83 protein-coding genes, 1 tRNA gene and 4 pseudogenes (1 of these 88 only partly in view) are annotated in these 115,343 nt (G+C 37.3%); 64 read left to right on the top strand and 24 right to left on the bottom strand.

Features of this window, described 5'->3' with window-relative positions; translation table 11 throughout:
* Both WFN33_RS04100 and epmA read left to right on the top strand, forming a co-directional pair.
* Window positions 1-1,058, top strand: partial view of a 4-phosphoerythronate dehydrogenase gene (locus tag WFN33_RS04100; protein ID WP_336951712.1) — the 3' portion only. It extends 10 nt beyond the left edge of the window; 1,058 of the gene's 1,068 nt are visible here — the last part of the coding sequence; its start codon lies off the left edge, out of view; the stop codon is at window positions 1,056-1,058.
* Window positions 1,055-2,029, top strand: coding sequence for an EF-P lysine aminoacylase EpmA (gene epmA, locus WFN33_RS04095; protein ID WP_336951710.1), 975 nt, complete (start codon window positions 1,055-1,057; stop codon window positions 2,027-2,029). The genes WFN33_RS04100 and epmA overlap by 4 nt, the downstream gene beginning before the upstream one ends.
* Before the next feature lie 120 nt (window positions 2,030-2,149).
* On the opposite strand, the gene WFN33_RS04090 is transcribed toward epmA, so the two are convergent.
* From WFN33_RS04090 to ahcY, 6 genes are all read right to left on the bottom strand, one after another.
* Window positions 2,150-3,391 (bottom strand): multifunctional CCA addition/repair protein, encoded by a 1,242-nt coding sequence (locus WFN33_RS04090; protein ID WP_336951708.1) that lies wholly within the window; start codon window positions 3,389-3,391, stop codon window positions 2,150-2,152.
* A 114-nt stretch (window positions 3,392-3,505) separates the two neighbouring features.
* Window positions 3,506-5,776, bottom strand: coding sequence for an NADP-dependent malic enzyme (locus tag WFN33_RS04085; RefSeq protein ID WP_336951706.1), 2,271 nt, complete (start codon window positions 5,774-5,776; stop codon window positions 3,506-3,508).
* Between the two features lie 137 nt (window positions 5,777-5,913).
* On the bottom strand, window positions 5,914-8,775 hold the full coding sequence (locus WFN33_RS04080; protein ID WP_336951704.1) for a sensor domain-containing protein: 2,862 nt from the start codon (window positions 8,773-8,775) through the stop codon (window positions 5,914-5,916).
* A 136-nt stretch (window positions 8,776-8,911) separates the two neighbouring features.
* Window positions 8,912-9,631: a 16S rRNA (uracil(1498)-N(3))-methyltransferase gene (locus tag WFN33_RS04075; protein ID WP_336951702.1), complete on the bottom strand. Its 720-nt coding sequence runs from the start codon at window positions 9,629-9,631 to the stop codon at window positions 8,912-8,914.
* A 36-nt stretch (window positions 9,632-9,667) separates the two neighbouring features.
* Window positions 9,668-10,504, bottom strand: a complete 837-nt coding sequence (gene metF / locus WFN33_RS04070) for a methylenetetrahydrofolate reductase [NAD(P)H] (protein ID WP_336951701.1) — start codon at window positions 10,502-10,504, stop codon at window positions 9,668-9,670.
* A 153-nt stretch (window positions 10,505-10,657) separates the two neighbouring features.
* Window positions 10,658-12,040 carry an adenosylhomocysteinase gene (gene ahcY / locus WFN33_RS04065; protein WP_004717024.1) on the bottom strand — a complete coding sequence of 461 codons (1,383 nt, stop codon included), beginning with the start codon at window positions 12,038-12,040 and terminating at the stop codon, window positions 10,658-10,660.
* A 418-nt stretch (window positions 12,041-12,458) separates the two neighbouring features.
* Between ahcY and WFN33_RS04060 the strand changes: the two genes are divergently transcribed.
* Together WFN33_RS04060 and WFN33_RS04055 are read left to right on the top strand one after the other, a co-directional pair.
* The gene (locus WFN33_RS04060; protein WP_336951698.1) at window positions 12,459-13,010 is read left to right on the top strand and encodes a hypothetical protein; all 552 of its coding nucleotides are present in this window, start codon (window positions 12,459-12,461) and stop codon (window positions 13,008-13,010) included.
* Between the two features lie 19 nt (window positions 13,011-13,029).
* Window positions 13,030-13,968, top strand: coding sequence for a DUF4424 family protein (locus WFN33_RS04055; protein ID WP_336951697.1), 939 nt, complete (start codon window positions 13,030-13,032; stop codon window positions 13,966-13,968).
* 478 nt (window positions 13,969-14,446) lie between these two features.
* Here WFN33_RS04055 and WFN33_RS04050 read toward each other — a convergent pair whose 3' ends face one another.
* From WFN33_RS04050 to WFN33_RS04035, 4 genes are all read right to left on the bottom strand, one after another.
* The gene (locus WFN33_RS04050; protein WP_336951696.1) at window positions 14,447-14,971 is read right to left on the bottom strand and encodes a tetratricopeptide repeat protein; all 525 of its coding nucleotides are present in this window, start codon (window positions 14,969-14,971) and stop codon (window positions 14,447-14,449) included.
* A gap of 86 nt (window positions 14,972-15,057) precedes the next feature.
* Window positions 15,058-15,396, bottom strand: coding sequence for a DUF3325 domain-containing protein (locus WFN33_RS04045; RefSeq protein ID WP_336951695.1), 339 nt, complete (start codon window positions 15,394-15,396; stop codon window positions 15,058-15,060).
* Window positions 15,393-17,111, bottom strand: a complete 1,719-nt coding sequence (locus WFN33_RS04040) for a PepSY-associated TM helix domain-containing protein (protein WP_336951694.1) — start codon at window positions 17,109-17,111, stop codon at window positions 15,393-15,395. Before WFN33_RS04040 ends, WFN33_RS04045 begins: the two co-directional genes overlap by 4 nt.
* Window position 17,112: 1 nt before the next feature.
* Window positions 17,113-17,466, bottom strand: coding sequence for a hypothetical protein (locus WFN33_RS04035; RefSeq protein WP_336951692.1), 354 nt, complete (start codon window positions 17,464-17,466; stop codon window positions 17,113-17,115).
* Between the two features lie 308 nt (window positions 17,467-17,774).
* On the opposite strand from WFN33_RS04035, the gene WFN33_RS04030 reads away from it, so the two are divergent.
* The gene (locus WFN33_RS04030) at window positions 17,775-18,029 is read left to right on the top strand and encodes a hypothetical protein (protein WP_336951690.1); all 255 of its coding nucleotides are present in this window, start codon (window positions 17,775-17,777) and stop codon (window positions 18,027-18,029) included.
* Between the two features lie 64 nt (window positions 18,030-18,093).
* Here the strand turns inward: WFN33_RS04030 and WFN33_RS04025 are convergent, their stop codons facing one another.
* Window positions 18,094-18,483: a carboxymuconolactone decarboxylase family protein gene (locus tag WFN33_RS04025; protein ID WP_336951688.1), complete on the bottom strand. Its 390-nt coding sequence runs from the start codon at window positions 18,481-18,483 to the stop codon at window positions 18,094-18,096.
* 157 nt (window positions 18,484-18,640) lie between these two features.
* On the bottom strand, window positions 18,641-21,097 hold the full coding sequence (locus WFN33_RS04020; protein WP_336951686.1) for an acyl-CoA dehydrogenase: 2,457 nt from the start codon (window positions 21,095-21,097) through the stop codon (window positions 18,641-18,643).
* A gap of 685 nt (window positions 21,098-21,782) precedes the next feature.
* Between WFN33_RS04020 and WFN33_RS04015 the strand changes: the two genes are divergently transcribed.
* Window positions 21,783-24,014, top strand: coding sequence for an NADP-dependent isocitrate dehydrogenase (locus WFN33_RS04015; RefSeq protein WP_336951684.1), 2,232 nt, complete (start codon window positions 21,783-21,785; stop codon window positions 24,012-24,014).
* Between the two features lie 259 nt (window positions 24,015-24,273).
* Here WFN33_RS04015 and WFN33_RS04010 read toward each other — a convergent pair whose 3' ends face one another.
* Both WFN33_RS04010 and WFN33_RS04005 read right to left on the bottom strand, forming a co-directional pair.
* Entirely contained in the window at window positions 24,274-25,062 is a 789-nt protein-coding gene (locus WFN33_RS04010; protein WP_336951683.1) for a pseudouridine synthase, read from the bottom strand.
* A 403-nt stretch (window positions 25,063-25,465) separates the two neighbouring features.
* On the bottom strand, window positions 25,466-26,758 hold the full coding sequence (locus WFN33_RS04005; protein ID WP_336951681.1) for an MFS transporter: 1,293 nt from the start codon (window positions 26,756-26,758) through the stop codon (window positions 25,466-25,468).
* A gap of 920 nt (window positions 26,759-27,678) precedes the next feature.
* Here WFN33_RS04005 and icd point away from each other — a divergent pair.
* From icd to WFN33_RS03985, 4 genes are all read left to right on the top strand, one after another.
* Window positions 27,679-28,935 carry an NADP-dependent isocitrate dehydrogenase gene (icd, locus tag WFN33_RS04000; protein WP_333667652.1) on the top strand — a complete coding sequence of 419 codons (1,257 nt, stop codon included), beginning with the start codon at window positions 27,679-27,681 and terminating at the stop codon, window positions 28,933-28,935.
* Between the two features lie 577 nt (window positions 28,936-29,512).
* Window positions 29,513-30,004, top strand: a complete 492-nt coding sequence (locus WFN33_RS03995) for a DUF2867 domain-containing protein (protein WP_336951680.1) — start codon at window positions 29,513-29,515, stop codon at window positions 30,002-30,004.
* 166 nt (window positions 30,005-30,170) lie between these two features.
* On the top strand, window positions 30,171-30,527 hold the full coding sequence (locus tag WFN33_RS03990; protein ID WP_166782095.1) for a DUF4124 domain-containing protein: 357 nt from the start codon (window positions 30,171-30,173) through the stop codon (window positions 30,525-30,527).
* Between the two features lie 300 nt (window positions 30,528-30,827).
* Entirely contained in the window at window positions 30,828-31,058 is a 231-nt protein-coding gene (locus WFN33_RS03985) for a hypothetical protein (RefSeq protein WP_336951679.1), read from the top strand.
* A gap of 78 nt (window positions 31,059-31,136) precedes the next feature.
* Here WFN33_RS03985 and argG read toward each other — a convergent pair whose 3' ends face one another.
* The gene (gene argG, locus WFN33_RS03980) at window positions 31,137-32,480 is read right to left on the bottom strand and encodes an argininosuccinate synthase (protein ID WP_004724905.1); all 1,344 of its coding nucleotides are present in this window, start codon (window positions 32,478-32,480) and stop codon (window positions 31,137-31,139) included.
* Between the two features lie 591 nt (window positions 32,481-33,071).
* Window positions 33,072-33,923: a LysR family transcriptional regulator gene (locus tag WFN33_RS03975; RefSeq protein WP_336951678.1), complete on the bottom strand. Its 852-nt coding sequence runs from the start codon at window positions 33,921-33,923 to the stop codon at window positions 33,072-33,074.
* A gap of 152 nt (window positions 33,924-34,075) precedes the next feature.
* On the opposite strand from WFN33_RS03975, the gene WFN33_RS03970 reads away from it, so the two are divergent.
* The 5 genes from WFN33_RS03970 (at window position 34,076) to dld (ending at window position 41,187) form a co-directional block, all read left to right on the top strand.
* Window positions 34,076-34,993: a DMT family transporter gene (locus WFN33_RS03970; RefSeq protein ID WP_336951677.1), complete on the top strand. Its 918-nt coding sequence runs from the start codon at window positions 34,076-34,078 to the stop codon at window positions 34,991-34,993.
* A gap of 585 nt (window positions 34,994-35,578) precedes the next feature.
* On the top strand, window positions 35,579-37,249 hold the full coding sequence (gene lldP / locus WFN33_RS03965) for an L-lactate permease (protein ID WP_336951676.1): 1,671 nt from the start codon (window positions 35,579-35,581) through the stop codon (window positions 37,247-37,249).
* Window positions 37,250-37,291: 42 nt separating this feature from the next.
* Window positions 37,292-38,035, top strand: a complete 744-nt coding sequence (gene lldR / locus WFN33_RS03960; RefSeq protein ID WP_336951674.1) for a transcriptional regulator LldR — start codon at window positions 37,292-37,294, stop codon at window positions 38,033-38,035.
* Between the two features lie 2 nt (window positions 38,036-38,037).
* Entirely contained in the window at window positions 38,038-39,192 is a 1,155-nt protein-coding gene (gene lldD / locus WFN33_RS03955; RefSeq protein WP_336951672.1) for an FMN-dependent L-lactate dehydrogenase LldD, read from the top strand.
* 297 nt (window positions 39,193-39,489) lie between these two features.
* On the top strand, window positions 39,490-41,187 hold the full coding sequence (dld, locus tag WFN33_RS03950; RefSeq protein ID WP_336951670.1) for a D-lactate dehydrogenase: 1,698 nt from the start codon (window positions 39,490-39,492) through the stop codon (window positions 41,185-41,187).
* A 128-nt stretch (window positions 41,188-41,315) separates the two neighbouring features.
* Here dld and WFN33_RS03945 read toward each other — a convergent pair whose 3' ends face one another.
* Entirely contained in the window at window positions 41,316-42,143 is an 828-nt protein-coding gene (locus WFN33_RS03945) for a hypothetical protein (protein WP_336951669.1), read from the bottom strand.
* 261 nt (window positions 42,144-42,404) lie between these two features.
* Here WFN33_RS03945 and WFN33_RS03940 point away from each other — a divergent pair, with 261 nt between their 5' ends.
* Window positions 42,405-44,438 carry an NADPH-dependent 2,4-dienoyl-CoA reductase gene (locus WFN33_RS03940; protein ID WP_336951667.1) on the top strand — a complete coding sequence of 678 codons (2,034 nt, stop codon included), beginning with the start codon at window positions 42,405-42,407 and terminating at the stop codon, window positions 44,436-44,438.
* A gap of 98 nt (window positions 44,439-44,536) precedes the next feature.
* Window positions 44,537-44,626, top strand: a tRNA-Ser gene (locus tag WFN33_RS03935).
* A 210-nt stretch (window positions 44,627-44,836) separates the two neighbouring features.
* On the opposite strand, the gene WFN33_RS03930 is transcribed toward WFN33_RS03935, so the two are convergent.
* Window positions 44,837-45,640 (bottom strand): hypothetical protein, encoded by an 804-nt coding sequence (locus WFN33_RS03930; RefSeq protein WP_336951665.1) that lies wholly within the window; start codon window positions 45,638-45,640, stop codon window positions 44,837-44,839.
* 194 nt (window positions 45,641-45,834) lie between these two features.
* Between WFN33_RS03930 and WFN33_RS03925 the strand changes: the two genes are divergently transcribed.
* The 17 genes and pseudogenes from WFN33_RS03925 to WFN33_RS03845 all read left to right on the top strand — a co-directional run bounded on the left by WFN33_RS03925 (window position 45,835) and on the right by WFN33_RS03845 (window position 63,243).
* The gene (locus WFN33_RS03925; RefSeq protein ID WP_336951663.1) at window positions 45,835-46,176 is read left to right on the top strand and encodes a hypothetical protein; all 342 of its coding nucleotides are present in this window, start codon (window positions 45,835-45,837) and stop codon (window positions 46,174-46,176) included.
* 348 nt (window positions 46,177-46,524) lie between these two features.
* On the top strand, window positions 46,525-47,451 hold the full coding sequence (locus WFN33_RS03920) for a hypothetical protein (protein ID WP_336951662.1): 927 nt from the start codon (window positions 46,525-46,527) through the stop codon (window positions 47,449-47,451).
* A gap of 96 nt (window positions 47,452-47,547) precedes the next feature.
* The gene (locus WFN33_RS03915; RefSeq protein ID WP_336951660.1) at window positions 47,548-50,382 is read left to right on the top strand and encodes a type VI secretion system Vgr family protein; all 2,835 of its coding nucleotides are present in this window, start codon (window positions 47,548-47,550) and stop codon (window positions 50,380-50,382) included.
* 10 nt (window positions 50,383-50,392) lie between these two features.
* Complete coding sequence (locus tag WFN33_RS03910) at window positions 50,393-50,956, top strand: T6SS effector amidase Tae4 family protein (protein WP_336951658.1); 564 nt, start codon at window positions 50,393-50,395, stop codon at window positions 50,954-50,956.
* Entirely contained in the window at window positions 50,953-51,558 is a 606-nt protein-coding gene (locus tag WFN33_RS03905) for a hypothetical protein (RefSeq protein WP_336951656.1), read from the top strand. Before WFN33_RS03910 ends, WFN33_RS03905 begins: the two co-directional genes overlap by 4 nt.
* Window positions 51,559-51,590: 32 nt before the next feature.
* The gene (locus tag WFN33_RS03900) at window positions 51,591-51,800 is read left to right on the top strand and encodes a hypothetical protein (RefSeq protein WP_336951654.1); all 210 of its coding nucleotides are present in this window, start codon (window positions 51,591-51,593) and stop codon (window positions 51,798-51,800) included.
* 8 nt (window positions 51,801-51,808) lie between these two features.
* Window positions 51,809-52,357 carry a hypothetical protein gene (locus WFN33_RS03895; RefSeq protein ID WP_336951653.1) on the top strand — a complete coding sequence of 183 codons (549 nt, stop codon included), beginning with the start codon at window positions 51,809-51,811 and terminating at the stop codon, window positions 52,355-52,357.
* A 655-nt stretch (window positions 52,358-53,012) separates the two neighbouring features.
* Window positions 53,013-53,126: pseudogene (locus WFN33_RS03890) on the top strand (IS5/IS1182 family transposase); the annotation flags it as partial.
* A gap of 296 nt (window positions 53,127-53,422) precedes the next feature.
* Window positions 53,423-54,370, top strand: coding sequence for a hypothetical protein (locus WFN33_RS03885; protein ID WP_336951651.1), 948 nt, complete (start codon window positions 53,423-53,425; stop codon window positions 54,368-54,370).
* 84 nt (window positions 54,371-54,454) lie between these two features.
* A complete protein-coding gene (locus WFN33_RS03880) occupies window positions 54,455-57,226 on the top strand; it encodes a type VI secretion system Vgr family protein (RefSeq protein ID WP_336951650.1) in 2,772 nt (923 codons plus the stop codon).
* Window positions 57,227-57,255: 29 nt separating this feature from the next.
* Window positions 57,256-58,242, top strand: a complete 987-nt coding sequence (locus WFN33_RS03875) for a DUF2515 family protein (RefSeq protein ID WP_336951648.1) — start codon at window positions 57,256-57,258, stop codon at window positions 58,240-58,242.
* Between the two features lie 129 nt (window positions 58,243-58,371).
* On the top strand, window positions 58,372-59,154 hold the full coding sequence (locus tag WFN33_RS03870) for a hypothetical protein (protein ID WP_336951646.1): 783 nt from the start codon (window positions 58,372-58,374) through the stop codon (window positions 59,152-59,154).
* Between the two features lie 10 nt (window positions 59,155-59,164).
* Window positions 59,165-60,088 carry a hypothetical protein gene (locus tag WFN33_RS03865; protein ID WP_336951644.1) on the top strand — a complete coding sequence of 308 codons (924 nt, stop codon included), beginning with the start codon at window positions 59,165-59,167 and terminating at the stop codon, window positions 60,086-60,088.
* Window positions 60,089-60,096: 8 nt separating this feature from the next.
* Complete coding sequence (locus tag WFN33_RS03860) at window positions 60,097-61,596, top strand: hypothetical protein (protein WP_336951642.1); 1,500 nt, start codon at window positions 60,097-60,099, stop codon at window positions 61,594-61,596.
* Window positions 61,597-62,142, top strand: coding sequence for a PAAR domain-containing protein (locus WFN33_RS03855; protein ID WP_336951640.1), 546 nt, complete (start codon window positions 61,597-61,599; stop codon window positions 62,140-62,142).
* Entirely contained in the window at window positions 62,139-62,840 is a 702-nt protein-coding gene (locus tag WFN33_RS03850; RefSeq protein WP_336951638.1) for a thioesterase domain-containing protein, read from the top strand. The genes WFN33_RS03855 and WFN33_RS03850 overlap by 4 nt, the downstream gene beginning before the upstream one ends.
* Window positions 62,824-63,243, top strand: a complete 420-nt coding sequence (locus WFN33_RS03845; RefSeq protein WP_336951636.1) for a hypothetical protein — start codon at window positions 62,824-62,826, stop codon at window positions 63,241-63,243. The genes WFN33_RS03850 and WFN33_RS03845 overlap by 17 nt, the downstream gene beginning before the upstream one ends.
* 77 nt (window positions 63,244-63,320) lie before the next feature.
* Here WFN33_RS03845 and WFN33_RS03840 read toward each other — a convergent pair whose 3' ends face one another.
* On the bottom strand, window positions 63,321-64,598 hold the full coding sequence (locus WFN33_RS03840) for a tyrosine-type recombinase/integrase (protein WP_336951634.1): 1,278 nt from the start codon (window positions 64,596-64,598) through the stop codon (window positions 63,321-63,323).
* A gap of 1,685 nt (window positions 64,599-66,283) precedes the next feature.
* Between WFN33_RS03840 and WFN33_RS03835 the strand changes: the two genes are divergently transcribed.
* The 10 genes and pseudogenes from WFN33_RS03835 (at window position 66,284) to WFN33_RS03800 (ending at window position 84,043) form a co-directional block, all read left to right on the top strand.
* Window positions 66,284-68,029: a ShlB/FhaC/HecB family hemolysin secretion/activation protein gene (locus WFN33_RS03835; RefSeq protein WP_336951632.1), complete on the top strand. Its 1,746-nt coding sequence runs from the start codon at window positions 66,284-66,286 to the stop codon at window positions 68,027-68,029.
* Window positions 68,030-68,099: 70 nt separating this feature from the next.
* Entirely contained in the window at window positions 68,100-80,885 is a 12,786-nt protein-coding gene (locus tag WFN33_RS03830) for a two-partner secretion domain-containing protein (RefSeq protein WP_336951630.1), read from the top strand.
* Window positions 80,886-80,887: 2 nt separating this feature from the next.
* Window positions 80,888-81,325: an immunity protein YezG family protein gene (locus tag WFN33_RS03825; protein ID WP_336951629.1), complete on the top strand. Its 438-nt coding sequence runs from the start codon at window positions 80,888-80,890 to the stop codon at window positions 81,323-81,325.
* A 225-nt stretch (window positions 81,326-81,550) separates the two neighbouring features.
* Complete coding sequence (locus tag WFN33_RS03820) at window positions 81,551-81,973, top strand: hypothetical protein (RefSeq protein WP_336951627.1); 423 nt, start codon at window positions 81,551-81,553, stop codon at window positions 81,971-81,973.
* Window positions 81,864-82,289: a VENN motif pre-toxin domain-containing protein gene (locus WFN33_RS03815; protein WP_336951625.1), complete on the top strand. Its 426-nt coding sequence runs from the start codon at window positions 81,864-81,866 to the stop codon at window positions 82,287-82,289. Before WFN33_RS03820 ends, WFN33_RS03815 begins: the two co-directional genes overlap by 110 nt.
* Before the next feature lie 134 nt (window positions 82,290-82,423).
* On the top strand, window positions 82,424-83,038 hold the full coding sequence (locus WFN33_RS03810; protein WP_336951623.1) for a hypothetical protein: 615 nt from the start codon (window positions 82,424-82,426) through the stop codon (window positions 83,036-83,038).
* A gap of 68 nt (window positions 83,039-83,106) precedes the next feature.
* A pseudogene (locus WFN33_RS20425) lies at window positions 83,107-83,334 on the top strand (hypothetical protein); the annotation flags it as partial.
* Window positions 83,315-83,587 carry a hypothetical protein gene (locus tag WFN33_RS03805; protein ID WP_005032613.1) on the top strand — a complete coding sequence of 91 codons (273 nt, stop codon included), beginning with the start codon at window positions 83,315-83,317 and terminating at the stop codon, window positions 83,585-83,587. The pseudogene WFN33_RS20425 and the gene WFN33_RS03805, both read left to right, overlap by 20 nt.
* A gap of 43 nt (window positions 83,588-83,630) precedes the next feature.
* Window positions 83,631-83,798: pseudogene (locus WFN33_RS20420) on the top strand (HNH endonuclease); the annotation flags it as partial.
* Window positions 83,799-83,812: 14 nt separating this feature from the next.
* Window positions 83,813-84,043 (top strand): SMI1/KNR4 family protein, encoded by a 231-nt coding sequence (locus WFN33_RS03800; RefSeq protein ID WP_336951621.1) that lies wholly within the window; start codon window positions 83,813-83,815, stop codon window positions 84,041-84,043.
* Between the two features lie 221 nt (window positions 84,044-84,264).
* Here WFN33_RS03800 and WFN33_RS03795 read toward each other — a convergent pair whose 3' ends face one another.
* On the bottom strand, window positions 84,265-84,801 hold the full coding sequence (locus tag WFN33_RS03795) for a DUF4189 domain-containing protein (RefSeq protein WP_336951620.1): 537 nt from the start codon (window positions 84,799-84,801) through the stop codon (window positions 84,265-84,267).
* 427 nt (window positions 84,802-85,228) lie between these two features.
* Here WFN33_RS03795 and WFN33_RS03790 point away from each other — a divergent pair, with 427 nt between their 5' ends.
* From WFN33_RS03790 to phnX, 8 genes are all read left to right on the top strand, one after another.
* Window positions 85,229-85,534, top strand: a complete 306-nt coding sequence (locus WFN33_RS03790) for a hypothetical protein (protein ID WP_336951618.1) — start codon at window positions 85,229-85,231, stop codon at window positions 85,532-85,534.
* A 178-nt stretch (window positions 85,535-85,712) separates the two neighbouring features.
* Window positions 85,713-86,447 carry a UTRA domain-containing protein gene (locus tag WFN33_RS03785; RefSeq protein WP_410549091.1) on the top strand — a complete coding sequence of 245 codons (735 nt, stop codon included), beginning with the start codon at window positions 85,713-85,715 and terminating at the stop codon, window positions 86,445-86,447.
* 149 nt (window positions 86,448-86,596) lie between these two features.
* The gene (locus WFN33_RS03780; RefSeq protein WP_419820753.1) at window positions 86,597-87,598 is read left to right on the top strand and encodes a putative 2-aminoethylphosphonate ABC transporter substrate-binding protein; all 1,002 of its coding nucleotides are present in this window, start codon (window positions 86,597-86,599) and stop codon (window positions 87,596-87,598) included.
* A 72-nt stretch (window positions 87,599-87,670) separates the two neighbouring features.
* Window positions 87,671-88,864 carry an ABC transporter ATP-binding protein gene (locus WFN33_RS03775; protein ID WP_336951615.1) on the top strand — a complete coding sequence of 398 codons (1,194 nt, stop codon included), beginning with the start codon at window positions 87,671-87,673 and terminating at the stop codon, window positions 88,862-88,864.
* On the top strand, window positions 88,858-90,573 hold the full coding sequence (locus WFN33_RS03770) for a putative 2-aminoethylphosphonate ABC transporter permease subunit (RefSeq protein WP_336951613.1): 1,716 nt from the start codon (window positions 88,858-88,860) through the stop codon (window positions 90,571-90,573). Before WFN33_RS03775 ends, WFN33_RS03770 begins: the two co-directional genes overlap by 7 nt.
* A 114-nt stretch (window positions 90,574-90,687) precedes the next feature.
* Window positions 90,688-91,842, top strand: coding sequence for a TIGR03364 family FAD-dependent oxidoreductase (locus WFN33_RS03765; RefSeq protein ID WP_336951611.1), 1,155 nt, complete (start codon window positions 90,688-90,690; stop codon window positions 91,840-91,842).
* A gap of 55 nt (window positions 91,843-91,897) precedes the next feature.
* Complete coding sequence (gene phnW / locus WFN33_RS03760; RefSeq protein WP_336951609.1) at window positions 91,898-93,031, top strand: 2-aminoethylphosphonate--pyruvate transaminase; 1,134 nt, start codon at window positions 91,898-91,900, stop codon at window positions 93,029-93,031.
* 194 nt (window positions 93,032-93,225) lie between these two features.
* A complete protein-coding gene (gene phnX, locus WFN33_RS03755; protein ID WP_336951607.1) occupies window positions 93,226-94,041 on the top strand; it encodes a phosphonoacetaldehyde hydrolase in 816 nt (271 codons plus the stop codon).
* A 293-nt stretch (window positions 94,042-94,334) separates the two neighbouring features.
* Here the strand turns inward: phnX and WFN33_RS03750 are convergent.
* Window positions 94,335-94,515: pseudogene (locus WFN33_RS03750) on the bottom strand (3-oxoadipate CoA-transferase); the annotation flags it as partial.
* Between the two features lies 1 nt (window position 94,516).
* Entirely contained in the window at window positions 94,517-95,713 is a 1,197-nt protein-coding gene (gene sbmA, locus WFN33_RS03745) for a peptide antibiotic transporter SbmA (RefSeq protein ID WP_336951605.1), read from the bottom strand.
* Between the two features lie 1,173 nt (window positions 95,714-96,886).
* Here sbmA and WFN33_RS03740 point away from each other — a divergent pair.
* Window positions 96,887-97,855: an esterase/lipase family protein gene (locus tag WFN33_RS03740; protein ID WP_336951603.1), complete on the top strand. Its 969-nt coding sequence runs from the start codon at window positions 96,887-96,889 to the stop codon at window positions 97,853-97,855.
* 299 nt (window positions 97,856-98,154) lie between these two features.
* On the opposite strand, the gene WFN33_RS03735 is transcribed toward WFN33_RS03740, so the two are convergent.
* A complete protein-coding gene (locus WFN33_RS03735) occupies window positions 98,155-100,338 on the bottom strand; it encodes a solute carrier family 23 protein (RefSeq protein WP_336951602.1) in 2,184 nt (727 codons plus the stop codon).
* A gap of 982 nt (window positions 100,339-101,320) precedes the next feature.
* Here WFN33_RS03735 and WFN33_RS03730 point away from each other — a divergent pair.
* The 8 genes from WFN33_RS03730 (at window position 101,321) to WFN33_RS03695 (ending at window position 109,625) form a co-directional block, all read left to right on the top strand.
* Window positions 101,321-102,664, top strand: a complete 1,344-nt coding sequence (locus tag WFN33_RS03730; protein WP_336951600.1) for a putative bifunctional diguanylate cyclase/phosphodiesterase — start codon at window positions 101,321-101,323, stop codon at window positions 102,662-102,664.
* Window positions 102,665-103,224: 560 nt separating this feature from the next.
* On the top strand, window positions 103,225-104,205 hold the full coding sequence (locus WFN33_RS03725; protein ID WP_336951598.1) for a quinone oxidoreductase family protein: 981 nt from the start codon (window positions 103,225-103,227) through the stop codon (window positions 104,203-104,205).
* A gap of 11 nt (window positions 104,206-104,216) precedes the next feature.
* Complete coding sequence (locus WFN33_RS03720) at window positions 104,217-105,065, top strand: TauD/TfdA dioxygenase family protein (protein ID WP_336951596.1); 849 nt, start codon at window positions 104,217-104,219, stop codon at window positions 105,063-105,065.
* A gap of 64 nt (window positions 105,066-105,129) precedes the next feature.
* Entirely contained in the window at window positions 105,130-106,182 is a 1,053-nt protein-coding gene (locus WFN33_RS03715; protein WP_336951594.1) for a 3-keto-5-aminohexanoate cleavage protein, read from the top strand.
* A gap of 117 nt (window positions 106,183-106,299) precedes the next feature.
* Window positions 106,300-107,643: an MFS transporter gene (locus tag WFN33_RS03710; protein WP_336951592.1), complete on the top strand. Its 1,344-nt coding sequence runs from the start codon at window positions 106,300-106,302 to the stop codon at window positions 107,641-107,643.
* Window positions 107,643-108,296, top strand: a complete 654-nt coding sequence (locus WFN33_RS03705; RefSeq protein WP_336951590.1) for a DsbA family oxidoreductase — start codon at window positions 107,643-107,645, stop codon at window positions 108,294-108,296. Before WFN33_RS03710 ends, WFN33_RS03705 begins: the two co-directional genes overlap by 1 nt.
* Window positions 108,293-108,622, top strand: a complete 330-nt coding sequence (locus WFN33_RS03700; RefSeq protein WP_336951588.1) for a Rieske (2Fe-2S) protein — start codon at window positions 108,293-108,295, stop codon at window positions 108,620-108,622. Before WFN33_RS03705 ends, WFN33_RS03700 begins: the two co-directional genes overlap by 4 nt.
* On the top strand, window positions 108,615-109,625 hold the full coding sequence (locus tag WFN33_RS03695; RefSeq protein ID WP_336951586.1) for a YeiH family protein: 1,011 nt from the start codon (window positions 108,615-108,617) through the stop codon (window positions 109,623-109,625). The genes WFN33_RS03700 and WFN33_RS03695 overlap by 8 nt, the downstream gene beginning before the upstream one ends.
* A gap of 112 nt (window positions 109,626-109,737) precedes the next feature.
* Here the strand turns inward: WFN33_RS03695 and WFN33_RS03690 are convergent, their stop codons facing one another.
* A complete protein-coding gene (locus WFN33_RS03690) occupies window positions 109,738-110,790 on the bottom strand; it encodes an AraC family transcriptional regulator (RefSeq protein ID WP_336951584.1) in 1,053 nt (350 codons plus the stop codon).
* Window positions 110,791-111,431: 641 nt separating this feature from the next.
* Between WFN33_RS03690 and WFN33_RS03685 the strand changes: the two genes are divergently transcribed.
* The 3 genes from WFN33_RS03685 to WFN33_RS03675 all read left to right on the top strand — a co-directional run bounded on the left by WFN33_RS03685 (window position 111,432) and on the right by WFN33_RS03675 (window position 115,109).
* Complete coding sequence (locus tag WFN33_RS03685) at window positions 111,432-112,022, top strand: RBBP9/YdeN family alpha/beta hydrolase (RefSeq protein WP_336951582.1); 591 nt, start codon at window positions 111,432-111,434, stop codon at window positions 112,020-112,022.
* Between the two features lie 192 nt (window positions 112,023-112,214).
* On the top strand, window positions 112,215-114,041 hold the full coding sequence (locus WFN33_RS03680) for a DUF1302 domain-containing protein (RefSeq protein WP_336951580.1): 1,827 nt from the start codon (window positions 112,215-112,217) through the stop codon (window positions 114,039-114,041).
* A 732-nt stretch (window positions 114,042-114,773) separates the two neighbouring features.
* Window positions 114,774-115,109 carry a hypothetical protein gene (locus WFN33_RS03675; RefSeq protein WP_336951578.1) on the top strand — a complete coding sequence of 112 codons (336 nt, stop codon included), beginning with the start codon at window positions 114,774-114,776 and terminating at the stop codon, window positions 115,107-115,109.
* Window positions 115,110-115,343 lie beyond the last annotated feature (234 nt).

Raw genomic sequence — 115,343 nt, 5'->3', positions numbered from 1 at the left:
TTGCAGATGAAAATCTAGCATTTACTGAATATTTCTTTTCAGAATTCGGAACCATTCATCAAGCAGCAGGACGCAATTTGACTCATCATGATGTGAATGATGCAGATGCGTTATTGGTACGCTCTATAACAAAAGTCAATGAACAGTTGATCCAAGATACAGCACTAAAATTTGTCGGTAGTGCAACCATAGGTACAGATCATCTAGATATTCCAGCATTAGAAAAGCATCAAATTGCATGGTCAAATGCAGCAGGTTGCAATGCACAAGCCGTTGCAGAATATGTGATTACAGCTTTATTGCATCTCAATCAGGATTTTCTAGATTTAGGGAAAAAGTTTACTTTAGGCATTATTGGTCTAGGCAATGTGGGAACACGATTAGCATATATGGCTCAGTTGTTGGGCTGGAATGTAATTGGCTATGATCCCTTGGTACAACGAGAAAATGTTCAGCAAGTTGAATTTGACGCTTTATTAAAGAAAGCCGATGCGATCAGCATACATGTGCCTTTAACCCAAACAGGGCCGTTTGCAACACATCATTTAATCAATGCTAATGCATTGGCGCTAATGCAGCCAGAAACCATTTTAATTAATTCAGCGCGTGGTGCTGTTGTTGAAGAAGCAGCATTAATGGCAGATATCTTAAAAACACGTCGTAAAGTGGTGTTGGATGTTTTTGAACATGAGCCTGAGATTTCACAACGTCTACTGGATTTAATTACAATCGTGACGCCACATATTGCAGGTTACAGTCTGGAAGGTAAAGCACGTGGTACTCAGATGATTTATGACGCATTTTGTAAAACATTTGCCTATACCGCACATAAGAAATTTGAATCACAATTACCAGCATGTGAACAATATTTTTATGGCAATAACATTAAACAAACGTTAAAAAAATACTTAGCTGAAATTTACAATATTCAGCGAGATGATGAAAATTTAAGAGATTGCTTAAAGGACGGCAAGGTGGATCAAAAAGCCTTTGATTACCTTCGTAAAACTTATCCTTTGCGCCGTGAATGGGCTGCTCATGGAGGGCCAAAAGCATGAGCATAGATTTTAAACCAACATGTGATATTCAGGCGCTTAAAGCACGAGCAAAACTCTATAGACAAATTCGCCAATTTTTTATTGAGCGTGATGTTTTAGAGGTTGAAACTCCGATCTTGTCTCAAGCGGGTGTAACTGATGTCCATCTGGCTTCTGTACAGGCTCAGCGTCATGTACATGGCAAAAAACAAACGCATTATTTACAAACTTCACCAGAGTTTGCCATGAAGCGTTTATTGGCGAGTGGCAGTGGTGCGATTTATCAAATTTGTAAAGTTTTTCGAGATGATGAACATGGGCGTAAGCACAATAGTGAATTTACCATGTTGGAATGGTATCGTCCGCAATTCAGCTTGAAAGATTTGATGCTAGAAGTCACTGATTTATTAAATGTGGTTTTGGCTGAACGTTTTGGTGAAGTTCGACCAACCGTACTCAGTTATAAACATGCATTTATCGATCGTTTGGACTTGAATCCACTGCAAGCAACATTGCAACAATTAAAAGATGCAGCACAGCGTGTGGGGTTCAATCTTGATTTGGGTGATGATCGTTTAGCCTATATTGATTTGTTATTTTCTCATATGGTTGAGCCAAGTTTAGGTTTTGATACGCCGGTATTTTTAACTGATTTCCCCCCAGAATTGGCCTCGTTGGCAAAGACCAAACTGGATGAGGACGGTGAGTTAGTTGCTGCACGTTTTGAGCTCTATATTGAAGGGTTAGAACTTGCCAATGCCTATGATGAGTTAATTGATGCTGAGGTTTTGCGTAGTCGTTTTCAAGCAGATAATGCAGAGCGTGAAAAGCTGGGCTTATATGTGATGCCAATCGATGAGTATTTGCTCGCTGCTTTACCGAATATGTCGGAATGTGCGGGTATTGCTTTGGGAGTTGATCGTTTGTTAATGGTGGTGATGAACCAAATCAAGTTGGAAAGGGTGATTACATTTCCTGCGGATGTGTCTTGATATAAAGTTGTTTTGGACTATAGGCTGGTATTTATGAATGCTATGGTTAACGAATGCTTGGATATTATTTAATAGAAAAAACTATGTATAAAACGCCTCTCATTGCTGAGAGGCATTTTTTTAAACCGTATGATGATGATGACCTAACTCATGCTTTAAATGAGCAATCGCTTCAATACGTTTTTGAATTAACATTTCACCAATATCAGGACCTTGAATATCCGAGGGCAAATCCGATGCTTTAATCGTCCGTACGGTTTTCATTGCATCTAATAGGTAATGTGCTTGGGGGTATTCGCGATTTTCTAAGCCTAAACGGCCTTTAGCATCACATTCACAAGCTTGTGCAAAAGCTTCAACGCGTTCAGGGCGACGCAACACATCTAAACGCTGTAACAAACGCCATAAAGTGCCTGCTTTTAAGCTAAAAGCCTGATGGCATTTTAAGTGTTCTTTACATACTGCTAGAGCAAGCTGTTTCGTTTGAGTAGGCACTCGCAAACGATCACATACATCTGTGACAGGCTGAATCCCGCGTTCTTCATGCATGATATGACGAGGTAATTCATCTTTTGGGGTTAAAGCTTTACCTAAATCATGTACTAGTACAGCAAAACGCACATCTAAAGAGTAATTTGCTTTACATGCTTGCTGTAAAGACATCAATGTATGAATACCACAATCAATCTCAGGATGATATTCAGGTCGTTGTGGAACGCCAAACAGGGCATCTATTTCAGGAAAGAGCACTTTTAATGCACCACATTCACGTAAGACTTCAAAGTAAACATCTGCATGCTGTTCCATTAAAGCACGAGAGGTTTCTTTCCATACGCGTTCAGGTGTCAGTGCTTCTAATTCGCCAGATTCAACCAGTTTGCGCATCAATGTAAGTGTTTCATCGGCAATACGAAAACCATATTGTGCATAACGAGCAGCAAAACGAGCCACACGTAGTACACGTAAAGGATCTTCTGCAAAAGAGTCTGAAACGTGGCGTAAGATTTTATGTGCTAAATCATCTTGACCATGATAAGGATCATACACTTGACCTGCCTCATCCATCGCCATAGCATTTATGGTTAAGTCACGACGAATTAAATCCTCTTCCAATGTGACATCTGGATCGGTATAAAACTCAAATCCATGATAACCATGTCCCGATTTACGTTCAGTACGGGCGAGAGCGTATTCTTCTTTTGTTTTAGGATGTAAAAACACAGGGAAATCTTTCCCAACGGGTTGATAACCTTGGGCTAGAAGTTGTTCTGGCGTAGCGCCAACAACAACATAATCCTTTTCGTGATAGGGGTGACCGAGTAAATGATCTCTAACGGCACCGCCTACTAAATAAACTTGCATGAAAAAACCTCTATTCTTACTGCCATCATGCAACAGAATAGAGGTTTTCTCAAGTACAGAACTTGAGTGATTGACTAAAGTTCTGAGCTATTGATGTTAAATTGACAATAAGGCTTAGCCTTCAGCTTGTTGAATCTCAGCAACAGTTAAAGCTGTCATATTAACCAAACGACGTGTTGTCGCCGTAGGTGTTAAAATATGAACAGGTTTAGCAGCACCAAGCAAGATAGGACCAATGGTCACATTGTTGCCTGAAGTTGATTTTAATAAGTTGAATGAAATATTTGCCGCATCAAGATTTGGCATAATCAACAAATTCGCTGAACCTTTGAAGCGTGAATTTGGAAATGCAAAATGACGAATATTTTCATCAAGTGCAGCATCTGCGTGCATTTCGCCATCTACTTCTAATTCAGGTGCGATTTCAGTCAAGATTTCAAATACTTTACGCATTTTTTGTGCACTTGGATCATTTTGATCTGAACCAAAGCTAGAGTGCGAAAGTAATGCAACTTTTGGCGTCATCCCGAAACGACGAACTTCTTCAGCAGCTAAAATAGTCATTTCAGCAAGCTGTTCAGCAGTAGGATTGGTATTTACATAAGTGTCTGCCATAAAGATATTACGATCTTCAAGCATTAATGCATTAAGCGTAAAGAAGTTGTTACGACCTTCTTTTAAACCAATCACATTTCTAACAAAGTCTAAATGAATATCATAACTTGCATAAGTACCACATAGCATACCATCGGCAAGACCGTGACGAACCAACATAGCTGCGATCAGGGTAGAACGACGACGTGTTTCACGTTGTGCATACTCAGGCGTTACACCTTTACGTTGCATCAAGTTGTAATAGTCATCTGCAAACTTATCGTAATCAGGATTCTTTTCTTGATCCACGATGGTAATATTTACGCCGTGCTCAAGACGCAAACCTAATTTTTTGATATTTGCTTCAATGACTGCAGTACGACCGACCAAAATAGGTTGTGCTAAACCTTCATCTACTGCGATTTGGATCGCACGTAATACACGAAGATCTTCACCTTCAGCATACGCAATACGTTTAGGCGCTGTTTTCGCTTGTGCAAAAATTGGTTTCATCATCAATGCTGAATTATAAACAAATTCAGATAGACGTTGACGATAAGCAGAGAAATCCGCAATTGGGCGACTTGCAACACCTGAATCCATTGCAGCTTGTGCAACAGCAGGGGCAATTTCAAGAATTAAGCGTTGATCAAGAGGACGCGGAATTAAGTAATCACGACCAAATGATGCAGATTTTTCCCCATATGATGCAGCATCAGCTTCAACATGTGCCATACGAGCAATCGCATGTACACAGGCAATTTTCATTTCTTCATTAATCGTCGTAGCACCAACATCTAAGGCGCCACGGAAGATATAAGGGAAGCAAAGTGCATTGTTTACTTGGTTCGGATAATCTGAACGACCAGTTGCCATAATCACGTCTGGGCGTACTTCATGTGCATGTTCAGGTAAAATCTCTGGATCTGGGTTTGCCAGCGCAAAGATGATTGGATCAACTGCCATCACTTTAACCATTTCTTTGGTTAAAATACCTGCCGCAGAAAGACCAAGGAACATATCTGCACCCGCAATGACATCTGCAAGTTGAGTTCCTTCAATATCTTGTACATAACGTTTTTTAGACTCATCCAAGCCTTCACGTTTAGTGGTCAATAAACCACGTGAGTCAGCAACCACGATATTTTCTTTTTTAGCGCCAATTGCACACAGCAAGTCTAAACAAGAAAGCGCTGCAGCACCTGCACCCGAAGCAACAATCTTGATTTCATCAATTTTTTTGCCATTTAATTGTAAAGCATTGAGAAGAGCTGAGCCTACAATAATTGAGGTACCGTGTTGGTCATCATGAAACACAGGGATCTTCATGCGTTCACGAAGTTTTTGCTCAATATAAAAACATTCTGGTGCTTTAATATCTTCGAGGTTAATACCACCAAAAGTAGGTTCTAAAGCTGCAACGATATCAACAATTTTATCTGGATCATTTTCAGCAATTTCAATATCAAAAACGTCTACACCAGCAAACTTTTTAAATAATACGCCTTTACCTTCCATTACAGGCTTAGATGCTAATGGACCAATATTACCTAGACCTAAAACGGCTGTACCATTACTGACCACTGCAACCAAGTTACCACGAGCAGTATAAAGGGCTGCTTTTGAAGGGTCTTTTTCAATTTCTAAACAAGGCGCTGCTACACCTGGCGAGTAAGCAAGCGCAAGGTCATGTTGATTGACGAGTTGCTTACTTGGTGTAACGCTAATTTTTCCTGGTGTTGGAAATTCGTGATAGTAAAGGGCTTGCTGTTTTAAAGATTGATCATCCATCTGAATCTCGATTATTACATGTTCCAGCGAGGCTGGTGGTTTGACTTAATTTAATCGAATATAACATTTGTTGAGCGATACCGACAGTCAAAAAATAGTTATTTCAAACAAAGTAATAGATATAAAGTCTAAAAAAATTAACAAATCTTTATAAGTTTATGCTGTTCCAAATATTTTGTGCTGTCTGCCGATGACAATGCTTTAGAAAAATAAAAGCCTTGTAAAATGTAACAACCATGTTTTTCTAAAAATAACGCTTGTTCTTTTGTTTCAACACCTTCAGCCACCAAGGTAATACCAATTGCATTGCCCATTGCAATAATCGCATTGACGATGGCTTCATCTTTTTCTTGTCCGATTTTTGAAATAAAAGCTCGATCTATTTTTAAAATATCAAAAGGGTAACTGGTTAGATATGCTAAAGATGAATAACCAGTCCCAAAATCATCCAAAGAAATAGAAATATGGCGATCTTTTAATTGTTGTAAGAGAAAATTGACTTCTTCAGATTTATCAAATAGAGATGATTCAGTGAGTTCCAATTCAAGCATATCCCCCGAAATGTTATATTTTTTGAGGGCGTAATCAATATCTTTAACCAACTGACCACGGTAGATTTGTTGAGCAACAATATTAATCGATACTCTAAAATGATCAAAACCGAGCGATTGCCATTGCTGTATTTGTTGACAAGTTTCATGTAATACAATTAAGCCAATATCTGAAATGAGGCTAGTTTCTTCAGCAAGTGGAATGAAAATATCTGGCAAGATATAACCCAAACTTGGATGTTGCCAGCGCACTAATGCTTCGAAACCATAAATACGGTGGGTTTTAACACAAATTTTAGGTTGATAATGTACGGTTAGTTCTTTGTGTTTAATCGCTTTTCTCAACTCATTTTCTAAATTAATACCTTGGTTGAGTAGAGGTGTTTTTTTATTAGAATAAAAATATACAGTATTTCCACCTAAACGCTTTGCTTCATGTAATGCTGATTCTGCGTGGCCAATGAGACTATCGAGTTGTAAACCATGCTCTGGATATAATGCAACGCCAATTGAGATCGTAATGGTTTGTTCTTGTTCTTTAACATCAAAAGGTTGTTTAAATGCATCTAAAATATGTTGGGTATGTTGATGAATATTAATGTTATTACTACTTAAATTATAGATCACAGCAAAATCATCATTATTTAAATAGGCAATGAGAGAGGCATTTGGGCAACATAATCTTAACCTGTGAGCGACTTGTTTTAATAACTCATCACCTTCTTTATGACTCATAAATTCATTAAATAATTTAAAACGGTCGATGTTGATGCGTAAAACCGCAAAGTTTTTAAATGAATCAGAATAGTGAATTAAATAATTATGCAGTTGTTGTTTAAAATAAAAGCGATTTGGCAAATCGGTGAGAATGTCATAATGTTCTAAATACGAGAGTCGTTGTTCTTGTTTTTTTCGATCAGTTAAGTCAGTAATAATGCCCACATAATTGGAAAATTTATTTTTTTCATCATAAATTGCGTTGATATGTACCCAAAGTGCGAGTTTTTTCCCAGAGGTAAAATCAATTTGCAATTCAGATTCAAATTCTCCCTTTTGAATTAAACTTTGGGTAATCACATTATACATTTGCTGAGTACGTGGGTTATTATTGATCGTAATATCAAATAGATGATTTCCAACGATATTGTGTTGTTTGTAATCTAAGAGTTTTTCAAAATAAGGGTTTACTTCTAAGTAGCATAAATTATTATCTAAAATGAAAACACCTTCAGCCACTTGGGCTAAAACATTTGCTGCGAGTTTTAACTTTTCTTGGTCAGTCTTTTCTTTTTGAATGTCACGTTGGATACCCACCATTCTGAGCGGTTTGTTATTGATATTCTTAGAAACCACTTTGCCAATGTCTTGAATCCAACACCAGTGATTATCTCGTTTAACTCGGTAGATTGCTTCAAAACGCTCAGTTTTACCTTTGAGATGGTGCTTGAGAGTTGTTTTATAATTAGCAATATCATCAGGATGAACATATTCATCTACACTATTGTGTTTTAGATTGAGTTGTTTAAATTCGGCACCGCTTTTTGAGTCAGAGATCTCAAAAGTTCGTTTTTCAATATTCCAGACCCAAGAGTGAATACCGGCAGTTTCATGTGCAAAAGCTAAATTGGCCTGATGATTCTCTAAACGGTCGTTCATCTGTTTAAAATCAAAAGTCCGTTCTTTAACTTTTTGTTCTAATAAATGATTATGTAGTTGCAATTCACTTTTCATGACCTGTGTTTTTAAGATTTCATTTTTAAGTTGTATTTCAAGGTCTGTATATTTTCCAAGCTGTTCTTGCGATTGCTTAAATAAAAACTTATTTTTGAGTTCTAATATTTCTGCATTAATATAAATTTTATGTGAGGCATAAGTACTAAAGAATAGTAAAGAAAACCAAATAATGAAAATGGTACTATAGATTTCGTTGGTATTTTGAGGGAAAAGCAGGGGGATTGTCAGTATTGGGATTACAGAGGGAACAAATAAGGCAATAAAATAACTAAATTTTTGGTTTAGAAAATTCATTGCCAAAACATATGAAAAACTTAATAAAAAACTGGATAAAAGAAATGAAAAAAATGGGTCAACCCGATTTGGCATCATCATAAATTCTAAATTGATGATATAAACGCCAATCCCAAATAAACTTCCTAAAATTAAACACGAAAACTGAAAAAAAAGATCAATATTTTTAAATTTTTGAATTTTATTTTGCTGTAAGAGATAGGTGGAGAAAAAACATGCTGATAATACAAATAAGACAGTGACAATAAACCAACTGCTTAATAGCTCTGAAGACGTATCAAATAAGTAAATATAAAGTAAAGCGTCACAGATGCACGTAAAAAATACCCAAATAAAAAATATCCGGATATCTTTGGTTATCTTTCTGATGTTCGAAGAATTCACATCATATGAAAGAAGCTCTTCCTGAACATCATTCATTAGCGCTTGCACCTCTGCTATTTTTAGAATGTGTAGGTTTAACGGAGCAACTATTTAAAATTTGCTAATTAATAGTTTCTTTGGGATTAAAATACTGTGAAATCATCCAATTTGCAATTATTTTACATGACATACATCACTTATTAAAGCTTTGATAATTCAAAATTGACAAAGCAACGACAGGGGCAGTTTCAGTTCTTAAAATACGTTCACCAATGCACCAATTTTTAAATCCAGATTGGTTTGCCTGATCAATTTCAGTTTCATTTAAACCGCCTTCAGGGCCGATCAAAAGGGCAATATTTGGACTAATTCCTTTGAGTACATCAGTCTGCTCTTTTTCAGGTGCAAGGACAAATCTAGTCTCGGGCAATTCAGTTTTTATCCACTCATTTAGGCTGATAGGCGCTAAAATCTCTGGAACAATATTCATACCACACTGTTCACAAGCTGCAATCGCTATACCTTGCCAATGATCTAACTTCTTTTGATCTCGATCATATTTTAAGCGCATTTCACAGCGTTCTGACGTCAGTAATTGAATTTGAAATACACCCAATTCAACAGCTTTTTGAATCGCATAATCCATACGATCTCCCTTACTCATTACTTGTCCGAGAAGCGCTGTAAAAGCAGGGGTACGATTGTTTGGATTAAACGAAATGACTTTAACAGCGGCCGATTTTTTGGCGACCTCTGTTAAAGTCACTTCATATTCGCCACCTTGTCCATTGAACAAGGTGGCTATTTCACCGACTTGTGCACGCAATACTTTGACCCAATGATGAAATACTGTTTCAGTGAGTTCAACCGTAGTTTCGACAGCTAAATCAGTTTCAATATAAAAGCGGGGCATGCAGTTTTACTCACAAGTGGATGATGCAATTTTGATTTAAGCTAAACCGAGATCAAGTACCAATTGGCGGTTTGGCTCAGTATGATTCATGCTATAGAAATGCAAACTTGGTGCACCTCCGGCAATAAGGCGTTCACACAGTTTGATTACAACTTCATGGCCAAAGGCTTTGATACTTTCAGAATCATCACCATAGGTCGCCAGTTGCTTACGAATCCAGCGTGGAATTTCTGCACCTGTACCATCTGCAAAGCGGATTAAATTGTTTGCATTGGTAATTGGCATAATGCCAGGCGCAACAGGAATATCGATTCCTTGCTTTTGGATACGCTCTACAAAATAGAAATAGGCATCTGGATTAAAGAAAAATTGAGTGATGGCTGCATTTGCACCTGCTTTGACTTTTTCAGCAAAGTGCTTGATGTCTGCATCAAAGTTGTCAGCTTGTGGGTGCATTTCAGGATATGCTGCAACTTCAATTTTAAAATGATCACCTGAGTATTCACGAATAAAACGGACCAAATCAGTCGCATAAGGAAGCTCACCTAGGCCGACTTGACCAGAAGGTAAGTCACCTCGAAGCGCAACAATACGATCAATTCCTTGAGCCTTATAGATATCGAGTAATTCAGCAATACGTACTTTATCATCACCAATACATGAAAGGTGAGGGGCAACAGGTGTGCCTTTACCATTAAAGTCAGCAATTGCGGCTAGTGTACGCTCACGAGTAGAACCACCAGCCCCATAAGTAATCGAGAAAAACTCTGGATTTAAAAGCTGTAATTCTTGATGAACAAGCTTAAGTTTTTCCGCCCCTGCATCAGTTTTGGTCGGGAAAAACTCAAACGAAATTGGAACACGTTTGGTCATGGTTAAATCCTTTTTTATTCATACTTTTTTAATTTGTTTTAGCCTCTCCTAAGTCCTTTCTTAAAAAAGAGAGGACTTAGCTTTTAATTCATTAATCAGTAAATGAATATTGCTTCTCCCTTAGGGAGAAAGCTAGGGAGAGGGGATTAAAACTTAGTACTTATAAGCCTCAGATTTAAATGGACCTTCAACTGCAACGCCCAAGTAATCTGCTTGAACTTGAGTCAATTGCGTCAATACACCACCAAAACCAGCAACCATTGCTGCAGCAACTTCTTCATCTAACTTCTTAGGAATCAGTTCAACACGGATCTGTGCTGCTTTTTGATCTTCTGGAAGATCAGCAAATTTTTCTGCGAATAAGTGCATTTGACCTAATACTTGGTTTGCAAAAGAACCATCCATCACTCGCGAAGGGTGACCAGTTGCATTACCAAGGTTAACTAAACGACCTTCTGAAAGAAGAATCAGATAATCATTTTCATTTTCTGTACGATACACTTGGTGTACTTGAGGCTTAACTTCAACCCACTTATAACCACGTAAATAGTTTGTATCGATTTCAGTATCAAAGTGTCCGATATTACATACAACTGAACCAGCTTTTAATGTATCTAACATTGCAGAATCACATACGTGATAGTTACCCGTAGTCGTCACGATCAAGTCAGTATTTTGAAGAAGGTCTAGATTGATATCTTCTTTTTTACCTGTTTGTACACCATTTTTATATGGAGAAACAACTTCATAACCGTCCATACATGCTTGCATTGCACAGATTGGATCAATTTCAGTTACACGGACAATCATACCTTCTTGGCGAAGTGATTGAGCAGAACCTTTACCGACATCACCATAACCAATCACAAGCGCACGGCGACCAGATAACAACATATCTGTACCACGTTTGATTGCGTCATTTAATGAATGACGGCAACCATATTTATTGTCATTTTTAGATTTCGTGATCGAATCATTCACGTTAATTGCAGGAACTTTTAAAGTACCATCACGAAACATTTCGTTTAAGCGTTGAACACCTGTTGTGGTTTCTTCTGTAATACCGTGGATTTTAGCAATAAGTTCAGGGTATTTTTCATGAACAACAGCAGTTAAATCACCACCATCATCAAGAATCATGTTGGCATCCCAAGGCGTGCCATTAACATTGATTTGTTGTTCAAGACACCACATGTATTCTTCTTCAGTTTCACCTTTCCAGGCGAATACTGGAACACCAGATGCTGCAATTGCTGCTGCTGCATGGTCTTGAGTTGAGAAGATGTTACATGAAGTCCAACGTACTTCCGCGCCTAATTCAACCAGTGTTTCAATTAAAACAGCAGTTTGAATGGTCATATGAATACAACCAAGAATTTTTGCACCAGCAAGTGGTTTTGCTGCTGAATAGCGTTTACGTAAGCCCATCAATGCTGGCATTTCTGCTTCAGCTAGTTTGATTTCTTTACGACCGTAGTCAGCTAGGGAAATATCTGCAACTTTATAATCTGTAAATGAAGCATTAACCGCGTTCATCACGATCTCCTTTATATTAAAAAAATATTGATCATTCAGTTCGCGGATGCCGTTGTTGACCAGCACGAAAGTCTGACCGAATCGTCGAGCCTAGCGATTTCACATTTATGTGCCTGTGAAAAAGTCGCAGCATCCCTCGACTGGCGACTATTGTACCTAGATTTTAATAGAGTTCAAATGTAGTTGGTTAATATTCAACTAAAAGATAGAATTGTTTTTAAATAGAGAATCTATGCAAAAATAAGATCCGTATTTATTGATCTATAAACAAAAATAAAATCAAGATGATGCTTTTTAATGGTTGCTAAGTCACTGAGGCATGTATCTGGGATTGCAGTATTTTTAACGATCAAAAGTACTTTGCTTTTTCTGTGAGGTGGTTTCGGTTTTGAAAAGTAAATATTGGGACAGTGAGTTTATGGATATTTTAAAAGTAATTGATCAGCATAGTTTTGCATTGAGGCAAGCCATTGAGCAGGCTTCTCTTGAACAGCGGAAAAGTTTAGTGAAAGCTATTTTTGCTTTTTATGAAAAATTACCAAACTTTCAATCTTCTATTGAACAAAATTATCAAATAAAAATTGATAAAAAACAATTGTTTCATGATATTGATCAAGAAAATTTAATTGGTTATCAAAAGAGAATTCGACAATCAAATGATTCTGTAGATGAATATGCCGATGATTATGAGGAATTAGAGGCCATTGAAGTGATTTCTTTGGATGCGTTTTTCTTGATGGTATCAAATCAAAACAAAAGCCAGTATTTAGTGGCTTTGTTTAATGCTATGATTGAAGTACTGGATTATTATGAGAATTTTTCAGAAAACTCAATCTATTGGAATGAAGTTTTAGAAAAAGAAATTCTTTTGCAAGAACAAATTATCAAACAGATTGCTACAAATATTATTTTTGATGAATCCATTTATTGTGTGCATTATCAAACAATAGAATTTCCTGATTTAGATTAACTGATTTGGATGAAATAGAATGAAAAAAATCGTATTGATCACATCGATTCTGACAGCGACATCTGCTTTTGCTAATGACTCTACGGGCTATGTGGGAACAGGGGGAATTGAGTACCTTAAAAATAAAAATATTGCAATGCAACGTGAAGACTTATTCATTAGTAAAAAATTAATTAAGGTTGATTATCAATTTAAAAACCTCAGTAATCAAGATATTACTGAAACTGTTTTATTCCCTTTACCACGCGTTGATAATACTTTTGAATCCGATTTTGCCCATACTGAGGAATTATTAAAAAGTTTTAAAATTCAGGTTAATGGAAAAGCGGTTCAACCGACAATGCATGTGCAGACATTTATACAAAGAGATGAAAAGTCTAAAGCAATTGATGTCACTGAGTTATTTAAGCAATGTGGCTTTTCACAAACTGAAATGTTAAATCCTTGGAATCGCAAAACTGATGAATATGGGATATTTGAAAAGAAACTAAAAGGCTGTTCAAACCCTAAAGTAAAAAGTATTTTGCCTAAAAATCCAGACGAAGTCATCAACTGGTCTTCACAAGTGGTTTATAGCTGGAAGCAAACTTTTAAAGCCAATTCAATTACACAGGTCAAACATCAATATAAACCTTTAGTGGGTGGTTCGGTTGCACTATATCCAGATGAATATAATCAACAATTTTGTATGGACAGTAATTTTAAGAAAGGCTTGAAAAAAGCACAGTCGGAACATTCGCCTTTTAATGCACTGAGTTATATTTTGACTACTGGGGCAAATTGGGCAAAACCGATCGAAAATTTTAAATTGATCATTGAACGTGATCCGGGAGAGTTGGTATCGTTTTGCTGGAAAGGTAAAGTCAATAAAATTAGTCCGACACAGTTCCAAATGGTTGAGAAAAACTTTGTACCTAAACAAGATTTAGATGTAATTTTTGTGCATTTAGGTAATTAAATTAGTGAATCAAATTTAAGCTCATTCTATAGTCAACATGTCAAAAAACTTAGACACAAGAATATAGTTTCTTTTAATAAATATTTTTAATTAAATCAATTGCATGGAAAAATAAATTATTTGATTATAAAAAAGTTTGCAATGCCACACCTTACATTCAAAGTTTAAATAGCTTTGCGTAGGCGATGCCTCACTTTTCAGAGATCAAAAGATGACAAAAATCTTTTGTTTAACAGGGCTCTTGCGCTGCAAACAAAGCAGTGCTTTATTTTTGCTCATATACCCCCGCCCAACGGCGACATCCATGTCGCCCCACGGTAGGATCACCATCTAGGATTCAAAAGTAAAAATGAATTGATAACCAACAGTTCTAAAAGTTCATACAAAAATATAAGCTTTATTTATGATCAATGACTTGATAGCAATCATTTGTATGAATAATTAGGTGGTTTGACTAATGTGGGCTGAAATTTATCAATTATACCGAAGTGTCTTCAGCTGACTTGGCTTTTTCAGCCCAAAAATCAGCTTTTTCTTCATCAACATCAACCCCCATCCCGTGTTCGTAAATACAAACAAGATCACGCATGGCTTGAACTTCACCCAGTTTTGCTGCTTGCTCAACCAATTCGACTGATTTCACCAGATCCTTTTCAACCACATCCCCACGGCGATAGAAATTGGATAACTCTAAAATCGCAGCAGGATGTTGATGTTTGACCGCTTGCTCTAACCAGCGGTGGGCATGTTCAAAATAAGCCTTGGCTTCTTTAGGATCTTCTTCAAGGATATCTTTTGCATAATAAGCATAGCCTTCACCTAACCAATACATGGCTTCAACATGGCCTAATTGTGCTGCTTTAAGAGCCCATTCTTCTGCAAGTTGATTGTTATCTTCATCTTCACTTTGCATATATATTTCAGCAAGTTCAAATTGTGCTGCTGGATTACCCATTGCAGCACGATTGAGTAGTTCTGAAGGGATTGAAAGTGGTTTAGACATAAAAATACCAACACTAAGCAATAAATTTGATAAAAAAAGCCAATCTAGAGATTGGCTTATGAGTATAACTGATTTTTTGAAACAGTTTAAATGAGTAGGATCACGCTGGTGACAAAGCTCATTCCCGCACAAAAGCAGGCAACAAATTTCACTTTTAAACTGTAATAGGTTAATAAGGCACCCACAAATAATGCTGAAAATGTCAGAATGCCAATCCAAAAACTGAGCATACTACTAAGCGGCCCTGATATTACGCAAATGATCAGTGAAATAAGCAGTAAAGTCCAACCTAAAATAGAAGCGAGTCGTGTTTGTTGAGCTGTTAACTCCTGTCCATACATCTGTTTTTGATGCTTTGACATTGCACTGGCAAGTGCAATAAAAGCCAAGCTAGACAAAGACCAAACCAGTAAGAAGAAAATCACGCTGAAATCTCCTTATTTGATGGTGCATTTCTAGATTTTTTGACAGGAAGTCCTTTGTGCTTTTTAACTTTATAAAATGACAAGAAAAATAAAATGGCGAGTACCCATGTCATTAAATCAAAAGAGGCAATCATCCATTGGTCATTGGCAATGCTGTTCCAAAATGCTTGACCACCCGTGGTAAAGTTGACAATAGGCAGTAGTGCAAAAGCAACACTAGCAAAAGCTAGAAGCTCAAGCCAAGCCTGACGGTGTGGACGAATCGCTGCATAAATTAACGTAGCTAACCATGCGATAAAGAAAGCACGAATTTCCCAATTTAAACGTGTTTCTATCTCAAATGGGATGAAACGATTGGCATAGAAATAACTTGCACATGCGATAGGTAGTCCAATCACAGCAGCAATATTCATCACTTCAACAAAACGATAACCAAATGATTTATAGCCTTGCTTTTGTTGTTGAGGTGCACGTTTGACACACCATAAAATAAGTCCAGTTGCAATCATTAAGGTACCAATTACGCCAGAGAAGAACAATAACCAGCGGAAGGTTAAATCAAGACCTCGAGCTTCATGCAATACAGTCACAACATTGTAAATTCCCATCGGGATAGATGCATTCTTTGTTTGAACAGTTTCATTGATGTCTTTACCAGTTACACCATCGAATTTCAAAATTGGGTAAACACCACGTTCTACCACACTTTTTGCATATAAAGCACGAAGTTCAATGGTGGCATTGGATGTATTTGGCGCAAGGATTTGAATAGAGGCAATTGGATTTTCTTTCCATTGTGCCTGAGCTGCTATAATAAGTGGTGTTAAGTTCGTAAGTGGTGCAGGATATCCTGCTTCTTGTTCATGTTGTTTGCCTCTTTCTCCTCGTGAGCGTTGTTCAGTGATGCCTCGAGCTTGGGATGTATTTGCAGATACTGAGCGATTTTCAACATTTCTATTGCGAGAATTATTTTGCTGAACTGCGCCTCCGCGCATTTCTTGAAAAAACTCTTGTCGATCTTTATAAACTTGGTTGATTCCCCAAGGCATAAACATAAACATCAGCAATAACAAACCACTGAATGTAATCATAATGTGAAAGGGTAGGGCAAAAACAGCTGTGGCATTGTGTGCATCTAACCAAGATCGTTGCCCTTTACCGGAACGGAAAGTAAAGAAATCTTTAAAAATTTTTTTATGGGTGATAATGCCACTAATAATTGCCACAAACATCAGCATAGTAGCCACACCGACGATCCAACGGGCCCAAATACGATCAAATCCATACAATTCAAAGTGAAAGCGATAGAGAAAGCCACCACCGCGCGTATCTCGAGCCTCAATGACTCGTCCAGTTGCACTGTCTAGGGTGATTCTTTCTCCACCACGACGTGCTTGTAGATCTTCACCTTTTTTGCGGATATTTAATTCAGTTGTGGTTTGTCTGGAGTTGGGTAATTGAATTGACCAACTACCTGCATCAGGATAATTTTTTTGTAAATAATTTAAAGCAACCTGCGTTTGCTGTACTTGAGAATCACTTGGAACAGATTGATGAATTTCAGGTTTCATCCAAGCAGTTATTTCAGACTGAAAGAAACTCAATGTTCCTGTCAAAAAAATTGCATAAAGTAACCAACCAAGAATTAAGCTTGCCCATGTATGTAACCATGACATGGATTGGCGTGGACCTTCAACTTTTGCATCTACGCGCATCTTAATTCCCCATCATTTTATAAATGACAAATAAAATGATACTTGGAACAAGTATGCCTAAGCTGGCTTTTAATGTCTTATTGACCATAAAAACCCAAATGAATGCGGCACAGTGAATACAGAAAGCAAGAAGTGTGGCGCTCATTGCAGCGGCAGCACGATAATCGGCAAATGTTTTTGCAATCACTATAGCGGACATGGATGCAAGCAGGTAACCACCAAGAATTGCCAGAGCAAAACGGTAGGCAATCATGACGCGATATTGTATGAGAGAGTGTGCGGATTTAGCTCGTGTTGATACAGTCGGAGTTGAAACAGATGCGTTTAGGACATCGAGTTCAGTCTGGCTATTCATAGGCAATCAAATAAGAAAGGTTAAAAATTAAGTAAATAATAACAATTATCATTTACTTTTTAAATACAAAAAATTAACTTCCACCAAAATAAAGCACTGGATTTAATTTAATTTTTATGTTCACACTTTTATACAAGTTAATTCTGAAGATATGTGTGAGAATTTTATAAGCTTTTTATGGCTATAAAAATTTTTTCGTGAGTATATTTTTGTGCATGTGCTTTCGAACATAAAGCATACAGCGTATTCCGATATTTATTTATATCTTGTAGTGATATCGTGGAAAACAATAATATGGAAATTTAATCATGTTTATTCATGCTGAAGACGCCAAACAATTGGCAGCCAATTCTAACTTAAATATAGAGCTATATAAATTTCGTTTAGCTCAAATGATTGAAGAAAATGCCAAGCAGGGCAATACTGCTGTTTTTACAGTTTTACCTAAACATCTAGCTTTAGAGGATATTCGGGGGCTTTCTTCTGAGTTAACTCAGTTGGGATACCATGTTCGCTTTGAAGTAGATGAGTTTTTTTATAGTTTTAATGTGTTTTGGAATTAACTCAGCAATACAGGCAACATGTTGGAGCATGGCCTATATTGAAGAATTTGATCGCATTAATTGTTTATGAATCTACCTTTTGGTATTCATTGATGACTTCGAGTGCAGCACGAAATGCTTCTTGTGTCGCTGGTGCGCCACAGTAAGGTAGGCTGTGTAATAATACTTCCTGAATTTCTTCAACTGTCGCGCCATTATTTAATGCGCCACGAATATGACCTTTAAGTTCGGTTGGGCTTTTTTGCGCAACTAAAAATGCAATGGTAATCAAAGAGCGGTATTTACGTGGTAAAACACCCTCACGTTGCCAAGTTGAACCCCATGCATGCTCATTGATCCAGTCTTGCAAAGGTCTTGTAAAAGGAACAGTGTTATCTTGAGCGCGTTTTACAAAACTTTCTCCCATCACTTCTGTACGGACTTTTAAGCCATTTTCATAATCTTGTTGAGACATTGCTTTTTTCCTCAGCTGTTATATTTTTAACACTATACCGAAATAACAAAATAACCCATTGGCAATATGTCTATGTTAAAAACAGCGATGGTGAATCGCTGTTTATGGTCAACGTTTTATATCCCCTTATCTCTTAAATGGCATTTGCCAAATAGATTTAAGTTGAGTGAAGATGAGGATTTTCTAATACCAATACCTGCTCTAATTTTTCATCAAAAATATCTGTGAGCATACTGTCATAACGCAGGGCATTATATTGGGTTAATTTTGTGGCTAAATCATCGCTGATTAAGCCACGAGTGATTGCATCCTGTATGCGCTCTTCAAATGTTAGCCCCTGATATTCACCTTTAGATTCCGCTTTTTTAAAGCTGTTCCAATCGTCTTCAACGGTTGAGAGTAGATTGAAGGTGGCTTCCATTCGGCCAAAAGCATCATTCGGATCAACAGTATAATAAACCTGCGTTTTTAAATAATCTCGGAATGGGTTATCTTGCATGAGCAGTTCTGCTGCTTCACTCTTTTGACGATCACTCGGTTTCTTGATCGGTCGACCAAATGGGAAACAAACAAATTTAACCAGACTTGATGCAATTTGAATCGGAAAATTACCAAATAAGCCATAAAATGCTTCTTGGGCATCATAAAGCGTTTCATCTAATGCAAGTTTGGCATGTACCTGTTCTTGCGTGGATCTTTGACCATTTTCATAAAATTTGAGTATGGCTGTCGCAATAAACATTTTGGAGTGAATGTCAGCTAATCGCCCTGAGAGCATTTCTTTACGTTTAATATCACCAGCTAATAGTCCAAGACACATATCTGCGGTTAGGGCAAAATCAGTACTGAAGCGATTGATGATTTTATAATAAGGTTGAGTAAAAGCATCTGATGAGTCAGGTCGTTGATTACTTGCCCCAAACCATCCATAAGTGAATGCACGAGCTCCACGGTTTAAAGTGTAGCCTAAATGTTGATATAACATGGTGTTAAATGTGTTTAAGGCAGAAGCTTTATCTGCAGCCTGTAACAATTGTAATTCCTCAAATAAATAAGGATGGCAACGCATTGAACCTTGACCAAAGATCATCAACGAACGGCTTAAGATATTTGCTCCTTCAACCGTTATCGAGATCGGAATAGCTTGATACATATTGGCAAGAAAGTTACGCGGACCTTGTTGAATACCACGACCACCTGTGATGTCCATACCATGATTGACGATTTTTCGCATCGTTTCAGTGGCGTAGTATTTTGCCATTGCGGTCATAACAGCGGGTTTGCCACCTTGATTTAAACCGCAAGTGACTAAATAGCGGAAAGCTTCAAGCATATAGGTATGGCTGACGATGTCACTGCTAACTTCTTGGACCCCTTCAAATTTACCGACTGATAATTTAAATTGTTGACGAATTTTAGCGAATGCACCTACAGATAAATACGTCATTTCACCTGCGGCTGTAGACAATGCAGGAAGGGAAATACCGCGTCCAACAGCCAGACATTCCATCAGCATACGCCAGCCATTCCCAGCATTTTTTGCGCCCCCAATAATCCAGTCAATCGGAATAAAGACGTCCTTACCTTCAACTGTGCCATTCATAAATGGAGAACCACCCGGATGGTGCCTAGGTCCAACTTCTACGCCTGCATGAGAGGCGGGTATAAGTGCACATGTAATACCATACTCAGTTTTAGTTTTATCTCCCAATAAGCCATCTGGGTCATACAGTTTGAAGGCCAGACCGACTACGGTTGCAACGGGTGCTAAGGTAATCCAGCGTTTTGAGAAATTCATAATTAAGCCAAGCACTTGTTGACCTTCGAACTCCCCATAACAAACTACCCCAGTGTCAGGAATCGCTCCAGCATCAGAACCCGCTTCAGGACTGGTTAGTCCAAAACAAGGAATTTCTTCACCCTTGGCTAAGCCGGGCAAATAACGATTTTTTTGTTCATCTGTACCATAATTCAGTAAAAGTTCACCCGGCCCTAATGAGTTAGGCACCATACAGGTTACGGCAGTGGTTAATGAGCGTGAAGCGATTTTGCTCATAATACGACTTTGTGCAAAAGAGCTAAATTCACGACCACCATAAGTTTTAGGGATGATAAGTCCAAAAAAGCCATTGTCTTTAATAAATTGCCATGTCTCTGCGTTCAGGTCTTTATTTTGATGAATTTCCCATTCATCTAGCAACTGACAGAGTTGTTCAACCTCATGATCTAAAAAAGATTGCTCTTCATTACTAAGCGTCGGGTAGGGGTAATTGTTAAATTTTTCCCAATCTGGCGCCCCCATAAATAATTCTTTTTCCCACCAACTGGTACCCGCATCCAATGCTTCACGTTCAGTGCTACTCATGCTTGGCATTGCATTGGCTAATGTTTTATAAGCTGGTTTAGTCAAAACTTGCATTCGCAGTGGCTCAATCAGTAAAACTAAACTGATAAGAATAAGCGGGAGACCAAGGATGAGAGACCATGGGCTGATCACTGCACTCAGAATCGCAATGACAATCGTGGTGATACTACCGATTGTCCGATCAAGTGCAAAAAAGAAAACGGCCCAGAGTGAGATGATTTGAATAAGTATTGCGATGAGTAATAGCATTAACATATTACCTCTACAGTTTTAATATTAATTTGGGGATCGGAAATACATCATTGAAGCTTATTTTTTCATTAATGATGTGATGAAAAATTAAACATGTAATTTATTAATAACGATTTTTTGACTTACTATTCAAGGTAAAAGTATTGTTGTTTTGTGAGTATAAGTTAACCAAAGCATATTTATTGTCATATCGTGACCAGAGTATTGGGGAATAAATAAATTTTCCATTCATTTGCTCATTCACTTTTTAGACAGACTTGATTGATTTAAAATTTAAACAGTATCTAGCTGATTTTTTTTTGTGCTGTTCGGCTTGTTTTATGTCGCTGAAGCGCGTCGATGTGTTTTCAATGGTTTTTAATTGGTTGCTCTATTTGTAAGAATCAGCAAGATAAAATTTTTAATGTTTAAAACAATAAAGAAGAAGATGGTATGGATTTTTGTTGCTCTTAGTCGGAATGGCTATTTTTACAAAAAAGTGATTAATTTTTGTGCAAATGTTGATGTTAATGCAATATTTGTGATGTACCATTTTTTTACGAAATGTCGTTATCACAGATCTTACGTTGACTGTAATATCAGGAAGGCTGATACTCTTGGGGTTAAATTTAAGCAAGTCGGTTCGTAAGAGCTGGGTCACAAGCTCGGTTCTCAAAACACAATCTAAAGCAAGGGGCTATATATGGCTGGTGGAAAGTCAACAATCATTTACACACTGACTGACGAGGCGCCATTGTTGGCGACTTATTCGCTACTGCCGATCATTGAGACCTTTACTAAGCCAGCTGGCGTAGAGATTGTCAAAACTGATATTTCTGTAGCTGCTCGTGTTCTTGCAGAATTCGCGGAATACTTAAGCGATGAACAGAAAGTATCTGACAACCTTGCACAGCTAGGGCGTCTTACTCAAGATCCAGACACTAACATTATCAAACTCCCAAATATCAGTGCATCTGTTGCTCAGTTGAGCGCATGTATTAAGGAACTTCAGTCAAAGGGTTATGCAATCCCTGACTATCCTGAAAATCCAACAACTGAAGAAGAAAAAGCAATTAAGGTACGTTATAGCAAATGCCTTGGTTCAGCGGTGAATCCAGTGTTACGTGAAGGTAACTCTGACCGTCGCGCACCTGCTGCAGTGAAAAACTATGCCAAGAAACATCCACATTCAATGAACGAATGGAAACAGTGGTCACAAACACATGTTTCTCATATGGATGAGGGTGATTTCTACCACGGTGAAAAGTCAATGACACTTGACCGTGCGCGTAACGTCAAAATGGAACTTATCACCAAAAATGGTGAGAGCATTGTGCTGAAGCCAAAAGTTGCATTACTTGATGGCGAAATCATCGACTCAATGTTTATGAGCAAAAAAGCGCTTTGCGATTTCTATGAAAAAGAACTTGATGATTGCCGTGAAGCGGGCATTTTATTTTCGTTGCATGTAAAAGCAACGATGATGAAAGTTTCACACCCGATTGTATTCGGTCACTGTGTAAAAATTTACTATAAAGAAGCATTTGAAAAGCATGCCAAGTTATTTGACGAGTTAGGTATTAACGTCAATAACGGTATGGCTGGTCTTTATGAGAAGATTGCAACTTTACCAACATCATTGCGTGAAGAGATCATCGAAGATCTTCATGCTTGTCAAGAACACCGTCCTGCACTTGCAATGGTCGATTCAGCGAAAGGTATTACCAACTTCCATTCACCAAATGATGTGATTGTAGATGCATCTATGCCAGCGATGATTCGTGGCGGTGGTAAGATGTGGGGAGCTGATGGTAAGCAGTATGATTGTAAAGCTGTTATGCCAGAGTCAACATTCGCACGTATTTACCAAGAAATGATCAATTTCTGTAAGTGGAATGGCAATTTTGACCCACGTACTATGGGTACTGTGCCAAACGTTGGTTTGATGGCGCAAAAAGCTGAAGAATACGGCTCACATGACAAAACTTTTGAGATCACTGAAGCAGGTGTTGCAAACATCACAGATCTTGAGACTGGTGAAGTGTTGATGTCACAAAACGTTGAGGAAGGCGATATCTGGCGTATGTGTCAGGTGAAAGACGCACCGATTCGTGACTGGGTAAAACTTGCAGTAACGCGTGCGCGTAACTCAGGTATGCCTGCAATCTTCTGGCTTGACCCATACCGCCCGCATGAAAATGAATTGATCAAGAAAGTACAAAAATACTTGAAAGATCATGATACAGCGGGTCTTGATATCCAAATCATGTCACAAGTACGTGCAATGCGTTATACGCTTGAACGTGTTGCTCGTGGTTTAGATACAATTTCAGTGACAGGTAACATTTTACGTGATTACTTAACTGACTTGTTCCCAATCATGGAACTGGGTACTTCTGCGAAAATGTTATCTATCGTTCCGTTAATGGCGGGCGGTGGGATGTACGAAACAGGTGCGGGTGGTTCAGCGCCTAAACACGTACAACAGCTTGTAGAAGAAAACCACTTGCGTTGGGATTCTCTTGGTGAATTCTTGGCATTAGCAGTTTCTTTAGAAGAGTTAGGTATTAAAGAAGACAATGCGCGTGCTAAGTTGTTGGCGAAGACATTGGATCAAGCGACAGGTCAATTGTTAGATAATGATAAGTCTCCATCTCGCCGTACGGGTGAGCTAGACAACCGTGGTAGCCATTTCTACCTTGCGAAATTCTGGGCTGAAGCACTTGCTGCTCAAAATGACGATGCTGAATTAAAAGCCAAGTTTGAACCACTTGCAAAAGCTTTAGCTGAGAACGAAGACAAAATTCTTGCTGAACTTGCTGCTGTTCAAGGTAAGCCAGCGGATATCGGTGGGTACTATGCAGTTGATACGGCTAAAGTTGAAGCTGTAATGCGTCCAAGTGCTACGCTTAACGCTACACTTGCTAATGTTTAAGTTTTAAATGCTATAAACCAGCGATCTTGTTGGTGAGAAAAGCCGATGCATAAGCATCGGCTTTTTTATTGAGGGAATAAATCTTTGTTTAAGTAATTTATGTGCAAGTTTTGTATGAATCAATTTAAATGATGAGGGGGAGATTGGTTTTAATTGGTCTTGAGTTTTTTTAAATTATAAAAATAAAAATGCCCAATGAATTTCATTAGGCATTTTTATAATATGCGACAATCGATTAATGGCTTCGAATAACTAAATCCTATCGACCATTACGTCCACGACCACGTGGGGTTTTGGTATTTGGACGAGTGGTACCATTGGTCTTACGACGTGGTTTTTCACCATCTTCCATTTGCCAGATACGTTTAGTACCTGACTTTTTTGTTGAACCATCTTTATTCTTGCGAACAATTGGTTTTCCACCTGTACCACCAGGTTTCTTCACATAAGATCGTGAACGATAAGGTTCGTCCGCAGGAATATTTTGGAAGTCAGGATAAAGCAATGGTTCAATTTCTTTGGTTTCACCAGGCTGTAAACCCATTTGTACCAAGTCAATTGCACCAATTTTGGTACGGATTAAACGTAAAGTAGGGAAACCGACAGCTGAAGTCATACGACGTACTTGGCGGTTACGGCCTTCGCAAATCGAAATTTCAATCCAAGATGTTGGAATGTTCGCACGAAAGCGTACAGGTGGATCACGATCCCACAACCATCCAGGCTGTTCTATTTTATTCGCTTGAGCAGGTAAAGTCATACCATCTTTTAGCTCAACACCTTTGCGCAACTGTTCAAGGGCTTCTTCAGTCACATCACCATCAACTTGCACCACATAAGTTTTAAATTTCTTATTGGCAGGATTGGTAATGTACTGATTTAAACCACCATGATCAGTTAAAAAAACTAAACCTTCAGAGTCCATATCGAGACGACCCGCCAAACGCAAAGTCGAGTCATCTACGAAGTCTGACATCGTCATATGTGCTTCGTCTTTACGAAACTGGGAGAGGACGTCATAAGGTTTATTAAGAATGACAATTTTCACTTTAGACCACTAATAAATATCAATAAAATTTTTGAGTTTGATAAAGTTACCCGTTTGAAGAGAGTTGGGTAAAAATAAAGACTACGATATGTGCGCTACTATATCAGATTACGCTTTGTATTCTTCAACTTTATTTATTTACCAAGCTTGAGTTGTAAATACATTTTTCTTAGATGGGCGATCTTAAGGTACGAGGTTTTTAGAGTTGGGTGGGAGGTTTTATCTTTTTGCAATTTACCATTGCATAAAATTAAGCTAAACAACTGGAAAAAACAGCGTCTATTGAAGTAAAACCATATAATAAAAAAGCTGTACCACCTTTGGATAGTACAGCTTTTTTGAATAGTGTAGATCTCAAATTTTAATCAGTGATCACAAGCTATTTATGACTTAACCATGTTATTTAGTGGTCATGTTTTAGATATTCTGGCTCTTTCGGTAATTTAAAACTACACAAGAAACAGATCACTAACATGAAAATCACATAGAAGAAGAAGGTGCTTTCAATACCGGCTGCTTTGAACTGTAGTGCTACAGATGGTGCAGAACCGCCAAAGATTGCATTCCCCACAGCATAAGAGAAACCAACACCCAATGCACGAACATGAGGCGGGAACATTTCTGCCTTAACCAATCCACTGATAGAGGTATAGAAGCTGAGTAACATCATCAGGAAAATAAGTAGCAGTGCAACCATCAATGGTGAGTAACTGAAATGTGGCATCCAGATCACCATAACTGGATAGATGAAAATTGCCATAGTTCCACTGAACGCAAGCATTGCAGCACGACGACCAATGCGGTCAGAAATAGCACCAAACACCGGTTGTGCAAGCATAAAGATAAATAGTGAAGCTGTCATAATGAATCCGACAGTCTTACTATCCACACCCATATTGGTGAGGTAGGTCTTTGAATATACTGTAATCACATAGAAGGTGAGGGAACCCGCAGAGGTATAACCTACGACCAATAAGAAGGTTTTCCAGTGATTTTTAAACAGTTCACTTAAGCTTCCTGATTCTTCTTTATCACTGTCTTCGCTAGATAATGTTTCTTCCAAACGACTACGTGCAAGTAGGGAGATAATTGCAGCAATACCACCAATGACAAAAGGAATACGCCAGCCGCCATCAAGCAATTGCTGCTCTGATAGGAATGCCAGCATAATAACACCGAGCAAACTTGCTAATAACTGACCACCTGACAAGGTGACATATTGGAAAGAAGCAAAAAAGCCTCGTTGACCCTTTAAGCCAAGTTCACTCATATAGGTTGCGACAGCACCATATTCACCACCTACAGATAAACCCTGTAGCAGGCGAACAAGTAAAAGTAGGAAAGGTGCTGCCATCCCAACTTGTTCATAGGTTGGGAGTGCGGCAAATAAGAAAGAGCTTACTGCCATAAGACAGATTGAAATGACCATTGATTTTTTGCGGCCATGTTTATCAGCAATTCGTCCGAAAACCCAGCTACCAATTGGTCGCATAAAAAAGCTGGCTGCAAAGACACCCCATACATAAATGGCTTGAGTACCGGAGTCCATATCTGGTGCAGTTAATGCTTTAGTGAAATATGCCGCAAATACAGCATAAATATAAAAATCAAACCATTCTACTAAGTTTCCTGAAGCTGCGCCGACGATACCGCGTATACGGCCTCGTTTCTCTTCTTTACTGTAAGTTTGATCCATTATTTACATCCATGAGTTAGGTTGAATCGTAATTAATTCAAAATTCATTGCGATTTAAAAAAACAGGAATAATGTTAAAGATTTTAAGACTAAATAATAATTGCAAAGATGGTTAATTTGATTGGAGGCTATAGGATAGACAGAAGGAATCAAAAAATGAATTTCGATTTATTCTTTCATTAAAATTCATGTGAAAACATATAGTAAAAGTGAAATATTTTTGTAATTAATCTTAAGTCGATGATGTTGTTTTTAATAATTTGATTTTTAAATTAAAAGCAATGGCAAAAAATACCAGTAATCAAAATAAATTTACGGGTTTTTGTTTGTGTTCTATTGTGGTGCGTATTTTAATACAATGAAATATATGAATATATTGTGGTTTTAAGGTGGCCAGTTTGGTCATTAATCTATTGTCAAAATGTTATAAATTTTTAAATTAAATAACGAATATCAAATCAAAAAATTGAAAATAAAGCTTATAGTGAAAAGGTATATTAGCTCTCACTTTTAAAGATCCGATTGGGTGGTTTTGTAGTTATTTTGGCGGCTGATATGTTGGATAGAGTGGTTATCATTTAAAAAAATAAGAATTAACTACTTGTGTTTACAGTGTGAAACATGGAGAAGATCCGACTCTTGGAAAATTTCTTTGTGTGGAAAAACATAGCTAATACTTTTATTTTTCAATATTCGAGGTGATTGAGAATATTGAGTTATATAAAAAATGATGAATTAAATGACATTAAATAATGGAACAATGTGCTTTATTCAGTAGAGAAATGTTGTTATTCCTCGTATAAATCTCAAAAAATGTACAAATTAGACTAGACTGATATGCGTTAAGAATGGTTAGAAATATTGTCGATTTGGCAATTATTTTGGATTTGCCAACTATAATAAAAGGGAGAACCTCAACAATGGGTTATCAGAAGATCGTAGTGCCTGCTGATGGTAGCAAAATTACTGTAAATGCGGACTTGTCACTGAATGTTCCAAATCATCCAATCATTCCTTTTATAGAAGGGGATGGTATTGGTGTTGATATTACACCAGCCATGAAAGCTGTTGTGGATGCAGCAATTCAAAAAGCATATGGTGGCAAACGTTCGATCGAATGGATGGAAGTTTACTGTGGTGAAAAGGCAGATAAAATCTACGGAACATATATGCCTGAAGAAACTTTTGAGGCGCTGCGGGAATTTGTTGTTTCGATTAAGGGGCCATTAACCACACCTGTGGGTGGCGGTATTCGTTCATTGAATGTGGCTTTACGCCAAGAGCTCGACCTCTATGTTTGTGTACGCCCTGTACGTTGGTTTGAAGGAGTGCCGTCACCTGTTCAACACCCTGAACTGACCGATATGGTGATTTTTCGGGAAAATTCCGAAGATATTTATGCGGGTATCGAATGGAAAGCAGATTCTCCTGAAGCGAAAAAAGTCATTAAATTTTTAAAAGAAGAAATGGGTGTAACTAAGATTCGTTTTGAAGATAATTGTGGGATTGGTATTAAACCGGTATCAAAAGAAGGTACTCAGCGTTTGGTGCGTAAGGCGATTCAGTTTGCGATTGATAATGATAAGCCAAGTGTAACTTTAGTGCATAAAGGCAACATTATGAAATATACCGAAGGTGCGTTCAAAGAATGGGGTTACGAACTGGCAATTGATCGTTTCGGTGGAGAGCTGATTGATGGTGGCCCGTGGGTAAAAATTAAAAATCCAAGAACGGGTAAAGAGATCATTATTAAAGATGTGATTGCAGATGCATTCCTACAGCAAATATTAATGCGTCCTTCTGAATACTCTGTGATTGCGACACTTAATTTAAATGGTGACTATATTTCTGATGCATTGGCAGCTGAAGTGGGTGGTATTGGTATTGCACCGGGTGCAAATATTGGTGGCGCAATTTCTGTATATGAAGCAACTCACGGTACAGCACCAAAATATGCAGGCCAAGATAAAGTCAATCCAGGCTCTATTATTCTTTCTGCGGAAATGATGCTTCGTGATATGGGGTGGATTGAAGCTGCTGATTTGATTATTCAGGGCGTATCGGGAGCGATTGCTGCGAAAACTGTCACCTATGACTTTGAGCGATTGATGCCAGGTGCAACTTTGCTTCGCTGTTCTGAATTCGGTCAAGCGATTATTGAAAATATGGATAGTTAATTAAAAGATAAACGCACTAAAGTCAGTATAATCAAAGGTCTGTCAAGTGCAGACCTTTTTGTTGTATTCAAACTACTTAATTATTCATACCAGTGACTTTTATTAAGTCATTGAGTATAAATTAAGCTTATGTTTTTTAATAATTTTTATAAAATTTTAGTTATCAATTCATTTTTTAGATTTTTGAATCCTAGATGGTGATCCTACTGTGTGGCGACATGGATGTCGCCGTTGGGAGGGGGTACAGGTCGTACCCCTCGCCCATGAGCAAAAACAAAGCACTGCTTTGTTTGCAGCGCAAGGTTTGGCATCGCCTACGCAAAGGTATTTAAACTTTGAATGTAAGGTGTGGCAGTACAAGCTTTTTATAATTAAATAATTTGTTTGTCCATGCGATTGATTTAATTGAAAATATTGATTAAGGGGAATTATGTTCTTGTGTCTAAGCTTTTTTGACAGGTCGATTATATATTTCTTAAACTTTAGGCTGTGAGTAATTGCACCAATAACTGATTACTGTAGACTGTTTTTAGCGGTTGTTTGAAAAAATATTAATTATATTTATAGGGGTGGTTAATTGAATATAGAAAGAGACCCACAAACTTTAGTTGCTCCACTTGATCAATTAAATTTTTTACACGAAGCCAAGCAATATATTGATAAAAATCTCACCAGTACTCAAGCCTATTATCTAATGACTAGCAAGCCGCCAGTTTGGTTGAAGGCTGCGTTTAAGCTGAGGGATTTTTTAAGCCAGCGTTTAGGTGGTGTGCAACCTATTCAAGGCTTTGGTGAATCAACTAAACCACTTCAAGTAGGTAGGAAAGCAGATTTTTTTGATGTGATTAAAGTCTCCGATCGTGAGCTTTTTTTACAGTCAACCGATAAACATTTGAGTGTATTGCTGGTTTTACAAATCGAGGAATATGATGAACTTAGAAATGAACTGAAGGTGTGTACCAGTGTAGTCACCTATAATCTTTTCGGGAAAATTTATATGCTGCCTGTGTCTTTAGTTCATGGTTTTATTGTTCAGCAATCACTTAAAAACCTTCAAATTAAATCTTGAAACTGAAGGATTTGAACTATGACAAAATGCTGTAAAACTTGGCAAAAAAAGTCATATTTATACCTTAATTGTAAATGAAAAATCCTGTGAATAAGAAAACTCCTGTGTAAATAGCAATTTAAATCAATTATTGATATTTTGTTGAAACTTAAATGGAGTGTTGGTTGTGAAAAAAGTATTGTTGGTTATCTTAGCTTTAGGGATTTCGCATCATGTATTTGCTAAAGACGTACACAAATGTGTGGTAAAAGGTTCGGTAACTTACCAATCTAGACCTTGTGCAGGAACTGCCACTGTAAATCCACAGCAACAACTTCAACAAAAATTAACCCAACGAACTGCAAACCAAACTTCGATACAGCAACAAAAAACTCAGTCTGAAATGCATCAATATTCTCAACAGCAACATCTGCAACGTCATTCAGGAAATGGAACTTCTAATGAGATTTCAGATACAGTTGAAGGTAAAAAGAAAAGTTTGGCTATAGCGCAAGAAGCTTATAAACAAACAAAGAATCGTTAATTATTTTTTAAATTGGCTTAGACCATTTTGTTTTATGGGCATCTGGTTTTTATTAAAGTTACATTTATTAAAGAAGTTTGCGGGATAAGCTCCATATAACAATAGTTTGATTGATGAAGAGTATTGCTGAAAGTGATTTATAAAGCTTCTAGGTCACAGGGTGGTGTGATTTTTACTTAAGTTTTTCGCTTTAAATATATAGGAGATTGTCGTCCTATGGCTGTAGGTGAGTAATGTATTGGATGGGATTATTCTGTTATATTAATTAGCCTAATTAAATTTATTGAAAGCCTTGAATTTATGTCACAGACAAGTTCGAAAAAATTTTATATCTTTGCGACATTAGCGTTGTTATTTCCAGTATTTTTAGTGGGAATGGCTTTTCTTGCGGCTAAAAGTGATGCTGAAACCAAACGACAATATGATCAAATTCGCCAAGAACATGCTGAAAAGATTGAGTTGCAAAAACAACAGCAAAAATTAGGGCAACAAAACTTATCGCAGCCTGAAACTAAGAATGCAGTGTCTTGATAAGCGATCTTTAATGAAAAATCACAAAGACTAAAGCTAAAAAAACCGCCTGATTTGGCGGTTTTTTTTCATCAAAAATTATTTATTTTTGTCTTTCAATTGAGGGATCGCAGATCCTGTACCAACAGCCAATAAACCAGTATTGGTATAAATACCAAGTTTTGCACGGGTATCAGTGATATCAAGATTACGCATAGTCAATTGGCCGATACGGTCAGCAGGACTAAACATTGAATCACCTTTTTCCATGGTTAAACGCTCAGCTTCATAAGTGAGGTTCTCTGATTCAGTGTTCATAATCGTGTAGTCATTACCACGACGAAGTTCTAAAGTCACGGTGCCTGAGATTGCTTTAGCAACCCAGCGTTGTGCTGTTTCACGTAGCATCAATGCTTGTGAATCGAACCAACGCCCTTGGTACAATAAACGACCTAGACGTAAACCATTGATGCGATATTGTTCAATAGTGTCTTCATTATGAATACCGGTTACAAGACGTTCATAAGCAATATGAAGAAGCGCCATTCCCGGAGCTTCATAGATACCGCGAGATTTTGCTTCAATAATACGGTTTTCGATTTGGTCAGACATCCCAAGACCATGACGACCACCAATACGGTTGGCTTCAAGAATGAATTCAACAGGGTCTTCAATACGCTTGCCATTTAATGCAACTGGGAAACCTTCTTCAAACGTTACAGAAACTTCTTCAGCTTCAACTTTTACATCTTCTTTCCAGAATGCAACGCCCATGATTGGTTCAACGATTTTGATGCCTGCATTGAGATATTCAAGATCTTTTGCTTCGTGAGTTGCACCCAACATATTTGAATCTGTTGAATAAGCTTTCTCTTTCGACATTTTGTAATCAAAACCATTGTCGATCAAGAACTGTGACATTTCAGCGCGACCGCCTAATTCATCAATAAATTGCTGATCTAACCAAGGTTTGTAAATTTTAAGTGCTGGGTTGGTTAATAAACCATAACGATAGAAACGTTCAATATCGTTCCCTTTATAAGTTGAACCATCGCCCCAAATATTAACATCATCTTCTTTCATAGCTGTAACAAGCATTGTACCTGTTACTGCACGACCTAATGGTGTTGTGTTGAAATAAGGAACACCCCCAGTGCTGATATGGAATGCACCACATTGAATTGCAGCAATACCTTCCAATGCAAGTTGTAAGCGGCAGTCAACCAATCGGGCTTTTACAGCACCATAGTTTTCAGCTTTACGCGGAATTGCATCGTAGTCATCTTCATCAGGTTGACCTAAGTTTGCTGTATAAGCATAAGGTTCTGCGCCTTTTTGTTTCATCCACAATAAAGCTGCTGAAGTATCTAGACCACCAGAAAAGGCGATACCCACTTTTTTGCCTACTGGTACATTCTGCAAGATCGTTGCATTATCAGTCATTGCTCGTCCTAACTATTTCGAAAGAGGCACCACATATATGGGTGGCCAAAGAGAATTTTATAAACGCAGTATTATAACACCCTTCAATACAAATTTTGGGCTGTTGTCAGTGGAAATCATTTTTTTTTAATTTGAAAAATAGATTAATATAGCAAAAACGATGGTTTTACATTGAGTAAAAAACTGAAATGGAATCAAATAACAAAGATAAAAAAGTGTGACGAATACAGAAAAATCAAACTTCATCAACATTGCATAAAATTGTAGCATTTGCCTTGATTTTTGATTTAATAAACATGCTGTATTATGTGTTTACAAATCAAGGCAGCTATTTTGTTGGTGCTATATTAGAGAAATTAGTGTTAATTCTTATTCACTTCTCATGCGCAAATGGAGTGAAATCTGGAAGCTTGTGCAATCGTTTAGGCTCAATTTTCTTCCCTCTTTTTATGCTCAAAATATTTCCTGTTGGTACTTTGTTGCCACGGTTATGCTGTTTTTCTCAGTGTTTAAATCGGAAAACGCGCACCAAATAAAATAACCCAATATAAATTATGAAAGCTAATGTTTAAAAGCAAAATATTGGTGTGGTTAAAGCTGATCATTCAATCCGATAAACTGCTTTTCAATCGGCGTAAATACATGCTCACTTCGTGCAATCAGATAGAATCCAATATCTCGATATTGTTCAGGTGTTTCTCGATAATATTGAATATTAAATTTTTTAATCAGTGATTTTGCAATCATTGATATTCCCATACCCAATTGAGTGAAATTGACTAAGGCCTCATGATCATAAATATGGGTTAACTCGCCTTTGGTTAAATTATAGTCTGTGTAAATGTGATCTAAAGTGGTTGCGTAACAGCATTCTTCAGAAGCAAGTAAAATATTTTGATGATTGAGACAATCTTCAAGGTTGTCATGGTTGATGACATTTTTCCCAATAATCACAAGCTGGTCATCTGCTTTTTGAATATACTGAATATTTTTCTGCTTGGGATGACCTAAAACATAGGCGATATCTAGATTTCCAAGTAATATTTCATCTTCAATATAACCTGTCGCACCTGTTTTCATGGTGATCGAAAGTTCAGGGTAAGTTTCATATAGCTGGCTAAAAGAAGGGTAGAAACGCATTCCGCCTAAACTGGTGTTGGTACCAAAGCGTAAATTTTTTTCCTGCTGATAGATTTTATTTTCAGTTTCCTCCCATGTGAAAATCATTTTTTTATATTGCTGGTATAAATTCATGCCAGATTCAGTGAGCTCAACACCTTTAGGTTTTCGGATGAATAGTTGACGTTTATAGTGATTTTCAATCTTTTTTATTTTTGCAGTCATATTTGATTGTAAATAATTGAGTTTATTTGCTGCTGCTGTAATGCTTTTTAGTTCAGCAACAGTCACAAATGATTTGATATCACCCATATCGATATTCATTTCAATTCCTCAAAAATGCATTGAATAAGCGCTGACACTAAAGTATCCACTTTGGCATCAAAAAAAATGATGTGTACATTAAAACACAGCATTATTCATGATGTCATTTATTTTCTATACTCTAAGCACTTTCAATCTGTTGAGTACAGCAAATGAATCTTCGAGTGATTGGTGCAATTGTATTATTGTGTCTCGTCTGGGGATCTTTGTGGGGATTGGTCAAACATAGTTTGCAAATATTTCCGCCATTCTTATTTATTTCTACGCGTTTAATCTTAGCTGCGCTTACCCTTATGTTGGTTCAAGTACTGTTAAGAAAATCTGTTTTACCCGCAAAAGGTGAATGGCAAAAACTGATAATCTCAAGTTTGATGATTTGTATTGGTTTTTATGCAACACAAACCTTTGCCATGCAATTTGTTGATTCAGGATTGTCTGCAGTTTTAGTGTTTACTATGCCTATTTTTATTGGTGTATTGGCGCATTATATTTTAAATGAGCGTTTAAATAGCCAAAAAATGATTGGGTTGGTTCTTGGCACATTGGGCTTGGTTGCGATTCTTTGGCCACAATTAAATCATATTCATTTGAATTTATCGTTAATTGGTCAAGCTTTCTTAATCTTGTCTGGCTTCTTTTGGGCTTTAACCACAGTGTATATCAAACAGAATTTTGCAACTTATGACAAAATCAAATTGACCTTTTGGCAGTTGTTGATGGGTGGAGTGGTGATTTTGATCGGTGCTTTAATTTTTGAACCTGTAGATGTTAAAGTTTGGATGAATCCACTGAATGATTCAATCCTGTTCTATATTGCTGTAATTGGTACTGGTTTTGCCTTTGCCTTGTGGAATTGGATTGTGAGTCAGGTAGATACCTTTGTTGCGTCTATTTCAATCATGTGTATTCCTATTCTAAGTTTATTTTTTGGTTATGTGCTTTGGCATGAGCCGATTACAATCAACATTATTATCGGCGCGGCATTGATCTGTTCAGGAATTATTTCAAGTTCTTTAAACCTTAAAATCAAGAAAAAACCTGAAACCTTATTGAGTTGTGAGCATCGTTAAATCAATAAATGCGTATTGATGAATTAATTTATAGTTGATTAAATTTATATAATTTTTTAATTAAAGTGAAAAGCAAAATCAGTGAAAATTTATTGGTTTTGCTTTTTTTCTTTCTGCTTTTTCTTTCTATTTTTACTTGATATTTGTTTGTTTAAGGCGATGCCTTAACGCTTATTTTAACTGATTGTTAAATTGGTCTGACTAATTTTGGTTTTGAGGTATTTCCAAACCCGATAATAAACTTAAATCAGTGTTACTAAAAAGTGCATTAAGAATAGCATGCGACTAAAGTTGTAGAAAATTAGTTTAATTTAAAAAAATATAATATAAAACAAATGAGTTATTCGATTTGAAACCCTGAAATCTGAAGGATTGATTTGTGAATTGACTGAAATACTTGCAATATTGGTCATACCAAAATAATTAATTGAGTGTCAACTATTGATCTTTAAATCAGCAAAAATTAATATTAAGTGGCAGTTAGTGCAAAATTTTTTAATTTAAAACTAAATTGGTCATACCAATTATTGAGAAATAAATGGATGATTCAATGACATTCCACGTTCTAGCAAGCATTTCAAGGAGATGACAATGCTTCAACATTGGCAACAGATTTATGATCCGATGGGCAATATCTGGGTATCTAGTGCTATTGCGCTTATACCAATTATATTTTTCTTTTTAGCCCTTGCTGTATTCCGCATGAAAGGAAGTGTTGCGGGGACAATTACGGTTGTATTGGCTTTACTGGTTTCATTATTTGCTTATCAAATGCCAACGATGATGGCATTGGCATCATTGGTTTATGGTTTCCTTTATGGTTTATGGCCAATTGCATGGATCATTATCGGTGCAGTATTTCTATATAAAATTTCAGTAAAAACAGGGCAATTTGATATTATTCGTTCTTCGATCTTGTCGATTACTGAAGATCAACGTTTGCAAATGCTATTTGTGGGATTTGCTTTTGGTACGTTCTTGGAAGGTGCTGCTGGTTTTGGTGCACCTGTCGCAATTACCGCTGCATTGTTGGTGGGACTTGGTTTTAAACCACTTTACGCAGCAGGTCTATGTTTAATTGTAAATACAGCACCTGTGGCATTTGGCGCAATGGGTATTCCAATTATTGTTGCTGGTCAGGTTTCTGGTGTGGAAACGATGGAAATCAGTCAGATGGTTGGTCGTCAATTACCATTTATGGTGCCAATTGTGCTGTTCTGGATCATGGCGATTATGGACGGTTGGCGTGGTGTGAAAGAAACTTGGCCTGCTGTCATTGTTGGTGGTGGCTCCTTCGCACTTGCACAATATTTGACTTCAAACTTTGTGGGGCCAGAATTACCAGATATTACTGCCTCAATTGCTTCTTTGGTTTCATTAACAATTTTATTGAAATATTGGCAGCCAAAGCATATTTTCCGTTTTGCAAATGAAGATGCCAGCATGGATGAGAATCTTGCTGCACAAAAACAACAGAAATATAGCCTTGCTCAAATAGCTAAAGCGTGGTCTCCATTTGCAATTTTAACTGTGATGGTCACGATATGGAGTGTAAAACCGTTTAAGGATTTATTTACCAAAGATGGTGCGCTACATGATTTAGTGATTTCAATCCAAGTGCCTTATTTGCATCAAATGATTCAAAAGATGCCACCTGTTGTTTCTGAAATGAAAGATTATGATGCAATTTATAAGTTTGATTGGTTCTCAGCCACAGGTACCGCAATTTTTATTGCAGCGATCATTACCATTATTTTCTTAAAAATGAAGCCAAAAGAAGCTGTTGTAACTTTTGGTGAAACGATTAATGAGTTAAAAATTCCAATTTATTCAATTGGTATGGTCTTGGCTTTCGCCTTTATTGCAAATTATTCAGGTATGTCTGCCACGCTTGCTTTGGCACTTGCACATACGGGTCAGGCATTTACATTCTTCTCTCCATTCTTAGGATGGTTGGGGGTATTCCTCACAGGTTCTGATACCTCTGCAAATGCTTTATTTGGCGCATTACAAGCCACGACTGCACAGCAAATTGGAGTTCCAGAAGTATTATTGGTGGCTGCAAATACCAGTGGTGGTGTGACAGGAAAAATGATTTCGCCTCAATCGATTGCAATAGCATGTGCGGCAGTGGGGCTTGTAGGTAAAGAATCTGATTTGTTCCGTTTTACGGTTAAACACAGTATAACGTTTACTATAATGATCGGTATTATCGTTACACTACAAGCTTATGTGTTCCCTTGGATGATTCCATGAGAATGAAGCATCGTTGAACCAACACAAAACTGAGGAAAGCAGATGAAAGTCTCTGACAAAGTGGTACAAAGCCTTCGTATGTTAATTGAAGAAAAAAACATGCAAGTCGGAGAACGTCTACCTGCTGAACGAAAATTGTGTGAACAACTCGGTGTATCCCGTTCCTCTTTAAGAGAAGCGATTTCACAACTGACCAGTACGGGTATGCTGGTCAGTAAAGTTGGAGCAGGGACGTATTTACAACAATTCCCTGTGAACTGGTCAAAATTTCAGATTGTTGAACCTTTAAGTAATTTGATTGATGAAGACCCTGCATATCGTTTTGATGTGCAAGAGGCTCGAACAATACTTGAGGGTGGTTCAGCTTGGTATGCTGCGCAACGTGCAACGCCTAAAGATCTAGCTCAGATTCGCGAATATTATGATCAGATTTCATATTTTCAGTCGATTGGCGATGATGAGCAGGCTTCTCTAGCAGATGCTAAATTCCATTTAGCGATTGCTGAAGCATCACACAATTTAGTATTGATTCAGATGATGCGGGGCGTTTTTGATCTGTTGCAATTTAACGTGCTACTGGGTAGACGTAAAGTGTATTCAGAAACACATCGTTTTGATCAATTGCATGATCAACATTTTAAAGTGATGGATGCAATTGAACGTCATGATCCAGATGCAGCAAGAGATGCAGTATGTGGACATATAGAATTTGTAGTACAGCAAGTACGTATGATTGATGAGGAAGAAGCCCGTCGTCAGCGTGCGAGTCGATTAAACAGGATATGAGCATGATTATTTCTTCTGCAAATGACTATCGTGAAGCCGCGCGACGTCGTTTACCACCATTTCTTTTTCATTACATTGATGGTGGTGCATATGCGGAATATACACTGAAACGAAATGTAGAAGATTTATCAAAAATTGCGTTAAGGCAACGTGTTTTAAATGACATGTCTCAGCTAAGTCTAGAAACAAAATTGTTTGATGAAACTTTATCAATGCCTGTTGCTTTATCTCCTGTTGGATTAACAGGTATGTATGCACGTCGTGGTGAGGTTCAAGCTGCTATAGCGGCAGATAAAAAGGGCATTCCTTTTACATTATCTACAGTGTCAGTATGTCCGATTGAAGAAGTTGCACCAGCAATTAACCGCCCAATGTGGTTTCAGTTATATGTGCTGCGTGATCGTGGCTTTATGAAAAATGCTTTAGAGCGAGCGAAAGCTGCAGGTTGCTCAACCTTGGTGTTTACTGTTGATATGCCTGTACCAGGGGCGCGTTACCGTGATGCACATTCTGGCATGAGTGGTTCAAATGCAGCGATGCGTCGTTATATGCAGTCATGTTTTCATCCACATTGGGCTTGGAATGTCGGTTTACTGGGTCGTCCACATGATTTAGGAAATATTTCAAAATACTTAGGAAAGCCGACTGGACTTGAAGATTATATTGGTTGGTTGGGCAATAACTTTGACCCGTCTATTTCATGGAAAGACCTTGAGTGGATTCGTGAATTTTGGGATGGCCCAATGGTAATTAAAGGAATTCTTGACCCTGAAGATGCCAAAGATGCAGTTCGTTTCGGTGCCGATGGTATTGTTGTATCAAATCATGGTGGTCGTCAGTTAGATGGCGTCTTGTCATCTGCGCGCGCACTTCCGCCAATTGCAGATGCCGTCAAAGGCGATATTAAAATCCTTGCTGACTCTGGTATTCGTAATGGTTTGGACGTTGTACGTATGCTCGCATTGGGTGCAGATACCTGCATGCTGGGACGTGCCTTTGTTTATGCATTAGGGGCAGCGGGTGGTGCAGGCGTTTCAAATCTGCTTGAGTTAATTGATAAAGAAATGCGTGTCGCAATGACTTTGACGGGCGCCAAAACAATTGCAGACATAAGCGCCGATTGTTTAGTGAAGTTAGACAAAGGATTGGATGAATGATGTATTTTTGATAATTCATCAAGATAAATGACATTTTTAAATTTGATAGGTGCAAATGTCATCTGAAAAGCTTTCAGGTAGAACGACCTTATAACATGTTGTTTTTGCAAAGCATCAAATGAAAAGATGTGATTTAACAAGTTTTGTGGATAAGCGAGGTTTAAGCTACTTTTCATCAAAACAGTAGCTTGAACTGATCATTAATCCCTCAATACAAATAATATTGAAAAAAATGCTGTCGGAATGAATGCCTTATTGACTGAGATTAAATAAGGGTTCATCAATAGGATAGGGAAAATGCAATCTAATATTGATTCACAACAAACCATTCAGCAATTAATCAACATCGTCGGTCAGCAACACGTTTTAACTCATGATAATGATACCCGCCTTTATCGTCAGGGTCGTCGTTATGGCTCAGGGCAAGTCTTGGCTGTTGTGGTTCCTGGAACTTTGTTTGAACAATGGCAAGTGTTACAAGCTGCTGTAAATGCAGACTGTATTGTGATTATGCAAGCTGCAAATACTGGCCTCACGGGTGGTTCAACACCTTTTGGTGATGATTACGACCGACCAGTTATTTTAATGAGTACACGTCGTTTGACTGGTATTCAAGTGATTAATCAAGGTCAGCAAGTGATTTGCCTACCTGGTGCAACCTTAGATCGTCTTGAAAAAGAGTTGGCACACTATAATCGTGAGCCGCATTCAGTAATTGGTTCATCTTGTATTGGTGCATCGGTTTTAGGTGGAATATGTAATAACTCTGGTGGGGCATTGGTTCGTCGAGGGCCTGCTTATACGGAGTTAGCGCTTTATGCACGGATAAATGAGTCTGGTGAATTAGAGTTGGTCAATCATTTGGGTGTGAATCTGGGTAAAACACCTGAAGAAATTTTGACAAAACTTGAAAATAAAAAATATCAACTCAATGATATTATTAATAATTCTAGTTGTTGTGCTTCTGACCATCGTTATGCGCATGATGTTAAACAGGTCGATGAAAATACGCCTGCACGCTTTAATGCTGATCCATCACGTTTATTTGAAGCTTCAGGTTCTGCGGGTAAAGTCTGTGTCTTTGCAGTGCGTTTAGACACCTTTGAAAAAATTCCAAGTCAGGTATTTTATGTGGGAACCAACTCACATGCCGATTTGACTGAAATCCGCCGTTTCTTATTGAAAGATTTGCCGAGATTGCCGATTGCTGGTGAATATATTCATCGTGTTGCATATGATATTGGTGCTGAATTTGGCAAAGATACCTTTATGTTTATCGAAAAATTTGGTACGGCAAAAGTACCTGCTGCATTTGCGTTAAAAGATAAGGTAGACGGATATCTTGAAAAAATTGGTCTTCGCAGTTTGTCTGATAAAGTTTTGCAGATGGTGACGAAGTTGTTGCCAAATCATTTGCCAAAACGAATGAATACATTTCGTGATTTATATGAACATCATTTGATGATTCGTATCGAAAATCAGGATGTTGAACAAGTTGAACTCTTTTTAAATGAGTATTTCCAACATAAAACATCAGGCCATTTTTTCCGTTGTACAGATGAAGAAGGCCGAAAGGCATTTTTACACCGTTTCGCAGTGGCAGGTGCTGCCATTCGTTATCGTGATACACATCGTTCGGAAGTTGAGGACATTGTTGCGCTGGATATTGCTTTACGTCGTAACGATCGTGAATGGGTCGAAACTTTACCTAAAGAGATGGATGATTTGATTACCCATAAATTGTATTACGGGCATTTCCTCTGTCATGTGTTTCATCAAGATTATATTGTCAAAAAAGGTGTCGATCCTTTGGCGATGGAACATCAAATGTGGCATTTGCTAGATAGTCGTGGTGCAGAATATCCAGCGGAGCACAATGTCGGGCATTTATATATTGCAAAGCCTACTTTAAAAAATCATTATCAAAAACTTGATCCAACCAATAGTTTTAATGTTGGGATTGGGCAGACCAGTAAATTAAAGTACTGGAAATGATGATGTTGAGCCGTTTTAATTTAACTTGCTCATGCTGATTGATCAAATCAGCAGTCTTTAAAAAAAGTAATAAATGAAGAACTGATTTATTTGATTAACATAGCCATGCTAAAAAACATGGCTATTTTTTATTTCGGTTCGCCAAATTTGGAAGAAATAAACCCAAGAACAAAAGCACTAATCAAGAAGGTAATACCAGCATAGAGTGCGGATTGTGTCGTAAACCATACTGCAATGGTTAAGATTGCAACGATAGCTGTGCAAATCCAAATCGCCAAACCAGAAGTTTCTAAAGAGTGTTGTTGAGATTGAGCATGGTTGCTTTGTTCAACTGTCGATTGGTTTTCTGTGGTGGTTAAATTGAGAATAGGGGGATGCAGATTGACACCATAAAAGAAATAAGGATGATCATCAAAACGCGCAAGTTCAATACGTTGCATTTCGATAAAAGAGTGCTGCTGTGAATCATCTTGTGCTTTGTTTTCGATGTGTTGTAGCAATTGGGTTAAGAAATAAGCATCATTTAAATCCAAAGGTAAACCACTGGTCCGCAATAAAATGTACTCAGGATAATGTTGTTCGATTAAAGATTTAAAATCATCAAAATGGTAGATATTTTCTGTACCAAAAATTTCTATAAATAAGGGTTTTCGAGCTGCTAAATTGAGAAGTGCTTGTTGTTGGTCAATGACTAAATAAGCATACTGACTCTCCCCAAAATCTTCTTGGCGTTCTTCAAGATCAACTTGATTGCGATCATCGTTGATATCAAGTTCATCTATATATCTAGTCCAGAAAATATTCTCTTGCTTAAACAGCATAAACCATAAAATTGGAATAAATGCATTTGCTTCAAGTTCAAAAGATGCGCTTTGAAAAAACTCAGCCCATTGATTTTGACTACCTCTTGGCATACGGCTAAAGGTAGAACTGGTTAAAAATACTGGGTGGCTCATAACGTTGATGCCTTTTCTTATTTACTTTTATTCAGCAGTTATATTGCAAAATAACGAAAATTGACACAGAAGATTGTTATAAAACTGTATAACACTTTTCTTTTATGAATCATATCAAGATGTGTTACTTCTCTCTATGCGTAAGACAGTTAGAATTGACACTATATACGATGAAAATATCAAAAATTGCCATCAAAAAAAAATTAAAACTCGATAAAGTAGTATGCAACAAGTTGCAAAGCCAAACTTAAAGGATTCATCATGTCAAATAGCTATGCAAATATCTTAAAACCACTCCATCTGGGATTTACGACCATTAAAAATCGTGTCGTGATGGGCTCAATGCACACGGGTTTAGAAGATCGTTTTTATAACTATCCAAAACTTGCTGCATATTTTGGAGAACGTGCCAAAGGTGGTGTTGGGCTAATTATTACAGGGGGGATTTCCCCAAACCGCCAAGGTTGGTTACTCCCCGCTGGTGGTACGATGAATACTTTAGGTGATATTGCACCACATCGTTTAGTCACACATGCGGTACATAAGCATGGTGCAAAAATTCTGATGCAAATTCTGCATGCAGGGCGTTATGGTTATCAGCCATTTGTTGTGTCTTCAAGCCCAATTAAATCGCCGATTTCGATGTTTAAACCACGTCAGATGAGTGACAAACTGATACTTGAAACCATTCAAGATTATGCTGAAACAGCTAGTCTGGCAAAAAAGGCCGGTTATGATGGCGTAGAGATTATGGGTTCAGAAGGCTATTTGCTGAATCAATTTTTAAGTCGTCATGTTAACCAACGTGAAGACCGTTGGGGTGGGCCAATTGAAAATCGTATGCGCTTAGCGGTAGAAATTGTAAAAGCGATTCGTGCTAAAGTTGGTGAAAAGTTTATTATTTGTTTCCGTTTGTCGATGCTCGATTTAGTTCATGATGGTAATACCATGGACGAGGTGATCACTGTTGCACAGGCATTGGAAAAAGCAGGTATTACTTTGCTCAATACAGGGATTGGTTGGCATGAGGCACGTGTACCCACCATTGTCACTTCTGTTCCACGCGCTGCATTTGTAGATTACACAGCAGAAGTGAAAAAGCATGTGGCTGTGCCTGTCATTGCTTCTAATCGAATTAATATGCCTGATACTGCTGAAGAAATTTTGGCAACAGGTAAAGCTGATATGGTGCAAATGGCGCGCCCATTATTGGCAGATGCTTTTTGGGTAAGTAAAACCGCAACCAATCGTGTTGATGAAATCAATACTTGTATTGCGTGTAATCAAGCCTGTTTAGATCATAGTTTTCAAAATAAGCGTGCAAGTTGCTTGGTGAACCCACGAGCAGCACATGAAACTGAACTGGTTTATCTCAAAACAAAAAAGCCGAAGAAAATTGCAGTTGTAGGTGGTGGTGTTGCAGGAATGTCTGCAGCCACTATAGCTGCAAGTCGTGGACATCAAGTAACTTTGTTTGAAGCCTCTACTGAGGTCGGTGGACAGTTTAACCTCGCTAAAGTTGTGCCCGGTAAAGAAGAGTTCCATGAAACCATACGTTATTTTAAAGTTCAGATCGAAAAAACTGGTGTAGATTTACGTTTAAATACCAAAGTGAATCGTGAGCAATTAGAGCGTGAAGGTTTTGACGATGTGGTGATCGCAACAGGTGTGATTCCACGTGGTTTAAATATTGAGGGCAGTAACGCACCGCAAGTGTTGTCTTATGCTCAAGTATTACGTGGCGCACCTGTCGGCAATAGAGTTGCTGTTGTCGGTGCAGGTGGTATTGGATTTGATGTATCTGAATATTTGTTAAAACCTGAGCATCAGCCGCAACCACAACCTTTGGCAGATTGGCAACGTGAGTGGGGCGTAGACCCAAATCCGAACTATATGACTGAAGGTGGCTTTGTTCCTGCTGAAGTAGAGCAACCGGTTCGTCAAATATATTTGATGCAACGTAAAACCACACCTCTTGGTATTGGTTTAGGTAAAACCTCTGGTTGGGTACACCGTGCACAATTGAAAAAACATGCAGTAAGAATGATGCGTGGTGTGCAATATAAGTCTGTAACCAATGAAGGATTATGGATTGAAAGCAATGGTCATGATCAATTGTTACGAGTCGATACGATTGTGGTGTGTGCAGGTCAGGAATCCGTTAAGGATTTAATGCCTCTAGAGGGGGAGTCAACTTTAGCAAATTACCATATTATCGGTGGTGCAAAATTGGCTGGTGAGCTTGATGCCAAGCGTGCGATTCGTGAAGGTGCTGAAATAGCAGCTAAACTTTAATCAAAATCATCTATTTTGATGAAACAATATGCATTTGAATGGTTTAAGTCTATTTTTTTCTTGTCAGAATTGGAAAAGCTTAGTATTCTTGCGCACATGGAAGCGTGGCAGAGCGGTTTAATGCACCGGTCTTGAAAACCGACGAGGGTGTGAGTCCTCCGTGAGTTCGAATCTCACCGCTTCCGCCAAATATTGATTTAAGCCCTTGTTATTGCAAGGGCTTTTTTTTATGTGTATTTTTTTCTCACACTGTAACCCACATAAAATTTTGGATTGGAAAAATCAAAATAAGAATTATTCAGACAGCTTTGGAAAATAGGTAAATTGAGTTTAATCTGAACTCTTGCAGAATAGATTCGTATATAAATATACTGTATGCCTAATTTTTGATCTTATTCTTATTGCTCGTAGTTGTGATGATCCTTTTTATCGATTTTATCTTGATCTTCAATTGATTTGTTTATGGGCGTCCTGTCAGATTTGCAAGGAGTGGGTATTATAGAAATATTCTTAGCTGTTCGTTTTACTACTTGGGCTGTAGATGTTTTCTTTGTATTTTTATTTAGCCGTAGTTTTGTTTCATTTTGGGTTGGAATATGTGTGTCAATCAGAGCACCAGCATTTTGCTCAGTACTTTCATTTTTGGGTCTAGTATCCCAACTTTTCGATTCGGATAAGATCATTTCATTTTGAAGAGACTTTGTGGGAAGGGGGGAGGGACCAGCCTCACTTGCCAATTTCGTTTCTTTATTGATGCTTTGGCAAGACTCTAAAGAAGCTTGATTTTCTATCTTAGATTGCATTTGATTTTGATAATTTTCGTTTGTATCAACTACATTATTTTCTAGCTCAATTTGAGTATTACCTTCAAATTTTGGTGGGTTTTGGACTGTTTTTTGGGCATAGTGCTGCCTATAAATTATAAGCTCAGCAAGATATTCTTTTTCGCGCTCAAGCGCAAAGTTTAACTGTGTTTGTAGCGAGATATTTTGCGAAATGAGAAGGTTTAAAATCTGTTTAAAATTTACTTCATTGTCTTTATTTGATTTTTTATCGACTAACTCAACAATAGCTGGCATAGCTTTATTTAGATCTATTTTTCCATTGATTATATTAATTTTTTTATGTCTTTTTAAATAGTAAATTTGTGTTCTTGAAAGACCAGTTCGTTTGCTTAGCTGAAGTACTGTTAATTTTTCCATGTTTAATTTTGTTTAAAATAAGTTTCTGTGTTGAGTGATTATACTGATAAAGTGATTCAACTTTTAGCTTAAAGACGAATAAAATGTGCTCTGTGAGGTAATTTTTAATTTTATACTTAGTGAAAAAACATGCTATTTTTAATTTGTTCAACTATATCCCGCGTAGTTACTAGATTTCTTGTCGAGAATTGAATATGAAATTATCTGAGATAGAATATACACAACGGATTAAAGAGCTTAAATGTTTATTGGATTTTTATAAAATTCAGATTGAGCCTTTTAAAGGAAAGGCAGGGCCTCAGCATGATGAGTATCTTATGTCTGTTGCTTATCTTGATATTATTTTTCAGCTAGAAAAATTGCTTCTATACTTGGATTACAATGGGCAGTTAAAGGTTATCCTGTTTACAATGCCATTTTCATTAGATAGTTTTTTCACCCAACGATTCAGTAAATTGGTATTGCTGCCATGTTCTAATGCAACACTGGCAATAGAACATGGGGGTGATGGCATTTTTGAACAAGCTCTAGTTTGAATTTGTTGATATAAGTACGACGTTTTCTTCTTACGCCTTCAGTATAAATGATGGTTAAATTTTGGCTTATCAATTAAGCACTCATTAAAAAATAAGTGGGTACGAAAATAAGCGTCTGTAATTAATTTTAGTAGTGGAGCAGCGGACGTTTACCGCAGTAACAGCGAATTAAACAATGACTTAAAAATTGCCTATTCTAAGCGGATCAATCATTTGGATGGAAATTTTTTTGATGAAAAATCAAAGAATATTTATAACTCTATTCAAATATTTGTTTAAAATCACTTTAATTTTTAAGCTGAACTTGATAAAAAGATTTATTCATCAACATAATGAAATTCAGTGGTTATGGCTAAAAAGTATAATTTATATCCAATCAAGACCATCAAGGGTTGGCAAGGTGAAGATTGGGATGTTTATGAAGAACGAAAAACGCCAACTGGAGTTATGATTTATAAGGGGTGGCTATATGGTTCAACTGGTGGATTTTTAGCATATATTCTTACGGATGAAATTGTCCAATTTCTCAAACAACACAGAATTGATGAGGTTGTGAAGCAATTGGGTATTTCACGAGATAAGGTCATTTGTTTTAGACGCGAGCTAAATTTACAAAAAAAATACTTTAAACTAGATCATCAATGGATGCACCAGCATAAAGAAGAATTACTAAGCAATACCTTTCAGATTCTCAACGAGAAATACGGTTTAACGAAGCCACAAGTCAATCTCTATACAAAATACCTAAAGCAGACTTTGGCAGTAGCTCCTATAGACTCAAAAAGACAAAGTTTAACCAGTCTAAAAAAAGAACTACGCTATCAGTCACATAAACATGAAATTTCACAAATGACTGTTCCAGAAATTAGTGATTATCTTCAAATTTCATATGCGACTGCCTATTGGATGCATCAACAGGTTTGCGAAGAATTTCATTTATCGAATACAGCAGACAATCGTAAAATTCATCAAGCACAGTATCAGAAATGGTTACTGGATCATAAACAAGAGTTTTTTAGAACAGATATTAAACTTGAAGACATTGCACGAAATTTTAATTTAACCAAACTTCAACTGATTTATGCCCGTAAAAGACTTCAAGCTCTATTTCCAGAATTAGGGAAAAAGAAGGATGTGATGACATGGGTATTACAACATCGAGATGAATTATTTAGGTCAACACGGCACGAACTCGCCAAAAAATATGACATGACTAGAGATCAGATCAGTTATAGACGTTACTTGCTTAAACAACTGAAACAAAATGAGACATAAATTGTCGTACTCCACATGATCATAGACAGTTCTGTATAGACAGATTATTAAGTAATTGAGTAGAATGGATCACAATCTAAAATCCAATAATAAACTATGTCTAACAATATTTATGCTGCTTTGGAGCAATTAGGTCTTACTGCCAAAAAACGTGCGATACATGCACAGTTCAGTAATAAAAGCCTTAACGATCAAGTCTTTCTTCAGCGTATTAATGGCACGCATGCTCTCAATGAAGGAATTCACTTACAACTGATCTGCCTTTCAACCAATGCGCAATTGCCTTTAAAGACGTTCATTGGTTCTCAAGTCGCCATTGATATCGTCAACGATCAATCCGAACTCAATCGAATTTCAGGCATTGTAACCAAAGCAGATGTGGGTGCCTCTGATGGCTCCCTTACAGTTTATCGTTTAACCGTAGAAGACCCAACAGCACTGTGGAAATATCGTAGAAATTCGAGAGTTTTCATGGCGAAATCTATTGTGGATATTGTGCAATGCATTTTTTCTGAGTGGCAACAACGAAGTTCCTTGTTTGCATCCAGTCTGACATTGGATAAAAGTGGCTTAACCAAGGACTATGATGTCAGACCATTCATTATGCAGAATAATGAATTGGATGGCGAATTCATTCAAAGACTTCTTTCTGAGGAAGGCATTACAACTTTAATCGATGAAGCACAGCTTAAAGTTTCCAGTTCAAGTGAACAAATCCAGCCTCAAAAGCTACGTTTAATCGATGATAACTCCCAATATAAAAGTTTAGATCGTAAGAACATTCGCTTTCATCGCAGTTCCGCGACAGAACTCACAGACAGTATCACGGCGTTTATCGGACAACGCTCAATCCAACCTACTTCAGTGCATATCCAACGATGGCAAGCAGATGCATTGGAAACAGAAGAGGGTGCAGGCTCAGTTCAAAGTAAACACCAACATAGTAAAAATTATGACAATGCCAGTTTAGGTCTAGAACAGGCATGGCATTTTAGCCCAGCATGGATACAAGACCTGAATGGGGAAGATGGTGTAACCAAATCAGGTAACAGTCAGATTGAAAAGTTCAATGAAAACTTGGGCAACTACTACGACTCACAAGCCAAACAATTTACAGCAACCTCAACTGTACGAGATGCACATGTTGGTTACTTTTTTGAGCTAGATGAACATCCGACCATATCTCAACTCGAGTCTCAAAATAAGCAGTTCTTGATCATATCGAAGCGTTTTTATAATCAAAATAATTTACCCAAAGACTTAAGCTATCAAGTTGAAACTTTACTGAAACAAAATGATTGGCAAACCACCGATATCATCACAAACAACAGTGAAGAACGCCAAGCCAATGAGTTGGTACTACAACGACGTAATATTACCATTGTTCCAGAATATAACCCCTTAGTCCAAAGACCAATAGCCCATCCGATGCGTGCTAGAGTCGTTGGTTTAAGTGGAGAAGAAATTTATGTTGATGAATGTGGACGGATTAAAGTTCGCTTCCTGTTTACCCGTAGTGAAGACAACACTCATGATGGTGGTGCAGGCTCAAACGACAATGATACCGACTCGGCTTGGGTGGATGTGCTGACGCCATGGGCAGGCGAAGGCTATGGCGCAAGATTTTTACCAAGAGTTGGAGAGCTGGTCGCCATTGACTTCTTTGGGGGCGATCTTGATAGACCGTTCGTGATGGGGCGTATTCATGAGGGTCACCGCCATCCGACCAAGTTTGATGACAAAGGTAAACTGCCTGATACTAAAAAGTTGTCAGGAATCAAAAGCAAGGAATATCAAGGTAGTGGCTACAACCAGCTGAGATTTGATGATACAACTAACCAAATCAGCAGTCAGTTACAGAGTAGTCATGGCGCCAGCCAACTCAACTTGGGCAAACTGAGTCATCCCAAAGACAAAGCAGAAAGTGATGATCGTGGAGAGGGTTTTGAACTCAGAACTGACCAATGGGGAGCGATTAGGGCAGCAAAGGGGCTATTTGTTGGAACAGATGCACAACCAAATGCTGAAAGAGAACAGCTTGATATAGAAGATGCGATACAAAGACTAGAAAAGGCTTTAGCTGATGTTAAAGTATTACAAAAAGGTGCAACACAGGCAAAAGCTGACCCTAAAGATGTTTATACACGTTATCCGAGCTTAAAACAGCAACTCGATGATCAATTTAAAACCATGGCAAAGCCTAATATCCTGATTAGTACACCTACAGGTATAGCTGTGACTACACCAAAAAGTCATAGTTATCAAGCTGGTGAAAATATAACAATGATTGCAAATAAGCAAATCGACATCAGCAGTATGGGGCAATTGACAGCCAATAGTCTTAGTGGAATGAGTTTATATGCTCAACAAGGAGGACTAAAAGCTTTTGCCAATCAAGGGGCAGTGCAAATTCAGGCACAGAATGATGTATTGCAAGTTGCTGCTTTAAAAGATGTATCTATTACAAGTAGCCAAGGTTCGATTAATATTGTAGCTGATAAGGAAATAACGCTAGGAAATAAAAGTGGTGGCTATATTAAGATCAGGAAAAATGGCTCAATTGAAATAGGTAGCCCTGCTGTTGTAGATATTAAATCTCAAATTTTCAATACATTAGGAGCAGTACATTTTAATGCAACTTTGCCTAATATGCCCATAATAGCAAACTCAAAAGATAAAAAAATTACCCATCTGTTTTGGTCTTATGGGGAAGATTGCAAGCCAATTTCCGATTCCTCTAGGCATTATGTAGACATGAATCTACATATTGAGACAATAAACTATACTGAGGGTGAAGAAGTGTCTGCTAAAATCAAACACGATAGTGTTAATGGAGAAACTCAAACTTTTTCCGTTTCAGGTAAAGTTAATCAGAATGGCGTTGCTATAATTAAAAATGTACTTAAAGATAAACAGTTAGCTTTTAACTAGAGGGTAAAAAATGACATGCACCATCACTGCTATTGCTCAAGATAAAACCGTACATTGTATTGCTAATCGACCAAGCTGGGCTGCCGTAAGCAGTTTTTATCAAGATTTGGCTAACACTATGAGTACAGATGAGCTATTTATTGAGCTTTTTGGTCCCGACTATAATCGAGGTGTTTTTAATAACTCTTGCGCTACTCGAGTTTCGGTTGCGTTACTACACGCTGGAGTAAAAGATGTTGGTCGTGAATATAACGTACAATATGGTGAATTCAAGAGTAAAGGAATTACTGTCTCTGCGGTGAATATGAGAAAGCTGCTCCAAAAAAAATGGAACTCTCCTGAGGTTCCCAGTTTTAAAACTGAGGCTACGACCACGCTCGCTGATCTACAACGTGAGATAGGAGGTAGAAAAGGCGTGTTTTCCTTTGTTTCTAGCGATCAAAGGAGTTTCGGAGCATCTGGTCATATTACAATTTGGGATGGAACAGATGTCATACACGGTACAAGCAAATATCCTAATCAAGCTTATGCGGATGGAAACCTTGGTACTGTTTGCCTTTGGGAGTTAAAATGAAAAAATACTCTATGAACAAAATACTATTTTATTTAGTCATCGCTAGTGTTGCAAACATCGCTGTTGCAAAGGATTTTTCTACAGAAAATCATGGCATACAAAAAGCAGTGATGACTAAATTTGCAAATGACAATCGAGCTTTTGAGGAGTATGCAACATTAGGAAAGGCACAGTGTTATACCAAGTTGTTTAATTTAGAAGAAAAGTATGATCATACAAGTGAGTTATTTAGTAATGCCTCCATTACAATGTATAATGAACGAGTGCCGTTACTTCGGCTTATCAATGGTACTTCGATTCAGAATAGCCTTGTAAATTATATCAGAGCAAAACTCACAGAACTCACACACTCTGATAAAAAATCGACCACTCAATCGTACTACTACAGGTCAGCACAAAGTTGTGAAACAATGTTTGACACCAAAAACAAACAGTTACGCAAAACTTATTTAACACTGATAAACAACGATAAAAACTATATACAGCCTGATGATAATTATACTTTAGAGGATATACAGCAAATGGAAAATGATTATCTAAAAAACTATTTTATTCATGTAGATATAGATGGATGTCCTTTGGGCTTGGCTGCCAATTGTTAGTTGTTTCATATGAGGAAAATGAGCTGGCTATTATGAATAAAATATTATTGATGGTATTTACTAGTATGGTAACAGTTGCAAATGCAAGTGAATCAGAGTACGACAAAACCAATGAAGCAGCAATCATAGCTAAGTTCGAGATCGATATCCACGCGATTAAAGACTACTCAGTTTTAGGAAAGGCTCAAGGAATTCATATAGATGAGAGTTATCCAGACCCTGCGTTAGTAAGTAAACAGTGATATAAGGTATGTCGAAAGGTTTACGTTGGCTTTTATTAGCTTTCACGTTCTTGATTGTTTTTGATTATATCGTGATTAGTTACTGGCGAGATAATACAAACATAGATATATCAGCATCAACCCTCATGATTATGTTGATTGGTTTACCTTTATCTATTTTATTTGCTTTTTATATATTTTTTCTTCTTTTCAAGTTTATAAAAAATAAATTAACTAGTACAAAGACTCTCCCTTCTGTAGATGAAAGTAACACCCCAAATGATCAAGAAGATAATACATCTATCGACCTAGACGGAAATACACTTTTACCAGTACAATATTTACATATTTTAGAAACTGCATTAATAACACCTTTTGGAAATGATGTAAAACAGATAATTGTTGAACTCCAGAAAAAGAAACCCGCTGAACCTGATCCTATTTTAAAATATGAAAAAACTTATCCTTATTTAAGCCAGCGGATTTTATCTATGCCCGTACTTAACGATGAGGAAAAAAACTCTTTAAACAACAAGTTTCAGCTTTGTTTGTATTATCTCACGCCTACTTTATACTGATCGTGCAAAACGTATTGAGCAAATAACGATTCAATTGTTTGAAAAAATTGCTTTAGTTTTACAGAGTTTAGATATCAAACAGCTATATCTGCAACAAGAAGAGATCATTAAGTCTAAAAATCAAGCACGATTACATCCTGATTGGCTATCACAAATATGCAAGCAACCTCTGCAAGAATCTACTGAAATAGCATATCGTCCGCGACCAAATCTGCAAGTTTTGTACATTTTACCTAGTCATATATCTGATGTAGAAAAGGAAATACTGTCAGAACTACCAAAACAGTATTTAAAATGATTAGATATAAATGAGCAACATGATGTTCAATATCATATTAGTTATGTAAACAGCAGTGATGAAACTCAAATGGTTATTGATGAAATGTTGACTAAACATTTAAATTTAGATCATACAGAAAATCCTCAATTACTTTTAATCATGGGTGTTGATTCATGGATACATCAGTTACTTATTAATATTAAATTTGATAAAGAAAAGAAGTCTGTGCAACCATCAGAAGGTGGTTTTGCTATTTTATTTTCTGATCAAGAAATTACGACAGGTATTAATCCGATTGCCAGTGTTACCAAACCTTCGAAGTACAACTGTTATAAAAGTAATATAGTGCCCGATCAGAGAATAGCTGTGAAGTGGCTTAAACTCAGTTCGAGAAACTTTCAAAGCCAAGTCAATGAGATTCATGCACGTTTAGCAGTCCTCAACAGATTTATGGAATTAGGTCGACCACATACCCAAGTTATGCCTTAAATTTGAATTACTTGGAGAAGTACTAACTTTTAAATCTTTATGCAACAAAGCCGTTCAAATAAAACATCGCCAGTCGAACTTTTATTCATAAGAGAAACTACTTTTTCATCCATCACATTGAGCTAAGCAAGCTCGGCTTATTCTACAGGGTTTACAGTATTGAATATTATTAACATCGTTTAAATATAGTCAAAAGGGTTCAAAAAAACCATAAATATTTTTTAAAGGTACTTCAAATTTTACGCTAAACTTGATAAAAGAAGCACTATTGATCAACACAATAAATTTCAGTTGTTATGGCTAAACAATATAAACTTTACCCAATAAAAACCATCAAAGATTGGGAGGGTGAAGACTGGGATGTTTATGAGGAAAAACGCCTACTGAATGGATTAACATTATTTAGAGGTCGAATGCATGAACAAGTTTATGGACATAATGCAACTATCCTGACACAAGAATTGGCTGAATTTATTAAGCAAAATCATTCCATTAAATTGCCAGTTTTAGCTAAACAGCTTGGATTTTCTAAAGATGTGTTAATTCGTTTTAGAAAACGTCTTGATATACAAAAGAAAGTCCAGAAACCCGATTATGAATGGGTAATCGCTCATCAAGACGAAATACTGTACGCAACACATCATGTGTTATTCGAAAAATATCAGTTAGATACAGGTCGAGTGAGTCGCTATACTCGTTATTTAATTGAAAAAGTTGGAATTACACCAATCAGAAAACGAGACAAAAGAAAAGTGTTAGCCGAAATTGATGAAAAAATTTTAACCCACCAAGACCTTATTTTGTCATGCAACAAAATTGATGATTTGGTTGAGGCGATGGATATTTGTATTCCAGTTGCTGCAAGAATACATAAACAAATGTGTAAGAAACAAAACCTGTCTACAACAGCAGAAAGGTTAAAACAAAAAAGAGCTGAGAAAAAACAATGGTTATTGGAAAATCAGCACGCGCTTTTAAGTAATGAACTTCCTGTTAAAGATGTTGCGCAAAAATTTAATCTTACAAAACATCAACTCATGTCAGCAAGAGCACAATTAAAAAAGTTACTCAACATTTCCAAAAGACCATTAGCCATTGATTGGGTCAAAAGCCATCAATATGAATTAATGCATTTGAACAATGAAGAGTTACTACACAAATATCAACTGTCGCGAAAGCAAATTTATTTCAGACGTAGCTTGTTGAGAGAATTGCAACAAAATGAGGTGGAAACAGTTGTTTAAAATTATGGCAGTAGACAAACCTGTCTAGACAAATTGTCTGTTTTTTAGTAGAATTGATTACAATCTAAAACCAAATAATAAACCATGTCTAACAATATTTATACTGCCCTAGAGCAGCTTGGTCTTTCTGCTCAAAAACGTGCTTTGCATATTCAATTCAGCAATAATTCACTGAATAATCAAGTCCTCCTTCAGCGCATTGATGGAAAACATACGATCAATGAGGGTATAAATTTACAGCTGATCTGCCTGTCTACATCAGCAAATATACCTTTGAAAAACTTTATTGGTTCTCAAGTAGCCGTTGATATCGTCAACGATAAATCAGAACTCAATCGAATTTCTGGGATTGTGACAAAGGCTGATGCAGGCGCGAGTGATGGTTCTCTTACAATCTATCGCCTCACGGTAGAAGACCCAACCGCATTGTGGAAACATCGTAGAAACAGCCGTGTGTTTATGGCAAAGTCTGTCGTGCAAATTATGGATATTATCTTTCAGGAATGGAGAGAAAAAAGCCCTTTGTTTGCTTCAAGCCTGACACTGGATAAAAGTGGCTTAAGCAAAGACTATGATGTAAGGCCATTCATTATGCAACAGAATGAACGGGATATAGATTTTGTACAACGGCTTCTTTCCTCAGAAGGCGTTAACACTTTAATTGATGAGGCACAAAGTACAGTTTCTAATTTTAATGAACAAATCCAACCACAAAAACTACGTTTAATCGATGACAATAATCAATTTAAATCACTTGATCGACGTAGCATTCGTTTCCACCGTAGCAGCGCTACAGAGCTCACAGACAGCATAACAGCCTTTACTGGATTACGTTCCATTCAACCCACCGCAGTGCATATACAACGTTGGCAAGCTGATGCACTGGAAATAGAAGAAGGTGCGGGCTCAGTTTTAACTAAGCATCGACATTCAGACAATCAAGATTCAGCGAGTTTAGGGTTAGAACAAGCATGGCATTTTAGCCCAGCATGGATACAAGACTTAAACGGTGAAGATGGTGTAACCAAATCAGGCAACAGTCAGATTGAAAAGTTTAACCAAAATCTAAGCAATTATTACGATTCACAAGCCAAACAGTTTACAGCTACCTCGACTGTGCGTGATGCACATGTAGGTTATTTTTTTGAACTAGATGAACATCCGACAATATCTCAACTAGAGTCTCATGATAAGCAGTTTCTGATCATATCTAAACGTTTTTATAACCAAAACAATTTACCTAAAGACTTGACCAATCAAGTTGAAACTTTACTGAAACAAAGCCATTGGCAAGCAGCGACTATCACAGCAAACAACAATGATGAACGTCAAGCCAATGAATTAGTCCTACAACGACGTAATATTACGATTGTCCCTCAATATAATCCCTTAACCCAAAGATCAGCTGCTCACCCAATGCGCGCCAAAGTAGTTGGACCAAGTGGAGAGGAAATCCATGTGGATGAATGGGGACGAATCAAAGTTCGTTTTCTGTTTACTCGAAATGAAGATCATCGTCATGATGGTGGTGCAGGCTCTAACGACAATGATACAGACTCAGCTTGGGTGGATGTACTGACTCCATGGGCAGGCGAAGGCTATGGGGCGAGATTTTTACCCCGTATTGGAGAGATTGTCGTTATTGAGTTTTTTGATGGTGATATCGACAGACCATTTGTCCTGGGACGAATTCATGAAGGACATCGCCATCCCACTAAGTTTGATGATAAAGGCAAATTGCCTGATACAAAAAAATTGTCAGGAATTAAGAGCAAGGAATATAAAGGCGGTGGCTTTAACCAACTCAGATTTGATGATACTACAGACCAGATCAGCGCTCAGCTACAAAGTAGTCATGGAGCCAGCCAACTGAATCTTGGAAAGCTTAGTCATCCTAAACATCAAGCGGAAAGTGATGATCGTGGAGAAGGTTTTGAGTTAAGGACGGATGAGTGGGGGGCGATTCGAGCAGCCAAAGGGTTATTTGTCGGTACAGATGCACAAATGAATGCCGCTGATAAACAGCTTGATATAGAGGTTGCGATCCAACGGCTTGAACAAGCTTTGGAACAAGTCAAAATATTACAAAAAGGAGCTACACAAGCAAAGGCTGACCCAAAAGAGGGTTATACACGTTATCCGAGTTTACAACAGCAACTGGATGACCAACTTAAGACTATGGCAAAACCGAACATTTTGATTAGTACACCTACGGGGATAGCTGTGACTACGCCGAAAAGTCATACTTACCAAGCAGGTGAAAGCATAACAATAGTTGCGAATAAGCAAATTGATTTGAGTAGCATGGGGCAATTCACAGCCAATAGTCTGAGTGGTATGAGCCTATATGCGCAGCAAGGCGGAATGAAGGTTCTAGCCAACCAAGGTGAGGTGCAGATACAGGCGCAAAATGATGCATTACAAGTAGCTGCCTTGAAAGATATTTCCATTACAAGTAGTCAAGGTTCAGTCACCATAGCGGTTCAAAATGAAATAACACTTGGTAATAAGAGTGGTGGGTATATCAAAATCAAGACCGATGGCTCGATTGAGATCGGTAGTCCTGCACTGGTAGAAGTGAAGTCTCAAATGTTTAATACATTGGGTGCAGCAACATTAAAATTACCTCTACCCAGCTTCGAAAGTGTGTTGAGTTACAATGAAAGTTTTAAATTGCTCGATCCATCAGGCACTGTGATTCATGGTTTGGCTTATAAAATTACCGGTATGGATACAGATGTTTTGGGAGAGACTTCCGATACAGGTCTTTCTGACAAAGTATTTTCTCTAACGGAACAACAAATTCAATTTGATCCAGTTTGGTATGAACTGGTAGATGACGAAACATCCGAATAAATATTTGATTTTGACTTGAGAAAAAATATATGGGTAATACAAGTATCACCAATCAAAAGCAGGATTCCTGCACAGAGGTTTCTCTGAGTTGTGATCATTTATGGTCGATGGCGCAACAATTTGCTTATGCTCGATTGTGTGACAAGAAAGGTAATAACATAGCTCTTACTGCTATGTATAGTTCGCGTGCAAGAAGAATTGCGGCGACCTATGCACGCTTTTATTTAGAAACAGAGGTTGGCGGTAATCCTAAACTCAAAGGTCGTTACTACTGGATGGCATTGGGAGCTTTTGCCAGTAAAACAGTTGCCTGCTCATTAGAGGATTTAAGAGTTATAGGTATAAGTTCGATCAGTATGGTGCATACTGGGCTTGCTAAAGGAAACTTTTGGTTATTTATGGATGTGGCATGTTGGCATTGGTATTGGAGTAATTACCCACGGAGTTTTAATGTTTGTGCAACAAAACGGGATTCTGAACAATGCGTGCCGCAGGTCAAGGCAGTGTTGGACAAACTGCCTTGGGCGGATAAAGCATTATCAGCAGTTAAACGATTTAAATATAACGATAATATTAAAAAAGGTATGTTGAAAGTTCAAGAATTTGAACAGACAGTGAGCCGAACCGAACGCCCGACAATTCAATTTGATCATCTGATGGCAGTTGCCAATCATGAACAAGGCAACATATTGCAGCCATTGATTTATGATGATCCTGATTTTTCTAAATGGGTAGCCGCACAACGTTCGCGATATATAAAGTGGATGACACCAACTTTAAAAGTTGTATTTTCACATACATGTGACACCAATCAATCTCGGTTGGAGTCGATTGCTCCAGATGACACCATACTGGAAAACTTTAAGAGTAGGATGGATTGGATTGGTGATGCTGCTAAACAATTCCATGGTTTAATGCAAGGTACTAAACAAGACAGTGATAAAGTCTATATGGAGCAAGAGTTAAGAACCATCGCAGCTTGGGTCGACTATAAAGACAGTCGTGATGTACTGTGAACGAGTAAAAGAGAGAGCATAATGAAAACCATACGAAATGTGATAAAGCTATGTTTATTGTTATGTAGCCTAATGAGCATAGCATGTAGCCAGCAGCTCTCATCAGATGATAAAGGAAATAAAAAAAGCATGAATGATTTAACTTTATATTTTAACAAAGAAACGGGGGAACAGTTTGTTGCGCGTACGCAACCAGAATCATCGAATCCTTTACCAACATCTAGTACCACATTTTATAAATTACGTTGGCATAAGAACCCTATTAAGATTCAAATTGAGCATGGTGCAAATAGTATTGCCGTAGACTATGTGATTGGGGTGCTATCTGGAGTTGCTAATCCTAGTGAGTTAATTTCAGAATATGATATTTCGGCTGGTTTAAGTAATGATGATACGATGAGTCATGACCAAGCACGTTTGGTCATGTTGGCAATTTTTAAAGATTTAAAACAAGCGGGTTGGCAACGTTATATCAGCTTATCTGGTCCACGGTTGACTGGCAAAGATGCATTGAAGTATGCAAGTACACATACTTATGAACTTGATCCAGATTATGCATATAGCTTGGATGAATGGATGCAATTAGAAGATGGTTCACGTTGGATGTTACAAGCCAATGGGATTTATTTAACCATCCAAATGTATAGAGAACAAAGCAAAATGGACCCGCAACAACCAGGGGCATATTACGTAAGTTATAAATTTCAATCAGAAAAAGAATACTATGCACCACACTTTAAGGATGATGATTTAAAAAAATCGGCAATCAATGCTGCACGCTGGGTATCGTTATATCCTGGTATCAAAAAACAAATGAATCAAATACGTGAGCAACGCGAAGCTGAGCTTAAGGCGCAAGGAATCACGATTGATGAAAGCTATCAAGACCCAGCATTGGTGAGTAAAAAATAAGGTATTCGTTATGATCTGGGGTTTTGTTAAAGAAAAAGGAGGAATGCAAGTGCTAAGGTATTGGCTTCGACAATGTTTATTATTGGGTGTGCTTGTCTTGATCGCGTGTAGTAATCAGTACGCACCCTCCAATAACGGAAATAATAACCATATAAATCCTTTAACTTTGTACTTTAACAAAGAAACAGGAGCGCAATTTGCTGCTCGTATACAGGCAAATATAGATAATCCTTTACCAACCTCTACGACTACTTTTTATAATCAGCATTGGGATAAAAATCCGATTGATGTAGTGATTGAGCATGGACCAAACAGCATTACCTTACATCATGTGATTGGAGTACAAACATCAGTTGCAAATAGTAATGATTTAATTACAGGTTATAGTGTTTATGCTGGTTTAAGCAATGACAGTACGATGAGTCATGACCAAGCACGTTTAGCCATGTTGGCAATTTTTAAAGATTTAAAACAAGCAGGTTGGCAACGTTATATCAGTTTATCTGATCCAAGATTGAACGATAAAGATGCATTGGCTTATGCAAGTAAGGAATTTTATGAGCTTGATCCAAATTATGTATATAGCTTGGATGAATGGATGCAATTAAAAGATGGTTCACGTTGGATGTTGCAAGCCAATGGGATTTATTTGTCGATTACAGTTCGGCGTGATCAAACTAAGATGGATCAGCAACAACCAGGGGCGTATTACGTAAGTTATAAATTCCAATCAGAAAAAGAATATTATGCACCATACTTTAAGGATGATGATTTAAAGAAATCGGCAATCAATGCGGCGCGTTGGGTATCGTTATATCCTGGTATCAAAAAACAGATGAATCAAATACGAGCAAAAACCGAGGCTGAACTTAAGGCGCAAGGAATCACGATTGATGAAAGTTATCAAGACCCTGCATTGGTAAGTAAAAACTAAGGTGCATTATGTCAAAAAGTGTACGATGGATTATTTTTACAATTATTGTCTTGGTCATTTGTGATTGGGTGATCATCAGTTACTGGCGAGACAATAATGAAATCGAGGTATCCTCAACGATACTCATCAATAAGCTTATTGGTTTACCTTTGGCTATTGTATTTTGTGTTTTTGCGATTACTCGGTTGTTTGCATTTGCTAAACGAAAACCAGACGGCCCCGTTGTTTCAGAGATTACTGAAGAATCTCCTCCCAGCATTGAAGATGAAATAAAAATAAAGCATATCGGGCAAAAAATATCTGTTTTGGCAACAGCAGTCAGCACACCTTTTGGTGAAAATTTGACACAAATTATGATGCAACTCGATGATAAAAAATTGCCAGAGCCTGATCCATTGTTAAAATTTCAGATAAGTTATCCTTATTTGAGTCGCCGTATTGAATCTCTCTCATCATTGAATGATCAAGAAAACTCAGCATCACACGCTCGACCACTATTTACAGATCGCGCGAAACGCGTAGAGCAGATGACCACGCATTTGTTTAAACAATTGGCTTTGGTTTTACAAAGTATTCAGATTAAAAATTTGAATTCCAATCAAGAGGAACGTGATAAGGCGAAGAATCAGCAAGCCAGACTGCATCCTGAATGGGTCTCACAAACTAAAAAGACAGTGTCAGAAGAACTTCATACTGTATATCGTCCTCATCCGAGCTTAAAAGTGGTGTATATATTACCTACTCATATCTCAGGAGTTGAAAGAGATACATTATTTGATCTTTTAAAACACCATTTAAATTTGATGGGTATTAATGAACAACATGATGTTGATTATTTTATGACTCATGTCGAAAGCAGTGAAGGAACTCAGCTCATTATCCATAATGCTGTAATGGAGCATTTGGATATTGATCATGTAAGTAGCCCACAACTCCTTTTAATCATGGGGGCAGACTCATGGATTGATCAACTTCATCTTGATGTTAAATTCAATCAACAACAAAAAGCGGTACAACCCTCAGAGGGTGGTTTTGCAGTGCTGTTCTCGGATCAGCAAGGTACCACGGATATAGAACCGATTGCTAATATTACGATACCGTTGATGTATAAACCGCATCAAAGTGCTGAGACTTTAAATCTCATTCAAGCGATTGAGCAACTTCAGCAAGCATATAATTTTCAAAAAAATGATAAAGTTTTGGGTGATGATGAAATCGTATTTACGGATCATGCTGTAACACATAGCAAATCTTTGGCTGACTTGATGTCCGTATCTGATCATTTTCAGATTGAAGATGATCAATTTGTCTCTATCAGCCCAATCCTCAACGATACTGCTGCAATGGTTTCAGGCCTATCATTAAGCCTTGCAATTATGAATTCGGCTGAAAACAAAAAAAATACTTTGTTGATCCATAATACAGAAAGTCAATTTGGATACTGTTGGATGGTTACATCTCCAAAACACTGTATTGATGGGTCTACCAGCCAAGGAGAGTCAACTTAAATGTCACAACCGATTATTTTAGAAGGTGATTTGACCACGACAGGGGGACGTATGATTGCTTCTCAAACGGCACGTAAATCAAATGGTAAAAATATCATTGTATTGGGAGATAAGTTTTTTTGCCCAGCGTGTAAAGCTATGGGGACTGTTATACAAGCAAGTGATCTTCAATTTTGTAGCAGTGTCGGCGTTGCTTATCATGGGTGCAAAGTGAAATGTGGTTGCCCTGGTAACCATATTGTGATGGCAACCCAATCAGTTGATCTTGTTGATAAAGGTTCAAGTGGAAAATTAACCAAATCAAATACCAATCATGTCATTGCGCAAAGTCGTGTTTCCGACAAGACCTATGAACATCAATTTGTATTGGTCGATGAGTTTACCCAGATTCCGCTTGCAGATCGATTTTATAAAATAATCATGGATGGTGTAACAATTACAGGGAAAACCGATAGCCAAGGGCAAACCCAATTAATGACAGCATCTGAAATGTTAGAGGTATTGATAGAGGTTTATCCTGAAAATTACGAGGAACAACCCAAATGATACCGATTATTGTAGGCACTGGTAGCAGTACACTGGTATTAAAGTCAGACTCAGGCACTAAAACTATAATCCCTATAAATAAGCCACGTGGTACAGTATTTTGGGGAGGTGCGGGTTTAGATGGACCATATTTAAAGCCAATGACTCAAGCATTTATAGATGCAGGAATCCACTATATATGGTCGGGGTTGAGTAATACTGCAACGAAAAATCTGCCGGGTACTATAGGCACACTAATAGATGCTGCACGTACAGGTGTAATGATCAAAAATGATGATGGTACTGACAACTGGCGTGTTTATCCACCAGCTTCAACCCAATCTGCCAAACAGTTTAATTTAATTGGCTATTCTTACGGTTCAATGCTTGCAGCACAAACTGCCAAGTCTTATGCAAACCTTGGCTATGTGGTTGACCATTTGGTGTTAATCGGCTCTCCTATAGATGCTGACTTTTTAGCCATGTTAAGAAAGCATAAAAATATCAAAAAACTGACCATTATTGATTTAACCCAATATGGCGATCCTATTTATGCTGGGATGAGTTTTTATGAACTTGCTGAAAACTCGTTTAAACTTGGAGTTCAAATGAATAACGGTAAGGCGGAAGGGCATTTTTATTACGCGCATGTGATTCCAGATTCTCCACGGCGCTGGGCTGAACTCGCTAAAAGGATCAAAAATGAAGGTTTGGAGTAGTCAATTAGTGAAGAAGAATTTTTTTCTCATCCTTTATCTTGGTTCTTGGTCTTTACTAGCAATCATATGGTTGATTTTTTTAATCAAAGTGCTCAACTCAACCATTACATTTGCTGATGTAACAGTCGGTAGGGCGGTTGTATGGGTAGCAGCTGCATTTATATTAAGCTTTATCCCTGTATTGCATATTCTGCTATTTTTATATTGGTATTTAAAAAAATGGCGAACTAAAAATAATTTAATTTATGTTTTGACTTGTCTTTTGATGATCATCATTTCATTTTTATGGTCTCAAAACTATATCAGTCGTAGTGTTGAAAAAGATAAAAAATCACAGAAAATAGCTGTTGAAATAAAGATAAATGTCAAATATGAATTGGGGCTTGTAAATTATTTTGTTTAAGCTAATTTTTAAGTTAGATGATTATTAATAAAATTGATGCTTCTGCCTTAGATGGCAGAAGTATTCTTTTTTGCTGTCTAGTTAAAGTGTGTACTACAGAGCTCAGCCCAATCAGCCATTAGACTTTTACGCTTTTCCAAATAAGCTCCGCGTAAATAAGCAGCTTCTACTTCATCAGGTAGCTTATGTGCGAGTACATGCTCACAAACTTCACGTGGGTAGTTGGTTTTGTCAGCTGACCAGTCGCGGAAAGTAGAACGGAAGCCGTGTGTAGTGATTACTCGATTTTGTTTAGGGTCTATATAGCCTAAGCCATTTTCTTCTAACTTTTGGACATGCATTCTTTTGATTAATGTCGTTAAAGACATATCAGATAGCATTTCACCACCACGAGGTGCAGGGAAAATATAGCCTTGTGATTTTGTATTAGTCTGAATAGATTTCAATAACTCAATTGCTGGTTCTGAAAGTGGAACACGATGTTCTTTGTCTGCTTTCATCCGCTCTTTTGGAATAGTCCAAACTTTAGATCCAAAATCAATTTCTTGCCATTTGGCTCCAAAAATTTCACCAGATCGACATGCCGTTAAAATTGCAAATTCTAAAGCTTTGGGTGAAATGCCATCTTTCTGACGAAGGTGCTGAACAAATTCTGCTACCTGATCATAAGGTAAAGAAGGGTGAGGGCGTGATATCTGTTTTAAATTACCTAGAATAGGTTCTAAGTTACCTTTCCATTCAGCGGGGTTATCACCTTCAAAATATTCCATGGCTTTGGCATAATCAAAAATGGTTTCAATACGACCACGAATACGTTTAGCTGTTTCGTTCTTCTCAGCCCAGATCGGTTCTAATGCCTTGGCAATATCAACTTTACTAATAGAACTAATTACACGGTCACCTAAAATTGGATAAATATAAGTTTCTAATGTAGTTGACCATTGAGCAATATGTTTTTGGTTTTTTAACTCACGTGATTTATTAGCAATCACAATCTGAGCACATTTACGAAAAGTACGATCTCGAAGTTTTTGAATACGTAAAGCTTGAAGCTGATCTTGCTTTTGCTGAATAGGATCAATTCCTTTTCGGATTTGAGCTTTCATTTCTTGAGCTTTAGTTCTTGCTTCAGCGAGTGACACTTCTGGATAAGAACCTAAACCAATATCACGGCGATGGACTCGTTGTTTACCATTTTCATCAAAGCGTTGCCCAACAACAACACGTAAAACCCAAGCGCGAGAATCATTCACAATACGTAGATGCAAGCCATCTACACCGCCGACAGCATGCCTACCATTTTCTTTGATTTTTGCTACACTGAGTGCAGAGAGTTCTTTGGCTTTCTTAGGCATAGGGTTATTCCTGTCCCACATAATAACCCACATAGAATATTGGAAATGGTCGGATTAGGCAAGACGTAGTTGGAATGGTTTTATTTTAAATTGTTGAAAAATAAATTTATATTGGATTGGTTTGGACTGCATAAAACAAGTGTTATACGGACACCACTTCCGCCAAATATTTTAAAAGGCCCTTGTTTTTACAAGGGCCTTTTTTTTATGTGTATTTTTTTCTCACACTGTAACTCACATAAAATTTTAGATTAGATGACATTAATTGGGTGTATTTAGGGCATTGTAGGAATAGTCACTCATTTAGTTTAAATTTCTACAAGCTCATAAAATGACGTTCATCAAATAAAAAATCCCAATTAGTGACTCAGGGGCTGTGGATTGATCCTAAACGAAAAAATGGACATATAGTCGCTTTAAAGCTAATGCAATATTAACTTTGGAGATGTAAAAATGGCTAAATGCTTTAGTCGTGAAGTTAAACACTAAGCAATAGATTATGCGCTTTCGAATTTATATGTGTCTGTAGTTGCAATCGGCCAGAAATCAGGGGGAAGCTATTTAACATTAGACAATTTGAAAACTTATTTAAATTACAATAGGTCGGTGTTTGGTGAAAATCTCTGCTGATGCAAAAACAGCTGTTTGTGCATCCACATCAAGTTTTAAATCATTCACTAGTACAGGCTTTACTAAATAGTATGTGATTGATAGTGGAAGCAATTTTTCTATTTCTAATTTTCTTATTAATAACATAAATTATCTGTGTGCTTTATAAAATGAATTTTAAGGTAATTCTTGTTGGCCAATTCTATTTTGTTTCATGCTATGGAATCGCTTTGAAGAACTTTGATAAAGGATTAAATAATCCGTCTCAGCCATACAATGAAATTGATTCTAAAATATTAAGTGAAAATATAAATAAACCAATTCCAAACAGTCATGATGATTAATTTAATGCATTGATATCACAACCGAATGGGCATATTTTATCCCAAGCAACAATAGATAAAATAAAAATGGTACTCAAGCAAATGCCTAATCAGGAGGTTGCACACTATTTGTCGAAAGCATTTCCTTTAAACAATTTTAGTTCTATTCAAAATAAAAAACAGTTTTCAGAAAGGCTATTAGAAGTACTCACGAGTGAAGCTAGTGTTTCTAAAGAAGATATATAAGGTAAACTCATTTTATCTAGAAATCAAAGTAATAACTCACAGTCTGTGCACATGTCGGAAGTTTATAAGAATCAACTAATCATTGCTTACTTCGATACATTAGGGAAACTATCGAAAATTGATCAGGTTTTGTGAAATGAGTGAATAAGTATAATTATTTACGCTTCAGCCTGTAAATCCTCAAAGTGATCAAAACTGGGTGAGTTATGTTCTATTTGATGGTTAGAAAACGGGTGATTATGCGATTCAGTAGTATCAGGTTGATGATATGTTAACTCCTATTGCTCAAGCCTATTATTCGATTGGACAAGTGTTGGATTAATTTAAAATCCAAAAAGAGCACTCTTTATTTTATTTAAAATATTGAATTTATATATATTTTTATTTAGAAATTATATTCTTAATTTTTATTATTGAAATTGATTAGAATTATACACGGCGTCCTATTTACAAAACGTAATAATTTAAACATAATTAAATGTGAAACTCATCACAATCACTATTGACATGAATAATTTTAAATTTAATAAACTTACTTTGTGTGTTTTTTTTACGATTTTAGCAACAACAATACAAGCTGCAGAACCACAGCCGCGTCCAGATTTAGAATTAGATGCTGTTCAGCGCCAGCAACAACGTGATGAAGCATTACAAAAGCAATTACAGCCCGAAGCTATAGTGCAAACGGGATTAGAAAAACAACTTCAAACCCAAACACAACTGCACTATCTAAAATCAAACAGTGAAGATGTATGTTTTGAAATTAAAAAATTTGTGTTGATGGGAGAGGATGCGCATCAATTTACTTTTGCTATGCGCTCCGTCACGCAAGGTGAACATAATCTCATTGGCCGATGTATTGGGGTACAAGGCTTAAACCAAGCCTTAGATCTGATTCAAAACAGTATTATTAGTCATGGTTATGTCACCACCCGCATGCTGCTCCCTCAACAAAATATTGCTTCGGGTGAGATTAAACTACAAGTGATTGCTGGGAAAGTAGATCAAATTCAATTTGTTCAAGGGACGTCTAAGCGTGCTCATAAATTTAATGCCTTGCCTGTTCGCTCTGGGGATATTTTAAATATTCGGGATATTGAACAAGGCTTAGAAAACTTTAAACGTGTGCCGACTGTTGAGGCAGACTTTAAAATCAAGCCCTCAGAACAACGTAATCAACCTGGCTATAGTGATTTAGAACTGGCATGGCAACAAACAAAACCCTACCGGATTCATTTAGGTGTTGATGATGCAGGCTCAGATTCAACTGGGAAGTATCAAGGTACAGCAACCTTATCTTTAGACCATCTGTTTACTGCAAATGACCTGTTTTATGGTAGTTATAACCATGATTTGGGCGGAGGAGATCAAGGTAAACGAGGTACAGATGGCTATTACTTAAGTTATAGCATTCCACTCAAATATTGGTTACTTAGCACCAGTTATAGTCAGTCTGATTATAACCAAACGGTTGCAGGTGATAGCCAAAGCTATAACTATAGCGGCAAAAGCAAACTGATCGGGGCTGATTTATCTCGGGTACTTTATCGTGATGCCAAACGAAAAACTACAGCCAGTGTAGGAGGCTGGTATCGGGAATCACAAAACTTTATCAATGATGTAGAAATTGAAGTACAACGTCGAAAAACTGGTGGCTGGAAAGCCAGTCTGGATCATATAGAATATTTAGCCAATGCGACATTAACAGGCAATTTAACCTATAAACGAGGTACAGGTGCATTTAATGCAATGCATGCACCTGAAGAAGAGTTTGGCGAAGCTTATACTCATGTCGGTATTTTACAAGCCAATGCCGGTCTGCAAGTGCCATTTAAAGTCGGTAATCAATCGCTACAGTATCTCGCTGAATGGCGAACACAATATAGTAAAAAACCCCTGACCCCACAAGATCGATTCTCGATTGGGAATCGCTATACCGTAAGAGGGTTTGATGGTGAACAGACCTTATTGGCAGATAATGGATTTTTAGTGCGTAATGAAATCAGTGGCTCGATGTTTAAGCTTCCGATGCAATGGTACACCGGAATTGACTATGGTGAAGTGGGGGGTAAAACCGCACATGAACCAAATCCATTGCTGGGAACAAGTTTAATGGGGGCTGCCTTTGGATTACGCGGGCAAGTCTTAAAATCGGTCAATTATGACGTTTTTGTTGGGACGCCGTTAAAAAAACCAGACCACTTTAAAACAGACAATGTGACGACAGGATTTAGCCTGAACTGGATGTATTAATCCATTACATTCAATGTCCATATGCAACATTCAATCTTGAAAAAATATTAAAACATTAAGGTAAAACATTATGAATAAGAATCGTTATCGCGTTATTTTTAGCCAAGCACGTGGCATGTTTATTGCGGTTGCTGAGATTGTAAAAAGCCGTACCAAAACAGCGGGGCAATCACATGCTGTTGGTGAAATCGAAATAGTGGATGTCACGGGAGCATCTTCAATCACTTATAAAAAACTCAATCCTGTTAATTTTGCTGTGGTGAGCCTATTAGGTGCAGCAATTTACACCTTGCCGATGGCGACGATTGCTGAAAGTCAAATTGTGGCAGATCGATCAGCACCAAACTCACAACAAGCCACCATTCTCAACAGCAGCAATGGTTTGACCCAAGTTAATATTCAAACCCCAAGTGCTGGTGGTGTATCACGCAATACCTATACCCAGTTTGATGTGGGGCAGGAAGGTGCGATTCTAAATAACGCACGAAATAATACCCAAACCCAATTGGGTGGATGGGTACAAGGCAATCCATGGCTCGCCAAAGGTGAAGCCAAGGTCATCCTGAATGAAGTGAACAGCAGTAATCCGAGTCAATTAAAGGGCTATTTGGAGGTTGCGGGTAAACAAGCGCAAGTGGTGATTGCCAATCCATCTGGTTTAGTCTGTGATGGCTGTGGGGTGATTAACGCAGATCGTTTTACCTTAACCACAGGTCAAGCAGTAATGCATCAAGGTTATCTTGATTCATTCCGAGTACGTGAAGGGCAAGTTACGATTGAAGGGAAAGGCTTAAATGGAAGCTTAACCCCTTATACCGATATTTATACACGTGCTTTAAATGTCAATGCGGGTCTATATGCCAATGAGCTAAAAACCGTGTTGGGTCAAAACGACATCAATGTTCAAGATCCAAACTCAGCAAAAATTAGTGCAACAACAAGTACCCCATCTTCACCTACACCGAGCTTTGCCCTTGATGTTGGAAAATTAGGTGGGATGTATGCTGGAAAAATCTATTTGGTCGGTACTGAAAAAGGTTTAGGGGTACGTAATGCAGGGTCACTCAATGCTTTGAGCGGTCAAATGCATTTAAATGCCAATGGTGATTTAACCAATACAGGCAATATGATTGCCAATAAAGATCAAATTCTAATTCAGGCAAGCAATGTAAAAAACAGCGGTAATATCAGTAGTACACAACAACAAATACAGATTCAAGCCGACAATATTCAAAACACTGGGCTGATTGCGACTCGTGATGAAATTAAACTCAATGCTCAAGGCAAGATTGATAATAATGAGGGAGTGATCAACGCGGGACGAATTGATTTTACTGCACAAAACTTAACCAATAATAAAGGTAAAATCGAGCAAACAGGTCAGCAACAACTCAACATTGCTGCAAAAAACTTAGACAATACTCAGGGCTTAATTGGTCAGGCAACCGTCGATCCTAGCGGGACAGGGCAAACACCAGGTGGAACCACATCGCCAAGTATGACTGATCCTGAGCAACAGTCTTCAGCGCAAGACTCAAGTACGGTTGAAGTTGCACCCACAGACCTGACACCAAAAACTTTTGAAGCAGGAAATATTCAGATTGCTCAAGATATTGCCAATGTAGAAGGTGCAATTGTCAACAATGCTGAAATCAATCTTAGAGTTGAAGGCAGTATTAAAAACAATGGTGGTGAAATTCAACTGCCTGAATTGCAATTTAATGGGCAATACTTTGACAACCAACAAGGTAAACTCACTGCGAATGTGGTGAATATCACTGCACAACAGGTGGATAATCAAAAAGGTGTAATTAATGCCAATCAAAGCTTTGATTTAACCGCACAACAATTAAATAACGATCAAGGCCGTTTACAAAGCGCCAAGACATTCAATTTAAATTCAGCTGAGATTGATAATCGCCAAGGTCAAATACTTGCTGCGGATGCATTAACTCTAAATTCTGCAAATACCAATAATACCCGAGGCATCATTGGTTCAGTCAATGCGGATGCCAAGCTGTCTATTCAAACTTTAGACAATCGTAAAGGGGAGATTTCAGCACAGAATGTACACCTGACGGGTCAGAGTTTAAACAATCAACAGGGTACCATTCAATCCAAAACAGCAGATCTAAACATCAATATTGATCAAATTGATAATGGTACGACGCAAGCTTCAGCAGGGAATCTGATTGCTGGGCAAAATCTAAAATTGAATGCCCAGCAATTACAAAGTACTGGGCAAATCTATGCAGGCAATACGGCTGATTTAACAGTGAATCAGTTACAACAGCATGGTCAATTGGCAGCACAGAACAAAATCAAGGTTCAAGCAAATGCCATTGTCAGTGATAAAAATGCAGTATGGGTCGCAGGTCTTGATCAAGACGGGAAACTAAGCAATACAGATGCCACACTGAATATTGATGCGCAACAGGTTCAGCTGGCAGGGAAAATTTTGGCAGGTGCTGAGTTGCAAATTAAAGCAGCTCAAACAGCAGACTTAAGTCAAAGTGAAAGCCAAGCCAAAAATATAAACATTGCTACAACCCAACTGAATACCAACAATGCAAAAATTATTGCAGATGAGCAACTGGATTTAACTGCAACACAAAGCATTCAGAATGAAAAAGGGCAATACAGTGCGGGGCAAGTTAATCTCAATACAGTACAACTCAATAACAACCAAGGTTTAATTCAACACACAGGTAAAAATGACTTTATTCTGGATGTCGCAAATCAGATTGATAACAATGCTGGACAGATCATCAGTAATGCTACAGGTACAGAAATCAAGACCAATGCATTGAACTCTGTTGCAGGTGAGATTTTACATGCGGGTGATCAACAGCTAAAAATCACAGCACAAAATCTGCAAGGGCAACAAGGCAAAATCCAAAGTAACAGCCATCTACAACTCGATCTAGGCATTACCAATTTAGATCAAGCGCTTACATCTGCACAAAATATTGATTTGAATGCAACTGAACTGAGCCATCAACAAGGGCAATTGCTTCAAAGTGATGCCAATGGGCAGTTGAAGGTGAATGTTGCACAATCATTGAATAATACCTCAGGTGTGATCAGTGCTACTGGTAGCGCTCAGCTGAATGTTACTCAACTGAATAACAGTGCAGCTAAGCTTCTTGTAGATAAACAACTTGGGATAAAAGCTGATGATATCAACAATACACAAGGTACTGTATATACAGACGATTCGCTTAGTATCATTGCAAAACATGGCATTAATAATCAGCAAGGTATCTTAGCAGCCAAACAAGCGGTATACGTAAAGGCACAATCATTAAATAATACAGAGGGTACAGTTCAATCCGAACAGTCAAATCTTGATCTCAGTATCAGTGGAGCGCTGGATAATCAACGTGGAAAACTGCTGTCTAATCAAGATATCAGTATTCAAAGTCTAAGTTTAAACAATGCATCTGGAACAATTTTTTCTAATCAAGGCTTAAACTTAGATGTAGACGGGGAAATTGAAAATCAGTCTGGTACAATTGCTGCCAATAACAATATCTCAGTTAATGCTCAATCATTAGATAATACTTCAGGGCAAATACGCTCTGAAAAACAACATTTAAATATTATTACTCAGCAAAATTTAAACAATGATTCAGGCATTATTGTGGCAGCAAAAAATGTTGCGATCACTGCACAGGATCTATCTTCTCAAAATGGACAAATTCAAGCAGGTCAACATGCTGATTTAACCGTTCAATCTTTGGATAATACTGCTGGTACACTCTATGCAGGTGGTCAATTAAAATTAAATGCTTTAGCGCATATTAACAATCAAGATGGTGTGATCGCGGCTAACCAAGGATTTAATTTAAATGCAGCTTCATTATCAAATAATGCTGGTAAATTAATTGCACAGCAATCTGCAATGCAGCTCGATATTGCCAACGAATTAAGCAATATCAAAGGCGAGATTTCAGCCGCGCAAGACTTAACAATGAATAGTGGTCATTGGAATAATGTTGAAGGTAAAGCTGTAGCGGGTCAAAAATTACACCTAAATACCTCTACATTAGACAATCATCTTGGTGTGATTTATGCACAAGACCAGTCTAAGATTGTAGCCACTGGTCAAGTGAATAATACTTCAGGGGTTGTTGCGTCTAAACAGATTGATTTAACCTCACAGTCATTGCTTAATGATTTGGGTAAAATCAGAGCAGAACAAGGTTCGTTAAATTTATCTGTAGACAATGAGCTGAGTAATCTGTCAGGTGAAATATTTGCACAACAAGAAGCGAATTTAAAAGTGCAGCAAATCAACAATCAAAAAGGTAAAATACAGAGTATTTTAAAAACCAAGATTCAAACAAACACTTTAGATAATCAATCTGGAAAAATTTATAGCCAAGATCAACTACAACTGTTGGCACAGTCAGCAATTCAAAATCAGCAAGGTACAATCGCTGCACAAAAAGATCTACAGATAAACAGTACAGATTTAAATAATGAGCAAGGCATTATTCAATCAGAACAGGGACGCGCAGATTTAACTGTACAAGGTGCATTGAATAATCATCAGGGCGAATTATTTGCAAGTAAAGGATTAAATGTTGTTGCTCAAGGGATTGATAATCGCTTAGGGCAAATCTCATCGTTAGAAAAATTGAATTTAGACAGTCAATTACAAACATTGAATAATGAATCAGGTAAAATTTTAGCAGATCAAATTTTGCTAAAAACTGGCTTGCTTAATAATAATTCAGGTTTGATCCAATCTAATTCTGAATTAAGCATCGATACCAATCAGCATGATTTGATGAATCAAAATTCTGGTGCTCGTGGTGGAATACTCAGCCAAGGAAAACTTAATTTAACCCATGTCCAACAGTTATTAAATGATAACGGCATTCTTGCTTCAGCAGATGATGTAGAAATCAGCGCAAAGCAATTATCCAATCAAAAAGGACAAATCAATAGTCAAGGCAATCTAACAATTGCTCAACAACAGTCAGGTGGGGTGCTGAATAACCAAGGTCAAATTCAAGCATTAAAAAATATTCAAATTCATACCGACCAATTGAACAACAGTGGTCAAGGCAGTCATATTGTTGCTGCTGAGGATTTATCAATCCAAGCGCAAGTGATCGACAATCGACAAAATTTAGATGATACGATTTTGGGTGGTTTAGATGCTCAAAATATCCAATTAAATGCACGTGAGTTAAATAACCAATCTGGTGGAATTAGAGCAAGCAAAGATGCATCACTTTTGATTCAGCAGAACTTTGATAATCAACAAGGCAGTGTGACCAGCCTAGGGACATTATTGATTGGCGATTCTCAAAAAACCTTAAATATTAAGAATACTCAAGGGGAACTCATCGCGCAAAATCGGTTAGGAATCAGTGCGAACAATTTAATCAATCAAGGTAAAATCATTAGCCTTGGTGATGCTGAATTGAATTTAAAGCAAAGTTATACACATCAGCAAGGTGATGAGCTGAGTGCCAATGGTTTACTCAAGATCGATAGCGAACACGATTTCATCAATCAATCTGTCCTAAGTGCAGGCAAAGGCCTTACTGTAAATGCTCAGAATATTTTAAATCAAACTGGGGCGAGTATTAGCAGTATTGAAACGCATTTAATCGCCAACGATGTGCTACATAATCAAGGTTTAATTAATGGTGAGTTAACCCACTTAAAAGCAAACTTAGTCTGGAATGATGGTGCTAAAATTTATGGTGATCATATTGCTATACAAGCACAGACCTTAAATAACAAATCGAACGGCTCTTGCGTCGGGACAGAGCAGTGCTCTGCTAGTCCTTCCTCAGGCGCAGTTATTGCTTCACGTGGAGATATTGATTTAGGGATTGATATTTTAAATAACCAAGCAGGAGGTTTGATCAATAGTGACTCAAAAGACAATGCTTGGATATTGAGTATGGGGCAATTAAATGTTGGGGGCTCACTGGATGGTAATTATCAAGCACAAGGTCAAGCCCAACTGATTAATAATCGTAGTGCAACCATTGAGTCTCAAGGCAATATGCGACTCACTGCAAAAGAAATTCAAAATTTAAATGATAATTTTTCAGTACATCAAGTATTAGAGTCTTCCAAATTTGTACATAGTTATGAGGATAATCGACATCCTGGGATTGATGTTGCAGATTTGCTTGTTGAGCTGGAGAGAGACGGTGGTTTTTACTGGCTTGTGTTAAGTGATGGGCGACGTTTACGTACCTATAATATTTTTGAATATGATAAAGAAACCTATGTTCCCGAAGTATTAACCAGTACACCTGGGCAAATATTGAGTGGGGGCAATATGTTGCTTCAATCTGATCATATCGTAAATGATCAGAGCCAAATACTTGCAGCAGGCGTATTAAAGGTAGAAGGAACTGATATTGATAACAAAGCCTATTTAGCAAATAAACTCATTCAATTTAAAAATCCAAAAAAATGGTTTTATGATTCTGGTCGAAAGAGTTCAATGGCCTATACGCCTGCTGATGAGACAGAGCCATATCAGTTAAGTGGCCTTTATGGTGGCAATAAAGTTATTGCTGTTCCAACGACAGAGATTAAAGACAAGACCAATGACACTGTTCAAGTGGATGTAACAGGTTCCAAACAAGCGCAAGCACTTGAATATGAAAAACAACAGGCTCAACAAAAGCAAGTTGCAGTGGATGCTGGACAACAGGTCAACGTTAAACAATCAGAAAATGCACAAAATCAGCAGATTGGTGAGCTTGATCCGAATGGTTCACAACAGCAAGTCCAACCAACTGAAAATCAAAAAGTTGATTCAGCTCAACAGCTAAATGCTTTAGACAAGCAGGTGTCTGGGGTAGACAAAGCATCTGACTATGAAGTGCGTAGTGTAGAACAAAAGACAATTACCTTGCCAAGTAATGCGTTGTATAGCACAACCAAAGATAGCCAAGCGCAGTATTTGGTAGAAACTGATCCAGCATTTAGCCAATATAAAAAATGGCTATCATCCGATTACATGCTGAGTGCACTTGGTTTAGATCCAGCAAATCAACAAAAACGACTAGGTGATGGTTTTTATGAGCAACGTTTGGTGCAAGATCAAATTGCACAATTGACAGGGCATCGTTTTTTATCTGGTTATGGTAGTGATGAAGAGCAATATAAAGCTTTAATGAACAACGGCTTAACCTTTGCTAAAAGTTATAATTTACGTCCTGGAATTGCTTTAACTGCTGCCCAGATTGCACAGCTCACCAGTGATATTGTGTGGTTAGAAGAAAAAACCATCACATTGGCAGATGGGACAAGTAGTAAAGTATTGGTTCCACAAGTTTATGTTCGAGCAAGACCTGGTGATTTAAAAGGTGATGGTACTTTGATCAGTGCTGATCAAGTGCAACTGAATATGAACGGTGATGTGCTTAATCAAGCGACGATCGCTGGACGTGAAGCACTCATCATCAATGCAAATAATGTCAACCAATTGGCTGGACGAATGGAAGCCAATCGTGTTGGGATTAAAACGCAAAATGATTTAAACAATATTGGCAGTCAGATTGTTGCAAAAGAAGCAGCATCTTTTGATATTGGCGGAAATTTAAATGTAAATAGTACATTGACCAGTAATAATAAACAAAAAGGCCAGAGTAATTATGGTTTTACCGCTATAGATCGCAAAGCAGGGATCTATGTGGGTAATAACCAGACTAGCTTAGTGGAAGGTAGTGATAATTTAAAGAAGACTTTAAATATCAAAGTGGCTGGTAATACCACATTGAAAGGCGCAGAAATTTTAAATAGCAATGGTTCAACCATTCTACAAACGCAAGGGGATGTAAATTTAGCGACATTACAAACAGAGCGGATTAACAATAGTTATAAAAATAATAAAAATTATGACTTTAGTACAACGCAACAAGATATAGGTAATCAAATCGTTGCAAAAGGCGACTTAACCCTGACTGGGAAAAATATTGATATTACAGCTTCTCAGGTCAGTAGTGTGCTAGGTCGGACGACTTTAAGTGCTGATGAACAACTCAATATTCAAGAAGGGCGTGCTCGTAGTACAGTTGAACATGCAGATGAAGTGAAGAAAAAGAGCTTTTTAAGTAGTAAAACAACCCAAACTTACCGAAAAGATAAGTCAGATGAGGGCATAGCCAGTACTGTTGATGGTAAGCAAGTCATTTTAGATGCTAAAAATATCAAGATACAAGGCAGTGAAATAATTTCAGATGAATTAACGCAAATTCAGGCCAAAGAAAATGTCAGTATTGTAGGTGCTGAAAACCAATACCTAAATGAGTCAGAAAAGCGTGTTAAAAAATCTGGTTTTACTGCAAGCCTCTCAGGTGGTGTAGCCAGTATTGGTTATGGTAAATCAAATGTAAAAGCTCAGCAGGATAATCAATCAACTGAGTTACTGCAAAGTAAAATTATAAGTACGCAAGGAAATACCAATATTCTAGTAGGCAAGGATTTGACAGCGGAAGCCGCTATTTTGGGTGCAGGCAAAGACCTGAATCTACAAGCTGCTAATGTTAGTCTAAATGCAGGATATGAAAGTAGTAAGCAATATACAAAGGTACAGAGTAAAAACTCAGGTTTTTCAGTTGGGTTGACTTATTCACCTGGTACAGCAGCGGCTTCAACATATAAGAAAAATGCCGATAATGGTCAATTTAGTGATAGTGCTGTAGGTCAGGTGATGTCACGAGCGGATGCTGTTAATAAAGCATTGATGGCCGCACAAACACCTATTGTGCTGACTGCAGGAAATCAAAAATCCAATCAAAGTAGTAACTATACAAATACTCAAGCCGTTGTGACTCAAGCAGAAGCGAAAGGTAATTTAAATATCATTGCAACAGGCGGAAATATTAATAGCCAAGGTGCACAACTCGCTGTTGAAGGTGATGCACTGTTACATGCAAAAGATAACATTAACTTGAACTATGTGACTGATCGTCAAGATCAGAATGCAAATAGAAAACAAAGTGGGTTTAGTGTTGACACACGAAATTGGGCCGCGCCTGCAGGTGTTTATAATAATAAAGACAAAGGTCAAGGAAATGTAGATAAGGTTACAGGTACACAACTTTCTGTGGGTGGAAAAACCACATTACAAACAGAAAAAGGTGACATCAATATCCTCGGCAGTTCAGTCGCTTCACAAGGTGATGTGAAGATCAATGCTGCGAATGATGTCAATATTAAATCAGCACAGAGTAGTCAAAGCCAAAGTCAAAGCAGTTCAAATAAAGGCATTGGTAGTGCTCAGATTTCAGATACTGAACAATTTTATGGCTATATGAAGGGTAACAACCAAAGCAATAGTCAAAGTATTGAACAGCAACGTAGCCAAGTCGGAAGTTTAGAGGGTAATGTCAATATTCAGGCAGGGAATCACTATAATCAGCAAGTTGCAGATATTGTTGCCAATAAAGATATCAATATTACTGCAAAACAAATCAGTGTATTGGATGATTACAATACTGGAAGCTCAGACAGTTCATCGAAAGATTTAAAAGTCGGTGTATTTAAACGGATAAGTTCACCAATTTTAGATTTGCTGGGTTCGGCAGACAAAGCCGCTAAAGGCAATGCCGCAGATGATCGTACCCAAGCTTTACAGGGATTGGCAGCGGGTGCGCAAGCTTATCAAAGTTATAGTGACATCAAAGGCGGTTCAGTTGCTAAAGCTGAGGCTGGTATAGGTTTTAGTACCAGTAAAAATCAACAAAGCACTAGTTATGCGACTTCACAACCAAACCAGATCAGCGCGGGTGGTAATGTTAATCTCACCAGTACAGCAGGTGATATTCATTTACAGAATACTCAAGTCAAAGCGAAAGAAACAATAAGCTTAGATTCGGCTAAAAATATTCTTTTAGAATCAGGACAAAGCCAAGAAAAGGCTCAGGGTAAAAATAGTAATGCTGGTTTAAGTGTCGGTGTCGGTGCATCGGTAGGGGCGCAGACGGGTGTTTATATCTATGGCGAGGCAGGCTATGGTAAAGGCAGTAATCAGCTTGATCGTAATACGCATAGTCAAACAACATTAGAAGCCAATAAAGTGAGTTTGACGAGTAAGGGTGATACAACTTTGGCTGGCGCTAAAGCCACAGCAAATCGTATTGATGCGGATGTCGGTGGCAAGCTCAGTATCATCAGTCAACAAGACCAAGTTGAACAAAAGATAGAACAAAGTGGTGCAGGAGCACGTCTCCAAGCTTCATTGGGTACAGCATGGCAAGCGTCTGGAAATCTATCCAACAGTAGTGCAAACGGTTCATCCAATAGCGTGAATCAGCAAGCAGGCTTATTTGCTGGTGATGGTGGTTACCATGTCAAAGCCGATCAAGTTGATCTCAAAGGTGGTGCAATTGTTTCTACCGCGAAGAAAGAAAATAATGATTTGACTGCGAATAGTTTGACATTTAGCGATATCAACAATAAGAGCAGTTATGATGCGACTTCGGTGAGTTTATCTGGTGGAACACGCTTTGGAGAAGAAACCAAAACAGATAATCAGGGAAATAAATATACCAATAACGTCAATTGGCGAGATAGCACGACCTTTAGCCCAAGCCTACCACAGCATGAATCTGACAAAGACAGTAGTGTCACTCGTTCAACCTTAAGCGAAGGTAATATTACGATTGGTGGTCAAGCAACAACGACTACAGCGTTAGGAATCCATAGTGATGCCAGTACAGCACATCGAAGTGTAGACACATTACCAAATCTACAAGAGATTATCGACAAGCAAAAAACTGTAGCAGATGCGACTTCAACTATTGTGGCAGCAACAAGAACCTATAGTCAAAATCAGCAAAAACAAGCGGAAACAGAAAAACAAACTGCAAAGCAAAATGTACTTGAACAACTCAATCAAAATAGCGATGCGCTTAATTACTATCAAAGTCTTGACCCTGCAAAACAAGAGGAATATTTACGCCAATATTCACCTGACTACGATAAAGCAAGTCAATTAAATCAAGACTGGGGTATGGGTGGAGATAAGAGCCGAGCAGTCAATGCAGTCACGATGGCTGTTACAGGTGCATTGGGCGGTCAAACAGATTTACAAGTTGCAGCCAATGCTCTTGCACCTTATGCAGCAAATATTATTGGAAAAGAGTTAGGTCATGGAGAGGACAAAAATAAAGCTGCTCAGTTAGCTGCCCATGCGATATTGGGAGCAGCACTTGCCTATGTAAATGGAGGTAATCCAGCAGCAGGAGGCAGTGCAGCAGTTGCAAGTGAAGCAGCAGCGGATTATCTCACCAATCAATACAAAGACAAAAAAGAATATCAAGATGTCAATGGAGAGTTCCAAGCAAATCTTTTACCAGAAGATGTGAAGACTCAAATTCGAGATCTGACAGCAGCGATAGGAGCTGTGGTTGGTGGAACTGTTGGAGATTCAGCATTTAATGCGCAGCTTGCTGGCGTTGTTGGGCAGAATGCGGTGGAGAATAATATTGATTCACCAGCTGACCGAAAAGATACTAAAGCAAATGCAAACCAACTATATAAATCGGCGTGTGCATCAGCTGGATTGGCGGCAGGTTCTGCTGCATGTAATCAGTATATTCGTAAGGAAACTCTAGTTGTACTTAAAAGTGCAGGGAATTTAACCTTAGATTTTCTTCCCTTTATTGGTGATATTAAAGGATTTGCTGAAGCTACCACCGTTGGAGAGTATGTTTTTGCTACAGCAGGTATTGTGCCTTTAGCTGGCGATGCTGCAAAAAAATATTACCAAGCACAAAAAATGTTTGAAGAAGCCAGTAATGTTCGTGATGTCGCCAAGATGAAAGCAGCGATGAATGATGCTGTACAGGCTTGTTCGGGAGGAGCATGTTTTACAGCTGGAACACTCATTGAAACGAGTGAAGGATTAAAAGCTGTAGAGAAATTCGAAGGTGGTGAGCTTGTTTGGTCAAGGAATGATACTACTTTAGAATATGGCTATCGTCCTGTTATAGCGACAAAAGTGACTGCTGAACAAGCGATATTTGAAGTTGTTATTAAAAATCAACAAGGTAAAGAAGAAACAATTGAAACGACAGCTGAACATCCGTTCTGGATTAAGAATTTTGGTTGGTTAAAGGCTTCATTACTTCAAAGGGGGATGATTTTACTAGATCGAAATAATGAAGAGTTAACAATTGTTAATCAGTTACTGATCCCAAATAAAGTTGAAACTGTTTACAATATTGAAGTTGATGGATTCCATACGTATCATGTTGGTGAGCTGGGTATATGGGTTCATAATGCGAATTGTTGTGAAATCAAAGCACCTAATAGTGCAATTAAACCTCCTACACAAACACCATCTACGATTACAAAGATAGATGGCAAATATTTTGATTTGAAAGCAGGGCAAAAAGGTGCATGGAATAAACTTGCAAATAAACCTGAAGCGAATTCAATCTATAAGTTTGACAATGGTTATACTTACAAAACAGATGCAAATGGTCGTGTAAGTAATGTTGAAGCAAATTTAAAACTTGAAGCTAATGACCGTAACAAATATCAGCAAAGCAATTCAGGTAAAAATAATGGAAGACTTCAAGATGATCATGGTGGTCACTTAATTGCATCCATGTTTAAAGGACCTGGTGAAGGTATAAATATTGTACCTATGGATAAGACTTTTAATGGTGGTGGTGGTGACTGGGGGCTGCTTGAAAAAACATGGCAAAATGCATTGAAGCAAAATAAAGAGGTAAAAGTTTCTATTCAGCCAGTTTATTCAGGTACCAGTAAACGACCAACTTCATTTGTAGTGGAACAACAGATTAATGGTGTTAGCCTTCCAGCACGAAGATTACAGAATACAGCATCAGGAAAATAGTTATGAGTGAACAAGAACTTTATCAGAAAATTGGAAAGTTACTTTGGTCGATTATGCCAGAAGAAGCTACCGAAATTTATTTTACAGGAGATATTTACCCAAATAATTATTCAGGGGGAGCAGAGTGGTTATTGAAAAATGGAAATATAGAAACTTTTCCTTTTAAACAACGAGCGTCTGAGGTTGAAGATGAAATATGCCAGTTAATGGCAAAATTAAGATCGCTAGATTCTTTCTCTGAGAAATGGACCAATTACAGAATAACATTAACAGAAGGGGGGGGATTTAATGCAGAATTTGCTTACGTACCTGAAGAAGACCATTGGCCCACATTATATATGAAAAGAGTTAGTGATCTTAAAGAAGAAGAGATAGACGAATACTATATTCCATTAGAAGAGTGGGAAAAGCGAGTAAAGCTGAGAAATCAGAGTAAGTAAAAATTAATTTTTATATGAAGCCTTGAAATTGTACTCAAGGCTTTTTTATAAGATTGGAAATTATTTTGTGTAAGTTCCATATTTCTAAATGGTATGTCCATCATTCACTAAATACGTCTATTAATGTTTCTGCTTTAATTGGCAGAAGTATTTTTTATGCATAAAAAATTAGCCCAGTCAGACATCAGAGCTTTACATTTTTCAAGATAAGTCCGACGTAAATAAGTGACTTCAACCATTGTGGCAGCAACAAGAACCTATAGTCAAAATCAGCAAAAACAAGCGGAAGAAGAGAAGAAAAACACTGAACAAACAGCGATAGCAGAACTACAAGCCAAAGGTGGAGAAGATTGGAATAAGTATCAAAACTCAAACAATGAAGCTGAAAAACAAGAACTTCTGAAAAATAATTCACCAAGTTACAAACAAGCTTCAGAAACAGCCCAAGATTGGGGTATGGGTGGAGATAAGAGTCGAGCAGTCAATGCGGTAGCTATGGCAGTTACAGGAGCATTGGGCGGTCAAACAGATTTACAAGTTGCAGCCAATACCCTATCTTTTACCAGAAGATGTAAAGACTCAAATTCGAGATCTGACTGCAGCGATAGGAGCAGGGGTTGGTGGAACAGTTGGAGATTCAGCATTTAATGCGCAGCTTGCTGGTGTTGTTGGGCAGAATGCTGTTGAAAATAATGAGTTTTCAATAATTAGTCAGGGTACTGAAAAGAAATTAACTGAAAATAAAAAGAAAGATGAAGCTCAGCCTAAATTTAGCTGTCCAAAAGGTCAAGATTGTATTTTTCCAATTCCTGAAAAAAGTATGGGTGAGAAGGCTATTGGAATCATAAACGATTTGACAGTTCGTCAATTAGCAGCAGCTTTAGGTGCTGAATATGATCCACTTGCAAAGGAGTATTTTTCACCTAGAGAAATAAAAGAAACTAAAGCAGCAATGTTAGGTTGAGGTTTTTCCAAAACTTTATCTAAACCAATTAAATTAACAGAAGTATTAATTGTTGCGATAGAAACAAAATATGGAGCGATTGTAAGAAGAGAAATCTTTAAAAGCAAGAGTAATGACACAGAAGGAGTTTGAAAATGAGTATAGAAAATAACAATAAATATCAGAGTTTGATGAACTCTATATTTGAAGGATATGTTGAAATAGCAATTATTGTTTCGGAAGGGAGTCATTATTTTATAGTTGATGATAAAGAGAATTTTGTAATAGATATTAAGCCGTTTTACGACTTATATTTGGAGAAGGGGATATTTAATAAGGAAAGTTACTTGTGCGCTTTGAAAAATTTTAGAGGGGGCGCCTCTAAACTAAATAGTGAAAATTTGCCTTTATATTTGTCTAGCTTGCCTAGAAATAATATTAAATCATTAGATTGGATGATTGGTTTTTTTATTCATGAAATAGATGAAAGTGACTTGGAAAATTTATATAAATATGTGGAAAGTTACCTTATGTCTAGTAGGGGGGATATAAATAATGATAAGTGGTCTTTGTTAGAATGTAGGCTGCCAAAATTTTATTTGAATCTTGATCGTAAATTATTTTTTCACACAGATTGGCAGCGTAATTTTGAAGAAAATCTACCTGAGGATTGGAGTGGTAAAGCTTCTAATCAATTTTGGTCATTAATTCCAGATAAATATCAATATTGGATTGTTAATGGAATGAATTTTTGGAAATTATATGGTTGATTATATGTGATTTTTTATAAAATTCATAATTGTTAATAGAGTAAGGTTGGGTTTATTCAACCGCGAACCAAAGCCAAGTTTATGCAGGTGGAAAAACCAATATTGTTGTCACAGGTGCAGGAGACAAATCCAATATTAATATCATTGGCTCAGATGTTATTGGAATGAAAGGCACTCATTTGAATGATGCTGCACTAAATACTTGGACAGGAAAAATTGCTCAAAGACATGGTTATACAAAAGTTGAAGAAATTGAAAGCAGTGGAGGAGTAACATATGTCATATTCGGAAAATAGTGAATCTTTTAATGAAATATTAAGTGGTAAAAGGCCAAGTGAAGTATTCAATTCATTTCTTTTAGAGAATAATATTTTAGATAAATATGACTTAGCAGATATGTTTTTAGCTCATTTTACAATGTTAGACAGCAAAGTTTTACCATTAATATGGAATTGGAGAAGTATAAAATCAATAAGAGGAATAAGTGATGAACAGTTTGATGAGCTAATTATTGAAAATATGAAGAATTCTGGTTATGAACTCCCTTAAAATACTATTTTTTTTAATGGATTGTTAAAATTCTGAATTTTCATATAGTCAATTAGACCAATTGCGTTTAGGAGAATCTCAAATTGATGGTTATACATGGCACCACAATGCTCAATCATCACCAAATAATATGCAATTAGTTCCAGATAAATTTCACTCAAATAGAGCAGTTCCTCATACAGGTCAAAATGCATTAAAAGATGGCAAATAATTGGAAGAGAACATATGAAAATCCGTAGAGATAATGGTAAGAACTCATTAGATAGAATTAATGAAGTTGGACGTAAAATAGGATACACTTTCCCTAGAAGTTATATAGATTTAATAAAAGAACATGATGCTGTAAGATTAGAAAATAATATTTTTGATTTTAGAAATGTGTATAACAAGTTAGATGAGCGAGATTTAAATTTTTTAAGTTTTAAAACTGATCGGTTGGATTGGTTTTTATTTTAAGTTATTAAAAAATAATTTTATGTCAGACAGTTTTAGACAGTATGAAGCGCTTCCGCCAAATATTTAAAAATCCCTTGTTGATACAAGGGATTTTTTTAATTTATTCAGAAATTTGTCTAAAAGAGATGAGGTAATTGTGTGATTCATCGAGATCGTTTTAATCTGGCAATTTCTAAATCTATTTCATAATTTGTATTTTGAATACGTTCATTATTTATTATCTAATCTCCAATACTACAACCAGAATATACAATACGACAAGGCTGTAAATTTTCACTTAAACAAAATACTAATGCACCTTTTTTAGCACCATCCTCTGAAAAATCAAGTAAAATTTTTGATTTTTGACCATCATTAATTGGATCAGCTATAGCAACACAGCGATTAGAATAAGTTTTAGATACTTCACATTTTTGTCCGCCATCCTGTTGACACGCTTTTAATGCTTTTGCTTGTGCCTCATCTTTAGATTTAAAATTTCTTGTAAAACCAATTGGACGCCCTTTTAAGCCTTTACTTTTATCCTCTGCAATCGCACCCCATAATGTTTCAATCTGAGGATACAACGTTGGATTTTGATTTGTATATCCACCACTTCCTCCGCCTGAAATAGGTGCGCAACCTTGAACACCTTGTCCACCTATAGGATAATAGCCTGAAGGACAATTCCCTTCAGCATGTGCATTCTCAATAGTTAAATAAATGATAAGAATAAAGAAAATGGATAAATAAAAAAACTGATTATTTGTCAATATCATTCTTTAAGCCCTTTTAAAATCAGAAATTAATGATAAAAATACTATGAATTTTTTTGTATGAGTTTTATATTTTAAAATAATACTAGGTTCTCTTGTGTTTTTAAATGTCAGTGTATTCTCGGTAGAAAGGATAGCACCTAAAATTTTTAGTTCCGTCTTTTAATGCAATAATTTAGCGAATTGATGTGGCATTAAAATGAACATTGGCTTTCTTTTTTATAGAAAAAACAAATCGTTCGGAAAACCCCCATTTTGAGTTGATTGAATGAGTAGAACACCAAAGTACTTATACTGTGATCATATGCTGCAGATTGTTTTATAAAAGCTCATATAGTTTTGGCTGACTAGAATATCATTTTCATGTCACTTTAAAGTTTGGCAAATTATTTTATTGTAAAAGTGAACAAACTTAATCTGAGAGAAACTCATGAAAAATGTACTTAGTCGAAGTGTAAAAGCTTTAATCTGTATGGGTGCTTTAATGACCACAGTTCAAACATGGGCACATGAGGATGAAGACAAAGTATTGACTAGAACAGTCGATGAACAGCCAATAGACAAAAAACAAAAGAAATGTGAAAAAAATTGTAAAACAAATAACTCAACGCAACATCAGCATGGAAACGCTTCAGAAATGTCACAAATGGATCATTCAAAAATGACCAATATGCCATCTTCAATGAAGGATATGGATCATTCAAATATGGAGATGCCAAACAAAACAAATAAGTAAATCTTTGAGAAAAATGATGAGTCTTTTAGACTCAACACATTTCATTGTGATCTCCAAAAGCTCATCAAAAGATGAGCTTTTTAAAACATAAAATTTGCGTATGAACTATGCTTATTATAAAAATGTCATCGCTTAGACACGATATTTGAGTATATTAGAATAAATTTTCACAAAATAAATGTGTATGCCTGTTCAAGAAACGACTTCCCCACGTATTCCCAAATATATTGCCATTCGAGATGCTATTGCCCATGAGATTGAGTCTGGGCAATGGAGTGCCAATACCAAACTCGCTTCAGAGCGTGTGTTGATGGAACAATTTGCTACTACACGTGTCGCAGTTCGAGAAGCATTATTGGCTTTGGAAATGGATGGTTTGATTTATCGTTTAGATCGCCGTGGTTGGTTTGTTCGTGCGCCACGAATTATTTACCGGCCGCAATCGACTAAAAGTTTTAACCAATATGTGACTGAGCAAGGGGGTGTACCAAGTACGGAATTGATTTCTGCGGAATTGCTGCAAGCGACCTCTTGGGATGCAGCACATTTAAAAATTTCGGTGGGTGATGATATTTATTCGATGTGGCGACGTCGTAGTATCAATGGTCGTCCTGCGGTAGTTGAACATTTACGTATCAATGCAAGTTTATTTCCTCAATTCTTAGAACAACAATTAGAAGGTTCTATTACGACTCTGATGGCAGAGCATTATCAACGGCAATTGACCCGAGCGCATATTAATCTTTATCCAACGGTATTGTCAGAACAACAAGCCAAAGCTTTGCATGTCAATGTTGGTAGTATGGGGTTATATATTTGCCGTACCAACTGCGATCAAAATGGAGTGATTACCGATGTTGACCAAGAATATTGGTTACATGATGTACTCGATTTACATTTTGAAGCGTCATAATATAGAATTAAAATAATTAATCTGGTTTAAACCAGATTAATTAAATTGTCATAAACTTTTGTTGAAATACAGGCTATCAAGAAGCAGCATTCGTTAGGAATGTCATAATGAGCCCGTATCTGAAACAGCAGCAAAAAAAGCTCCTCGCCATGGGCACAAGTATTCTCTTTGCTTGTGTCAGCACAGCATGCACCACGTCTTCAACCTCGAATGATGTTGAGCAAATCACAGTCTATACCGCGGTTGAAGCGGATCAATTAAAGCGTTATCAATGGGAATTACGCAAAGTACATCCTGAATTAAAAGTAAAATGGGTGCGTGATTCGACAGGTGTGATCACCGCAAAATTATTAGCAGAACAAAAGAATCCACAAGCCGATGTAGTGATGGGACTTGCTTTGACCAGTTTATTGGTCATGGAAAAAAAAGACTTATTGCAACCGTATCGTCCGAAGCATATCGAACAACTTAAAACTGATTTTTATAGCCAAAACGACATTCCAACATGGACAGGTATGACTGCTTGGGAGTCAGCTGTTTGTGTCAATACTGTTGAATTGGAAAAGAAAAAACTTCCGATTCCGCAAACATGGCAAGACCTGACTAAACCAATTTATAAAGGGTTAATCGTGATGCCAAATCCGGCATCGAGTGGCACAGGCTATTTGGATGTGACTGCATGGATGCAAATTTTTGGTGAAAAACAAGCTTGGCAATATATGCAGGCACTCGATAAAAACATTTCTCAGTATGTACATTCAGGCTCGAAGCCTTGCAAGATGGCGGCTCAAGGTGAAACGGTCATCGGAATTTCGTTTGGTTATCCGGGCTTTAAGCTGAAATCACGTGGTGCACCTTTAGAAATTGTCTATCCGAAAGAGGGGTTAGGTTGGGAAATGGAAGCCTCAGCCATTGTCAAAGGTACGAAAAAACTCAGCAGTGCAGAGAAGTTTATTGATTGGAGTGTTAGCCAAGCTGCCAATGAAGCTTATGCACAAAACTTTTCAATGGTGGCACATCAAAATGTTCATAGCAAAAACCAAGACTTCCCAAAAAATCTCGCGCAGCAATTGGTGAAGAATGATTTTTATTGGGCAGCTGAACAGCGTGAATCAATTCTAAAACAATGGTCAGCAAAATTTGAAAAGTAATTGAATCATATACACACAAAAAGCTATTCAGAATCAGTTATTCAAAATTAACGATTAAAAACTAGGTGCAGTATGCAAATTCCATCGCATTTACAAAATAGTAGGACAGGGCAAGACATGCCAAACTCGGCAGGGCATCTGCTCTCAACTTTAAGAACGTTTAAAATGGCAGAATCAAAAACAGTGCTTGAAGTGATGGATATTCAAAAATCTTTTGGTTCAAGCCGTGTCTTGGAACACATTAACCTTGACTTGAAAGCAGGTGAATTTGTTAGTTTTTTAGGTCCATCAGGTTGTGGTAAAACAACATTGCTACGCATCATTGCTGGGCTTGAACAGCCTGATTATGGCAAAGTGATTAAACAACAAATTGATATTACCCATTTTAATACTGCAAAACGTAAATGTGGCATTGTTTTCCAAAACTATGCACTCTTTCCAAACTTAACTGTGGCGGAAAATATTGCATTTGGTTTGCATAAAAAACACTGGTCAGCGCAAGAGATTCAATTTCGTATCAATGAATTATTAAACTTAATTGAATTGCCCAATATCTCAGAAAAATATCCCAATCAATTGTCAGGTGGTCAGCAACAGCGTGTGGCTTTAGCCCGTGCAATTGCGCCCAATCCTGATGTTTTATTGTTGGATGAACCTTTGTCCGCTTTGGATGCTTTGGTACGTTTAAACCTCCGCCAAAAAATTCGTACCATTCAATGTCAATTAAATTTGCCTGCGATCATGGTTACGCATGATCAGGAAGAGGCGTTAAGTATTTCTGACCGTGTGGCGGTGATGAATAAAGGTGTGATTGAACAACTCGATACGCCACATAATATTTATTACAAACCGCAAACTCGTTTTGTAGCACAGTTTATTGGTTCGATGAATTTTATACAGACAGTAGCGGTCAATACGCATCATTTAAAAATGAATGAGCAATCTTTTATTGAATTTCCACATTTAAGCTTTGCCCAAGATGAACATTATGAAATCGCTTTTCGACCTGAAAATGTCAAATTAGTTGCTGGAAATGAACCTTCTACTGAATATTTAAATTTAGCTGTACATATTGTCAATACTGAGTTTTTAGGTGCTAAACGTCGTCTATTTTGCGTGATGCAAAACCAAGATCAGGCAGATGACAATATGTTGCAAGTTGATGTGGATCATCAACATATGGCGGTGGTGCAAGATGGAATGTATCTGCAAGTGCCGATTCGTGACTTACATGTGTTTGATTCACGAGGGCATGCGAGATGTTAAATCAGTCTGCCGCAGATGCTTTATTAAGTAGTCAAACAGCACATCGTTTTCGTTATTCATTGCGTTCAAGTGCAGTGTTGTTTGTCGCAGCAATTCTATTCACCATGAGTTTGATTGCACCCTTAATCGTATTGATGCAAAGCGCATTTTTAAATGAACAGCATCAATTTGTCGGGTTGGATAACTTTACAGCTTATTTTTCCAATCCGGCCTTAATCTCATCGATTTTTAATTCGATGTGGATTGCCATTACAGCCATGTTGATTACGGTGAGCTTGGCAAGTGTTTATGCTTTTGCATTGATCAATTGCAATATTCGAGGCAAAGCTTTCTTTAAAACCGTGGCATTTTTACCGATTCTTGCGCCTTCACTTCTGCCTTCATTGGCTTTGGTATATTTATTTGGTCAGCAAGGTGTTTTTAAGGGCATGCTGGGAGAGGTGGAAATTTATGGTCCACTAGGCATTTTGATCAGTTATTGCTTTTGGCTATTTCCTGCCATGGTCATGTTGATGATGGGTGCATTTCGCCATATTGATCAACATTTAATTGAGGCTTCTCATGCTTTAAGAAAAAATACACTACAAACCCATTGCGCTGTGACTTTTCCTGCGATTCGCTATGGTTTAGTCAGTGCCTGTCTAGTGGCATTTACTTATGTCATTACCGATTTCGGGATTCCCAAAGTGATTGGAGGGTCATTCAATATGATGGCTTTGGATGTATATAAGCAGATCATTGGTCAACAAAATATGAACATGGGTGCCGTCATTTCGATTCTGTTACTCTGTCCTGCGGTGTTGGCATTCATTTTTGATCGATACCAAAGTCGCCATCAGGAACGCTATCAAAATTTCCAAATTCAGCCTTATCGTTTGCGTGCCAATCCTCGAATTGAAAAAGCATTAACTGTATTTTGTGGGGTGATTTCAGGCGGTATTTTACTGATTATTGTGACTGCGATTCTCGCATCATTCATTCGCTATTGGCCCTATGATTTGTCAATGACCTTAAATCATTATCGTTTTGACTATGTTGATGGTGGTGGTTGGTCAAGTTATTTTAACTCAATCAAATTGGCATTGTTTAGTACAGTTTTCGGTACGATGATAATTTTCATCATTGCCTTATTTAGTACCCGTTTTAAAGCACATCCTTTGCTAAAAAACTATGTAAAAGCCTTGGTGTTATTGCCTTTGGCTGTGCCGGGCTTGGTGTTGGGTATTGCTTATATCTTGTTCTTTAACGCACCGCAAAATCCTGTATCTTTCGTTTACGGTACGATGACGCTGTTGGTGATTTCAACCATTATTCATTATTACACCGTGCCACATTTGACCTTAACGCATGCGATTCAACAGATCCCGAATCAACTTGATCATGCTGCACAAAGTTTAGGATCTTCACATTGGACAATGTTCCGCAAAGTATATTTGCCTTTAACCTTTCCTGCGCTGTGTGATGTGTTGGTGTATTTATTTGTCAATGCTATGACAACTGTTTCAGCTGCGATTTTCCTTTATTCACCTGATACCAATTTGGCATCGGTGGCGGTGCTGAATATGGATGATGCAGGTGATACCGTGGCAGCTGTGGCGATGAGTATTTTGATTTTACTCACCTCATGTGCACTCAAGTTGCTGCATTGGTTATTCACTCGGAAAATGATGGTATCGACACAACGTTGGCGTGAGCAAACACATTCATAACAAATTGATCTTTCAGTCAATCTTTTTAATTAACTAAATCATTTGAATTGAACGCTTTCTTTTAGGCGCTGGGGATTTTGCGTCCTAAAAAAGGTAGATAAGGTGGAAAAGACAATGAATACAGCACAATTTGACTTAATTATTGTCGGTGCAGGCATTTTAGGATTATCGGCTGCAATCCAAGCGGCAGAGCAAGGTTTAAAGGTGCAAGTCTTTGAAAAATATGCACAACCTATAGGTGCGACTCGCCGTAACTTTGGCATGGTTGGGACTTCGACTCTAAGCCGTCCTGATGCGAAATGGCGTGAATATGCTTTGGCGACCCGTGAATTTTATCAACGGATTCAGGCACAAACCGATATTTCGTTTCAACAGCGAAACGGCTTGTATCTCGCCAATACTGAACTTGAATGGCAAGTATTAAACGAGTTTGCTCAAGCTGCAGCTGATTATCAGATTCCTGTAAGTCTATTGTCTAAGCAGCAACTGTTTGATCAATATGCTTATTTAAACCCAGAAACTGCGCTACGTGGCGGTATGGTGTTTCATGAAGATTATTCAGTTGAGCCACATTTGGTGGGATTGCGTTTGTTGCAATATGCCGAAAAACTTGGTGTACACATTCATTGCAATGCTTCTGTGGTACTGACGAACTTTGATCAAGGCATGGCGCATATTCGCTTGGCATCAGGTCAAACATTTACCGCAAATAAAGTCATGATTTGTCATGGTGAAGAGACACAATCGTTGTATCCCGAGCTCTTACAACAAAAAGGTTTATTACGTTGTACTTTACAAATGGCATTAACCAAACCGCTAAAAGTCAATCTTAAAGCTTCGATTTATTCAGGATTGTCGATCTCTCGTTATCCCGCTTTTGAGATTTGCCCTAGTCATCAAGATTTACGCAATGAATCACAAATCGGTTTAGTTGAAAAATACGGTATTCACATCCTGATTAAACAAAATGAATTCGGACAAATTATTTTGGGCGATAGCCATGAATATTATCCGATTGAAGAGATACCACAATTTAATCAACGTGAAGAAATTAACCAATTCATTTTGCAATATTGCAAAGAAAATATTGGCTTAGAACTACCTGAAATTGAATCTCGTTGGAATGGTTACTATCTGACTCATCCTACGGAATTGGCATGTGTGATAGAAGCTGAAACCAATATTTTCCTTGTCAGTGCCATTGCAGGCAAAGGCATGACCACAGGCGCAGGATTTATGAAAGAAATGTTAGAAAATTATATTTTGTAATCTGGTTTAAACCAGATTTGTTTATACTGTATGAAATTGAACAAGGTTAGGCGAAATGAACGCACAAATTGAACTTGCAAACACAATTGAAAACGATGTTGAAAATAAATACTTACTGTTGACACCGGGACCATTGTCTACCTCGAAAAGTGTGCGTCGTGTGATGCAACGTGATTGGTGTACTTGGGACAAAGAATATAACGCATTGGTTCAGGAGATCCGCAGTCGTTTGGTGGCGTTGGCAACTGCAAAACCTGAACAATATAGTGCTGTGTTGATGCAAGGCAGTGGGAGTTTCTCTGTAGAAGCAGTGTTAGGTTCGGCGATTCCAAAGGATGGTAAAATTTTAATTATCAATAACGGGGCATATGGTGCACGCATGGTGCAAATGGCTCGATGTTTAAAAATTGACGTGGTGGAATTACGCTACCCTGAAATGCAAATCCCTCAACTGGCTGATATCGAAAAAGCACTTGAAGATGACAATATCACTCATGTGTCATGTGTGCATTGCGAAACCACCACAGGTTTATTAAATCCAATTCAAGCGATTGGACGCATTGTCAAAGCCAAAAACAAAGTGTGGATTGTCGATGCGATGAGTTCTTTTGGTGGTGTACCAATGGACATTGCAGAGCTTGAAATTGATTTCTTGATTTCAAGTGCCAATAAATGCATCCAAGGTGTACCAGGCTTTGGTTTTATTTTGGCAAAACGTGAGCAATTACAAGCGTGCAAAGGTTTGGCTTGTTCAGTCAGTTTAGACCTATATGACCAATGGAACACCATGGAACAGCATAATGGTAAATGGCGTTTTACTTCACCCACTCATGTGGTGCGTGCTTTTTATCAAGCACTTTTAGAATTAGAACAAGAAGGTGGAGTAACCGCTCGTTATCAGCGTTATTTCAATAATCAACAACGTTTAGCCGCAGGTATGCGAGCGCTTGGTTTTGAAATGGTCTTAGATCAAGACGCACCACAATCTCCAATTATCACTACATTTTTATATCCAAATGAAGTCGATTTTAGCTTTCAAGCCTTGTATGAAAATCTGAAACAAGCAGGGTTTGTGATCTATCCCGGCAAAGTCACCGATTTAAATTGCTTCCGTATCGGCAATATTGGAGAGATTTATTTAGATGATATTGAACGACTTTTAACAGCGATTGAGCACTATCGAATTTGATTGGAATTCACAACTTCATTTTTGCGCCATTTATGGCTCAGGAAGGAGGTTTGGATGGGGGGAGATTATAAATCCTCTCCCTAGCTATCTCCTTTGAAAGGAGCGGGCGCTTCCATTTGAAATTAAATATTACGCAAAACTCAACTTACGCAAGATAGCTATTTTTAACTTTGAGAAATGAATAGGACAAACTTATGAACACTTCAACTTCAGCATTACAAGCCGTGGTTTTTGATTGGGCAGGTACAACAGTAGATTTTGGTTCACGTGCACCAATTTTAGCATTTATGGCCTTATTTTCAGATAATAAAGTTGAAATTTCAATTGAAGAAGCACGTGCGCCAATGGGTTTGGAAAAACGCGATCACATTGCGGCAGTTTTGAAAATGCCACGTGTTGCAGATGCGTGGAAACAGGCACATGGTGCTGAAGTGACTGTGGCGGATATTGACCGTTTATATCAGGACTTTATTCCATACCAATTGAAAAGCATCCCAAGCTGCTCAAAATTGATTCCGGGGGCATTAGAGGCATTTGCTGATATTCGTGCCCGTGGTGCAAAAATTGGCAGTAATACTGGTTATGCTTCGATGATGATTGGTCAATTGATGCAAGATGCAGCTGATCAAGGCTATGTGCCTGACTGTACTATCACAGCCAGTGATGTGAAACATGGTCGTCCATATCCTGAAATGTTGTGGAAAAACTTAATCGAACTTGATGTGTTAGATGTTAAAAATGTGGTGAAAGTGGATGACACAGTGGTCGGCATCGAAGAAGGTTTAAACGCTGGTTGTTGGACTGTGGGTTTGGCCGTTAGTGGGAATGAAGTGGGGCTAAGCTTCGAAGAATGGTCTGCACTTTCAGCGTCTGAACAACTAAGTTTAAAAGAAAAAGCATACGCAAAAATGAATGCTTCAGGTACACATTATGTGATTGATAGTATTGCTGACTTACCTGCGGTATTGGATGCGATTGAACAGCGTTTAGCAAATGGTGAAAAGCCTTAACAGATGATGAATACCAGTCTTTATGACTGGTATTTTTTTAGTGCTGAAGTATCAATTCTTTGTTTAATTTCCTCATGCTGCATGAAAATGATGAATCCATGAGAAATTGTTTAATTAACTTGAGTGTTTGCTTGGTTGTTTGTGGTAGACCAAGCTATGAGTTAAATCGATTTTATAAGGAAGTGAGTACGGTTTTCCAAAATTATGCTTATAAAACTTATGTTGCCTAATAGCTTCCATCCAATGTTTTGCAATTTAAGTTACCCCCCTTTCATGAGGGACGAAGGGAGGTTTTATATAGTTACATCAATCAACTTCGCATCCAGTTATCGACTGCAATTCGTCAAAGCTTAAACCGTCTACATTTTCAATGACTTTCACACTTTTTTCAGCCACATCAATCACACAAAGATCAGTATAAATACGATCAACACATTTCAAAGCTGTTACAGGAGAAGATAATTTAGTCTTAATGTTATTTATCTAAAATTGATTCAAAAGCTTTTAAGCGTTTGTGAATGGAAAGTAACTCTATAATTGTTTTCCAAGAGTTAATCAAATATTGAAAAGATTGACGTACTTGATCAAAAACGTTGGTAATTTGGGTAATGAGTCCTAATGTCATTTTTCCAGCTGCAATGGATGGAAATAAAACGAATAAGCTAAACAAAATATCTAATTGAATATACCAGATGCTTGCTAGGTTAAAATAGGTGTAATGAAAGTACAATCGGAAATAGTTTTGCCGAACACTTCCAAATAGTGCTTTTAATGTTTTAGGTTGTGCCCGTTGCTCATGATCCTCTCCATAGACCAATTCTTTGCGATAAGCCGCTTCAACCCTTTGATTATTAAATTGTAGACCGGGTAATTTAATCCCGACCAGCATAAGTAAAACTGTACCGAATATTGCCCATATAATTGCTGCCCAGACTAAAGAATGATCAATATTTCCAACCAGTGGTAATTCTGTTACTTGTTTAGAAAGTTCAAATAAAATAGGCAGGAAAGCAATTAGTACCATGATCGCCTTAATAAAATTTACACCAAGGTCTTCTAAAATTGTTGCAAAACGCATGGTATCTTCTTGAACACGTTGGGAAGCACCTTCTACATGACGTAGTTCTTGCCAGTGCTTGGTATAATATTCATTCATAGCTGTGCGCCAACGAAATACATAATGGCTGGTAAAAAAAGAATTGATTACAGCTAAAGTAACTGCAACTAGAGCAATCAATAAGAAAGTAATTGTTCCCATATAGAGTTCTTTAATATCACCTCCACCATTTTCTAACATGTTTTGAATAAGGTTATAGAATGGTTGATACCAAGCATTGATTACGACGCTTACTTGAACGCCAAACCAGATATTAAATAGAATAAATGATGACCCCCATACGGACCATCTTTGCCAACGGTTATCTGATTTTAAATGCCAAAAACCTGCAAAAATAGATGTTGAGATGAAGAACCATAAATAAAACCATATAAAAGAGAGTGACCAGAAGCGACTAACGCCTATGGGAAGTTCTAAATTTGCATAACCTTTGGGTAAACCTAAAAACTCACCCCAATGGCTTCCACCAGAGTTCCACAAGAATAAATTAATAATCAACCAAGTAATTAAAGATAAAAAAAACCACTTTGGATTGGGAAAAAACGACCTAAACATGTAAAAAATGCCCTGTGACTTAAAGGAACGCAGTTAATGAGATTATTTAAATGTTATGTTATAATATAACAATAAGTGGCATTCAAGTGCATTTCTAATGTTGAGTTTTCATTTCATCTGAAATTTAAAAAATAAAAGCTGAATGTGAACTTATCGTTCTGTACTAAATGACTTTTTGGGATAGTTACAATCGAAATTGGCCAACAAAATTAGCAGTTATCATTTAACCAATGTACTTTAAATCATAAGAGAAATCTGAGTTTTACCTTGTATCGTTTGAGGTGTATTTTCAGTAAAATTTTGATTTATAGAAAAATTTTTAAAAATAATGAATTTAAAACGGACAAGTTAAATCAATATTTAAGTAATGGAATTGTTTTTTGTAAAAGTATTTAAGCAGGTTGCAAGGGAATGCAGTGGTAATTTTTGAAAAATGTAAGGTTTTTATAGTTAAGTAATTAAATGCCATACTAATAAACAATGATGACTATTCACATCTATCTGTTTAGGTGGTATTTAGCCAACTGGACGATTTTCTTGGCTTTACACAACATCTCTAAAGTGATATCTCAGTTTTTTCAGTAAAATGAACTGATGAGTTACTTTTCGTTCTGTTCATATCCTAAGCAACGAAGTCATCAACGCCCCGTAATATAATTCAGGAATATTTTAAATATTATCAATGGGCTTCTTTAAATTTAAGCCAGCTACAAAAACTTTTCCTTCTAGCTGACGAGCTTAGTGATCTAATTAGAACAGTAGGCGACTTACAATATTTAAACAGTCAAGTAAATAAACGTGATAGATCATAAAAATCTTTCAACTATTGAGCAAGCTGAAAACTGGAAAATAATTTAATGTACTTTTAGAAAGGCAGAAAAGAAGAAACTCAGTGACAGTCAAAACTAAAAGATATTAGGACACTGCGTGATTTAGCCAAACAAATCCAGTCACCTCATTTATGCAATCAACTAAAATAAATGGGTCTGCAGAATTTTAAATATATCCATGATTAAGGAGGGTTAATAGCATTCAGTAAATAAGGATTGTAGATGGCAACCTTATTTAAACAGGAATACTATGCAAAAAACAAAAAATGCAAGGTTATAGAGGATTTATAACGTGAATGATGCTTATTTCTTAATAAAAGAAATCAAGATAGCAGGGAAATATATGAAACAGACTTTACTCACCGCTAATATTGTGGCTTTGGCCACATTGGCTATGCCAGTTTTTGCTTCTGGTTTAAACAGCGTCAGCAGCGACTATGTGGCTTCTGATTATGCAAAAACCAAATATCCTGTTGTATTTAACCATGGGATGTTTGGTTTTACTCGACTCGGTCCGACAGCTTTTGGGATGGATTATTTTTATCAGGTGCTTCCTGATTTGGCACGTAATGGTGCGACGGTTTATGCAACCCAGGTTTCTCCACTAGAATCCACCGAAGTTCGTGGCGAGCAGTTGCTACAACAAGTAGATGAAGTTTTGGCACTCTCGGGAAAGTCAAAAGTTAATCTGATTGGTCATAGTCATGGTGGACCGACCATTCGTTATATTGAAGCGATTGCACCTGAAAAAGTTGCTTCACTCACTGCTGTTGCTGGAACGTTTAAAGGGTCCAAAGTGGGAGATGACATGTTGGATAATCCTGCTGAGAAATTTTTATTTACCGTCTTAGGACAGTATATCGTTGCTCCAGTGGAATTACTCCTACAAGGTAATCCTGATTTGCCGATTAGTCTAGATCGCTCATTAAAATCATTAAGTGAAAAGGGTTCTGCAGAATTCAATGCTAGATTCCCAACTGCAGCAATCCCATCTGATTGTGGTAACGGTCAGAAGATTACCAGTAATGGGGTATATCATTACTCGTGGACAGGTAAAGCTCAAGCAACCAATCTACTTGATGTCATTGACGTTGCCATTTCCACCATGGCACCAAGATCTTATAAAAATAATGACAATGATGGCTTGGTTAACCGTTGCAATGCACATTTTGGACAAGTGATTAGAGACGACTATAATCAAACGCACCTAGACGAAATCAATCAGATTTTGGGCTTAAAAGCATGGTTTGGACCAGATCCTGTGTCACTTTATCGTCAACAGGTCAATCGTCTTAAACTTGAAGGGCTATAAGCAAATATTTAAAGAAATAGACCTAATATTTTCAAAATTAATATCAAGCGCATCATAAGGGAGTCTGAATATTCAGGCTTCTAATGTTTTGTTTAGAGTATAGTGATTGGCTTTCAGTTTAATCTTTACTAAAGATTTAGATTCTTTCATTTATGAATAGAAAGCTGATAAAGATTTATTAGAGATCCTTGCAAAAGGGGCGAAGATGACATCCATGTCGATCACTACACTTGCCTTTAAGATCAGCTTTATGCTGATATCCTTATACAGATCACAATGAGATTATACTGGTATCGACTTTATAAAAAATCTACTTTTCCAGTTTTTACATCATAAATACCACCTGCAATGCCAATTTCACCTTCTTCGACCATCTTTTTCAGTACTGGGCTATTTCTTAAGATATAGGCAATATTATTTTGTACATTTGCAATAGTCACCGCTTGAATGAAATTACTGGTGAGTTGGTAATCAGTCATTTCTTTATGTACGTTTTCAGCTGCCTGCATAATCGGTTTCAGGAAATATTGTACATGTGGGGTTTCGCTCAGTTGAGTGATATCCTTTTTTTGTTCATACATCTGACAAGCAGCAGTCACAGCACCACAGTCTGTATGTCCCAATACTAAAATTAATTTTGAGCCCTTACTCTTACAGGCAAACTCTAAAGAACCTAATACTTTTTCACCCGCAATATTTCCAGCGATTCGTAAACTAAATAGGTCACCAATTCCGACATCAAAAATCCGTTCAGTTGGCGCACGTGAATCCATACAACCTAAAACAGTTGCAAATGGATGCTGTCCAGATTGTGCAGTGACCTGAATTTGACGAGCAATATTATGATAAATACGTTCATGGTTAACGAATCTTTGATTACCTTCTTTGAGTAGCTCAAATACTTGCGAAGGCGTAAGTTGTCGTTGAATTTCCTGAGTACTGACATCAATATCCAGTTCTTCTTCTTTAATTTCAGGATAATGTATTTTAAATCCAATAAGTTTTACATCAATCCCATTTTCTGTAGCAGTTTCATCTCTAAAGTCTTTAATCACTTGATATACATCAGGATCGATGTAGTAGGTATTTGATGCATCGATCACTACGGTATCACCACTGACTATTTTCTCTAGAGCAGAAACCAAAGCCGAACGATTTAAAAAACTAATATTGGGTGCTAGTTCAATACGGGTAATATTTCCATGCAAATGTGCTTCATGGATGATACGAACTCCACGGAATAAATTATTTTTTAATACAATAATAAAGCTAATCAACAACCCCAACAAAATACCGATCAGCAGATCAGTCGCAATAATTGCAATAACCGTTACAATGAAAGGTAGAAATTGTTTCCATCCTTGACCATAGATCCGTTTAAAAAGTGAAGGACTTGCTAATTTCACGCCAGTTAAAATTAAAATGGCGGCAAGGGAAGATAATGGAACAACATTGATTAATGGTGTTAGAAATAAAACTGCAATAATCAATAAAATACCGTGAAAAATTGCAGAGAATTTAGTCTTTGCGCCACTTGCTGCATTGACTGAACTTCGAACAATCACTGAAGTAATCGGCATACCTCCAATTAAACCAGACATGGTATTTCCGATACCCTGAGCAACCAACTCTTTGTTCGGCGGAGAGGCACGCTTTTGCGGATCCATTTTGTCCGCTGCTTCAAGATTTAATAGCGTTTCAAGCGAGGCGACGATTGCGAGTGTAATGGCGCCTGTATAAATAATAGGATTATTCCATTGAGTGAAGTCAGGGAAACTGATAATTGATTCAACACCTGAAAAGATATTGGGAAGATTGACTAAATGTTCAGTGCTGACTGCGAGGCTGGAATTTGTATTGATAAAAAAATAATTTAATAACCCAGCAAAAATAACCGCAATAAGCGCAGAGGGGATCACCATTTTTTTTAAAGGTGTTTTATCCCACAATAAAATAATGAATACACTAGAAATACCAATGATTGCCGCACCATAATCAAGGTGTTGTAGTAGGCCTATCCCTTCGTTCCAACGTTGTTGAAGAATTTCAGTTTTGATCCCAAAGAGCAGAGGAAGCTGATTGATGATCAATATTAACCCGATGGCAACAAGAAGCCCCATAATCACATTGGTTGGGATAAAATTTGAATATGTTCCTAAGCGAAATAATCCAAAAAATAATTGGAGGAGACCTGCTAAAACCAAACAAAATAAGAAAGCTTGATAATTGCCTTCAAGCTTATCCAATTGCGTTAAAACAATAGCAGTAAGTCCAGCAGCAGGACCTGAGACACTGATATGAGAACCACTCAAATAACCTATAACGATTCCACCAATAACACCTGCAATAATGCCAGAAATTAATGGTGCACCTGAGGCACTGGCTATACCTAAACAGAGCGGTAGAGCGACTAAAAAAACAACTAAACCTGAGAGCAAATCATTTGTATAAAACTTTCTTTTGGGCACTAATTCCTGTTGCATAAATATTCTCGGCAAATTTATAAGTTTGATATGCATCTGGATACAGTCTATTTCATGCTGTACACCAAACTTGCCTAAGTTAGATGAGAATGTGTCCTTAGACTTTGATAAAGACCAAATGACAACAGATTACGAAAGAAACTCTATATCAGCTTTACAAATGATAAATTTTTCTGAATATTAAAGAAATTCTTAAACATTAATTCGAAAAATTAGCTAAATTATAAATATTTTAATACGTTAATTTTAATTTGATTTTTAGAGTTATAGGCTAAAAAGTGCTGATTCAGTCTATATAAATTATTGCTTGAGTAATAGAGAATGGTGATGTATTTGTTTTAAATAGGTAAGTTTTACTTGGGGACATGATATGTTTTTCCAAAAAATTATTCAGATGTAAAACTTATATTTTTTTTATATTGGGTTTTGTAGGGTTTATGAAATATTTTAGAAAATATGTTTTTTCACGTGAATTTGGTTATTTATTTGAGTGGATAAGAATGAGTATTGCTGTGTTTTAACTACACAATGCTTGTGGATATTTATTTTATCTACTCATCTGTTGGCGCTGTAACATGTGAAAAAACATGGTATATTTTGTTTTTGTCTAAGATAGTTTTTAAATTAAAGCTATCTTTTTACTACAACTCGCTTAGCAGGATGCTGGAGCATATACAATTTCATTAAAAAATACTTTTTACCTTTATGACTATTTTTAATATTATTCACAATATTGATTTTGAACACTTTTGAGCTATAAATGTCAAAAAATATAAATTGATCGATTACTAGACGGATAATTATTTAAAGGACTAAATTGAAAACGACAGTCGTTTTTAAAGCTAATCAAGCATGTTAACAAGTCAGATATTTATAATTTATAAGTATTTTTAATAGCTTAGTGTTTATTGATGTGATTCTGAAATTGTATATAAAAACAATGTGGATACTTGATCAATAAACATTTGTAATGGAGTGATTTATGGTCGTTTTATCCTATTTAAAAAACCAAAATAAATATTTCAATGCCATAAAAAACCAGCAAATAACGATTGCGGCTAAAGCAAATATTGCTATTTGTATCGCTTTTTGCCTATTTTGGACCATATATTTCAGCTTTGCAAAGATGTGGTTCATTGTTTGTATTGATATTTTTTTTACAACAATGTCTATCTTCAGTTTATTTTTGATTTTTATACATCGGATTTCAGCGGGTATATTGCTTTCACAAGTCGTCCTCTTTATTTTTCCTGTAGTTTTTTGCTTAATATTTGATGTGGCCACACTAGACCATCCTAGAGTTTCACATTTATTTCTTCCAGCAGGAGCAATATTGGGATATTTGAATTATCGAAGAGATCCCAATGCTTTACAGTTGATTTTAATTATCTTATCGATAGCTGCTTTTATCTTTTTTGGTGGAAGTGCTTTTACTTTGGATGCGGCAATACCTTTATCTGAAAGTATTCGGGCTTATGGTGGTTGGATTGCAATATCTGTTGCCACGCTTATGATGTGTATATCAATTTTTGTCATGCAATTGGAATTGCAGATAGAAAGTAAGCTGGTACATGATCTACGCTTGGCACTTTCAAAACAACAGTTTGAGCTCTTTTATCAACCTCAAGTAAATTCTTCTGAAAAAATTATAGGTGCTGAAATTTTGCTACGTTGGCATCACCCGACGCTTGGATATATCCCAGCAAACGATTTTATTCCTGTCGCAGAAACTTTGGAGTTAATGCCTAAAATTGGAGATTGGATACTGATTCAGGCAACTAAAGTATTACAACAATGGAGTAAAAATGAATCTACAAAAGATCTTACACTTTCAGTCAATATAAGTGCTGATCATTTTATGCAAGAGAATTTTGAGCAAATCGTGACCTCTATGGTGGAGAGAAATGCAGTGCTTCCATCCCAACTCATATTAGAAATAACTGAAAGGGTTGCGTTAAATAATATTGAAAGTGTTATAGAAAAAATGGGCTTTCTGGATAAAAATGGCATTCAGCTTGCTTTAGATGATTTTGGCACAGGTTATTCATCATTAAGCTATTTGCAGAAAATGCCCATTAGCCAGATCAAAATTGATCAGAGTTTTGTACAAGCGGCTTTAGATGATGAACGCTGTAATAAATTGGTCTATGGAATTGTTAAAATTGGCCTTGATTTAAACTTGCGTGTTTTAGCTGAGGGGATTGAGACCTATGAGCAATTTAATCGCTTTCAAGAAAATGGCTGTACTGAATTTCAAGGCTACCTGTGGGGATGTCCTATGCCTTTAACGGATTTTATGCATAAAATAGCTGAGGAAAAGCATTAATGTTTCCGAGAAAAATCATAAGAATAAGAAATAGGCTGTTTTAGATCTATCTTTGATTCAATGGTTGTATTGTGAAAGCCTTTAAGAATTAAATGGGTTTAAATTAAATATTTTCTAAGTTAGCTAAGTTTTGTGATAAGTCTTTAGAGGTGGATCATTCTAGTTTTATTGAAAGTTAAAACTGAATTTTAAATTGTTCAGAAGTCTCAACCTGTTTAAAAATTAAAACAATAAGTGAAATGATTTATTTACTCTAAAGACTGATTCAATTCTAGAATTTCCAAGAAATAGGCTTACAGCTAAAATTTCCCATACCAATTGGGTGGTCACAGATATACAAGTATAAGTTTTAAAAAAACAACATAGGTGATCTGTTTTTAAAATCATAAAATAATTTAAAAACAGTGCCTTACTCAACTAGCTTACAATTTTAAAAACAAGCGTGTCGTAAAATGCTAAGTCAGTGTCGTGTTATGTAAAGTGAGCTGCATCTGCTGTGTTGTAGTTTTAATCATGATTTTTAAATATTGATAAAAATACGGCATGGATAGGGAAATGGCATGAATAAAGCAATACGGTTTTATGAAACAGGAACACCAGATGTTTTGCAATATGAAGACATTGATGTTGGTGAACCAGCAGCAGGGCAAGTGCGTCTGCGTCATGTGGCAGTTGGATTAAATTATGCTGACACTTATTTTCGCGATGGTACATATAAAATTCCACTGCCAAATGGTATGGGCGTAGAAGCGTCTGGTGTAGTCGAAGCTGTGGGTGAGGGGGTAGATCATATTCAAGTGGGTGATCGAGTCACTTATACCGGCTTTTTAAATACTTTAGGTGCTTATAGCACTGCACGTTTAATCTCGGCTGATGTATTAATCAAACTACCTGAAGAAATCTCTTGTGAAACAGCCGCAGCAATGACCATGCGTGGTTTAACCTCGGCTTATTTAATGCGTCGTATTTATGACTTTAAAAAAGGGGACAGCATTTTATTACATGCCGCCGCTGGTGGTGTGGGCTTGATTGTTTCTCAATGGGCAAAGTTACTCGGATTGATAGTGATTGGTACAACCTCTTCAGAAGAAAAAGCACAAATCGCCCGTACATATGGCTGTGACCATGTCATTAATTATAGTTATGAAAATGTTGCAGAACGAGTACGAGAATTAACCGATGGGGTGGGGGTAAATGTGGTCTTTGATAGTGTCGGTAAAGACACGTTTATGGCATCGCTTGATTCGTTAAAACGCCGTGGCTTATTGGTTTGTGTAGGGACTGCTTCAGGTGCAGTTCCAGAATTTAATCCGGTCTTATTGGCAATGAAAGGCTCTTTATATATGACCCGCCCAGCACTAGCAGATTTCATTGTCGATCCTTTAGAAAAACAAGAACTTGCCAATGAGTTATTTGATCATGTCCGACATGGACGCATCAAAATTGAAATCAATCAACGCTATGAACTCAAGGATGCAGTTCAAGCTCACCGTGATCTAGAAGCACGTAAAAACACGGGATCATCAATTTTTGTAATTTGAAGGGATGTCTTATGCAAGTTGAACAATTAAGTTGCAATATCGGTGCAGAATTGTTAGGTGTAAATCTGGCTGATGCGATTGGCGATGATGGGTTATTTACTGAAATTCATCAGAATTTGTTAAAGCATCGGGTTTTATTTTTAAGAGACCAAGACCTAAGCCGAGCAGAACATGTGGCATTTGCTGAGCGTTTTGGACAACTAGAAAGTCATCCTGCTGTCGGAAGCCATCCAGAGCATCCTGGACTGGTACAAATTTATAAAAGCCCAGAGAGTCCAATTGATCGTTATGAAAATGCTTGGCATAGCGATGCAAGCTGGCGCAAAGTTCCGCCAATGGGGTGTGTGCTACGTTGTATTGAATGTCCGACAGTGGGTGGCGATACCATGTGGACCAATATGGTGATGGCCTATGAAAATTTACCTATAGAAATCAAAACAAAAATTGCAAATTTACGTGCCTATCACAGTATTGAAGCCAGTTTTGGCGCAATGATGCCGATTGAAAAACGTTTGGCATTAAAAGAACAGTTTCCTGATGCAGAACATCCTGTGGTACGTACTCATCCAGAAACGGGTGAGAAGATTCTTTATGTCAACGCGTTTACCACTCATTTTAGTAACTACCATACCAAAGAACACGTTCGTTTTGGACAAGACGCCAATCCTGGTGCAACCGATTTACTGCGTTATTTAATTACCCAAGCCTATATTCCAGAGTACCAAGTTCGTTGGAGTTGGAAACCGAATAGTATCGCAATTTGGGACAATCGCAGTACCCAACATTATGCCGTAATGGACTATCCACCATGTCATCGAAAAATGGAACGGGCAGGCATTATTGGCGATGCAACTTACTAAGCGTAGCAGTAGCAGTTAAAGATTTTATCCAAACCCTAATTCTAAAATACATATGGAGATGTTTATGCAATTCTTTGATGACTCATTACACCCTGAAAACATGGACAAAGTGGTGATTACGGTAGCGCCTTATGGGCCTGAATGGATGCCTGAGGATTTTCCTGAAGATATCCCCGTGACCATGCAAGAACAAATTCAAAAAGCGGTAGAGTGTTATGAAGCAGGTGCCTCAGTCCTCCATTTGCATGTTCGAGAACTAGATGGGAAAGGTTCGAAACGTCTGTCTAAGTTCAATGAACTCATTGCCGGTGTGCGTGAAGCGGTGCCTGATATGATTATTCAAGTGGGTGGATCAATTTCTTTTGCTCCAGAAAGTGAAGGTGAGGCTGCAATTTGGTTAAGCGATGATACGCGTCATATGCTGGCTGAATTAATGCCAAAACCAGACCAAGTAACCGTGGCAATCAACACCACTCAAATGAATATTATGGAGTTGCTCTATCCTGAATATTTAGAAGGCACTTCTTTGTCTCATCCAGCAATTCAGGCTGCTTATGCTGAAATGACTGTACCAGCAGGCCCAGCATGGGTAGCAGAGCATTTAAAGCGTTTAACTCAAAATGGCATTCAACCGCATTTCCAGTTAACTGGGATGCATGGTTTAGAAACGCTGGAACGTATGGTGCGTAAAGGGCTGTATAAAGGTCCGTTGAATTTAACATGGATTGGAATTGGGGGCGGTTTTGATGGGCCAAATCCTTTTAACTTCTTTAACTTTATTCATCGCGTACCTGATGGCTGTACTTTAACTTCAGAGTCTTTACTTAAAAATGTTTTGCCGTTTAACACCATGTCAATGGCGATGGGCTTACATGCACGTGTCGGAAATGAAGACACCATTATCGATCATCAAGGGCAACGTTTTTCTTCAGTACAGCAAATTCAACAGACTGTGCGTATTGCCCATGAATTAGGTCGTGAAGTCGCATCAGGTAAAGAAGCACGTGAAATTTATCGTATTGGCGTGCAATACGACACGATTGAAGAAACCTTGTTGGAAAATGGTATGGCGCCCAATCGTAAAGCTGGTCAAAAGGGTGTTCCACAGCGTAAATAATGTTTTGAGTCTAAAGGATTTTTGATTCAAACAGTGAGAACCAGAGGATTACGTTACGGTGAAGTCGCGTAGTCATCAAAAAAATCAATGATAAATTATAAAACACAAGGATAACGTATGGATGCGCATCAATATTCAAGTCCTACGGGCGGTGTAGATACTTCGGTTGGCATACCACGTAAATATGCATGGTTGGTTTTTGCACTCACATTTGGTTTGTTGATTTCTGACTATATGTCACGGCAAGTCTTAAATGCAGTATTTCCATTGGTCAAAAGTGAATGGGCTTTAACAGACAGCCAACTCGGATTATTAAGTGGGATTGTGGCGTTGATGGTGGGTTTATTAACCTTACCTTTATCGATCTTGGCAGATCGTTTTGGCAAAGTAAAAAGCTTAACTTTGATGGCCGTATTATGGAGTATGGCAACCTTAGGCTGTGCAATTGCTGAAAGTTATCAACATATGTTTATTGCCCGATTTATGGTGGGTGTTGGCGAAGCTGCCTATGGTAGTGTAGGGATAGCTGTTGTTGTAGCAGTTTTCCCCCGTGATATGCGTGCAACTTTAGCAAGTGCTTTTATGGCAGGTGGTGTATTTGGTTCATTCTTAGGCATGGCTTTAGGTGGTGTCATGGCTGAGCATTTTGGTTGGCGTTGGGCATTTGGTGGAATGGCTGTTTTTGGGCTGATTCTGGCATTTTTATACCCTATTGTGGTTAAAGAAAACAAGATAGGAAGCATTCAGCGAAAAATTAAGATCCAACAGAAACAGGATAAGTCGATAAGTCCTTTGAGATCGATTTATTCAAGTCGGTCTGTGATCGCCACTTATATTGGCAGTGGCTTGCAATTGTTTGTGGGTGGCACGGTCATCGTTTGGCTTCCCAGTTATCTCAATCGATATTACGGATTGGGGACAGATAAAGCTGGGTTGGTCGCAGCAATGGTTGTACTCAGTAGTGCAGTTGGTACGATTTTATGTGGGATGTTATGTGATCGTTTAGGACGAGATCGACCAGACCGAAAAGTCAGTTTGGCGATTGCATTTTGTTTGATCGGTTGTGTGTTGCTATTCATCGCTTTTGCCATGTCTGTCGGAAATGCTCAATTGATCATGATTTGTATTGGGATGTTTATCGCTTTGGGTACCAATGGACCATCCAGCGCAATGGTTGCCAACCTGACACATCATTCTGTACATAGCACAGCATTTGCAACTTTAACACTAGCAAATAATTTTCTCGGCTTAGCTTTAGGACCTTTAGTGATTGGGAAGCTATCTGATCTAATCGGTTTACATCACGCTTTTCAATTGATGCCACTGATGAGCATTGTGGCTGCTGCCGTATTCTTCTATGCAAAACGCCATTATGCCAATGATATTAAAAACTTTAATGTACAAACAGCACGACAAGGTCAAACAGTACAAGCACAGTCATGCAATATGGGTAATCAATAATGACGCGTAAAATGAATATTGAAGTTTTTTTTGATTTTATCTGTCCATGGTGTGTGATTGGAAAACGTCATTTACAGACTGCGATTCAAAAATTAAAACAAAGTGATCCAGATGTTGTGGTCAATATCCAATGGCGTGGTGTACAGCTTTTACCCCATATTCCGCTGTTGGGGGTTCCTTTTGATGCCTTTTATTTACAAAGATTAGGCAGTTCAACAGCGGTTCGAATGCGCCAAACTCAAGTTCGTCAAGCCGCGAAAGCGGTCAATGTCGATATTGATTTTGATCAGATTCGGCGTATGCCAAACACAGCTATGGCGCATCATTTTTTTGCAAACATTTCAAAAGTATATCATTCAGATCAAAGTGAGCGATTTTTAGATGCGCTATTCACAGCCTATTTTCATCATTCGGAAAATATAGGTGAGTTAGCAACATTGCAGAAAATAGCCATGTATTGTGGTTTTGCGAATGAGGTAGTTGAAAGTATTTTAGCCAAGCCATTTGTTCCTTTTATCTCAGCAGATACAGGGGGTAAAGGGGTGCCGTATTTTGTTTTTGATGGAAGTTTTGCAATGGCTGGGGCACAACCTGCAAGTGCACTTTATCAAGCAATGTTGGATACGCTTCAAGCACAAGGACAAATGGTATGACCTTGCGTTTTCAAGTTCCTCAAGAAAAAATCCCAACTGTAGGCAATCGATCCTTTTTGATGATTGGTGACCAATCCCTGATTTTATTTAATATTGCTGAACAATTTTATGCGATTGAAGACAGTTGCCCACATCAAGGTGCTTCTCTCCTCAATGGAAAATTGGAAGGCAAAGTGATTCAGTGTTGTGCACATGGTTTACGTTTTGACGTAGTAAATGGTTATTTACTCAATTCAACACAGCTGAAAGTACAAATATACCCAGTAGAGGTGATTGGAGAAAATATCTTTATTGGTTTAGATTCGGGAGCCGCGTTTGATGAGTAAATTAGCTCCTATTGTTTGGCGACAACGTCTAAGTGAACTCATGCCAGGATTTATTGTCAGTACTGTTGTTGCCGCAGCGGCCTGTTTTTTATCTGAGCATTATGGTGCGCCAGTGATGTTATTCGCTTTGTTGCTCGGGATGGGTGTGAACTTTCTTGCAACAGAAGGAAAGTGTAAAGCGGGTATCGAATTTACTGCGCGAGAAGTACTGCGTTTTGGGATCGCTTTACTCGGAATGCGAATTACCCTTGAGCAAATGACTGCGCTAGGTTGGCAACCCCTTGTTTTGGTGATTTCATTAGTTGTTATTACCATTCTAGCTTCAGTCATTACAGCCAAAGTGCTTGGATTTAATAAGTTTTTCGGTATGCTGACAGGAGGAGCGACGGCCATTTGTGGGGCTTCCGCAGCATTGGCCTTATCTGCTGCTTTACCAAGTCATCCTCAAAAAGAAAAAGCAACCTTATTCACGGTGATTGGGGTGTCCGCACTATCAACTTTGGCAATGATCGTTTATCCGATGATTGCGCGATGGTTAGAATTAACCCCTCAACATGCTGGAATTTTTTTAGGTGCAACTATCCATGATGTCGCCCAAGTGGTAGGGGCAGGCTATAGCATGTCTACAGAAGCAGGTGATACTGCAACAGTGGTGAAATTGATGCGCGTTGCCATGCTTTTACCCGTCATCATTTGTGCAGCCATGATTACTCGTAGGCAAGGTTCGCCGTCTACTGGGAAAAGACCACCATTGTTGCCATGGTTTGCAGTGGGATTTTTGATTCTCGCATGTATTAATAGTACTGGATGGGTGCCAACACTCGTTCAAGGTGGAATAAATGAATTATCTCGTTGGTGTTTGATTATTTCGATCAGTGCTTTAGGGATGAAAACACAATTAAAAGAGTTAGCAACAGTCGGTATAAAACCGATACTGCTGATGATTGGAGAAAGTATTTTTCTGGTATTGTTGGTATTAAGCCTGATGCATTGGTTGTTTTAATTGGTCATTCATTGAATAAAAGTTTTGCAAGGCGCAATAAAAAAATTTGCTAGGTGCAAAACTTTTGTTTTGATTCGTTTTTAAGTTATTGTTTTGAAATCAATACCAAACGTCAGTAGCTCATTGGTTTAATTTTTATCATATTCGCATCGATGATCTCGGTTTTATTGTGGGTACGCCAAGCATTCGGTGTTATGCCAAATTGACCAATAAACCATCGGGTAAAAGAGCTTGGCATAGAGTAACCAAGAATATCTGAAACTTGTGCCAATGAGTAATTGATATTTCTTAAATAGCGAAAGACCAAATTTTTGCGTACATCATTCATTAATTCACTAAAATTTGTTTGTGCGGCTTCTAGACGACGTTGCAACGTTCTAACATTGACCTCATGCGTTTGAGCAACTTGATCAATTGTAGCTCGTCCCATCGGTAAAAGCAGATAGATACTTTTACGGATATCAAAAATAAGTGATGACTCATTATCTTTTTGTAAGATGTCGAGATCTAAATAGCGCTGTGCATGGTCTGCCATTGCTGTATTTGCTTGTGGATTGATTTTATCAAGTTCAGATGATGAGCAGACAATACCATTAAACTCACTACCAAACTCAAATGAACTCCCAAAGATACGTTGATGCACAGATAAGTCATGTGGTGCATCATGCGTAAAATGAATGCTTAATGGTTGCCATTTTTGAGCTGACAATGTAGCACAGAATCGCTGAATAATCCCCAAAGCTAACTCAATTGCTTGGCGACTATATTTTACTGAAGCGGAAATAACTTCCACGCGAATAATCACTGTTTTTCCAACTTCTTCAATATATATTTCAAGCGCGTTATTGATGATATTTCTGTATTTTACAATTGTTTTTAAGGCATCACCTAAGGTTTGCTGATAACTTAACAATAGGCTAAGTTTGCCAAAATCAGCAATTTGTCGTTGTTCTGCCATATGTAGACCAAATACTTCGCAGCCACTGATTTGAGCAGAATGTTCTAACAATGTAATGACTTTATCGACCGAAATACGTTGTTTTGAATCATTTAATTGAGCAGAATAAATTCCAGCATCAGATAATAAATGGTATGGATTGAGGTCTAACTGTCGACTAACATCTAGATAATTTTTGAGTACGGCTGTATGTGCAAGAGGAATCAATTTCCAATCTCCTTATTTTTTTATTAACCATCCTGGTCAATACATTATTGTTTACAAACTTTGCTAATAAGCACTATAAAAATTTCTAGCATTTTTGCAATCTCGACAATTTTATCAAAATATCTTAAAAAAAGTATCTCAATTGAGTACACATTCAGGTGATAGAAATAAATTATCAAATTTGCTTAGAAACATGAGTGTTTTAAAAGGACTGAACTTTCTTGAGTAATCAGCAGCTTTATAAGCTAAGTTGGCTGTGCAAAGTCATTCGAATAGTACATCAACTCTATAAATCTGATTCATTAAAATTTCCCTGTAGTTCACTTTTTATGGTTTCAGTGGAATCTTTCTGAAACACGACACCATTATTCAAGCAGGTCTTCTTTAAAGCAATCTCAAGTACGTTATAAACAACATTTAGAATTTATTAACAAATATTTAAATTTTAAAATATAAAAATAAAATCAATACCTTATATTTTTGATTGCTTATGTTTGAAGGATTTTTTGATAGGTAATTTGTCATCAAATGAAAAGAAGTTGTCATCAAATGTGCATCAGCAAAATCAACTAAATCGTATTGTGAATAAGCAATTTATAGAATTCACATTCATTTATTCACTCATAATTTAAGGTAGATCAATGGAAAAAATACAAACAAAGGCAACTGTTTTAATTGTCCCAGGTTTACGTGACCATGTTGCTGAACATTGGCAAACCTTATTGGAAGAAAGGCTGGTCAAGGTACGATCTGTCCCTCCGCTGGAAACAGACAAAATCAACTGCATAAAAAGAGTTAAAGCGATCCAAGCACAACTAGAAGAAATCGATGGACCTGTGATTTTAGTTGCACATAGTGCAGGGGTATTAATGATCGTTCATTGGGCAGCTATATATCAACACAAGATTCAAGGAGCTTTGTTGGTGACACCACCTGATTTATCAGCCAAATGGCCTGAAAATTATCCAAATTCTGCAATGCTAAAAAAACTAGGATGGGATCCTTTACCCAACAAAATTTTGCCATTTCCAAGCATTGTGGTTGCAAGTACCAATGACCATTTAGCCAGTTACAGTGCAGTTACGACAATGGCAAAAACATGGGGCAGCCGATTGGTGAATTTAGGCGAAGTGGGGCATCTTAATCCAGCTGCTGGCTATGGCTATTGGGCACAAGCTGAACAATTTATTCAACAATTAGACCGAGTGGATGAGTCTATATGTATCGCTTAGTTTTAGATATTTATAGTGGAATGGTTTTAGAGATTGCTTGTTTAGTATACACGCCGTTTTAAGACAGCATTGCTCATAACTTAGTAGTATTCGTAACAGATTAAACAATTAAAAAAAATGCATATTTCAAAACAGTCAACATGGCTACTTATGAAATTAAATCAAATTAAATCATGTCGATATGGAGATCGAATGATGAAAAATTATTTATATAATAAACACACTGTTATTTTTACTCAAAAATTTGGTGTCTTTTTAATATTGTGCTTAAGCCTTTCAAAAGTATCTGCGACAAGTGTTGAGATTAATGATGATTGGAAATTTGAAACCAATACGATGTTCAGCTTAGGTGCAAATTGGAGTATTCAAGATGCTTCAAATCAGTTGGTGTATAAGCCTGATGCAAATCATATCGGTAAGAATGGTTTAAGCATAGATGTGAATGGCGACGATGGACATTTGAATTTCAGTAAAAACGATAATATTTCTCAAATTGCAAAAGGGCTGACCGAGTTTCGTTTAAAAGGAAAACACCAAGGTGCAGTACTCAGTGCTAAATATTGGTATGACCATGCTTATGAAACTGGTCGTGGAGATTTAAAAGCCTTTGATGATTCTAGATGGCCTAGATTAGCCAAATTTAAGGGTATTGATCTTTGGGATACCTATATCTGGAAAAACTTTACTTTACAAAATGGTCAAAATGCCAATCTAAAATTAGGTAAACATAGCTTAAATTGGGGGAAATCGCTGTTTTTCCAAAATGGTTTAAATTCAGTCAGTGCCTTGGATTATGCTGCAATCAATCGGCCGGGAGGGGAAGTAAAAGAACGAATAATTCCTGTCGAAATGTTTTCATTCGAGGCTGGAATAACGCCAAACCTTAAATTAGGTGGTTTTTATCAGTTTAAGTTTAGACCTTCTATTGTGGACGGTTGCGGGACATTTTTTGCAATTTCTGACTTTGTTCCAGAAAATTGTGGGCCAATTATTTTGACCGTTACACCAGGAGATAAGTTGTCTGAAAGTGCTTTAGATGCAAAGACCTATATTCCACGTTCAGAAAGTCGGTATGCTCGAAATAGCGGACAATATGGATTCTCTTTAAAGCAAAGCTTATTGGGTTGGAACAATGCTGAACTTGGCTTATATTTCGCAAATTATCACAGTCGTAATGCTAATTTTGACGGTACAGCAGTGACAGCCTCCGGACCTGCACATTTTAATACAGCCAGATTTTTTTCAGTTTATCCAGAAAATATCCAAATGTATGGATTAAGTCTTGCGGGAAAATTGGGTACTACGTCTGTTTTTAGCGAATTAACACATAAAGCAAATCAACCTTTGCAATTAAATGGTACAGATATTGTCTATGCACAAGTTCTAGATAAAGATACTCCGCTCACTCCACCTGGGGTTGCAGCTGAATTTGGACAATATCTTGAAGGTTATGTACGAACACCAGTAACGCAATTTTCAGTAGGTGCAAGTGATCATCTGAATAATATATTGGGTGCAACTACACTGAATTGGGCGGTAGAAATTGCAGTCAATCATATTGCAAATATCGGTAATCATCGCTTTGGGCGAGTAGGGGCTTTTGGGCGGAGTGAGCTTTCATCTGGTGCCTATAATCCTGAAACTGAGGAATACAAATGTACGCTTTATGGCACAGCACACCTTGCAAATGATGTAGTTGATCGTATGAATGAGCGCTTTTGTAATAAAGATGGTTTCTTTACTGAATGGTCTTACGGCTATCGTTTACGTGGAGTGTTAAGCTATCAAGATATTTTACCAGCAGTTGTCATTACACCTAGTTTTATCTTTCGCCATGACATAACAGGATCTAGCCAAAATTTTCAAGAAGGTCAAATGAGTATCGCAGCTACTATTTCAGTAAGCTATCAGCAAAAATATACTGCTGAACTTGCATATACCAATTTTTTTGGTTCGAATGATTTTAGTACAATCGATGACCGAGATTTTGCTTCATTGATATTTAAAGCTAATTTTTGAAGTTGGGAATTTAAAAATTGGATGCTATGTTTATTGGATCGTTGGTGTCAAAAAAAGCTCATCTTTTAATCATAAATATTTAACTTATTTATAGATCAAACGGCTATATAGCTTTGGGAAAAACTGATTTTTCTATTGTTGAAGGTATTAAATTATTCAAACTTATTGATATGGCAGCTGTTAGATTCTCTAAGGATATTGATTGTGATATGCTTTTTAATCATTATAAGAATGGGCATATCCCTCTCAATATTTAATCATATTTGCCAAGGCGAGGTGATCAGAATAAATGCTCAATAACTTTATAATTAGTAAGCTCACCGAAAATAAAAAATATAGATTTAATAATTAACATCATATTAATTCACTTCCAATCAAAACTAGAATTAAGCAATACAGAAGATAGAATAAGGATAAAAATTATTATCAATAGTATCTGTTAAATTGGCCTAAAATTAACCTGTTGTTTGGTGGTGAATTACATGAAATATGCATTAAATTATAATAATATGAACACTATTACAAGCTGTATTTTAAAAATAATATAAATTTAAATATTTGTTTTTAAATTATATTTTTAATAAACTATGTATTTAATTATAATATAAAAAAGTGTGAAAGTTTGCAAAACAAGGTAGGTAGTGATAAAAAATGTGCATTATCTGAATAGCTTAAAGTGTTCTAGCAGATATATTGAAGAATAGAAATATGAATGTTGGATATAAATAAATAATGAAAATTTATGAAATGGTGTTTCATAAAGGTATAGATGAAAGCACTCATTTTTTTTATAGTGAAAATACCTATGCTTCACGTCAGCATTTTATTGAATTAATACGTTTAGATATTGATGCTGAACTAAGTAATTTTAAATTGGCATGTCTAAGTGATGATCAATATGATTTAAAAGCATTATTTGAAGAAGTTCATAAAGAAAGCCATTTCCATGTAGATAGAATGGAAGCTGAATTTCTTCGTGATGCAATCGCTACAATTGACCAATGCATTTGTTTAAGAGTTAAAGAACGAGATGTTCTTCAGCCAAGTGGAAATACTTATCATCTTTAGTCACCCTCTAAATTTTATAGACATTCGTATAAATTTTTGATTTTCGGTCGACATGTTAAAGTGTCATATCGGTTCCCATTCTTCACCCCAGAACGAATGGGATTTTTTTTGATGAATAGATAAAATAACGTTTAAGTCTTAATATTTATTGATAAAATCGTAGTTTAACGAGGTCTCTATGACTAATTTGTAGTCTCTTAATAATGATGGTTCTATCCATACAAAACAAATACG

Source organism: Acinetobacter sp. AS167 (assembly GCF_037152175.1).
GTDB lineage: Bacteria > Pseudomonadota > Gammaproteobacteria > Pseudomonadales > Moraxellaceae > Acinetobacter.
This window is presented reverse-complemented; position numbering and strand designations above follow the sequence as displayed.

Coding starts and splice junctions, on each gene's coding strand:
- WFN33_RS03705 (WP_336951590.1), top strand. CDS start 107,643: ATGACGCGTAAAATGAATATTGAAGTTTTTTTTGATTTTATCTGTCCA.
- WFN33_RS03785 (WP_410549091.1), top strand. CDS start 85,713: ATGTGTATGCCTGTTCAAGAAACGACTTCCCCACGTATTCCCAAATAT.
- WFN33_RS04015 (WP_336951684.1), top strand. CDS start 21,783: ATGGCTGGTGGAAAGTCAACAATCATTTACACACTGACTGACGAGGCG.
- WFN33_RS03925 (WP_336951663.1), top strand. CDS start 45,835: ATGAAATTATCTGAGATAGAATATACACAACGGATTAAAGAGCTTAAA.
- lldR (WP_336951674.1), top strand. CDS start 37,292: ATGAAAGTCTCTGACAAAGTGGTACAAAGCCTTCGTATGTTAATTGAA.
- WFN33_RS03920 (WP_336951662.1), top strand. CDS start 46,525: ATGGCTAAAAAGTATAATTTATATCCAATCAAGACCATCAAGGGTTGG.
- WFN33_RS03970 (WP_336951677.1), top strand. CDS start 34,076: ATGAATCTTCGAGTGATTGGTGCAATTGTATTATTGTGTCTCGTCTGG.
- WFN33_RS03805 (WP_005032613.1), top strand. CDS start 83,315: ATGTCATATTCGGAAAATAGTGAATCTTTTAATGAAATATTAAGTGGT.
- WFN33_RS03810 (WP_336951623.1), top strand. CDS start 82,424: ATGAGTATAGAAAATAACAATAAATATCAGAGTTTGATGAACTCTATA.
- WFN33_RS03770 (WP_336951613.1), top strand. CDS start 88,858: ATGTTAAATCAGTCTGCCGCAGATGCTTTATTAAGTAGTCAAACAGCA.
- WFN33_RS03775 (WP_336951615.1), top strand. CDS start 87,671: ATGCAAATTCCATCGCATTTACAAAATAGTAGGACAGGGCAAGACATG.
- argG (WP_004724905.1), bottom strand. CDS start 32,480: ATGACTGATAATGCAACGATCTTGCAGAATGTACCAGTAGGCAAAAAA.
- WFN33_RS04075 (WP_336951702.1), bottom strand. CDS start 9,631: ATGCCCCGCTTTTATATTGAAACTGATTTAGCTGTCGAAACTACGGTT.
- WFN33_RS03845 (WP_336951636.1), top strand. CDS start 62,824: ATGAAGGTTTGGAGTAGTCAATTAGTGAAGAAGAATTTTTTTCTCATC.
- WFN33_RS03700 (WP_336951588.1), top strand. CDS start 108,293: ATGACCTTGCGTTTTCAAGTTCCTCAAGAAAAAATCCCAACTGTAGGC.
- WFN33_RS03860 (WP_336951642.1), top strand. CDS start 60,097: ATGTCAAAAAGTGTACGATGGATTATTTTTACAATTATTGTCTTGGTC.
- WFN33_RS04085 (WP_336951706.1), bottom strand. CDS start 5,776: ATGGATGATCAATCTTTAAAACAGCAAGCCCTTTACTATCACGAATTT.
- WFN33_RS04035 (WP_336951692.1), bottom strand. CDS start 17,466: ATGAATAGCCAGACTGAACTCGATGTCCTAAACGCATCTGTTTCAACT.
- WFN33_RS03715 (WP_336951594.1), top strand. CDS start 105,130: ATGCAATTCTTTGATGACTCATTACACCCTGAAAACATGGACAAAGTG.
- WFN33_RS03910 (WP_336951658.1), top strand. CDS start 50,393: ATGACATGCACCATCACTGCTATTGCTCAAGATAAAACCGTACATTGT.
- dld (WP_336951670.1), top strand. CDS start 39,490: ATGCAATCTAATATTGATTCACAACAAACCATTCAGCAATTAATCAAC.
- WFN33_RS03725 (WP_336951598.1), top strand. CDS start 103,225: ATGAATAAAGCAATACGGTTTTATGAAACAGGAACACCAGATGTTTTG.
- sbmA (WP_336951605.1), bottom strand. CDS start 95,713: ATGTTTAGGTCGTTTTTTCCCAATCCAAAGTGGTTTTTTTTATCTTTA.
- WFN33_RS03940 (WP_336951667.1), top strand. CDS start 42,405: ATGTCAAATAGCTATGCAAATATCTTAAAACCACTCCATCTGGGATTT.
- WFN33_RS03975 (WP_336951678.1), bottom strand. CDS start 33,923: ATGAATATCGATATGGGTGATATCAAATCATTTGTGACTGTTGCTGAA.
- WFN33_RS03825 (WP_336951629.1), top strand. CDS start 80,888: ATGAGTGAACAAGAACTTTATCAGAAAATTGGAAAGTTACTTTGGTCG.
- WFN33_RS03830 (WP_336951630.1), top strand. CDS start 68,100: ATGAATAAGAATCGTTATCGCGTTATTTTTAGCCAAGCACGTGGCATG.
- WFN33_RS03885 (WP_336951651.1), top strand. CDS start 53,423: ATGGCTAAACAATATAAACTTTACCCAATAAAAACCATCAAAGATTGG.
- WFN33_RS03880 (WP_336951650.1), top strand. CDS start 54,455: ATGTCTAACAATATTTATACTGCCCTAGAGCAGCTTGGTCTTTCTGCT.
- epmA (WP_336951710.1), top strand. CDS start 1,055: ATGAGCATAGATTTTAAACCAACATGTGATATTCAGGCGCTTAAAGCA.
- WFN33_RS03895 (WP_336951653.1), top strand. CDS start 51,809: ATGTCGAAAGGTTTACGTTGGCTTTTATTAGCTTTCACGTTCTTGATT.
- WFN33_RS04025 (WP_336951688.1), bottom strand. CDS start 18,483: ATGTCTCAACAAGATTATGAAAATGGCTTAAAAGTCCGTACAGAAGTG.
- WFN33_RS04030 (WP_336951690.1), top strand. CDS start 17,775: ATGTTTATTCATGCTGAAGACGCCAAACAATTGGCAGCCAATTCTAAC.
- WFN33_RS03840 (WP_336951634.1), bottom strand. CDS start 64,598: ATGCCTAAGAAAGCCAAAGAACTCTCTGCACTCAGTGTAGCAAAAATC.
- WFN33_RS04080 (WP_336951704.1), bottom strand. CDS start 8,775: ATGAATGATGTTCAGGAAGAGCTTCTTTCATATGATGTGAATTCTTCG.
- WFN33_RS03800 (WP_336951621.1), top strand. CDS start 83,813: ATGAAAATCCGTAGAGATAATGGTAAGAACTCATTAGATAGAATTAAT.
- WFN33_RS04090 (WP_336951708.1), bottom strand. CDS start 3,391: ATGCAAGTTTATTTAGTAGGCGGTGCCGTTAGAGATCATTTACTCGGT.
- lldP (WP_336951676.1), top strand. CDS start 35,579: ATGACAATGCTTCAACATTGGCAACAGATTTATGATCCGATGGGCAAT.
- WFN33_RS03720 (WP_336951596.1), top strand. CDS start 104,217: ATGCAAGTTGAACAATTAAGTTGCAATATCGGTGCAGAATTGTTAGGT.
- WFN33_RS03945 (WP_336951669.1), bottom strand. CDS start 42,143: ATGAGCCACCCAGTATTTTTAACCAGTTCTACCTTTAGCCGTATGCCA.
- WFN33_RS03985 (WP_336951679.1), top strand. CDS start 30,828: ATGTCACAGACAAGTTCGAAAAAATTTTATATCTTTGCGACATTAGCG.
- WFN33_RS03685 (WP_336951582.1), top strand. CDS start 111,432: ATGGAAAAAATACAAACAAAGGCAACTGTTTTAATTGTCCCAGGTTTA.
- WFN33_RS03865 (WP_336951644.1), top strand. CDS start 59,165: ATGATCTGGGGTTTTGTTAAAGAAAAAGGAGGAATGCAAGTGCTAAGG.
- WFN33_RS04055 (WP_336951697.1), top strand. CDS start 13,030: ATGAAAAAAATCGTATTGATCACATCGATTCTGACAGCGACATCTGCT.
- WFN33_RS03930 (WP_336951665.1), bottom strand. CDS start 45,640: ATGGAAAAATTAACAGTACTTCAGCTAAGCAAACGAACTGGTCTTTCA.
- WFN33_RS03900 (WP_336951654.1), top strand. CDS start 51,591: ATGAATAAAATATTATTGATGGTATTTACTAGTATGGTAACAGTTGCA.
- WFN33_RS03730 (WP_336951600.1), top strand. CDS start 101,321: ATGGTCGTTTTATCCTATTTAAAAAACCAAAATAAATATTTCAATGCC.
- phnX (WP_336951607.1), top strand. CDS start 93,226: ATGAACACTTCAACTTCAGCATTACAAGCCGTGGTTTTTGATTGGGCA.
- WFN33_RS03875 (WP_336951648.1), top strand. CDS start 57,256: ATGGGTAATACAAGTATCACCAATCAAAAGCAGGATTCCTGCACAGAG.
- WFN33_RS03710 (WP_336951592.1), top strand. CDS start 106,300: ATGGATGCGCATCAATATTCAAGTCCTACGGGCGGTGTAGATACTTCG.
- WFN33_RS03740 (WP_336951603.1), top strand. CDS start 96,887: ATGAAACAGACTTTACTCACCGCTAATATTGTGGCTTTGGCCACATTG.
- WFN33_RS04060 (WP_336951698.1), top strand. CDS start 12,459: ATGGATATTTTAAAAGTAATTGATCAGCATAGTTTTGCATTGAGGCAA.
- WFN33_RS03870 (WP_336951646.1), top strand. CDS start 58,372: ATGAATGATTTAACTTTATATTTTAACAAAGAAACGGGGGAACAGTTT.
- WFN33_RS04040 (WP_336951694.1), bottom strand. CDS start 17,111: ATGCGCGTAGATGCAAAAGTTGAAGGTCCACGCCAATCCATGTCATGG.
- WFN33_RS03790 (WP_336951618.1), top strand. CDS start 85,229: ATGAAAAATGTACTTAGTCGAAGTGTAAAAGCTTTAATCTGTATGGGT.
- WFN33_RS03795 (WP_336951620.1), bottom strand. CDS start 84,801: ATGATATTGACAAATAATCAGTTTTTTTATTTATCCATTTTCTTTATT.
- WFN33_RS03680 (WP_336951580.1), top strand. CDS start 112,215: ATGATGAAAAATTATTTATATAATAAACACACTGTTATTTTTACTCAA.
- WFN33_RS03915 (WP_336951660.1), top strand. CDS start 47,548: ATGTCTAACAATATTTATGCTGCTTTGGAGCAATTAGGTCTTACTGCC.
- metF (WP_336951701.1), bottom strand. CDS start 10,504: ATGACCAAACGTGTTCCAATTTCGTTTGAGTTTTTCCCGACCAAAACT.
- WFN33_RS04050 (WP_336951696.1), bottom strand. CDS start 14,971: ATGTCTAAACCACTTTCAATCCCTTCAGAACTACTCAATCGTGCTGCA.
- WFN33_RS03850 (WP_336951638.1), top strand. CDS start 62,139: ATGATACCGATTATTGTAGGCACTGGTAGCAGTACACTGGTATTAAAG.
- WFN33_RS04005 (WP_336951681.1), bottom strand. CDS start 26,758: ATGGATCAAACTTACAGTAAAGAAGAGAAACGAGGCCGTATACGCGGT.
- WFN33_RS03735 (WP_336951602.1), bottom strand. CDS start 100,338: ATGCAACAGGAATTAGTGCCCAAAAGAAAGTTTTATACAAATGATTTG.
- WFN33_RS03765 (WP_336951611.1), top strand. CDS start 90,688: ATGAATACAGCACAATTTGACTTAATTATTGTCGGTGCAGGCATTTTA.
- ahcY (WP_004717024.1), bottom strand. CDS start 12,040: ATGAACGCGGTTAATGCTTCATTTACAGATTATAAAGTTGCAGATATT.
- phnW (WP_336951609.1), top strand. CDS start 91,898: ATGAACGCACAAATTGAACTTGCAAACACAATTGAAAACGATGTTGAA.
- WFN33_RS03695 (WP_336951586.1), top strand. CDS start 108,615: ATGAGTAAATTAGCTCCTATTGTTTGGCGACAACGTCTAAGTGAACTC.
- WFN33_RS03905 (WP_336951656.1), top strand. CDS start 50,953: ATGAAAAAATACTCTATGAACAAAATACTATTTTATTTAGTCATCGCT.
- icd (WP_333667652.1), top strand. CDS start 27,679: ATGGGTTATCAGAAGATCGTAGTGCCTGCTGATGGTAGCAAAATTACT.
- WFN33_RS04020 (WP_336951686.1), bottom strand. CDS start 21,097: ATGCTATTACTCATCGCAATACTTATTCAAATCATCTCACTCTGGGCC.
- WFN33_RS03855 (WP_336951640.1), top strand. CDS start 61,597: ATGTCACAACCGATTATTTTAGAAGGTGATTTGACCACGACAGGGGGA.
- WFN33_RS03675 (WP_336951578.1), top strand. CDS start 114,774: ATGAAAATTTATGAAATGGTGTTTCATAAAGGTATAGATGAAAGCACT.
- WFN33_RS03780 (WP_419820753.1), top strand. CDS start 86,597: ATGGGCACAAGTATTCTCTTTGCTTGTGTCAGCACAGCATGCACCACG.
- WFN33_RS03835 (WP_336951632.1), top strand. CDS start 66,284: ATGAATAATTTTAAATTTAATAAACTTACTTTGTGTGTTTTTTTTACG.
- lldD (WP_336951672.1), top strand. CDS start 38,038: ATGATTATTTCTTCTGCAAATGACTATCGTGAAGCCGCGCGACGTCGT.